At 61.8% G+C, this 115,343-nt stretch carries 91 protein-coding genes, 2 tRNA genes, 4 pseudogenes and 2 riboswitches (1 of these 99 running past the window's edge); of the genes and pseudogenes, 50 read left to right on the forward strand and 47 right to left on the reverse strand.

Annotated elements, in window-relative coordinates; genetic code table 11:
- Positions 1-1,308: 1,308 nt before the first annotated feature.
- From LOL23_RS10300 to LOL23_RS10310, 3 genes are all read left to right on the forward strand, one after another.
- Positions 1,309-1,986 (forward strand): hypothetical protein, encoded by a 678-nt coding sequence (locus LOL23_RS10300; protein ID WP_237173550.1) that lies wholly within the window; start codon positions 1,309-1,311, stop codon positions 1,984-1,986.
- Between the two features lie 218 nt (positions 1,987-2,204).
- Positions 2,205-2,549: a hypothetical protein gene (locus LOL23_RS10305; protein ID WP_237173551.1), complete on the forward strand. Its 345-nt coding sequence runs from the start codon at positions 2,205-2,207 to the stop codon at positions 2,547-2,549.
- A gap of 247 nt (positions 2,550-2,796) precedes the next feature.
- On the forward strand, positions 2,797-3,495 hold the full coding sequence (locus LOL23_RS10310) for a DUF2441 domain-containing protein (protein WP_237173552.1): 699 nt from the start codon (positions 2,797-2,799) through the stop codon (positions 3,493-3,495).
- Positions 3,496-3,790: 295 nt separating this feature from the next.
- Here the strand turns inward: LOL23_RS10310 and LOL23_RS10315 are convergent, their stop codons facing one another.
- The 8 genes from LOL23_RS10315 to LOL23_RS10350 form a co-directional block, all read right to left on the reverse strand.
- Positions 3,791-4,951: a DUF3800 domain-containing protein gene (locus tag LOL23_RS10315; RefSeq protein ID WP_237173553.1), complete on the reverse strand. Its 1,161-nt coding sequence runs from the start codon at positions 4,949-4,951 to the stop codon at positions 3,791-3,793.
- A gap of 325 nt (positions 4,952-5,276) precedes the next feature.
- Positions 5,277-6,344: a site-specific integrase gene (locus tag LOL23_RS10320; RefSeq protein ID WP_237173554.1), complete on the reverse strand. Its 1,068-nt coding sequence runs from the start codon at positions 6,342-6,344 to the stop codon at positions 5,277-5,279.
- 143 nt (positions 6,345-6,487) lie between these two features.
- Positions 6,488-6,572 (reverse strand) — tRNA-Leu (locus LOL23_RS10325).
- A gap of 41 nt (positions 6,573-6,613) precedes the next feature.
- The gene (locus tag LOL23_RS10330; RefSeq protein WP_160982497.1) at positions 6,614-8,692 is read right to left on the reverse strand and encodes a nitric oxide reductase activation protein NorD; all 2,079 of its coding nucleotides are present in this window, start codon (positions 8,690-8,692) and stop codon (positions 6,614-6,616) included.
- 32 nt (positions 8,693-8,724) lie between these two features.
- The gene (locus tag LOL23_RS10335) at positions 8,725-9,540 is read right to left on the reverse strand and encodes a CbbQ/NirQ/NorQ/GpvN family protein (RefSeq protein WP_202411842.1); all 816 of its coding nucleotides are present in this window, start codon (positions 9,538-9,540) and stop codon (positions 8,725-8,727) included.
- 3 nt (positions 9,541-9,543) lie between these two features.
- Entirely contained in the window at positions 9,544-10,950 is a 1,407-nt protein-coding gene (locus LOL23_RS10340) for a cbb3-type cytochrome c oxidase subunit I (protein ID WP_160982499.1), read from the reverse strand.
- A gap of 87 nt (positions 10,951-11,037) precedes the next feature.
- Positions 11,038-11,907 carry a c-type cytochrome gene (locus LOL23_RS10345; protein WP_160982501.1) on the reverse strand — a complete coding sequence of 290 codons (870 nt, stop codon included), beginning with the start codon at positions 11,905-11,907 and terminating at the stop codon, positions 11,038-11,040.
- 11 nt (positions 11,908-11,918) lie between these two features.
- Complete coding sequence (locus LOL23_RS10350) at positions 11,919-12,098, reverse strand: hypothetical protein (RefSeq protein ID WP_202411843.1); 180 nt, start codon at positions 12,096-12,098, stop codon at positions 11,919-11,921.
- 368 nt (positions 12,099-12,466) lie between these two features.
- On the opposite strand from LOL23_RS10350, the gene htpG reads away from it, so the two are divergent.
- Complete coding sequence (gene htpG / locus LOL23_RS10355) at positions 12,467-14,377, forward strand: molecular chaperone HtpG (protein WP_237173555.1); 1,911 nt, start codon at positions 12,467-12,469, stop codon at positions 14,375-14,377.
- 197 nt (positions 14,378-14,574) lie between these two features.
- Here htpG and LOL23_RS10360 read toward each other — a convergent pair whose 3' ends face one another.
- From LOL23_RS10360 to LOL23_RS10375, 4 genes are all read right to left on the reverse strand, one after another.
- Positions 14,575-15,960: an FAD-binding oxidoreductase gene (locus LOL23_RS10360; RefSeq protein WP_160982505.1), complete on the reverse strand. Its 1,386-nt coding sequence runs from the start codon at positions 15,958-15,960 to the stop codon at positions 14,575-14,577.
- Positions 15,961-16,155: 195 nt separating this feature from the next.
- Positions 16,156-16,737, reverse strand: coding sequence for a 1,6-anhydro-N-acetylmuramyl-L-alanine amidase AmpD (ampD, locus tag LOL23_RS10365; RefSeq protein ID WP_160982507.1), 582 nt, complete (start codon positions 16,735-16,737; stop codon positions 16,156-16,158).
- A 115-nt stretch (positions 16,738-16,852) separates the two neighbouring features.
- Positions 16,853-17,098 carry a PP0621 family protein gene (locus LOL23_RS10370; protein WP_160982509.1) on the reverse strand — a complete coding sequence of 82 codons (246 nt, stop codon included), beginning with the start codon at positions 17,096-17,098 and terminating at the stop codon, positions 16,853-16,855.
- Between the two features lie 5 nt (positions 17,099-17,103).
- Complete coding sequence (locus LOL23_RS10375) at positions 17,104-17,952, reverse strand: cytochrome C assembly family protein (protein WP_160982523.1); 849 nt, start codon at positions 17,950-17,952, stop codon at positions 17,104-17,106.
- Positions 17,953-18,055: 103 nt separating this feature from the next.
- On the opposite strand from LOL23_RS10375, the gene ffh reads away from it, so the two are divergent.
- A complete protein-coding gene (ffh, locus tag LOL23_RS10380; protein WP_160982525.1) occupies positions 18,056-19,477 on the forward strand; it encodes a signal recognition particle protein in 1,422 nt (473 codons plus the stop codon).
- A gap of 296 nt (positions 19,478-19,773) precedes the next feature.
- On the opposite strand, the gene lysM is transcribed toward ffh, so the two are convergent.
- The 3 genes from lysM to trmB all read right to left on the reverse strand — a co-directional run bounded on the left by lysM (position 19,774) and on the right by trmB (position 22,169).
- The gene (gene lysM, locus LOL23_RS10385; protein ID WP_160982527.1) at positions 19,774-20,223 is read right to left on the reverse strand and encodes a peptidoglycan-binding protein LysM; all 450 of its coding nucleotides are present in this window, start codon (positions 20,221-20,223) and stop codon (positions 19,774-19,776) included.
- A gap of 135 nt (positions 20,224-20,358) precedes the next feature.
- Complete coding sequence (gene pip, locus LOL23_RS10390; protein WP_160982529.1) at positions 20,359-21,333, reverse strand: prolyl aminopeptidase; 975 nt, start codon at positions 21,331-21,333, stop codon at positions 20,359-20,361.
- A 38-nt stretch (positions 21,334-21,371) separates the two neighbouring features.
- Positions 21,372-22,169 carry a tRNA (guanosine(46)-N7)-methyltransferase TrmB gene (gene trmB / locus LOL23_RS10395; protein ID WP_237173556.1) on the reverse strand — a complete coding sequence of 266 codons (798 nt, stop codon included), beginning with the start codon at positions 22,167-22,169 and terminating at the stop codon, positions 21,372-21,374.
- 168 nt (positions 22,170-22,337) lie between these two features.
- On the opposite strand from trmB, the gene LOL23_RS10400 reads away from it, so the two are divergent.
- Positions 22,338-22,411, forward strand: a tRNA-Gly gene (locus LOL23_RS10400).
- A gap of 23 nt (positions 22,412-22,434) precedes the next feature.
- On the opposite strand, the gene LOL23_RS10405 is transcribed toward LOL23_RS10400, so the two are convergent.
- On the reverse strand, positions 22,435-23,502 hold the full coding sequence (locus LOL23_RS10405) for a patatin-like phospholipase family protein (protein WP_160982533.1): 1,068 nt from the start codon (positions 23,500-23,502) through the stop codon (positions 22,435-22,437).
- Positions 23,503-23,667: 165 nt separating this feature from the next.
- On the opposite strand from LOL23_RS10405, the gene LOL23_RS10410 reads away from it, so the two are divergent.
- The 4 genes from LOL23_RS10410 (at position 23,668) to LOL23_RS10425 (ending at position 27,654) form a co-directional block, all read left to right on the forward strand.
- On the forward strand, positions 23,668-24,732 hold the full coding sequence (locus tag LOL23_RS10410) for a cation diffusion facilitator family transporter (protein ID WP_160982535.1): 1,065 nt from the start codon (positions 23,668-23,670) through the stop codon (positions 24,730-24,732).
- A 203-nt stretch (positions 24,733-24,935) separates the two neighbouring features.
- Complete coding sequence (locus tag LOL23_RS10415) at positions 24,936-26,000, forward strand: ABC transporter substrate-binding protein (protein ID WP_160982537.1); 1,065 nt, start codon at positions 24,936-24,938, stop codon at positions 25,998-26,000.
- Positions 25,997-26,767: an ABC transporter ATP-binding protein gene (locus tag LOL23_RS10420; RefSeq protein WP_160982539.1), complete on the forward strand. Its 771-nt coding sequence runs from the start codon at positions 25,997-25,999 to the stop codon at positions 26,765-26,767. The genes LOL23_RS10415 and LOL23_RS10420 overlap by 4 nt, the downstream gene beginning before the upstream one ends.
- On the forward strand, positions 26,764-27,654 hold the full coding sequence (locus tag LOL23_RS10425; RefSeq protein WP_160982541.1) for an ABC transporter permease: 891 nt from the start codon (positions 26,764-26,766) through the stop codon (positions 27,652-27,654). Before LOL23_RS10420 ends, LOL23_RS10425 begins: the two co-directional genes overlap by 4 nt.
- A 24-nt stretch (positions 27,655-27,678) precedes the next feature.
- Here LOL23_RS10425 and LOL23_RS10430 read toward each other — a convergent pair whose 3' ends face one another.
- Genes LOL23_RS10430 through LOL23_RS10445 form a run of 4 tightly spaced genes read right to left on the reverse strand, consistent with a single transcriptional unit; the run spans position 27,679 to position 34,333 of the window.
- Positions 27,679-29,202, reverse strand: a complete 1,524-nt coding sequence (locus LOL23_RS10430; protein WP_237173557.1) for a thymidine phosphorylase family protein — start codon at positions 29,200-29,202, stop codon at positions 27,679-27,681.
- An 8-nt stretch (positions 29,203-29,210) separates the two neighbouring features.
- Complete coding sequence (locus tag LOL23_RS10435) at positions 29,211-30,569, reverse strand: MBL fold metallo-hydrolase RNA specificity domain-containing protein (RefSeq protein WP_160982545.1); 1,359 nt, start codon at positions 30,567-30,569, stop codon at positions 29,211-29,213.
- Between the two features lie 44 nt (positions 30,570-30,613).
- Positions 30,614-32,980: a phosphoketolase family protein gene (locus LOL23_RS10440; protein ID WP_202411844.1), complete on the reverse strand. Its 2,367-nt coding sequence runs from the start codon at positions 32,978-32,980 to the stop codon at positions 30,614-30,616.
- A 27-nt stretch (positions 32,981-33,007) separates the two neighbouring features.
- The gene (locus tag LOL23_RS10445; RefSeq protein WP_160982547.1) at positions 33,008-34,333 is read right to left on the reverse strand and encodes an acetate/propionate family kinase; all 1,326 of its coding nucleotides are present in this window, start codon (positions 34,331-34,333) and stop codon (positions 33,008-33,010) included.
- 192 nt (positions 34,334-34,525) lie between these two features.
- Between LOL23_RS10445 and LOL23_RS10450 the strand changes: the two genes are divergently transcribed.
- The 3 genes from LOL23_RS10450 (at position 34,526) to LOL23_RS10460 (ending at position 38,719) form a co-directional block, all read left to right on the forward strand.
- Positions 34,526-35,044 (forward strand): RNA polymerase sigma factor, encoded by a 519-nt coding sequence (locus tag LOL23_RS10450; protein WP_237173558.1) that lies wholly within the window; start codon positions 34,526-34,528, stop codon positions 35,042-35,044.
- Between the two features lie 111 nt (positions 35,045-35,155).
- Positions 35,156-37,675, forward strand: coding sequence for a TonB-dependent receptor domain-containing protein (locus LOL23_RS10455; protein ID WP_237173559.1), 2,520 nt, complete (start codon positions 35,156-35,158; stop codon positions 37,673-37,675).
- A gap of 267 nt (positions 37,676-37,942) precedes the next feature.
- Entirely contained in the window at positions 37,943-38,719 is a 777-nt protein-coding gene (locus tag LOL23_RS10460; RefSeq protein ID WP_237173560.1) for a Slam-dependent surface lipoprotein, read from the forward strand.
- 84 nt (positions 38,720-38,803) lie between these two features.
- Here the strand turns inward: LOL23_RS10460 and LOL23_RS10465 are convergent.
- A pseudogene (locus LOL23_RS10465) lies at positions 38,804-39,001 on the reverse strand (transposase); the annotation flags it as partial.
- Positions 39,002-39,004: 3 nt separating this feature from the next.
- Here LOL23_RS10465 and LOL23_RS10470 point away from each other — a divergent pair.
- The 3 genes and pseudogenes from LOL23_RS10470 to LOL23_RS10480 all read left to right on the forward strand — a co-directional run.
- Positions 39,005-39,277: pseudogene (locus LOL23_RS10470) on the forward strand (zinc ribbon domain-containing protein); the annotation flags it as partial.
- A gap of 36 nt (positions 39,278-39,313) precedes the next feature.
- On the forward strand, positions 39,314-40,843 hold the full coding sequence (locus LOL23_RS10475) for a porin family protein (protein ID WP_237173561.1): 1,530 nt from the start codon (positions 39,314-39,316) through the stop codon (positions 40,841-40,843).
- A gap of 431 nt (positions 40,844-41,274) precedes the next feature.
- Positions 41,275-41,856 carry a YkgJ family cysteine cluster protein gene (locus tag LOL23_RS10480; RefSeq protein WP_160981588.1) on the forward strand — a complete coding sequence of 194 codons (582 nt, stop codon included), beginning with the start codon at positions 41,275-41,277 and terminating at the stop codon, positions 41,854-41,856.
- 207 nt (positions 41,857-42,063) lie between these two features.
- Here LOL23_RS10480 and LOL23_RS10485 read toward each other — a convergent pair whose 3' ends face one another.
- The 3 genes from LOL23_RS10485 to LOL23_RS10495 form a co-directional block, all read right to left on the reverse strand.
- Positions 42,064-42,828 carry a sulfite exporter TauE/SafE family protein gene (locus LOL23_RS10485; RefSeq protein ID WP_160981586.1) on the reverse strand — a complete coding sequence of 255 codons (765 nt, stop codon included), beginning with the start codon at positions 42,826-42,828 and terminating at the stop codon, positions 42,064-42,066.
- A 163-nt stretch (positions 42,829-42,991) separates the two neighbouring features.
- Complete coding sequence (metG, locus tag LOL23_RS10490; RefSeq protein ID WP_237173562.1) at positions 42,992-45,061, reverse strand: methionine--tRNA ligase; 2,070 nt, start codon at positions 45,059-45,061, stop codon at positions 42,992-42,994.
- 388 nt (positions 45,062-45,449) lie between these two features.
- On the reverse strand, positions 45,450-45,704 hold the full coding sequence (locus LOL23_RS10495) for a hypothetical protein (RefSeq protein WP_160981574.1): 255 nt from the start codon (positions 45,702-45,704) through the stop codon (positions 45,450-45,452).
- A 141-nt stretch (positions 45,705-45,845) separates the two neighbouring features.
- Between LOL23_RS10495 and apbC the strand changes: the two genes are divergently transcribed.
- The 11 genes and pseudogenes from apbC (at position 45,846) to gcvP (ending at position 62,038) form a co-directional block, all read left to right on the forward strand.
- Entirely contained in the window at positions 45,846-46,802 is a 957-nt protein-coding gene (apbC, locus tag LOL23_RS10500; protein WP_160981572.1) for an iron-sulfur cluster carrier protein ApbC, read from the forward strand.
- A 7-nt stretch (positions 46,803-46,809) separates the two neighbouring features.
- On the forward strand, positions 46,810-48,588 hold the full coding sequence (locus LOL23_RS10505) for an autotransporter assembly complex protein TamA (RefSeq protein WP_160981570.1): 1,779 nt from the start codon (positions 46,810-46,812) through the stop codon (positions 48,586-48,588).
- 83 nt (positions 48,589-48,671) lie between these two features.
- Positions 48,672-49,103, forward strand: a pseudogene (locus LOL23_RS19190) (translocation/assembly module TamB domain-containing protein); the annotation flags it as partial.
- Positions 49,104-49,682: 579 nt separating this feature from the next.
- Complete coding sequence (locus tag LOL23_RS19195; protein ID WP_500797216.1) at positions 49,683-52,403, forward strand: translocation/assembly module TamB domain-containing protein; 2,721 nt, start codon at positions 49,683-49,685, stop codon at positions 52,401-52,403.
- Between the two features lie 173 nt (positions 52,404-52,576).
- Complete coding sequence (dcd, locus tag LOL23_RS10515) at positions 52,577-53,140, forward strand: dCTP deaminase (protein ID WP_160981568.1); 564 nt, start codon at positions 52,577-52,579, stop codon at positions 53,138-53,140.
- A 55-nt stretch (positions 53,141-53,195) separates the two neighbouring features.
- Positions 53,196-55,454 (forward strand): arginine/lysine/ornithine decarboxylase, encoded by a 2,259-nt coding sequence (locus LOL23_RS10520; RefSeq protein WP_160981566.1) that lies wholly within the window; start codon positions 53,196-53,198, stop codon positions 55,452-55,454.
- 30 nt (positions 55,455-55,484) lie between these two features.
- Complete coding sequence (locus LOL23_RS10525) at positions 55,485-56,825, forward strand: BaiN/RdsA family NAD(P)/FAD-dependent oxidoreductase (RefSeq protein ID WP_369414115.1); 1,341 nt, start codon at positions 55,485-55,487, stop codon at positions 56,823-56,825.
- 51 nt (positions 56,826-56,876) lie between these two features.
- Positions 56,877-57,026 carry a hypothetical protein gene (locus LOL23_RS10530; RefSeq protein WP_160981564.1) on the forward strand — a complete coding sequence of 50 codons (150 nt, stop codon included), beginning with the start codon at positions 56,877-56,879 and terminating at the stop codon, positions 57,024-57,026.
- A gap of 79 nt (positions 57,027-57,105) precedes the next feature.
- Positions 57,106-57,193: riboswitch (glycine riboswitch) on the forward strand.
- Between the two features lie 27 nt (positions 57,194-57,220).
- Positions 57,221-57,325: riboswitch (glycine riboswitch) on the forward strand.
- A 53-nt stretch (positions 57,326-57,378) separates the two neighbouring features.
- Positions 57,379-58,473 carry a glycine cleavage system aminomethyltransferase GcvT gene (gene gcvT, locus LOL23_RS10535; RefSeq protein WP_160981562.1) on the forward strand — a complete coding sequence of 365 codons (1,095 nt, stop codon included), beginning with the start codon at positions 57,379-57,381 and terminating at the stop codon, positions 58,471-58,473.
- A 95-nt stretch (positions 58,474-58,568) separates the two neighbouring features.
- Positions 58,569-58,949 carry a glycine cleavage system protein GcvH gene (gene gcvH / locus LOL23_RS10540; protein WP_237173564.1) on the forward strand — a complete coding sequence of 127 codons (381 nt, stop codon included), beginning with the start codon at positions 58,569-58,571 and terminating at the stop codon, positions 58,947-58,949.
- A gap of 188 nt (positions 58,950-59,137) precedes the next feature.
- Positions 59,138-62,038, forward strand: a complete 2,901-nt coding sequence (gene gcvP, locus LOL23_RS10545; RefSeq protein ID WP_160981558.1) for an aminomethyl-transferring glycine dehydrogenase — start codon at positions 59,138-59,140, stop codon at positions 62,036-62,038.
- A 116-nt stretch (positions 62,039-62,154) separates the two neighbouring features.
- Here gcvP and aptA read toward each other — a convergent pair whose 3' ends face one another.
- Entirely contained in the window at positions 62,155-63,480 is a 1,326-nt protein-coding gene (aptA, locus tag LOL23_RS10550; RefSeq protein ID WP_237173565.1) for an omega-aminotransferase AptA, read from the reverse strand.
- Positions 63,481-63,858: 378 nt separating this feature from the next.
- Between aptA and LOL23_RS10555 the strand changes: the two genes are divergently transcribed.
- Entirely contained in the window at positions 63,859-65,376 is a 1,518-nt protein-coding gene (locus LOL23_RS10555; RefSeq protein ID WP_160981554.1) for an aminotransferase-like domain-containing protein, read from the forward strand.
- Between the two features lie 15 nt (positions 65,377-65,391).
- Here LOL23_RS10555 and LOL23_RS10560 read toward each other — a convergent pair whose 3' ends face one another.
- The 3 genes from LOL23_RS10560 to LOL23_RS10570 form a co-directional block, all read right to left on the reverse strand.
- A complete protein-coding gene (locus tag LOL23_RS10560; protein WP_160981552.1) occupies positions 65,392-65,898 on the reverse strand; it encodes a dihydrofolate reductase in 507 nt (168 codons plus the stop codon).
- Between the two features lie 144 nt (positions 65,899-66,042).
- Positions 66,043-67,023, reverse strand: a complete 981-nt coding sequence (locus LOL23_RS10565) for a thymidylate synthase (protein ID WP_160981550.1) — start codon at positions 67,021-67,023, stop codon at positions 66,043-66,045.
- 78 nt (positions 67,024-67,101) lie between these two features.
- Positions 67,102-67,524, reverse strand: coding sequence for an OsmC family protein (locus LOL23_RS10570; RefSeq protein WP_160981548.1), 423 nt, complete (start codon positions 67,522-67,524; stop codon positions 67,102-67,104).
- Between the two features lie 234 nt (positions 67,525-67,758).
- On the opposite strand from LOL23_RS10570, the gene LOL23_RS10575 reads away from it, so the two are divergent.
- The 15 genes and pseudogenes from LOL23_RS10575 to LOL23_RS19145 all read left to right on the forward strand — a co-directional run bounded on the left by LOL23_RS10575 (position 67,759) and on the right by LOL23_RS19145 (position 85,204).
- A complete protein-coding gene (locus LOL23_RS10575) occupies positions 67,759-69,432 on the forward strand; it encodes a cbb3-type cytochrome c oxidase subunit I (protein WP_237173566.1) in 1,674 nt (557 codons plus the stop codon).
- A 3-nt stretch (positions 69,433-69,435) separates the two neighbouring features.
- On the forward strand, positions 69,436-70,029 hold the full coding sequence (locus LOL23_RS10580; protein ID WP_160981544.1) for a cbb3-type cytochrome c oxidase subunit II: 594 nt from the start codon (positions 69,436-69,438) through the stop codon (positions 70,027-70,029).
- A gap of 15 nt (positions 70,030-70,044) precedes the next feature.
- Positions 70,045-70,641, forward strand: a complete 597-nt coding sequence (locus LOL23_RS10585) for a c-type cytochrome (RefSeq protein ID WP_160981542.1) — start codon at positions 70,045-70,047, stop codon at positions 70,639-70,641.
- Between the two features lie 10 nt (positions 70,642-70,651).
- The gene (locus LOL23_RS10590) at positions 70,652-71,548 is read left to right on the forward strand and encodes an SCO family protein (RefSeq protein ID WP_237173567.1); all 897 of its coding nucleotides are present in this window, start codon (positions 70,652-70,654) and stop codon (positions 71,546-71,548) included.
- Positions 71,545-72,318, forward strand: coding sequence for a hypothetical protein (locus LOL23_RS10595; RefSeq protein ID WP_160981540.1), 774 nt, complete (start codon positions 71,545-71,547; stop codon positions 72,316-72,318). The genes LOL23_RS10590 and LOL23_RS10595 overlap by 4 nt, the downstream gene beginning before the upstream one ends.
- A gap of 96 nt (positions 72,319-72,414) precedes the next feature.
- Complete coding sequence (coq7, locus tag LOL23_RS10600; RefSeq protein WP_439652090.1) at positions 72,415-73,119, forward strand: 2-polyprenyl-3-methyl-6-methoxy-1,4-benzoquinone monooxygenase; 705 nt, start codon at positions 72,415-72,417, stop codon at positions 73,117-73,119.
- Between the two features lie 511 nt (positions 73,120-73,630).
- Complete coding sequence (locus LOL23_RS10605) at positions 73,631-74,707, forward strand: MraY family glycosyltransferase (protein WP_160981626.1); 1,077 nt, start codon at positions 73,631-73,633, stop codon at positions 74,705-74,707.
- A 51-nt stretch (positions 74,708-74,758) separates the two neighbouring features.
- Complete coding sequence (gene tviB / locus LOL23_RS10610) at positions 74,759-76,033, forward strand: Vi polysaccharide biosynthesis UDP-N-acetylglucosamine C-6 dehydrogenase TviB (protein WP_160981538.1); 1,275 nt, start codon at positions 74,759-74,761, stop codon at positions 76,031-76,033.
- Between the two features lie 12 nt (positions 76,034-76,045).
- Positions 76,046-77,071 (forward strand): SDR family oxidoreductase, encoded by a 1,026-nt coding sequence (locus tag LOL23_RS10615; RefSeq protein ID WP_160981536.1) that lies wholly within the window; start codon positions 76,046-76,048, stop codon positions 77,069-77,071.
- A gap of 18 nt (positions 77,072-77,089) precedes the next feature.
- Positions 77,090-78,439: a murein biosynthesis integral membrane protein MurJ gene (murJ, locus tag LOL23_RS10620; RefSeq protein WP_160981534.1), complete on the forward strand. Its 1,350-nt coding sequence runs from the start codon at positions 77,090-77,092 to the stop codon at positions 78,437-78,439.
- Between the two features lie 67 nt (positions 78,440-78,506).
- The gene (locus LOL23_RS10625) at positions 78,507-79,631 is read left to right on the forward strand and encodes a glycosyltransferase family 4 protein (RefSeq protein ID WP_237173568.1); all 1,125 of its coding nucleotides are present in this window, start codon (positions 78,507-78,509) and stop codon (positions 79,629-79,631) included.
- A gap of 37 nt (positions 79,632-79,668) precedes the next feature.
- Positions 79,669-81,567, forward strand: a complete 1,899-nt coding sequence (gene asnB, locus LOL23_RS10630; protein WP_160981530.1) for an asparagine synthase (glutamine-hydrolyzing) — start codon at positions 79,669-79,671, stop codon at positions 81,565-81,567.
- Between the two features lie 2 nt (positions 81,568-81,569).
- Entirely contained in the window at positions 81,570-82,703 is a 1,134-nt protein-coding gene (locus LOL23_RS10635; RefSeq protein WP_160981528.1) for a glycosyltransferase family 4 protein, read from the forward strand.
- Positions 82,704-82,711: 8 nt separating this feature from the next.
- Positions 82,712-83,770 (forward strand): annotated as a pseudogene (locus tag LOL23_RS19140) (glycosyltransferase); the annotation flags it as partial.
- Between the two features lie 234 nt (positions 83,771-84,004).
- On the forward strand, positions 84,005-85,204 hold the full coding sequence (locus LOL23_RS19145; protein WP_439652095.1) for a glycosyltransferase family 4 protein: 1,200 nt from the start codon (positions 84,005-84,007) through the stop codon (positions 85,202-85,204).
- Positions 85,205-85,322: 118 nt separating this feature from the next.
- On the opposite strand, the gene LOL23_RS10645 is transcribed toward LOL23_RS19145, so the two are convergent.
- Complete coding sequence (locus LOL23_RS10645) at positions 85,323-86,711, reverse strand: phosphomannomutase/phosphoglucomutase (RefSeq protein ID WP_160981526.1); 1,389 nt, start codon at positions 86,709-86,711, stop codon at positions 85,323-85,325.
- 317 nt (positions 86,712-87,028) lie between these two features.
- On the opposite strand from LOL23_RS10645, the gene LOL23_RS10650 reads away from it, so the two are divergent.
- Complete coding sequence (locus tag LOL23_RS10650; RefSeq protein WP_160981524.1) at positions 87,029-88,441, forward strand: FAD-binding oxidoreductase; 1,413 nt, start codon at positions 87,029-87,031, stop codon at positions 88,439-88,441.
- Between the two features lie 89 nt (positions 88,442-88,530).
- Here LOL23_RS10650 and fahA read toward each other — a convergent pair whose 3' ends face one another.
- From fahA to LOL23_RS10695, 9 genes are all read right to left on the reverse strand, one after another.
- Positions 88,531-89,844, reverse strand: coding sequence for a fumarylacetoacetase (gene fahA, locus LOL23_RS10655; RefSeq protein WP_237173570.1), 1,314 nt, complete (start codon positions 89,842-89,844; stop codon positions 88,531-88,533).
- Positions 89,845-89,979: 135 nt separating this feature from the next.
- Positions 89,980-91,284 (reverse strand): homogentisate 1,2-dioxygenase, encoded by a 1,305-nt coding sequence (gene hmgA / locus LOL23_RS10660; protein WP_237173571.1) that lies wholly within the window; start codon positions 91,282-91,284, stop codon positions 89,980-89,982.
- 177 nt (positions 91,285-91,461) lie between these two features.
- Complete coding sequence (locus tag LOL23_RS10665; protein ID WP_160981518.1) at positions 91,462-91,686, reverse strand: DUF2783 domain-containing protein; 225 nt, start codon at positions 91,684-91,686, stop codon at positions 91,462-91,464.
- Between the two features lie 102 nt (positions 91,687-91,788).
- Positions 91,789-93,516 (reverse strand): FAD-dependent oxidoreductase, encoded by a 1,728-nt coding sequence (locus LOL23_RS10670; RefSeq protein WP_439652091.1) that lies wholly within the window; start codon positions 93,514-93,516, stop codon positions 91,789-91,791.
- A gap of 18 nt (positions 93,517-93,534) precedes the next feature.
- The gene (locus LOL23_RS10675) at positions 93,535-94,491 is read right to left on the reverse strand and encodes an MBL fold metallo-hydrolase (protein WP_160981513.1); all 957 of its coding nucleotides are present in this window, start codon (positions 94,489-94,491) and stop codon (positions 93,535-93,537) included.
- A gap of 895 nt (positions 94,492-95,386) precedes the next feature.
- Complete coding sequence (locus LOL23_RS10680; protein ID WP_160981511.1) at positions 95,387-95,854, reverse strand: RrF2 family transcriptional regulator; 468 nt, start codon at positions 95,852-95,854, stop codon at positions 95,387-95,389.
- Positions 95,855-95,858: 4 nt separating this feature from the next.
- Positions 95,859-97,034: an NnrS family protein gene (locus LOL23_RS10685; RefSeq protein ID WP_369414119.1), complete on the reverse strand. Its 1,176-nt coding sequence runs from the start codon at positions 97,032-97,034 to the stop codon at positions 95,859-95,861.
- Positions 97,035-97,092: 58 nt separating this feature from the next.
- Positions 97,093-97,500 carry a group III truncated hemoglobin gene (locus tag LOL23_RS10690; protein WP_160981509.1) on the reverse strand — a complete coding sequence of 136 codons (408 nt, stop codon included), beginning with the start codon at positions 97,498-97,500 and terminating at the stop codon, positions 97,093-97,095.
- Positions 97,501-97,757: 257 nt separating this feature from the next.
- A complete protein-coding gene (locus tag LOL23_RS10695; RefSeq protein ID WP_439652092.1) occupies positions 97,758-98,366 on the reverse strand; it encodes a GNAT family N-acetyltransferase in 609 nt (202 codons plus the stop codon).
- Between the two features lie 60 nt (positions 98,367-98,426).
- On the opposite strand from LOL23_RS10695, the gene LOL23_RS10700 reads away from it, so the two are divergent.
- Positions 98,427-98,768 carry a protein tyrosine phosphatase family protein gene (locus LOL23_RS10700; RefSeq protein ID WP_160981505.1) on the forward strand — a complete coding sequence of 114 codons (342 nt, stop codon included), beginning with the start codon at positions 98,427-98,429 and terminating at the stop codon, positions 98,766-98,768.
- Between the two features lie 108 nt (positions 98,769-98,876).
- Positions 98,877-99,338 carry a universal stress protein gene (locus tag LOL23_RS10705; protein ID WP_160981503.1) on the forward strand — a complete coding sequence of 154 codons (462 nt, stop codon included), beginning with the start codon at positions 98,877-98,879 and terminating at the stop codon, positions 99,336-99,338.
- A 105-nt stretch (positions 99,339-99,443) separates the two neighbouring features.
- Here LOL23_RS10705 and LOL23_RS10710 read toward each other — a convergent pair whose 3' ends face one another.
- Genes LOL23_RS10710 through LOL23_RS10730 form a run of 5 tightly spaced genes read right to left on the reverse strand, consistent with a single transcriptional unit; the run spans position 99,444 to position 105,779 of the window.
- Positions 99,444-99,707 (reverse strand): formate dehydrogenase subunit delta, encoded by a 264-nt coding sequence (locus tag LOL23_RS10710; protein ID WP_160981501.1) that lies wholly within the window; start codon positions 99,705-99,707, stop codon positions 99,444-99,446.
- Positions 99,704-100,636, reverse strand: coding sequence for a formate dehydrogenase accessory sulfurtransferase FdhD (gene fdhD / locus LOL23_RS10715; protein WP_237173573.1), 933 nt, complete (start codon positions 100,634-100,636; stop codon positions 99,704-99,706). The genes LOL23_RS10710 and fdhD overlap by 4 nt, the downstream gene beginning before the upstream one ends.
- A gap of 13 nt (positions 100,637-100,649) precedes the next feature.
- Complete coding sequence (gene fdhF / locus LOL23_RS10720; RefSeq protein WP_237173574.1) at positions 100,650-103,586, reverse strand: formate dehydrogenase subunit alpha; 2,937 nt, start codon at positions 103,584-103,586, stop codon at positions 100,650-100,652.
- A 13-nt stretch (positions 103,587-103,599) separates the two neighbouring features.
- The gene (locus LOL23_RS10725; protein WP_160981497.1) at positions 103,600-105,192 is read right to left on the reverse strand and encodes a formate dehydrogenase beta subunit; all 1,593 of its coding nucleotides are present in this window, start codon (positions 105,190-105,192) and stop codon (positions 103,600-103,602) included.
- A complete protein-coding gene (locus LOL23_RS10730; protein ID WP_160981495.1) occupies positions 105,189-105,779 on the reverse strand; it encodes a formate dehydrogenase subunit gamma in 591 nt (196 codons plus the stop codon). Before LOL23_RS10730 ends, LOL23_RS10725 begins: the two co-directional genes overlap by 4 nt.
- Positions 105,780-105,977: 198 nt before the next feature.
- Between LOL23_RS10730 and moaA the strand changes: the two genes are divergently transcribed.
- Entirely contained in the window at positions 105,978-107,087 is a 1,110-nt protein-coding gene (gene moaA / locus LOL23_RS10735) for a GTP 3',8-cyclase MoaA (protein WP_237173575.1), read from the forward strand.
- A complete protein-coding gene (gene mobA, locus LOL23_RS10740) occupies positions 107,087-107,731 on the forward strand; it encodes a molybdenum cofactor guanylyltransferase MobA (protein WP_237173576.1) in 645 nt (214 codons plus the stop codon). Before moaA ends, mobA begins: the two co-directional genes overlap by 1 nt.
- Before the next feature lie 61 nt (positions 107,732-107,792).
- On the opposite strand, the gene LOL23_RS10745 is transcribed toward mobA, so the two are convergent.
- Both LOL23_RS10745 and LOL23_RS10750 read right to left on the reverse strand, forming a co-directional pair.
- Positions 107,793-108,986: an acyl-CoA dehydrogenase gene (locus tag LOL23_RS10745; RefSeq protein WP_160981491.1), complete on the reverse strand. Its 1,194-nt coding sequence runs from the start codon at positions 108,984-108,986 to the stop codon at positions 107,793-107,795.
- Between the two features lie 65 nt (positions 108,987-109,051).
- A complete protein-coding gene (locus LOL23_RS10750) occupies positions 109,052-110,752 on the reverse strand; it encodes a thiamine pyrophosphate-binding protein (protein WP_237173577.1) in 1,701 nt (566 codons plus the stop codon).
- A 255-nt stretch (positions 110,753-111,007) separates the two neighbouring features.
- Between LOL23_RS10750 and LOL23_RS10755 the strand changes: the two genes are divergently transcribed.
- Both LOL23_RS10755 and ggt read left to right on the forward strand, forming a co-directional pair.
- On the forward strand, positions 111,008-111,904 hold the full coding sequence (locus LOL23_RS10755; RefSeq protein WP_237173578.1) for a LysR substrate-binding domain-containing protein: 897 nt from the start codon (positions 111,008-111,010) through the stop codon (positions 111,902-111,904).
- A gap of 158 nt (positions 111,905-112,062) precedes the next feature.
- The gene (gene ggt / locus LOL23_RS10760) at positions 112,063-113,895 is read left to right on the forward strand and encodes a gamma-glutamyltransferase (RefSeq protein ID WP_160981487.1); all 1,833 of its coding nucleotides are present in this window, start codon (positions 112,063-112,065) and stop codon (positions 113,893-113,895) included.
- Between the two features lie 4 nt (positions 113,896-113,899).
- Here the strand turns inward: ggt and purU are convergent, their stop codons facing one another.
- Positions 113,900-114,748 carry a formyltetrahydrofolate deformylase gene (gene purU, locus LOL23_RS10765; RefSeq protein WP_160981485.1) on the reverse strand — a complete coding sequence of 283 codons (849 nt, stop codon included), beginning with the start codon at positions 114,746-114,748 and terminating at the stop codon, positions 113,900-113,902.
- 78 nt (positions 114,749-114,826) lie between these two features.
- A protein-coding gene (locus LOL23_RS10770; RefSeq protein ID WP_160981483.1) for an NAD(P)/FAD-dependent oxidoreductase crosses the window boundary here: on the reverse strand, positions 114,827-115,343 show its end. 605 nt of this gene lie beyond the right edge of the window; only the last 517 of its 1,122 coding nucleotides appear in the window; its start codon lies beyond the right edge, outside the window; the stop codon is at positions 114,827-114,829.

Consider the following 115,343-nt stretch of genomic DNA (forward strand, 5'->3'; position numbering starts at 1 on the left):
AGGGGAAAACTTGTTGTTCTTGCTCATGACTCCATTCTCTCAAGAATTGAAGCCTCCTCAAAACCCGGTTCGATTCAGAGCCTTGGGTGATGGGTCAGTAGACACCATCTATGTGGCAATGCCACAGAACAACCGGAATGCCGGTACTGTTCAGAATGAACACCTAAGAACTACAGAACAGCCAATACAACTTCAGATCGGTTCGATCACCCGGCGCCAACCGGGTTTTCGTTGCCGTAACCCCTCCTCGCAAAGTTAATGCCCCGGCCAAGGGGCGGTTTCACAAAACACGCTATCAAGTCACCAGTTACCGCTTGGCTCTTTCGCCGATAGGAACATCCAGCAAGTCTGCCCCCATGGTCTGCCCACCGCTCGCGCGGCGGCACTACTCAAGCCATCTCCCAGTCTTGGCAGATAATTTCGCAGGGTGCCACCCCCACGATCTGCCGAGACCTTCCCTACTTAGACAGTCAGTACTACGGCATCGAACGACAGCCAGCTCGGCCACATCGGATTTATCTAGGTCTCTGACCCTACCCCCGTTTCCAGGGTTTCTCGCTCCCAAGGTTCCATAACGGATGCGGTACTGCCGATGCGCTTCAACGCTGCTTGCTTACCGCGACTGCGGCCCTGCCTTCCTATGCCTCAACACAGCACCTGAACGGTGCCTTTACCTGATTGAGCTATCCAGCGGCCCCATCTTTCGATAGGTGCCAGCATGCCTAGATTTCTCCCGCATGCCTGACGCCATCACTGACGCCCTCAGCCTCCAGGTGTTGCACTCGTCGCCCACTTTCGCTAGGCCCCGAGGGTCGGGCTTTCACCGACTTTCCCAAACTGTCAGGGTCACTGGGTCATTTCCTACCCAGGCCCGTTTCGTAGTCGCCCCTCCTTGTCGTGGAGACTGCTGGCCTGCACGTTGCGGCGCAGGCCATGGATTGGGTCGAAGGAGGTGGTTCCCACCCCCAGCGCCCTTCGTAGCCGCGCCAGCCCTGTTAGAGGCACGCGGCTTCAGCGGTTCCGCAGCAGGTGGCGCCTGCTGCGTCGGTGACTTTGCGCATTTTGTCCAGGTGGCGAGCCCGGACAAGACGCGCCGATGGCTGGCGTGTGTGTCCAGGTTGGCGACCTGGTTTTGCGATTCGTCGTGGCTAGAATGCAGCGATTTCTGCGCGGTAGCAAGAGTGAGTCTTTGTGAGATCTCACAAAGTCGCAAGGTTGTGGAACCTTTATTTATTGCATTGAATGTATGTGTTTTTTCGAATCGGCTAAGACGGACAAATAGCCCTATAAAACCAGTAAGGATGCTTTATGAGATTGAATCGCAAAGCGTATTTGATGCAGAGAATCCAGCTTGCTGCAGCCCGTGGAACGGTCACTCGATACGTGTCGGGAGAGCTTGATGATGAGACAACAGCCGAGCGATTTATGCGCAAGATGCAAGATCGGTACGAGACCGATCTAAAGCCAGGTACCAAGAGCAAGCGACGCCGTGCAGGCGTCGCTACGGTTGATTTCTGGGTATACGAACGGCCGACTGCAATCGAAGGCAAGGCTCCATTTTGGTGGGTGCTGCTGGTGTCTGAGGGCAAAGGTCGTGTCGTGGAGGCGGAACGGCTCATCCCATTGCAGCCAGAAGGCGCCGCTCGGTCAAAACGCCTGGAGTTGGATGGCTATGAGCTTGTGCACGATGGGGTAGGGTGGTCATGGCAGATGACCCGCGCCACGGTGTCACGATGGCATGAGCAGATCCGCCGTATTTGTTCAGCCGCGCCGGGTAGGTGCGATCGAGCCAGAGCTGAGAAGCTGATCTCTGACATGAGCCGTGCACCGGGCTTTCGTCTTGTGCGTCGTCAGGTAGGCCATTTGTTGGCTAGGTTTCGCGGTGAATGGACAAGGCTCAGAGCGAAGTCCGAGCCCATGCCTCAGATGCCGACGTTTCTTCCTTACGTCCGCATGCTGCCTAAGAGCAAGAGGTCGGAGCGTTGAGTCTAGGAGCCGTATGCGTATGGGTGCGATTGTTCCCATGGGTGTCTCAATAGGCCGAAGTAATAGGTCGGGGCCGGTATCAGCTGGCAGCGCTGTACTTTGAATTGAGTTAGTCGTCTTAGCGGAGAATTCCTATATTTTAGAAATATCGCATCACGTTTTGACGGCACTACATAGAGATTTAGGGACTTGTTTTTTTAACTGTTGAGGATGGATTAATGGGTACGAGCGATTTGACTTTACTAGTGGAGCGCATGCCTGCTTTTGAAGAAAAAACAGGGGTTTCGCTAACGGGTATCTCAGCCTTTTTGGACCGAGATGATGATTTCGAATATATGACTCTCAGCGTGCGGGGGGAGCTTCAAGCTGTCAAAGAAGGCAGCGTAAAGGACGACTTTTCCATAAAGATTGTTGTGTATGATAAAAATGATCGCGTTATTGGGAATTCGAATATAAGTTTCGATTTAGAGGATTTTTTTGGCTTTGATGTTTTTAGTGAATGGATAGATATTCCATCTGCTGAAATAGGAAATATTCGTATTTTCCCTAAAAATGGTTATTAGATAATTTGAAATACCTAATGGATAAATTTTATTAACAGAGGCTTGATCTGACATACGCTGTCTGTTCAAGCCTCAACTGAACTCATAATAGCCGCTTTCGGCCATAACCAGTCATTCAAAGTTGTCCCAATTGCGGACATTCGAGCCGCCTTGCTTGCCCCACTGAAGATTCTGGCGGCAGAATGACGACATCGGTATCAATTCATATGCAGACACAGCAAGTCCGTTTAATAACTGTTAGGATTTCATGGAGTTTATCCACGCCATTGACCTCGGGAATTGGTTCCCTTGCCATAACTTGGCATTGAGTGGCCACCTTATGTCTCCGAATGCCTTGGCAGCTTTAGATAGCGGCGTTGGAGAAGCTCACCGATTCATCGACGATGTCCCCATCGAAGATCTCGCGGCGGGATTACACCCGCCAAGCGCTGTGACCCCCAGAGCTGCAGGTGAGATTGTGCGAGCTGGTATCTTGCGCCAAGGGATGGAGCTTGCAAACGGCTCCAACGAAGTCGAGCTCATGTCAGATATAACGAAGCAAGATGCCCTCCGAAGCTCCGACGTTGAACTCGTCTTTGAGAAAGTCAGGCGTGAGGTGATGCCTAGCGCCGTAAGCCGGCTCTCGTGCTTGTACTTGGCCGAGCGGTCGGAGGAAGGAGAAGCGATGCTCCGAACCATGCTTGGACGGAATGTCTACATACTCCGCGTGCGTCCCATGGTCACGTTGAGAATCACGAAGGTGGATGCGGCATGGTTTGACGGTTTCCACGATTCGAACGACATTGAAGACGGCCGTCGGTACTGGCGAGGCATCGAGAGAATACCTGGAAACGGTAAATGGGAGTATCTGTTCGACGGTGTTCTGGCGGTTGAGGATCCTGCACAAATTGAGTATGTGCGAAAACACGGCGCATCCATGGCGTCCGCAGCGCGACGGCCGGCTTAACACAGTAGGGGCAACACAGTGGTTAACTTAACCGCCGTGTTATATATCCCCTGGCCTAACTGGTCAGTCAAGGGGACGCCAACAAGAGTCATACCAGCGGCTCGCCCATGTCGGCGGCTTGCACTCGCTGCGCACTTTCCGGCGCAGCTTACCTTGGGTGTTTCATAAAGGTCTGCCTTCCTAATCAGCTACCTACCGCTTGGGGTCGGAAGTCGCCTGCCGCACGTCGGAGGGCGGCGACCGGCCAAAAGCAGGCGGTGGCGTCCACCAGAAGCGGACGCTCAACGAATGAAACTCAGCGGCGGCTAAGCCGTCTGCCTTGAATAATCGGTGAGACCTGCATCGGATGCGAAGTAAGGCGCCGGGAAATCAACTTTACATACTCTGGCATTCCGTCGGTAAGACTCTTTCCTGCTTTGGCTCGGGAGTGCAGTTCACGTAAAAGTATAGCATTGCGCTGTGCTCGTATGCCTCTAAGATTTACTTCGTCGAGGTCGGGAATGACGCTTCCATAGTGGCCGACTCGCGCAATTATTTCACGCCAGCGCTTTGCTTGCTCGTCTTTCGCGCCTGAAAACACATAGACAGCTGCTGCCGCCACTGCGTCAGCAATCTGAATTCCATGAGTTTTCTTTGAGTCGGCGAATTGAATTGGGCCGGAGAGATTAAACGTAATCGGATGATTTTCTCCAAATGCATCGCTGAATACCCGATCCTTACGACCAATCATTGTCGTAAAAAGTTCTTGATCATGTTGTAGGGGTTTTGAAGGATCACAAACAGCAGTGATCTCGTCATGCTCTGTTCCCCAGTTCGCGAGAAGCGTGAATAACGCTGTGTTCGTCAGATCAAGAATCCACTTCCCTACACCCGCATTGCCGATGGACTCCAATTCATCTCGAACGTCATTGGCACGAAATTGAGCAAATTCTCGAATTTGTGTGATGAACGGAGAATTTTCGGGGTGCACAGAAGACGAGAAAAGGCTGGAAAGTTTTTTCCCGTCTTTTGATCTCATAAGATCCTCGAACTCACTGAAGATTTCATCAGCACCTGCGCCACGTGCAACGAACTCGGCATAGAGAACGTTTGCTATAAACCGATGAAACCCTACTCCGTAGAACAATGAATTAATGTCCGAAAAGCAAGGTTCAAAGATGTACTCGTGAAACTTACAGGCCAACGCGAACTTTTTATCCGAAACGGACAGCTTCAGGCGACTTCCGAAATGGCTAAGAATTTCATCGATTGCTTTCCGGCCACGATTGAAACGTAGAAGTTTGCTACCTTTGAGTTCACCGGCTTGGATACCATGCCTTGCAATGAGACTTTCAACAAAGTCCTTTGCCTCTTGATCGTCGGTGGCGACAGAGGCATATGCAAAGAAGCTCTGGTCAGGATGAAGAAGATTGTTGCCTGTAAATCCAGACTCATCAAAGTAAATCTTTTGCGGCACAAGTCCTCCATTTTATTTCTTGCAAGCTTAACGTGATGTGCCCGCCGAATTTGCGGGAAACACTGGACCATGCGGGATAAACAGCACAATGCTTCAGCCTCAAAGCGGCTTGCAGCGTGGGTTTGTTGTCGCAGGACTGTTGAAACACTCAGGCATAAAACTCCACCTCCCTCCCGCAGGTTTCCTCTGGGAAAATTAGAGCCTGCGAACTTGCACAGGCTGAGCTCTCGATAGCCACTTTTTTGGGCCGCAAACCCCTGGGTACGAGGCAATTATCGTTTTAGGGAGTGGTAACCACCGTCCGCTTTGGGTCGATAGCGGACGCTCACTGTCCCAGCCTATCCAGTTTCCCAACAAGATCCTCGGCTCTCAGGTGCGTATACCGCTTCAGCATCTGCATAGATTTATGTCCGCTTATCGCAGCCACTTCCTGATCTGATAGCCCAGCTTCCACTAGCCGGCTGACCGCCTCATGCCTTAGGTCATGGAACCGGAAGTCCGTCAGCCCAGCTGCTTTCTTGGCGTCCGTCCAGGCTTTATCGAACAGATAAGGCCGTCTCACACCATCCCGGCCTGGTTCACCGAAGAACACCAAATCCGTCTCTGGGGGTCGAGTCGGATTATAAATGGCGGCCTGGAGCGCGGCGGTAGCAGCCTTCGTAAGCGGTACGGTCCGTGGAGAGGAATTCTTCGTGATATCCAGCCGTACAACGCGCTTCTGCAAATCAACCTGGCTAAGCCTCAGCCCAGCTATCTCCGACAGCCGCATGCCCGTTTCTAGCGCAATCCGAACAATCCAGCTGAACATCGGATTCGAATAAGCATCCACGGCGGCCAGCAGGCATTTGTTTTCCGCTGGAGTCAACCGACGATTCCGTCCAGCGCCAGGGGCGGGCCGGCGAATTTGAGAAACGGGATTGAAAGGCAACCCCATACCCCATTCCTTGATAGCGACAGTGAACAGGTGGCTGAGCAGTGCCAGCTCCAGCCGAACAGTGTTGTTGCTGCGCGGAACCAGCTTGCCATTCTCATCCGGGTTGCCAGCCAACCGAGTGTCACGGTACTGCGCTACGATATCGGCGCTCAAAGCAGCCAGCGAATACTTCCCCAAATGTCGCAGCAGCGGCTGCGCTTTCTTGTGCTCCGAGATGCGCGTAGATTCCCGCTTAGTCGGCGTCACTTCCCGGAGGTAACGCTTCAGCGCCGCCTCTACCGTCATCCGCTCCCCTGGCGCTCGCTGTATGTACACTCCGCGCACCATCTCATCTTCGGTACGCCGCGCCCAGTCCTCAGCATCACGCTTGGTGCGAAATGTCTTGGACGCAGTCGGCCAGCCCGTCTTTCGAATGACGGCTTTCCAGGTGCCAGATGGGGTCTTAACGATGGTTGCCATGCGAGTCAAAGTTCCGAAATGTACACTCGGCGCTTCACCACTGTACCGAAACTGTACCTGGCTCGCAAACTTGGAAAATCCCCCAGTCTTGGGGTTGGAACTGAAACCGCTCTAAAGTCTTGTATTTATCAGTGTTTTCAGAGTGGTGCCCGGGGCCGGAATCGAACCGGCACGCCTTGCGGCGGGGGATTTTGAGTCCCCTGCGTCTACCAATTTCACCACCCGGGCAGGCAGGTCTCGCGAGCGCGAGACTGGCAGGAAGGAAGCAATTATACACACACCAGCCGCCGCATCCACTCCAGCAGGACACGAGGCAGTTCGTGCGGTGCCCCAAGCAGTGCATATTGCCCGGGTCCGAACAGGTGCGGCAGGTAGCGGGCGGCCTGCCGGTCTATCGTCAAGCAGAACGGAAAGATCCCCTGCGCCCGGGCTTCTTCGACGGCGCGTCGCGTGTCGGCAATGCCGTAGCGCCCTTCGTAGTGGTCGGCGTCGTTGGGTTTGCCGTCGGACAGCAGGATGAGCAGGCGGTGCTGCGCGGGCTGGCGCATGAGCAGGGCGGTGGCGTGGCGCAGGGCGGCGCCGGTGCGGGTGTAGTGCTGGGGTTCGATGCCGGCGATGCGCAGGCCGACCTGGGGGCTGTAGGGTTCGTTGAAATGCTTGAGGGCGCTGGCGGTGACGCCCTGGGGGCCTTCGCCCGAGAAGGTGTGGATGGCGTAGGGGTCGCCCAGGTGTTGCAGGGCGATGGCGACGAGCAGCAGGGCTTCGCGCTCGATGTCGATGATGCGTTGCCGGCCGCTCAGCCATGCATCAGTGGATCCGCTGTTGTCGACGAGCAGCATGATGGTGAGGTCGCGGGCCTGGCGGCGCTGGACGCGGTAGAGGCCTTGGGGTATGGGCAGGCCGGCGTGGGCGTCGGCGCGGCCTTCGATGTAGGCGTCCAGGTCAATCTCGTCGCCGTCGCTCTGGCGGCGCAGCCATTGCCGCTGGCCGCGCAGCATATCGAAGCGACCGCGTATGGCGTGAAGCAGGCTGTGGTGGCGGGCCAGGGTGGCGTCCAGCCACGATTGGGCGCCTTCGGGGGCGTCGATCAGATGCACGGTGGCGCCGGGGTGGCGGTACCCTTCGATGCGGTAGTCCCACTCGGGATAGGTCAGGGTGGCGGCCTGGGGGGCGGGCGTTGTCAGGCGGGCGAGGCTCTGGCGGTTGGGCGGGTCGTCGGACAGAAGTACTTCTTTGGCTTGTCGGGCATCCGCCACCAGGCGGGCTTCGGCGAGTTCGGACAGGGCGTCGGCGTATTCGTCGGCGCTGGTGTCTTGGTCGCGGTCGATGGGGCGCTGCATGCCGAAGGGGTCTTCGGCTTTTTCCAGGGGCTCGCCGGTCTGTATCATCCAAGCGCCCTGTTTTTGCTGGTCTTCGTCTTCGCGGGCTTGGCGCTCGCGGGGGCGGCGCGGCAGGCGGGCGCTGCGGGGTGTATGGCCGCGGGCATGTTCGGCTGCTGCGGCCTCGAGGGCGGCGATATCGCCTGTCGCGGGGGGCTGCAGCAAATCGCCGGTCCAGGCGTCAAGAAACAGGGCGTGGATGTGGGGGCCGGGCGTGGTCGCCCGTTGTGTTGCGATGTGCCGCGCGGCACTGAGGCTATCGCGTGGCGTCGCGTACCCGCGCCGGGTGGCTGGCCATGGACCAGAACGCCGATCTGTCGACGTCACTGCCTCGCCACCTCCGCCCGGTACCGTAGACCGCAGTATCTCCTGCGCCAGTTCCTCAATACAACGTACCGCTGTCGGCAACGCAGCGACGGCCGGCCGCCTGGCCAAGGCTTCCCGTCGCAGATCGCCCACCGCATCACATAACCCAGGCAATGTGTTGACGAGTTCGTGATCGCAAGCCTCGGCCTCGAATAGCAGATATAGCGCGCGCGTAATCGGGCAGTCGATCTGCGCAGCAACAACAGCGCTGCCGCGTCGAGCGCGGGTGGCTTGAAGCAAGGCCAGCAGTCGATACCGCGCGAACCCGGTAGCGGGCGCGTCGGGCTGATCCTCCAGCGTAATCTCGGCGGGCAACCAGATTGAGTGCCCGTCCGTCGCAGGGACGGGGCGCGGAATCTGCCGCACATCATGACGACGAAACAAGCGACTCAGCGCGGTGGGCAGGGCGGGCGGCTGGGCGATCCGCATGGGCATGGCTTGTCCATACATGGCGGTCATCAGCAAATCGAGCCGGGGCGCCACATCGGCCAGAGCCAGTACCGGCGGTCCTTTCCGCGGCCCGCGATGGCGCTGCCACGCAGAGCGCGCGTAAACCGTGGCGTGCCGGGCAAGGTCATGGAGTACGTCTTCAGCTTCAGCCATGGCGCATGGTTGCGGATCAAGGGATGGTCAACTCACCGGAACGTCAAATCAATCAGATCGTTCATCGCATCCAGCAGCGTGGGGTCGTCCGACAGCGGTGACACCAGTGCCGTCTGGCAGGCACGCTTGATGGGGATGCCATGCAAAATCAATTGCGCGGTGGCAACCAGCAAGCGCGTGCTGGGCGCTTCGGCCAGGCCGCGGTCTTGCAGGCCGCGCAGCTTGCCGGCCAGCGCTACCAGCCCGCGCGCGTCGGCGGCGGGCAGGCCGGTCTCGCGAACAAGGATGTCGGCCTCGCGCTCGGGCGTAGGGAAGCCGAAGTCCAGCGCCACAAAGCGTTGACGCGTGCTGGGCTTTAGGTCTTTCAGCATGCGCTGGTAGCCGGGGTTGTACGAGATCACCATCTGGAAGCCGGGGGCGGCCTCGATGGTTTCGCCGGTCTTGTCGATGGTGAGTGTGCGGCGGTAATCGGTAAGCGGGTGCAGCACGACGATGGTGTCTTGCCGCGCCTCCACCACTTCATCCAGGTAGCAGATGGCGCCCATGCGCACGGCGGTGGTCAGCGGGCCATCCTGCCATAAGGTGCCGTCGTGGCGGATGAGGTAGCGGCCGATCAGGTCGCTGGCGCTCAGGTCGTCGTGGCAGGCTATCGTGATCAGCGGGCGGCCCAGTTTCCAGGCCATGTGCTCCACGAAGCGCGTCTTGCCGCAGCCGGTTGGGCCCTTGAGCATCACGGCCAGGCGGTTGCGATGGCACTGCTCGAACAGTTCCACTTCGTCGCCGCCTGGCAGATAGAAGGGCGCCGGGCGGGTTGCGGTGTTGATCACGGCATTCAATGCGTCGGCCATGCCTTATCCCGGCTGCTGGTTTGCAAGCCGCGCCTTGCGGGCGGAAGCGGCTGCCGCGCGATCGTTCGCATCGATTTCATCGTCAGTCAGCGGGACCACGCGTGGCGGGTAGCGGAAGAAGTCGAAGATGAACAGCAGCACCCCGATGGCAAACAGTGAGGCCGTGGCGACCAGCATCAGGAAGTGCACTTGTATCTTCAGTTGCACGTCCAGGTAACCGATGCCCAGCACGCGCTCCAGGTATACCTGCCCGATGCCGGCGGTGGCGAACGACAGCGTCATGCCGAACATGCCTGCGATCTGCAGCCAGAAGGACCACAGGCCCAGTGCTGTGCCCTGCTCGCGCCGCCCGGTGGTGATGCTGGGCAGGGCGTAGGTGATGACGGCCAGCACAATCATGGCATAGGCGCCGTAAAAGGCGGCATGCCCGTGCATGGCGGTGATCAGCGTGCCGTGCGTCCATTTGTTGATGTCGGGGAAGGTGTGGGCCAGGCCCAGCAGGCCGGCGCCGAACAGGGTGAACAGGGCGCTGCCTATGGTCCAGTGCAGGGCCAGCAGGTTGGGGTGCTGCACACCAGCACGGCGCATGGCAAAGTAGGCGTACATGGCCATGCCGACCAGCGCCACCGGTTCCAGCGCGCTGAAGAAGCCGCCAATGGGCAGCCAGTACGCGGGCACGCCCACCCAGTAATAATGGTGTGCGGTGCCCAGGATGCCGGCGATGAACACCAGCCCCACGATCACGTACAGCCACTTCTCCAGCACTTCGCGGTCTGCGCCCGAGAGGCGGATGAGCAGGTAGGCCAGGAAGGAGCCCTGGATCATTTCCCAAACACCTTCCACCCACAGGTGCACTGTCCACCACCGGTAATAAATGGACACGACGTAGTTTTCATAATGCAGCAGGGCCGGCACATACAGTACGGCGGAGCTGGCCAGGCCCAGCAGCAACACACCTTCGGTGGTGGTGAAGCGTCCCGATCGTTTGATCGTCATGCCTATGTTGTAGAGAAAAATAAGCATACAGACGACGATGAGCAGTTTATTGGGCAGGGGTTGCTCCAGCAGTTTGTTGCCGGTGCCCAGGCCCAGGAAGTAGCTGCCGACGGCGGTCACGCCCATGATGGCCCATAGAATCAGCTGGATATAGGCCAGCCGGACGCTGTACAGCTCGGTGCGCGACTCGTCGGCCACGATCCAGTAGGTGGCGCCCATGAAGCCGGTCAGCACCCAGACGATCAGCAGGTTGGTGTGCACGGTCTTGGTGACGTCGAACGGCATCAGGTTGAGCAGAGGGTCGGGCCCCAGGTACTTGGCTGCCGACAGCAGGCCGAAGACGAGTTGCAGGCCGAACAGGATCAGGGCTAGGGCAAAATACCAGTAGGTGACTGACTGAGATTTGTATCGCATGGCGGTTCCCTGTGTGGCGGATAGCTGCTTGTGCAGCGTGATGTATCTGCCTGGCCGGGCGGCATGGTCGCTCGGGCCGGCCCTGGTTTATTTGAACGAGTGCAGGTAGGCGACCAAGTCGTCGATCTGTTCGGGCTTCAAGTCCTTGCCGTACGAAGGCGGCATGAACGAGATGCCGTTGGCCGAGTACATGGCGCCTGGATGCAGGTAGGCGCTTGGTTCGACGATAGATTCGTGGATGAACGCCTCGACCGTTTTGGCCTTGCCTTTGTAGTCAGGCGACGCAATGATTTGCTCGGCCCGCTGGCGCAGGCCGGCCAGCGATGGGCCGGCCAGGTTGACGCCAGGCGCCATCGAGTGACAGGCCGAACAGGTCGGTACGGCGGTCTTGAACAGTGCCTCGCCGCGCGCGATGGGTGCGTTCTCTGCAGTGACTGGCCGCGCGCCGGGAGGCAGGGCGCCTGGCTGCGTTGCTTCGCCTTCTTGCTTTTGCTGGGCCAGCGTCAGGTCGGTGCCGGGGATGGAACCGCCCGTTACCAGAATGGGCCGCGGCGGCCAGCCCTGGTTGTCGATTTTGCTGACCCAGTCCATGAAGGCGATAACGTCGCTGATCTCGCCATCGGTCATACCCAGGGTGGGCATCAGTCGGCGGTGCTTTTGCTCGTCGTAGAACTGGGAGGGGTCTTTCAGGAAAGCAGTGAGGTAGGGCACGCCGCGATGCTGGGTGATTTTGGTGAGGTCGGGCGCGAAATAGGCGCCTTCGCCCAAGATGGTATGGCAGTTGATGCAGTTGTACTGGTGCCACACGTTTTGGCCGCGGGCAACCTCGGCGGTGATGGCCTCGGTGTTGGTCAGTTTGGGAAACTGGCGGTGGCTGTCTACCGTCAGGCCCAGAAACACGACCGTGGCAATTGCAGTGGAAATAATGGCGAAACTGCGGGTCTGGCGTTTGTTCATGGCCGTTCTCCCTAAACGCCGATACCAGACCAGTAGCTGATGCCTATGATGGCTGCATAACCAATGGCGATAACCATCAGCAACAGTACCACCCCCCCGACAGCTTTCAACACCTTATACAGCGATTCTGCCTGCATGGCGTGCTCCTTTGCACTCAATAAATGATTACAAGGAAATGCGTTCTTATTCATGTGCCGCGTTATGTGCCGCATTATGTGCCGCAGCTTGTCTCTGTGGACATTTACTGTTTTTTCTTAACTGTTATCTGTTGATTGTGATTTCTCAACTGTTTTGCATACCGTATCGTATTTCGCAACAATTTATGGTTACTTGATGTATCGACGGCCTGTTTTTGCGGCAGGTTTGACTGCTGAAAACCGTCACTTTGCCGCCCAATTGTTACTGTTTATGTGCCGGGGTTTTTTCTGGCCTTGAAAACCGGCTGGGCGCACCCCATATAAGTGGACAATCCCGTCGGGTCCTGCTGCCGCGACGGCGTTCGGCCTGTTAGCAACCAGGCCGCTGCATTTTCTTTGTATCGCACAGAACGGATTTCCACATGACTCAAACAGATACCCATGCCACGTCGCAAACACTCGGTTTCCAGGCCGAGGTAAAGCAACTGCTGCACCTGATGATCCACTCGCTTTACAGCAATAAAGAGATTTTCTTGCGCGAGTTGGTGTCGAATGCGTCAGATGCCTGCGACAAGCTGCGTTTTGAAGCCATTGACAAGCCCGAGCTGTATCAGGGCGACGGTGAGCTGCGTATTCGTGTCGAATATGACAAGGCTTTGCGCACAGTGACGGTGTCGGATAACGGCATCGGTATGTCGCGCGAAGAGGCGATTACCAATCTGGGCACGATTGCGCGCTCGGGGACGAAGGAGTTTTTCGCTCAACTGACGGGCGATAAGCAGAAGGATGCGCAGTTGATCGGCCAGTTTGGTGTCGGCTTCTATTCGTCTTTTATCGTGGCCGGCAAGGTGTCGGTGCTCAGCCGTCGCGCAGGTGCGAACGACAATGAGGCGATTCTGTGGGAATCAGACGGCGAGGGCGAGTTTTCGATTACAACGGTAGAAAAAGCCGATCGCGGGACATCGGTGACGCTGTACCTGCGGGAAGGCGAGGATGATTTCCTGAATGGCTGGCGCTTGCGCGAGATTCTGCGCCGCTATTCCGACCACATTTCGCTGCCTATCCAGATGCAGAAGGAAGAGTGGGACAGCGAAAAGTCGGAGCAGGTGAAAACGAACGAGTGGGAAACAGTAAACCAGGCCAATGCGCTATGGACGCGCACCAAGGCGGATATTGATGACGAGCAATATCAGGAGTTCTACAAGCATATTGCCCACGATTATGACAATCCGCTGGCCTGGACGCACAACCGGGTAGAAGGCCGCAGCGAATATACGCAGCTGTTGTTCATCCCCCGCCATGCGCCGATGGATTTGTGGGACCGCGAAGGCCGCCGCGGGGTGAAGCTGTATGTGAAGCGCGTGTTTATTATGGAAGACGCTGAACAGCTTTTGCCTATGTATTTGCGTTTTGTACGTGGGGTGATTGATTCGGCCGATCTGCCGCTGAACGTGTCGCGTGAAATCCTGCAAGAAAGCCGTGATGTGCGGGTAATCCGCGAGGGTTCCGCCAAGCGCATCCTGGGCCTGCTGGAAGATCTGGCCGAAAACAAGCCCGAAGATTATGCGCTGTTTTGGACGCAGTTTGGCCAAGTGTTGAAAGAAGGTGTGGGCGAGGATTCGGTCAATAAAGAGCGTATTGCCAAGCTGCTGCGTTTTGCCTCTACGTCTGGCGAGGGCGCTGCACAAAATGTGTCGCTGGCCGATTATGTGGCGCGTATGAAGGAGGGGCAGGACAAGATTTATTACGTCAGCGCCGATACATACGAGGCGGCGGCCAACAGTCCACATCTGGAGATTTTCCGCAAAAAAGGCATCGAGGTGTTGCTGCTGTCGGATCGGGTGGATGAGTGGATGCTGTCCTACCTGCGCGATTTCGAGGACAAGGCGCTGGCGTCGATCGCCAAGGGCGGCCTGGACTTGGACAAGCTGGCGGACGAGGAAGAGAAGAAGCATCAGGCTGAGGTAGCCGAGAACTTCAAGCCGCTGGTCGAGCGTCTGAAGACGTCGTTGGGTGATAAGGTGAAAGACGTGCGTACGACGTCGCGGCTGGTGGATTCGCCAGCTTGTGTGGTGGTGGATGAAAACGAACTCAGCCCTCATCTGATGCGCATGCTGCAGGCGGCCGGCCAGCAGGCGCCCGACGTCAAGCCCATCCTGGAAATCAACCCCGAGCACGCGCTGGTTGAACGTGTGCTCGCCCAGACGAATGGCGACTTCGATATCTGGGCGCAGCTGCTGCTAGACCAAGCGATGCTGGCCGAGGGCGCGCACTTGGCGGACCCGGCCGGGTTTGTAAAGCGGATGAACAGTCTGCTGCTGAAGCTGGCGTAACCGCCCCAAGCCGGTATTAGTCCATCGGCTTGGCGCAGCAGCGCACTCCGGGCCATAAAGGCGACAAAAATGCCGCTCCTTTTTGGGAGCGGCATTTTTTCGTTTCTACGAGGCTTAATGATGGGCGGTGCGTGGGCTATGGGCGCTTGCGGGCCTGGCCCGGTGATAGGCGGGCGCTTTCGCGCCAAGGCGTTTGATTATGCAGGTTGGATGTTTTGATTGGTACGAAACAGGTTACCCGGGTCGTACCGCTGCTTGATGCTGGCCAGCCGTGGGTAATTTGCGCCGTATGCGGCGTTGATGCGGCCGCTTTCTTCCGCGGTCAAGAAGTTTACATAGACGCCGCCGCTGGCGAAGGGTGCGCTTGCCTTGAAGTAATCCCGCGCCCAGGTAACGACTTCTTCATCGTCGCCAGGGTTGTCCCATCGGCCGTGTACGTTCATGACGTACCGGGCGTCACGGTGCGGATAGGCTGTTGCGTCGGAGGTGGGCCGGGTGGTGGCTCCGCCGATGGCGCCGAAGAAGATCTCGCATTGCGGCGTGGGCAGCGTGCGGATTGCGGCGATGGCCTCATCGAGCAAGGCATCGGGCAGATCCGTGAAGTTGTGCGATTTCCAGTAATTGCGAGCGCCAGGCGTCAGCAGCGGGTCGAACGCTTTTTGCCACGCGGTATAGGGCTGTACACCGATATGTTCGCCTAGCGGGGTGCCGAGCTTGCGCAGGGGTTCTACCATGGCAATACCGTCTTCGGGCTTGCCGACATAGATGAGCGCCAGGATGACGACTTCGGTGCCGTGCACGGATTCAGGCAAGAACGGCAGCGGAGGTGCTTTGCGTAGTACCGTCCAGACAACCATTTCGTCCGGTGCGGTGGCGTTGTAGTCACGGTAGCTGCGCAGCAGCGCTTTTGCGTCGTCGAAGGGAAACACGATCACGCCGCTCACCAGGTCTGGCCCGACCGGATGCAGTTGAAACTCGAACCGGTGGACAACGCCGAAGTTGCCCCCGCCGCCGCGTATGGCCCAGAACAGATCGGGGTGGCTGTTGTCGTCGACATGCAGGGTTTCGCCGCCGGCGGTGACGATGTCCGCCGAGAGTAGGTTATCCACCGTCATACCCAGTTTTCTGCTGAGCCATCCGAAGCCGCCGCCCAGTGTCAGGCCCGCTACACCGGTCGTGGAGTTGATCCCAAGCGGGGTTGCAAGGCCATGGGCTTGGGTGGCCGCGTCCATGTCCGCAAGTGTTGCGCCGCCCTCGACCGTGGCGCGGCGTGCGGCGCGATCAACAACAACGGCTCTCATGCCGGACAGGTCGATGACGATTCCATCGTCGCACAAGGCGCTGCCCGCAATATTGTGGCCGCCTCCCCGCACGGCGACAACGAGTTGATTGTCTGTGGCAAAGCGGATGGCTTGGACGATATCGTCGCTATTGGCGCAACGCGCAATGATGGCGGGGCGCTTGTCGATCATTGCGTTCCAGATCGCTCGGGCGCTGTCGTATCCGGCGTCCCCCGGAAGGAAGATGGTTCCTTGAAAACGTGATTTGAGGGCGTTGACGTGATTCGCTTGTGCGGTTGACATGATGTGCCTCCGATGATGTGCACTGTCATAGCGAACCTGGCACCTGAGGATGGGGGCGTTCAGGCGGAAGGATATTGCGCCGGCGGACCCGCGTGGGGCTACCGCTTTAGCGCACGACGTAATGCAAGCTTTACTTTTAGCGCCGCTGGCGCGCCTTTACAATGAAAACTTATGTTCGAGCTGAAACAGGCCGTCTCAGCGCCCCGGCATCAGCCGTAATGACCACCCTGTTTCATTGCCAAACCGTCGCCAGTCAAAGCTCGGGCCTGGGTCTGTTTTGCGCCCGGGTGCGATGTGTTCGTGGCCGCGCACGGCTCGCAGGGGGTGACGCGCCCGTAGCGTATTGTTCAGGGTGGCCAGTGTGCTGTACTGGGCATCGGCGTAGGGCACGCTGCCCGTGCCTTCAAGCTCGATGCCGATGGAAAAGTCATTGCAGCGCTCGCGCCCTTCGAAGGACGATACGCCCGCGTGCCAGGCACGCAGCAGGGTGGGCACGAACTGGATCACGCTGCCGTCGCGGCGGATGAAGAAATGGGCCGATACGTGCAGCCCCCGCACTAGCGCCAGCCAGGGGTGGCGGGTGGTGTCGAGCCGGTTCATGAATAGGTCGGCCACTTCGGGGCCGCCGAACTGATCGGGGGGCAGGCTGATGTGGTGGATCACCAGCAGGTAAGGCGCTTCGTCGCCGGGGCGGGCATCGTGATTGGGCGAGCGCTCTAGTGTGACGCCCGCCTGGGGTTTGAGCCAACCGTGCCGGTCTAGCGCCAGGGGGCTCATTGTGGCGCCCCGCGGGCGGATAGGATGCAGGCCTTGCTGTATATGCCTGCGCCGCGTGCCGCAGTTGTTGCCGGCAGGCGTTGGGTATCGATGAGGGGCTGGTTTTGCACCGCCGTCACTTGCGTGCGCCCAGCCGGGCGTGTTCCTGGCTGCACCATGTGTGCCCGCCAATCAGTACCGCTTCGGAACGCGGTAGGTGGATGCCGCAATGCTCGCAGCGCACCATGGTTTCGCTGGGGCCTGCCTTGGGGGCGGGGCGAGGCGCGGCATTGGCGGCGCTGCGGGCTTTGTTATGGGCAATGATGCGGACGAGCAGCATGATGCCAATGATAAGGACAACCCAGAAAAGTACTTTACCCATGTGTATCAGCTGCGATGTAGGATGACGTCGATCACGAAGCGGCTGCCGGTATAGGACAGCAGCAGAAAGGCAAAGCCGGCCAGTGTCCAGCGCAGCGCAATACGGCCGCGCCAGCCGCGCAGGTGGCGGCCCGCCAGCAGGCCCGCGAAGGTGAGCCACGACAGCAGCGTGAACACCGTTTTATGATCCATGGGCAGGAACACGCCCGAAATGCGCATCGACACTGCAGTGCCGGTGACGATGGTGAGCGTGAGGATCGCGAAGCCGATCCAGATCAGCCGGAATAGCAGCACCTCTTGCAGCAGCAGCGGCGGCATGGAATCCAGCGCGCGGTCTATGATGCTGCGGGATTCGTCTGGCAGTACGGGGCGGTGTAGCTGGCGGTCGAGGGCGGCCATGAGCATGGACTGCAGCGCGGCCACGGTAATGAGGCCATAGGCGATCAGTGCGATCAGCAGATGCATGCGCAGCAGCTCGTTATTGGCATGGTCGACCGCGTGCCCGCCCGGGAAGAGGCCGGCGATGATCGCGGCAAAGGTGGCGGCGGGGAGTAGAATGAGCAGCAGGCCGTCGATGCGCATGACCAGGCTTTCTAGCCAGAAAACCAGCAGCCCCAGCCAGACGGCTGCCGACAGCGCCAGCGCCCAGCCCAGAAACAGGCCGTGGTTGGGGGTAACCGACTGTATAACGCCGATGCCATGCAGCACGATGGCGCCGCCCAGGCATACCCGCCTTATCGTGCCCGCCCTGACTTCGCCGCCGGTTTGCGAGCGGGCCAGCGGGCGCCACAGGGCGACTGCGAGGATGGCGTATGCCAGCGCGGCCAGCAAGTGAAATACAATGCCTGCAGACATAGTCCTTTGGGTTCTGGTTGCGTGGCCGGGGGCGTGGCCCCGGGCCGGGGTATTTTAGTCCGGATTCCAGACGACAGACATCAGTGTAAGCGAAACAACTTCTATGCTCGACAATCTCACTCAGCGCCTGTCGCGTGTCGTCAAGACCATGCGCGGCCAGGCCCGCCTCACCGAGGCCAATACGCAAGACATGCTGCGCGAAGTGCGCATGGCCCTGCTCGAGGCCGACGTCGCCCTGCCTGTGGTGCGCGAATTCGTCGCCCGCGTCAAAGAGCGCGCGCTGGGCCAGGACGTCGTGGGCAGCCTCAACCCCGGCCAGGCGCTGGTGGGGGTGGTGCACAAAGAGCTCACCGGCCTCATGGGCGGCGATCTGGGCACCGAGGCGTCCGAACTGTCGCTGGCCTCGCAGCCGCCGGCGGTTATTCTTATGGCAGGCCTGCAGGGCGCGGGCAAAACCACCACCACGGCCAAGCTGGCCAAGTGGCTCATCGAGGGCCACCATACGCATAACGGCCGCAAAACGGGCCGCAAGAAGGTGCTGGTGGTCAGCGCCGACGTCTACCGCCCGGCCGCGATCGAGCAGTTGAAGACGGTGGCCGAGCAGGTGAAGGCGGATTTCCTGCCCTCCGACCCTTCGCAAAAGCCTGAAGATATCGCCCGCCGTGCCTACGAGCACGCCCGCATCCAGCATTACGATGTGCTGATTGTTGATACTGCCGGCCGCTTGGGTATCGACGAGGCCATGATGCGCGAAATCCGCGCACTGTACGATTTGCTCAACCCGGTCGAAACGCTGTTTGTCGTGGATGCCATGCAGGGGCAAGACGCCGTCAACGTCGCGCGCGCTTTTGCCGACGCGCTGCCGCTGACGGGGGTGGTGCTTACCAAGCTCGATGGCGATGCACGCGGCGGTGCGGCGCTGTCTGTGCGCCATGTTACGGGTAAGCCACTCAAGTTTGTGGGCGTATCCGAAAAAATGGACGGCCTTGAGCCCTTCCACCCCGAGCGCATGGCGCAGCGCGTGCTGGGCATGGGCGACATCGTGTCGCTGGTGGAGCAGGCACAAAAGAATATCGACATTGCCGAAGCCGAAAAGCTTGCAGCCAAGATCAAATCCGGCAACAAGTTCGATCTCAACGATTTTCGCGATCAGTTGGCGCAGGTGCGCAAAATGGGCGATATGGGGTCGCTGCTCGAAAAGCTGCCGGCCCAGTTTGCCGCTGCGGCGGGCCAGCTGCAAAGTGGCCAGGCCGAAAAGCAGCTGCGCCGCCAAGAAGGCATCCTGAATTCCATGACGCCCACCGAGCGCGCCAAGCCTGAGTTGCTCAAGGCTTCGCGCAAGCGCCGCATCGCAGCCGGTGCGGGCGTGCCCGTGCAAGAAGTCAACCGCCTGCTGTCGCAGTTTGACCAGATGCAGGGCATGATGAAGCAGATGAAAAAGGGCGGCATGGCCAAGATGATGCGGGCCATGGGCGGCATGAAAGGCCTGGGCAAGCTGGGCGGTTTTGGTGGCATGAAGCGGTAGAGTCAAGGCGTCGGCAACAGGTATGTCGCCAAGAGATATCCGCCACGCGATATTTGCCACGAAACATCTGCCAAGCCTTGATGTGCCACGCATTTTTAATGCCAGCGTACATTCGCGGGCGCGAGCTTCCCCCGGTGGCTTTTTTGTAGTCGGGGCAAAAGTGTTTCAGCGCCCATAGCGTGTCGCCTTTTGCCCGGCTTGTCGGCTCAGGCAGTGTATACGAGCACGGCGCTATCCCAAGCTGCACAATAAAGGGGCCTGCTCTCCAGGCCCCTTCATCATGACGGTTGCATCATTCAACCGGCCATAGGCGGAATGCGCAGCACCTGGCCCGGGTAGATCTTGTCTGGATCGGACAGCATGGGTTTGTTGGCTTCAAAGATCCGGTTGTATTTGCCGCCATTGCCCTTGCCGTATTGCTCTTCGGCAATCTTCCATAAGGTATCGCCTTTCTGCACCGTGTACATTTTGGCTTCCGGCGCCGGTTGGGCCACATTGAGCTGGTTGTCGACGCTAGCCACGCCTACCGTATTGCCCAGCGCCAGCGAGATTTTCTCTGCGTCTTCCGTGGACTTGGCCTGGCCGGAAACCGTCACCTTGTCGCCGTCCACCTTGATGTCCAGCCCATCGGCATTGAGCTTGTGCTTGTCCAGTTCCTTGCGCAGTTCTTCAGCACTTGCAGCCTTGGCTTCGTCGCCGCCGAAGAGTTTCTCGCCTGCTTCCTTGATAAAGCTGAGTAGACCCATGGTTCTTCCTTGTTCGTGCGTTTATCGGAGGGCGGGCCGCCCTGCCTGGCGCCGTCGGCGCCGGGCGTTGACCATTATGGCGACAAACGATTACCGATTAGGGTGGGCAACCGTGAACAATTGTTGGAAGACGTATCAGGACGCGCACGCCGGCAAGGCAGCGAACTTGTCGGTAGCGGCCAGCAGCTGGCGCAGGATGCCCGGTTCGTCGAAAGCATGGCCAGCGTCCGCGACGAGATGGAATTCAGCCTGCGGCCATGCCCGGTGCAGGTCCCACGCCGTGCGCGCGGGCGTGCAGGCATCATAGCGGCCCTGCACGATTACCCCCGGGATGCCGTGCAGCTTGTAGGCATTGCGCAGCAGCTGGCCTTCTTCCATGAAGCCGTGGTTGATGAAATAGTGGTTCTCGATGCGGGCGAACGCCAATGCCGCAGCGTCCGCCGCGTGCGCATCTTCGTGCTCGGGGCTGGGGCGCAGCGTAATCGTACGGCCCTCCCATTGCGTCCAGGCGTGTGCCGCCCGAAGCTGGGCGACCGGGTCGTTGCCGGTGAGGCGACGATGATAGGCCGCGATCAGGTCGCCGTGCTCGCCGACGGGAATCGGCGCGAGGTAATCTTCCCAGTAATCCGGGAAAAGCCACGAGGCGCCTTCTTGGTAAAACCAATGTAGTTCGGCGCGCCGTATCGTGAAAATGCCGCGCAGAATCAGTTCGCTGACCCGGTCGGGATGGGTCTGCGCGTAGGCCAGGCCCAGCGTGGAACCCCAGGAGCCCCCGAAAACCAGCATCTGCTCAGCGTTTAGCACCTGCTCGCGCAGCCGTTCAATGTCTGCCACCAGATGCCATGTGGTGTTGTTGTCGAGGCTGGCATGCGGGGTAGACCGGCCGCAGCCGCGCTGGTCGAACAGCAGCACGCTGTACTTTTCGGGATCGAACAGCCGGCGATGCTGGCTGGAGCAGCCGCTGCCCGGGCCGCCATGCAGGAAGACCGCAGGCTTTCCCTGCGGATTGCCGCATAGTTCCCAGTACACCTGGTGGCCGTCGCCGGTGTCCAGATAGCCGTGTGCGTAAGGCTGGATCTCGGGGTACACGTAAAGCTCCTTATAAGGCATGACGCGGCACGTGCCGCAGGTATGGCCTTATTTGTGCCTTATTTGCGTTTGAAGATCAAGTCCCAGACGCCATGGCCCAGACGCAGCCCGCGTGTTTCAAACTTGGTTTGGGGGCGGAAATCCGGCCGAGGCGCATAGCCCTGCACCGTGTTTTCCAGCAGCGGCTCATTGTTCAGCACTTCCATCATCTGCTCGGCGTAGTTTTCCCAGTCTGTGGCGCAGTGGATATAGCCCCCGGGCGTCAGGCGGCTGGCCAGTAGTGCGATGAAGTCGGGCTGCACGAGGCGCCGCTTGTGGTGCCGCTTCTTGGGCCAGGGATCGGGAAAGTAAATGTGCACGCCGGCCAGCGTGTCGGGTGCGATCATGTCGCGCACCACCTCGACCGCGTCGTGCTGGATAATGCGCACGTTCTGGATGCCGGTTTCGTCGATGCGCTTGAGCAAGGCCCCCACGCCCGCGTTGAACACCTCTACTCCCAGGAAATTGTCGCCCAGCCGCGCCTGTGCAATCTTTTGGGTGGTTTCGCCCATGCCGAAGCCGATCTCCAGCACCGTGGGGGCTGTGCGGCCGAATGTACGCGCCAGGTCAAGGACAGCGGGGCGGTAGGGGAGCGACCACAGCGGCAGCAGGCGATCGATGGCCTCTTTCTGGCTGGGGGTGATGTGCGCGCGCCGGTGTACGAAGCTGCGGATATGGGTGGTGCCCGACGGCTCGGAGGCCGTGCGTACGAAGGGCGTGCCGCCGCCAGCGGCTTCGGCGCTCGGCAATGCCGATGCGCCAGCCGGACGGCCGGCACCCTGCCCGTCGCCCGTTGTGGAATCAAGTGTGTTTTTCATAGCATTCATAGCCAGAATTGTAATGCCGCCGCCACGCTCCGCTGAAAATCTGGCCTGCTGACCTGACGCCACACGGATCAGGCGTTATAATGCGGCCTCGCCTCTGCACAGGCTGGCCCCTTAAGGCCATTGTCGCAGCAGGCGTGCGCCTCTGCTATAGGGCTCAAGGCGGGTGTAGTTCAATGGTAGAACGGCAGCTTCCCAAGCTGCATACGAGGGTTCGATTCCCTTCACCCGCTCCAGCGCCGCGCCAGCCCCGGGCAACTCACGTAAACATCGCAGCCAGGTCCAGCGTCGAGTCCACGCCGATTTGGTCAAAATGTGTCTCCAGCCACGCATCGGCGGCCCTGCGTCCACCGTCGTGCAGCGTCTGCAGAAACTTCCACTCTGTATTGAGCTTGCTTGATGCGTCCATTGCCTTGAGCTCTTCTTCGCCAGCGATGCGATGCATCAGCATCCGCTTGTACTGCGCGGGATCAAGATGGCCGGCTTCGAGCTGGCGCGCCACAAACCGGATGGCGCGCAATTCTGCCAATAGGCTGCTGTTGAAGGTGATCTCGTTGACGCGATCCTGTATCTCCCGCGAGGTTCTTGGTAATTCTGGTGAATCGATCGGGTTGATCTGCACAATCACGATGTCTCGCGCGTCGCACTGATAGATAAGTGGGTGCAAGGCGGGGTTGCCGGTGTAGCCGCCATCCCAATAGGCCTCGCCATCAATCTCGACGGCCGGAAACAATTGCGGCAGGCAGGCCGACGCCATGACGGCTTCGGGCGAAAGCTCTTGATTGGTAAAAACGCGCACGCGTCCGGTACGCACGTTGGTGGCGGGTATGAAGAGCTTGATGCCCGCGCAGCACTGGACGGCGTCAAAGTCGATGTGGGCTCGCAGGAAGTCTAGTATGGGATTGATATTAAAAGGGTTAAGCTCGTAGGGCGAGGCGAATCGGCTTACCAGGTCGAGCATCATGTAGCCAGGTGAGGCGTTCAGGCTCCAGTTGCCGGTGAAGCGGTCCCAAGGGGTTCGTTGAAGCAGGCTGATCCCGGCGGTGCGGCTCGCTGCTTTCCAGAAGGCACGCAATGCTGTTCTGCCGCCCTCGCGCCCGCTTTTGTGCAGGCCGTCCGCCAGTACTACTGCATTCATTGCGCCCGCGCTGGTGCCGCTGATCCCTTCAATGGTGATGCGCTCGTCTTCCAGCAGACGGTCCAGCACGCCCCAGGTAAATGCGCCATGCGAGCCGCCCCCCTGCAGCGCGAGGTTGATAGACTTGGTTTTGGCTTGCTTGGGCGCCTTGCGCGGTGGGTGTGGGTGCTGCTGTGTATCGCTGGTCATCTATCTGTCCGTCAGTGCTGATGCTGAATGGTGCCGCGGCCTGGGTGCGCTGCCGCTGGGGGCGCGGCAACGGCACCCGGCAGATGTTGGTTGTACAACAAATCGCCCTGACAGAGTAACGAACTGCCTTAAACTCCAGAATCCAACTACCGATCCTGACGCAGTATGTCCCATTCGCACACATCCCACGATCATGATCACCACCACGGCCATTCGCATGCCGCTACCGTGACGCGCGCCAACGAGCGCAAGGTGTTGATTTCGTTTTATCTGATCTTCGTCTTCATGCTCGTTGAGGCCGTTGGCGGGTGGCTGTCCGGCTCGCTTGCACTGCTGGCCGATGCAGGGCACATGCTGACGGATGCCGCAGCCCTGGCCCTGGCCTATGCGGCGTTCAGGCTGGGCCGGCGCGGCGCGGACAGCAAACGCACCTTTGGCTATCTGCGGTTCGAAGTGATCGCGGGGTTTGTCAACGCGGTGACGCTGTTCGCTATCGTTGGCTGGATTTTGTACGAAGCGTGGCTGCGCCTGGCGGCGCCTCAGCCGATCCTGGCCGGGCCCATGCTGCTAGTCGCCGCGGCGGGTTTGTTGGTCAATATCCTCGTGCTGTGGATCATGACGCGCGGCGAGACTGATCACGTCAATGTCAGGGGCGCCATTCTCCATGTGATAGGCGATTTGCTGGGATCGGTGGGCGCCATCATTGCGGCCGTGGTCGTGTATTACACGGGCTGGACACCGATTGATCCTATTCTTTCGGTTGTGGTGTCGGTGTTGATTGTGCGCAGCGCATGGGCGCTGCTGGCCAAATCGATGCACATCCTCCTGGAGGGCGCGCCCGATGGCGCTTCGCCGGAGGAGGTGGTGAGCGGCCTGATGAACAGCGTTGCTGGCTTGGCGGCGGTCAGCCATGTGCATGTGTGGCAGCTTACATCGGGGCGCGTGATGGCAACGCTGCATGTGCGCCCCGACGACGACAACGAGGCGCGCACCGTGGCCAGGCGCGCGCAGCGGGTGCTCAAGGAGCAGTTCAATATCGAACACGCCACCATCGCCATCGACTGGAACATCGAGGATGACGCTATTGCGTGCAGCCTGCAGCCTTCAGGTAAAGGCGGGCGGCGGGGCCGCGATCACGGCCACAGCCACAGCCACAGCCAAAGCCACGACCACAGCCACGACCACAGCCACGACCTCGATCATGGCCATCACCGTAAGGACAAAAGCTAGGGGGATTGAGCCGTGCCGGCTATTTGCGTCCATGAACCGTGTATATACTTCCAATGCAGACGCAGGTATGCGTATGCGTTTGCCGGCGGCGAGCCTTCGGGCGTGCGCCCGATTTCAATAACATACAGGAGACACGCGCGGGTAACCGGGGCGGGCGGCTTTTGCCCTGTATTTCGGCGAACCGGTGCGGCAAGGTAGATATCATGGCTGATCAACACTCACTGATCCACACCAAACGGCGACAGTTGTTGCTCGCTTCCGGAGCATTGTCTTGCCTGGGCGTACTTGGCGCAGGCCCGGCGCGTGCGGCGGGCAAAGAAGTTTCCTACGGCCAGGGCAGCATCGACCCAATTTTCACAGCGGGTTATGTGGCGCTGAAGAAAGGCTATTTCGCCGCCGAGGGGCTGGATGTGAAATACATCAACAGCCAGAGCGGCCCGCGCACCAACCAGTTGCTCGCGGCGCGGCAGATTCTGGTAGGCGCCACGGCGGCCACAGCCGCGCCGGCGCTGACCATCGCGGGCAAGCCTGCCGCCCTGATTTTCGGCTTTGACCGCCGCATGACGTACGCCAATGTGTTGGTGCGCAAGGCCGACTACGACAGCGGCAAGTTCCGCACCCTGAAAGACCTGGCCAACCAGAAGATAGGCGCTACGCAGCCCGGCTCGGTGACGGCGTTGATGGCTATTTACCTGACGCAGCAGGCCGGTATTGCGGACAAGGTCGATATCCGACCGCTGGGTGATCTGGCCACCATGCTGGCGGCACTCAAGACTGGTTCGGTGGCGGCAACTATGGCTACGGCGTCCATGATGGAGCAGGCGATTTCAGAAGGGTGGGGCATCCCCATCTTCAATGGCATCGACAGCGAAGTATGGAACAACTACATGAAGGGAGATGTGCCGGGTATTGCCGCCTATGCGCTGCGCGACGACATCGAGAAACGCCCACAAGATATACAGGCGTTTGTTAACGGCTTGGTCAAGGCGCAAGACTTCATCAATCAGCACACGCCGGAAGAAATCACGGACGCGATTTACCAGGATTACCTGAGCGCGCTGGCTCGTCCATCTGTGCTCAAGGCGATCAGCGACTACAAGGCCAACGTCTGGCTTCAGGACAACATCATCACCCCGGACGCATACAACCGCATGGCCGCCATCATGGGCGACGGGCGGCAGTTCTCCAATGAGCAAATGAAAACCGTGCCCTACGACCGCTGCGTCGACATGAGTTTTGTGCGCAAGGCGCGGGGCATCAAGCCGTGATTGAACTGCGCGAGGTCTCCAAGGCTTACCAGACGGACAACGGCCACACCTGGGCGGTGGGCAACGTATCGCTCAATGTCGCGCACGGCGAGTTCGTGTCCATCGTGGGCCCGTCGGGCTGCGGCAAGTCAACCTTGCTCAACATGATCGCGGGCTTTCTCGAGCCCACGGCGGGCAGCATCCGTGTTGCCGGCCAACCGGTGCAGGGCAAGCTGCCCGAATCGCTCGGCTATATTTTCCAGAAAGACACGCTGCTGCCCTGGTTTACCGTCTATCGCAATGTGGCGCTTGGCCTGAAGTTTCAAGGCATCCCTGAGGCTCAGATCAAACCTCGGGTCAAGCAGTTGCTCGAGCTAGGCCACCTCGAGGGCTTTGAGCATGCCTATCCTCATCAGCTCTCGGGCGGGATGCGCCGCCGCGTCGCGCTGTTGATGAGCCTGGCGGTCGAGCCCAAACTACTGATGCTCGATGAGCCTTTTGGCGCCCTGGATACCCATACCAAAACCCACTTGCATCGGGAACTGATGGAGATCTGGAGCAAGCTGGGCCAAACGGTGGTGATGGTGACACACGACCTGGACGAGGCCATCACCCTGTCTGACCGCGTGGTCGTGCTGTCGTCGCCGCCTAGCCGTGTGCTGCTGGACGAACGCATTGATATCCCGCGCCCGCGCGATGTGTTTACCGTGCGCGAGAGCCCGGCCTTTGTCAGGCACTTCCAGAGCATCTGGAGTGTATTGGGCGAGCAGTTTCGCAGCGCGGCATGAGTCAAGACACGGAAAAAACGTCAGAGCACAGCGTAGCAGCCGCGCCGCAGTCGCATGCCGCCACGTTGGCGCAATTGCGACGCCGGGCGGTGCGCCGGCGCTTTCATATCACGCTTTGGCAGGTAGGTATCCTGGTGGTGATATTCGGGCTCTGGGAGGGCCTGACCCGTATCCCCTGGTTTGTGGCCAACACGATCTTCGATCCGTTTTTCATCAGCCAACCTTCACGTGTGGCCGTGCGATTGTGGGAGTGGCTGCAGCCGGGCCCGAACGCCGTCTGGCCTCATCTTTGGCTGACGCTGCGGGCAACGTTTCTGGGGCTTGCCGTTGGTGTCGGCAGTGGTTTTGTCGTGGGGATGGCGCTCAGCAGAAACCGCTTTGTCGCAGACGTGCTAAACCCTTTCATCGTAGCTTTCAACTCTATGCCGCGCATCGCCTTCGTTCCGCTCATTACCATGTTTTTCGGGCTGGGCGTGGCATCCAAGGTCGTTACGTCATGGTTTGTGGTGTTCTTTCTGGTGTTCTTTAATACCTACAAAGGTGGCCGCAGCGTGGAGCGCGAACTGTTGCAGTTTTGCCAAACGCTCGGCGGCTCGCCCCGCCAGATACTCTGGCGCGTGCGTGTTCCTACCGCGGCAGCATGGACTTTCGCCGCACTGCCCAATGCAATCAGCTTCGCGCTGATCGGGGTTGTCCTGGCCGAGTTCGTGGGTTCTACGACTGGCATGGGTTATTTGATGATTACAGCCCTGGCCACGCTCAATGCGACCGATATGTTTGCTGCCGTGCTGCTGTTGTCCGTTGTCGGCATCCTGCTTGTGTATGGCGTCACGCTCATCGAGCGCCGTGTGCTGCACTGGGCACCTGAGTTCAGAGACAACAATTGAAGGCTGGTTGTTCGGGCCCGGCGCCTACGCTTCGATATGCATAATGGTTTCCGACTCGCGATTGTAGTAATCAAGGGCATAGGCCAGCTCGCCTTCGGATTGGGCATGTAGCATCATCAAAGGCTGGCCGGTTGCGATTTCGTCACCGAGGCGAGCCTGCACATACACCCCTGCGGCGGGGCTTCCGGGGGCGCCGGCCAGCTTGGCGAGCCGGGCCAGCTTGCGATTGTCGATGAATACGATACGGCCAGGATGCGCGGCGGCCAGCGGCTGTATATGCGCTGCGCGCGGTGGCTCGCGCAGGCCGCCTTGTGCGGCGCAGATGCGCTGGAACTTGTGCCATGCTTCGCCGCTGTCCAGGGTTTCCAGGGCTCGCCGCTTGCCGTCGTTATGCGCGGCTGCACCGCCCAGCTCAAGCACTGCGCCTGCCACGACAGCGGCCCGGTCGCGCAGATCCTGGGGCGCGTCGGCATCGTTGCGAAGAACGGCCAATACATCGCGCGCTTCAAGCGCTGGGCCTATGCCCCGGCCTACTGGCTGGCTGCCGTCTGTGAAAAGGCAACGTAGTGCCAGCCCGAAATGTGCCGCGGTGGTGGTCAGCTGCTCGGCGAGATGGTGAGCCACCCCGTCGCTGCGAACCTTGGCGGTAGGGCCGACCGGGATGTCGATCACCGCATGTGTGGCACCCGCCGCGATCTTCTTTGACAGGACTGACGCAATCATCTGGCCTTCGGTATCGATGTCCAGCTCGCGCTCGACGCGCACGAAGATATCGTCCGCCGGGCTCAGATGCATGGAGCCGCCCCACGCCAGGCAAGCGCCTTCGGCTTCCACCACGCGTTGCAGCGTCTCCAGGTCGAGATCCACAGGCGCAAGCATTTCCATGGTGTCGGCCGTGCCCGCCGGCGACGTAATGGCGCGCGACGATGTTTTGGGCATGACCAGGCCATTGGCAGCGGCGATAGCGGTGACAATGGGCGTCGTGCGGTTACCTGGCAAGCCCCCCACGCAGTGCTTGTCCACTACGATTGGAGAAGGCCATTGCAGGCGCTTGCCGACATCCACCATGGCCCGCGTCAGGTCGATGATTTCCTGCTCGTCCAGCGGCAGCGCGGCGGTGGCAGTCAGGAAGGCCGCCAAGTGCACATCGGTGTAGCGGCCGGCGACAACGTCGCGCACCACGGCGGCCAACGCTTGAGCATCCATGCGGCGGCCGTGTATGCGTTGACGCACGCCGGCCAGTGATTCGACCACTGGCGGGTGACGAACCTGCACCGTATCGCCATCATGGATGCCCAGCGCCTCCCAGGCGGCCTCCGAAAGCAGCACGGTGTCGAGCGCGAACTGTGCGTTGTCTGTCTGGTACAGCAAAGCCTGTACTTCCCGGGAGCCAGCCACAACCAGCACTTGTGAGCGGGATGACAAGCCTTCGGATACGCATACGTGGCACCCGGTGCGCATGATCGCGATCGCCTGATGGTGCGTATGCAGCCCCATCCGCGCAGCCTTCAGTGTGAGCGCGCCCGCTGTGGGGAGGGTGTCGGTCATAGCGGCAGTCATAGCGTGAATACCTGGCCTTGCAGCGGAACCGTGGTGGGCCAGCCCAGTTCGCGCCCGATGCGTTCGCGCAGCGCCTCTGAGGCGGATGGCTCGCCATGAACGATGAATACGCGTTTTGGCGGCTGCTGAAACCCGCTCAGCCAGCGCATCAGCTCATCGCTGTCGGCGTGGGCCGAGAGCATAGGCAGCTCGGCGACTTCGGCGTTCACTTCGATCCACTGGCCGAAGATCTTTACTTCGCCGGCACCGTCCAGCAGCTTGCGGCCGCGGGTGCCCGCGGCCTGGAAACCCGAAAAAAGCAGTGTGTTGCGATGATCGTGGGCGAATGCCGCGATATGGTGCAGTACGCGGCCGCCCGTAGCCATGCCACTGGCCGAGACGATGATCTTGGGATAACGATTGGCCGACAGCGCCTTGGATGCCTCTACGTCGCGCACATAGGTGACAGAGTCGCAGGCGGCCTGACAGTCGTGGGCGGACAGCCGGTGCTCGCCCGGATGATTGTGCAGGAGTTCGCTGGCGCTGGTGGCCATAGGGCTGTCGAGGTAGACGGGGACGTTGTCCAGCCGCCCGGCGCGGCGCAACTGCCACAGATGGTAAATCAGGGTTTGTGCCCGGCCCACTGCGAAAGCGGGGATGACGACTGTGCCGCCGCGCGCTACAGTGCGCTCGATGACGGCGCCCAATGCTTCCAATGGATCGGTGCGGTCGTGGCGACGGTCGCCGTACGTGGATTCGATGACGATGTAGTCGGCCTTTGGAACTGGTTCCGGATCCTGCATGACCGGATCGTTGTAGCGCCCCAGATCACCGGAGAAAACGATGCGTTGGCCGGCGATGTCGAGCTGTACGGTTGTGGCACCCAGGATGTGGCCCGCGCGCCGCAGCAGCATCCTGGCCCCGCCGGGTAGCGGGCTTTCACGGTGCAGAGGCACTGTGCGAAAGGACTTGAGTGCCCGCTCGGCGTCGGCCACTGTGTATAGCGGCAGGGCGGGGCTGTGTTTGGAAAACCCTTTGCGATTGGCAAATTCCGCATCTTTTTCCTGGAGGTACCCGCTGTCGCGCAGAATCAGCTCGGCCACGTCGCGGGTGGCTGCCGTGGCGTAAACCTGGCCCGAATACCCGTCTCGCCTTACGCGCGGCAGGGCGCCGCAATGGTCCAGATGTGCATGCGTCAATACGATGGCATCGATGCTGTGTGGATCCACCGGCAGCGGCTCCCAGTTCAGCTCGCGCAGGTTCTTCAGGCCTTGGAACAGGCCGCAGTCCACAAGGATACGTGTGTCGTCGTGTGTGATCAGGTGCTTGGAGCCGGTGACCGTGCCGGCACCGCCGAGGCTGGTGAATGAAAGCATGATGCGTCTTCCGTGTTGTTCTGGTTGGTGTGTGTTCCGGCTGCTCAGCCTTGCAGAGCGGCCACTGTTCCGTTGCCCGCCAATGCTTGTTGCTGCGCCAAGCTCCAGAGCGTATCGCGACGCCATCCTGCCAGCGTTGCCGCCGCGTCGGCCGCGTGTGCCCAGGTACAGCGGTTGGCGAACAGCATGCCCGCCACATCCAGCGTACCGCTGCGGCTTATATACCCCAGCGCCCGGGTTGCGGATGGGCCGTCGTCCAGTCGGCGCAGCACGCCGATCATCGGCTCGGGCCGAGTGTGGCAGAGCAACACGCGGGGCATACCGGGCGGAAAAAGTGTCTGCAGTCCGTTATCGTCCAGCGTGAACCGGGCCTCCAGGTCGTCGCGCGGTATGCGCAGCCGGCCGGGCTCGATGATGGCCGTGACACAGGCGTCATGGCCATGGCGCGCGAGATGCTCCCGCGCCCGCAAGGCTTCCTGCACTTGATAGGCGCCGATCGCAACAAATTGCGCCTCGGCTGTTGTGGGGTCGCCGGCAATATGCACGGCGCCCAGCGTCATGGCTTGCCGTGCCGCATCCCGACTGACGAACGTGTCCGTCTCACGCTTTGAAACCACGATGCAGGCAATTTCTCCGCGGCTACTGTATACCGACTGCAGCGCAGCCACAGCAGTATTGCCGTCCACCGGGAACAGCACGCGCGCGGTATCGGACATCTCGCCGAGCAATGCTTCGCCTATGGTCGGATCCTGGTGCGACTGCTCGTTTTTTGCGTTTTCCCACGTGTGCGAAGTAACCACCAAGGGCACTGACAGCCAGCCTGGCGCCTGCCCCAGCGCTTTCTGGTGCCGTGCAAAAATGATCTCTTGGCGCAGGATGCCTAGCATTTTCATGGCAAAGGCCTCATAGCTGACGATCAAGTTCAGCCCGCCCTTGTTGCCGAGTGCGGCTGCCGCCACAGCTTCTTCGTTCAGGGCAGTGATCACCGCGCCATGCAAGGACTCGGCCACACCAGGCTCGGGTGCATTGACGCGATGCTTCAGCAAGGCCAGCGTCTCGCCCATTTTGTTGCTGGCCAGCTCGTCGGGATTGCCGACGCGTACACGCAGATGCGGATTGGCCTGTACAAGCTCGACGAACCAGCGGTCTAGCGACGCCATCGCGCTCCCTTTCGTGCCGGGTGCCTCCCATTGTGGCGACGGCTGCCGTACGGCGGTTGGGTGGCGGGTTGCCAGTGCGTGCTGGCTCTCCAGCGGCCGCCCCTGACGCGCATGGGTACGTAGGAGGTCGATGGCTGCATCCAGCTCAGGCGGGGCTACCCGCAGCGTGCGCGTACTATCGTTGAACAGCTTGCGCGCGGCGTTGTCGAGATGGGGGTTGGCAGGCAAGGGAAGGTTGTGTGCGGCATTGGTGCCCGCACCAGGGAAGCCAAATCCCTTTTCGGTTTCGGCGATGATATATGGAAGCCGGGCGGGGTAGCGGGGGCTGCTGCCCGCTGCGAAGGCGCGCAACATATCCTCGGCCTCGATGATGGCCCAGGCGAAGGCCGCAGGATCGCGGCCGTCGATAATGATGGGTGCAAAGCCGTTGTGGCTCGCGTCGTCGGCCAACCAGCGCGCGCCGCCTTCCTGCAGGATTTGCGTGCGTTGTTCGATCCGGCGGCCATTGAGAATCATCACGGGGATCGCAAAGCCGCAATCGTCTGCGCGCCACCATCGGGTGGCCCAGTCCGCGCCGCGCTGTTCTTCGAACGCGCCGTCGCTGAGAAAGGCGACCAGGCTTTCGCCGGGCAAGGGCATATGCACATATTGCAGTTCGGCAAAACCGAGGTAGCCGCCTTCGGATACGGCCCCGGCAGTGTTTGGGCCGGCATGGCTGCCTAGCGGTGCAGCCGGCCGCCCCTTGCTGTCGATGGCAAAAGAATAGTAATCGGCAATTAGCCGCGACAAACCGGCTTCGGTGCGGTTGTAGCGCCCGCGCTGCGCGTCGGACACGTCACCCGTGAGAGCATTGACGGCTTCAATGGCGGCAACGCAATGGCCCTGGCCCATCAGCCACGCCCGGGTGGTGCCGGTAAGGGCATTGGCAAGCAGGTAGCCGACAAAGGCTGGCACCATATTCAACGCGCCGCCCGTATGCCCTTCGGGCGAGACCTTGAAGTCTTGCGCCGTCAGCGGCTGGCCGGCAAGATCGATGCGGCGAGCATACGTCATGTGCACCACTACGTTCATCGCCATACACGCAAGCCGGTCTGCGGCGGCGAGCTGTTCCTGTGCTTGCTCGGCGCTGGCTTGTGCATCGTGCCCCGCCAGCTTTGCGAGCATTGCATTGATACGGGACACAGTTTCGGGCCGGTGCACAATCGGGCCATAGCCAGCCAGCCATTTTGCGGCGGCAGATGACGAGTTCATGATCGTCTCCCATTGTAAGGGCCGGGCTCAGGTTCGGCAGTCGCCTTCGGCAGGCCCGCCCGATAGAGCATAGCTGTCGGCGGCCAGCGGGCAGGCATGCGTGGCGGCGATCCATTCTTCGTTGGTGGGCTCGACGCCCACCACGACCTGGCTACCTGCCGCCGAGATACAAGGCGCGTTCGCCAGGTTGGCCTGCGGATCGAGGCGCAGGCCCAGAAAACCAAGGGCATCGCACACACGGCGCCGGATTTCGGCACTGTGCTCACCGACACCGGCCGTGAAAACCAATAGCTCCAGCCCACCCAGCACAGCAACCAGGGCGCCGATCTCCCGGACGATCCGGCGCACATAAAGCGCCAGCGCATCCCGTGCGCGCTCGGCCTGGGCATCATTGCCCGCCTCGAGTTTCAGCAATGCGCGCGGCTCGGACGAGACACCCGAAACACCGAGCAGACCGGATTCGTTGTACAGGAGGTGCGCGACCTGCTCCAGGCTCAGTTTTTCGATTTCCATCAGGTAGATGACCGCGCCTGGGTCTAGCGTGCCTGGCCGCGTACCCATCATGAGCCCGTCCAGCGCCGAAAACCCCATTGTGGTGGCGACGCTGCGCAGGCCCTGCATGGCACATAGGCTGGCGCCGCTGCCAAGGTGGGCAACAATAGTGCGGCCATGTGCCAGGCTGCCATAGCGCTCGTCGAGCGCAACGGCCATGTATTCGTACGACAGCCCATGAAAGCCATAGCGGCGCAGGCCCCGCTCCCAGGCCGTATGGGGCAGGGGCAGCAATTGCTCGATCCTGGGCTGCGTGTGATGGAAGGCGGTGTCGAAGCACGCCACCTGGATCACCTCGGGCTGCTCGCGCAGCAGGATATCCATGGCCTCCAGTGCAAAAGGCTGGTGCAAGGGCGCAAGCGGTATATACGAGCGCAGATCAGCGATCACCCCGTCATCCAGGCGCACGGGCGCGAAGTATTTGCAGCCGCCATGCACCACGCGGTGCGCAACTACTGTGATGCGTCGGCCGTCAAGGCGATCGGTAATGCGTTGGCGTATCAGCGCCAGGGCTGAGCGATAGGGCTGTGCGGCATCGAGCGGCACGGCGAACGGCTGTACGCCTGTTTCTTCAAAACCGGGCGTAGGGCCGCCGATGCCCTGTACCTTGCCCCGCCAGAGAGGTTCGCGCGGCAGTGGTTCGTCGCATGCGTCGAACAACGCGAACTTGATGCTCGACGAACCGCAATTGAGCACGAGGATGACATCGCCCCGTGTGTTGTTTCGCGCGTGCGCCGTATTTATGTCGCTGCTCCCTGTGCTCGTGCCGGCAGCATGCCCAGCGCTAGTTCTTTGAACCATCCGAGTGTCCTTACTATGCCTTGCAAGCAATGATACATCGCGGCTATGGCTTTAAAACTACTACTTCATCTTGCAAAAACGGTGGTGAATATCATTAGCATTGGAGACATGCCTTTTTTATCCTCTCGGGCACCCCATTGACGTAGCGGCGCGCAGGCGGCGCGTCGGTGTTGCCCGGAGGCCTGTTTTTACATGTGGGATTTGCATATTTTGTTTCAGCGGCATGCGCGGGAAATCAACCATTACCTGCGCAAATGCGGTCACGGCGATGACGACGCAGCCGACCTGACGCAGGATGTCTTCGTCAAAGTCTTGCATGCTGCACCGCCGGCATGCGTGTGCAACCCTAGGGCCTACCTGTATGCGGTCGCCCGCAACCTGTCCACCGATGTCCATCGCCGCCGGCGCATCGTTCAAATCGCCCCGGTGGCCCACGACTCGCTGGGCGATATCCCAGACCCTACCCCTGATCCCGAGCGCGTCGCGGCCGGCCGACAGCAGCTTGCAGCCATGCGCAAAGCGCTCCTCAGCCTACCCGAGCAAACACGCCGCGCGTTCGAGCTTTACAGCTTTCGCGACATGACCATCGCCGAGGTCGCAGGAGAACTCGGCTTGTCCGTCACGCGCACTTGGGTGCTTATTCAGCGGGCCTGCACGCATTTGCGTTCCGTGCGTCACCGCGCTATCTCACCCATTACGCAAAATCAATAGCGCGGTGTGAGAAAAACATCACATCCCAATCGTTCTACCTCCAGGGCCCGCAGGCGGCGTATGCCGCAAGGCGGGGTCATCACGGTTCTGTAAATCGTTATTGGGGGTTAGATGAACGCTGCACGCAGTAAACCGCGGCACGCCGGGGCCCGGCTGCCCGTCATGTTTGGTACCGTTTTTGTTTTCACCGCGTTGTTATCCACGGCGCACGGGCGGCCCTCGCCCCCCAATTCTCCCGGCAAAACCACAGCCGCGCCCGCTGGCGCGGCGGCTGGCGCCAGCGCTGGCGACGAACCCACAACCATGCTCGGCAGCGTTCGCGTCATCGGGCAACGCGTTACCGATCCCGCCGATGTTCCCTACAGCACACCGGGTTCCAGCGCATACATCTCCGGCGAACAAATCGAACGCTTCCGCGGCACATCCGTGGGCGACTTCCTATCCGGCATCCCGGGCGTCATGAATGCCGATAGCCGCAATTCTGGTGCCGTCGATGTCAATATCCGAGGCATGCAAGGCCAGGGCCGCGTCCCCGTCATTGTCGACGGCGCTACCCAGGAAACCACCATCTGGCAAGGCTACAACGGCGCTTCGCCGCGCACATATATCGATCCAGATTTCATCAGCAGCGTTTCGATTGAAAAGGGGATCAGTTCTGGGGCTGATGCTACAGGTGCAACTGGCGGGATCGTTCGAGCACGAACCCTCATCCCAAAAGATATCTTGGTCCCAGGCAAACAGTTCGGCATACGCCTCAAGGGAGGATTCAATACCAACAGCTCGTCCGCGCCCGCTGCGGGCACCGATGGGGGATGGAATACGCGCAGAGCAGCTTATTACCACAAACTCCCATCTGCCGATTCACAATTTGCTACGACTGGCATGAACAGGCCATCGTTACTCGACCCCACTGGTGCGTCAAGCAGTATGGCGATCGCGGGTACTTATGACTACATAGACTTCGTTGCGGCCTACGCACAGCGCCATAACGGCAACTACCATGCGGGTACGCACGGTCGAGGAGGGGCGCGGTTGATCGCCGACCGAGATCCCGAGGGCACGCGGGTGGCATTTGACAATACGGGTTTGACTCCATATCGCGAGGGAGAGGAGATTCTCAACACGTCTTACGACAACAAGTCATGGATGTTAAAGGCAATAATAAAACCAGGGGTAGGGCAAACTCTCACCTTAGGCTACACCAAGTATATAAGTGATTATGGCCACCTCATGTCTTCGCGGCTCGTGTCCATGCCTTATCAAAGTTGGCTCAGCAGCATCGACCTCGATACGTACACTGCCCAATACAGACTAAGACCAGAGGGCAATGATCTCATTGATCTTAAGATTAATGCGTATGTCAGTGCCGTTGATAATCGTATCAACGTTCTGGACCTCGTGCGGCGGCGCAGTATGCTGACACCCGATGCGCCGCCCACGAAGCGTTACTTCCCGATATTGAGTTGGATAGGGAGCACTAGGACAGGGGTGACGGCATCCAATACGTCGGTATTGCCCACAAGCCATGGCAATGTAACGCTTGAATATGGCGGTGGCTTTGTTCGAGAGGACGTGGGACTACCCAGCGGTGTTGATTTCGATTGGTATACCAATGGCCAGGACTATCCTCGAGAGGGGCGCCGCGATGAATATAGTGCTTTCACAGCCTTCAAGTGGAAACCATACGATTGGCTTTCTGTGGACGGCAGTGCGCGCTATTCCCGCTTTATGACCATTGACCGGCATCGGTCATTGGCTGCGCCGTTTGAACGCAGTGATTCTGGATGGTCCCCACAAGCCGGCTTGACATTCGAGCCTGTGACTGGATTACAGGTGTATGGAAAAATTGGCCGTGCGGTACGTGCAGCCAGCACGTTCGAATCGGTGACTGGGCCTTCTTTTTATTATCCTGTCGAGTCGAATCCGGTGAAACTGGAGCGAGCCCGCAACATAGAAGTCGGCGTCAACTACTTGAAGAACGGAGTATTCAACCTCGCTGATAAGATCAGGTTCCATGCAGCGTACTTTGATAATCATATCGATGACTTTCTGACCAGGGCCGGTGTATGGCGAGAGATCCCCGTGGGTTCGGGTTGGTATGTCGAAACACTCGGCCGCATCAACCTCGATTACGCAAAAATGCGTGGTGTCGAAGTATCTGCTGAATACGATGCTGGTCGGTACTTTGGCAGCATCGCCGTGAATCACTATACGCATGTGATGTTCTGCGCGCCGGCTCATTTGATCTCGCCAGCGGGGCCGGATTGCAGCCCGGGAGGTCTGCCGCATAGCTATACCTTACAGCAAGTTCCTCCCAAGCATACCGTTACTGTCAATCTCGGTGCCCGGTTCCTTGAAAAGAAGCTGTTACTAGGGTCTCGGATTCGTTATATCGGCAGTCGGTACTCGCCTGGGGTGCGGGTGAACATCGGCGCTGGAGGTATGGAACCATCGGCGTGGAGGCCATACACGCTCGTTGATGTTCACGCCACTTATAAGCACAGCGACCATGTCAGCTTCAACGTGGCAGTAGACAACATTACCGATCGCTTTTACGCCGATGCGCTTAATGCCGCATCGATGCCAGCGCCAGGGCGCACTATACATGGCAGCATGACTATTAAGTTCTGATACCTAATAGCACGGTAACGGGCGCCGTTTCACTGCCAGGGGGCGGTTCGTTACCAGCCAGTTTCTCGATAGGACAAAGTCATCTCAGCGCTGATCCGCTGAATCCTCGTGTCGATATCATAACGATCAACGTCACCAAGGCGACGTAACGGGGCGGTGGTTATCTAGTCAATCGCCACCAACACGCACTGTGTTTAGTCTGGAGAGTTGACCTCATGAAGAGCTTGGCCTGTTTTCTTGGTTGTTTTTACTCTTAGGAGGTACGTTATGACTGCGTTCAAGAAAGTACTTTTGACCATGGTGCTGACAGGGCTCGGCGGAGCCGTCCATGCAGACATAGTCGGTGGCCAAGCTCATGTCGATTCTGGAGCAGTTCGGGTCGGGCCATCCGATTTTCGAGAGCAGAATATGGCTGGTATCGGCGTAGATGGACTGCTTCGCGGACGGTTTGCTCCAGCGTCTCATTTTGCACGTGATCGATATAAGAACAGCGCTGGTGTTTACCAAACAAGTGGGCGGCGAGCCGTCCAGGACGGCGCTCCAGGTCGAGGACCCGCTGACCACAGCAAGATCGGCGTATGGTCGTTCGCCAAAGTCGGCAGCCAGGATGTTTGGTTCGGTGAGTGGGACGCTGAATCAGCAACCGGCGCAATCGGTACGAAGACGGCGGGCACTCATACCACGTGGTACGTCGGCGAGAACGGCGATGTGGCACGCACGTTGCCTACGGCACCCGTCAGCTATACGGTGCGGTCTATCAACAACTACACGGGTGCCGCGTTGCCCACCAGCACGTTGACGGCGAATTTCACGACCGGTACCGCGGGTTCGGTGGGTGACATCGCATTCTCTGAAGGCACCATCCGGACGGTGGGCAGCGATGTGCAACTGGCCGCTTTAGGCGTCAATGTTGCAAGTAGCGGCGGCATGGCTGGCACGCTGGATGGCAAGTTTTTCGGAACAGGCGCATCGGCGGTGGCGGGTTTGGTGAAGTTCGCCGATCGCACTCGAGACACGGCGTTCGGCGGAAGCAAGAATCCCTAATGCGTGGATGATCAGGTGCGCGGCAAACCTCCCCCTTCAGGGCGGGGAAAGATAGCGCGGACGCCGTAGGCGTCCTGCACGCAGCTAATGCGGTGTCCGCTGCTGTTCGATGTGCTGGCGGATGACGTCGATGGGCGCACCCCCACAGCTACCGGCAAAATAGGACGGCGGCCATAACGCGCCGCCCCACAGCTTCTGGCGAATGCTGGGGTCGTTTTTCTTGCGGATCATTCGGCTGGATACGCACTTCAAGCTGTTGAGCAGCGCCGAAACAGAAACCTTGGTGCCGTGCCGCCGCACAACACCAGCCGGACATGCCCAGCCTGCGGCCATGTCCACGCGGACAACCGCAAGACGCAGGCGCGGTTTGCGTGCGTGCAATGCGGCTACGAGGAAAACGCCGATGTGGTCGGCGCGATGAATATTTTGGCGCGGGGACACCGCGTTGCAGCCTGTGGAGAGGACGTCAGCCGTGCAAGGCCCGCAAGGGCCACACACGCAGCCTCTGCGAAGAGGGAACCCATCGAAGCGACGCACAGCAGCCTTGCGCCGCTGTGAGCGCCGTAGGAATCCCTTTTCTTTAAGGAGGGGAGGATGTCAAGCTCCAAAGGTTGGGTGACAGCGAGCGTATCTATGCTGGGCCATGTAATGCGTGTGTGTATGTTCCTTTTCGTGATGGCTGGTGCAGTTGCTGGGTTGCCGGCTATTGCGCAATTAAATGATGATGTGCAGCGACGTGCCGAGCAGGGCGTGCTGCGGTTGGAGGCAGGCCAGATTGACGCGTTGATGGGCAAGGGCTTGGCCAATCATTCTGATGAACATGGTATCGCAGCCGAAGGCCAGCCTTACATGCTTGCGCATACTGCGGCGGCCCTCGGCCGGGCGCTTTATCTCGCACTTCAGCACCGTCAATGGCCTGTCGCCACCCGGCTGCTCTCGGCGTATCAGGGCTTGGCGGATTACGACCCGATGCTGTTGCATTATGCGCGGGGCATGCTTGCACGTGCAGAAGGAAACTCTCGCGAGGCGCAGGCTGAATTTCGCGCGGTGCTGGTACAAGCGCCCGATTTCCTGCCCGCCCGGTTGGAGCTTGCGCGAGCATTGTTCGATGATGCGCAGGATATCGAAGCGGCGCGGGCGTTCGCAGGCGTGCTTGCTTTGATCGGCGGCACGGACGCCCGGACGGCGGGCGTCCGCCGGTCTGTCGATGCTTATCTTGCCGCCATCGGGCAGCGTCGGGCTTGGGGTGGGGCGCTATCCATGGGCGCAAGATGGTCGGACAATGTGAATCGTACGTCGGCCAGCCGCACGTGCCTGGTTCCGGGCGGTGGTGGCCTGTGCATGATAGAACGCACGCTGCCTGGGCCGGTAAAGGCAGTAGGCGGTGACTACGAGGTCAATGTACGTCGACGCATGCCGCTTTATGGGCATCACGGGGTGTATGTGCGCGCGGGCGCGCTTGGTACACGCTTCCGGGCTTATCGCAGCCATGATGACGCAAGCCTTGCCGTGTTGGCCGGTTACAGCTACCGCGACGCTCGTTTTCAACTGATTCTGGCGCCGACATTCGAACAGTATCGCTGGGGCGGGCGCCTGCTTTACAACGCCTGGGGTGTGCATGCCGAAGGCAATTACTTGCTGGGCCCGCGCGCATCGCTAAAGTTCGATGTCGGCTACAAAAGCATGCACTACCATAGCCGCGATTATGCGGGTGCGCTGGATGGGCCGGCCCGTACGATTCAGTTGAGCTACGTCAGGCATGTGGAACGGGGGTGGTCGCTCTTCGGGGGTGTCGACGGTTCGGATAGTCGCAGCATAAGTGCTGTGCATGGCTACAAGCAGGTTGGCGGGCACGTCGGCGCTGCGGTGCAGTACAACGGGTTCTCTGGGGCGCTGGCAACATCCTTTCGGCTCCGACGCCACAACGCTTACAGTGCTTTGCTTCAGGCACGGCGCCGCGATGCGGAACAAGCTTTCAGCCTGGTGCTCGCTGCGAAGCGCTGGGCGGTTTTCGGCTTTATCCCGAGTTTGACGCTGCGCCATACCCGCGTCGACAGCAACGTGGGTTGGCTACATGCCTATGTGCGCAATGACTGCAGCCTGAAGTTCGAATATTTGCTTTGAGTGTTGGCCGTTCCATCTCTGCCTTGCGCCCTGTACAACCGCAAAACGCAGGCGCGGTTTGCGTGCGTGCAATGCGGCTTCGAGGAAAACGCCGATGTGGTCGGCGCACTGAAAGGGAGGGGAGGATGTCAATGCGCCTGGAGATCAATAAATCTCATGGGGCTGAAAGGGCGTGCCTGACGGGGGGCGCCCGATAAGGGGTATATCGTACAAGGGAGTCGTCGTGGTGAAAGCAGCGCATGACCGATGAGGTGTCTGCCTGAAGCAGGCGTGCGAGTTGGAGCACTGTTGCGCGACCGCTGCATCGATATACTGAGGTGGCCGGTTGGCCGGCTGGTTCGTGTATTATGCTTACCGCTGTTTTTATATGGTAAAGCGAACAAGGCGCGCATATTGCGCGCAGGCTTTTGCTTACCGGGCAAACACTCATCATGACTGTCAAGCGCATCTTCCCTGCGCATTCCTCCGCATTTGGTATATCGGATCTCCGTGCAAGCCTGCGCGAGAACATCACGCTCATTCCGCCGCATCGCAGCTCGGCGCCTTCCTCGCGTCGGCCCTCGGTGCGTGCTCGCAAACAGGCTGCCAACGATGTCACGATCGACAATCCTTGCCTAAGCTGTGGCGCATGCTGTGCGCATTTCAGGGTGTCGTTTTATTGTGGCGAGGTGGCGGGAGAGAACGGCGGGACGGTGCCGCCGGAGCTTGTCACTGAGGTTGCGCCGCTGCGGGCCTGCATGAAGGGCACTGAATACGGCGGCCAGCGCTGCATTGCGTTGCGTGGTGAGCTGGGCCAGCCGGGTATTCATTGCGCCATTTACGAACAACGGCCATCGCCGTGCCGTGAGTTCCCGGCCTGGATGGACGATGGTACGCCGAATCCTGATTGCCAGCGTATGCGTAAAGCAATTGGCTTGCCGCCCCTGCCAGCGCGGGATCCGGGCGACGACGATCTGGTACCGCCCAATACGCCGCCGCAGGCGCCGCCGAGCCGGCGAGAAAAAGCGGCCTGAACCCATATCCAGAGACGGCGCGCTGCCTGACCTGTAAAGGTAGGCGTCGGCTGGCTGGAGGACCGCGCTGTTATACGAAAGCTGCCTCAAGCATGAAGGCGGGCGTTGGCCGGTTGCAAGATTGAGCCGTTTATACAAACGGCGCACTGTGCGAACGTTTGAGCGATCGGCACGCGCCGGGCCGCAAGGGCTTTGGGGTGCGGCGGATCAAGCTAGCCAGTGAAATAGGGGCGGCAACATGAGGCTGGCCCCCATCAGTACAAGTACCAGGCAACTGATGCGCCGCATGGCGGTGGGGGAAAGTCGGGGCGGATGCCGCTTGCCTGCGATGGTCGCCAGTGCCACGACGGGCAGGCAGATCAAGGTCAGTACCCATACGTCGGCGGTCATCTGGCCTTGGGCGCCCACGAAAAGGGTGCGCGCAAGCCCCAGTACGGCGTTGGCCAGGATGAGCTGGTCGCGGATCTCCGCCATGGGCATTGGCTGCCGATAGAGGTGAAAAATAAGCGGCGGCCCTGGTATGGCAAACATGCCGCCCAACAGCCCCCCGATTGCACCATATGTAACAAAACTGGCTTTGCTCGACACGCGAGGCAATGGTTCAGGTCGCCAGGCGAAGCTGATGCCGCCGTAGGCGATTACGGCGCCCAGTAAAAATTCGATCAGATCGGCTGCGGATTCGCTGAGGAATTCGAGGAGAAGAACGCCAAGTATGCTGGCGGGGATCATGCCGGCTAGCAACCGGCCGGTCAGGGCATAATCCAGCTTGCGGGTGCCGCGCAAGGCGATGCCGCTGCTTACAAACCCGACCAGGCTGACGACCGAGGCGATGGTTGCAATCGACGCGACGCCCAGGCCGCCCGACAAGCCCATGACGATCATGGACAGGCCAAAACCCGTTACCGTCTGGAAGTAGACGGAGACGATCATGATCAGGGTAAACAGAAGCAGGACGGGGATATCGGGAATCATGCGAGCCTGGTTGGCACAATCGGCGCAAGGGCCATTGTTGCATGAAAATGGAATAAAACGTACCGATATATAAAACTCAAGATGCGTTTGTGCTAAGGAGTCGCGATGGCGCCGTTATGGCGCCGCTAAGGCGCGCGGGGCTGGGTGCCCCGCGTCACGGTGCTTAGTGGATGCGCATGCCGGGCTGGGCGCCGGGCCAGGGTTCGAGTACGTAGATGCCGGGGTTGGATTTTTCGTCTGCGTGGCTGGCCGCCAGTACCATGCCTTCGGAAATGCCAAACCGCATCTTGCGTGGCGCCAGGTTGGCGACCAGTACCGTGAGCTTGCCTTTCAGGTCGCCAGGCTGATAGCTGGACTTGATGCCGGAAAACACTTGGCGATGGCGGCCTTCGCCGACGTCCAGGGTGAGTTTGAGGAGCTTGTCGGAGCCGTCCACTGGTTCGCATTCGACGATGCGGGCGATGCGCAAGTCGACCTTGGCAAAGTCTTTGATGTCGATTGTGTCGGCGATGGCCTCGCCACCAGGGGCGGGCAAGGCTGCTGCGGGCGGCTCGAACAGGTCGTCGAGCATGGTGGGTTCGACGCGCTGCATCAGGTGCTTGAAGGGCCCGATGTGGGAGGGCAGGACGCCCGCGTCGGACCACTGATATGTGCGCGATTCGCCAAAAAGCTCGGTGGCAACGCGTGCCGACAGCGCCGGCAGCACGGGCGCCAGCATGACTGTGAGTGCCCGGAAGCCAGCCAGAGCGCGCGAACAGATATTCTGCAAGCCGGCCTTTTGCTCGTCGCTGGCGCTGGAAATGCCTTTGGCCAGTATCCAGGGTTGGGCGGCGTCAAAGGCCTGGTTGATCTGGTCGGCGTGGGCCATCAGACGCCGGATGGCGCGGCCGTACTCGCGGCTCTCGAAGTCGTTGCGTACGTCATCGGTGACTTGCTGGAGCTCGGCGCTCAGGGCCTGTGTGTCGCCCACGTAGGCGAGCTCGCCGTTGAAGTGCTTGCTGATAAAACCCGCTGCTCGGCTGGCGATATTGACATATTTGCCGATCAGGTCGCTGTTGACGCGGGCAATGAAGTCGTCGGGGTTGAAGTCGACGTCTTCGACGTGAGCATTGAGCTTGGCGGCGATGTAATAGCGCAGCCATTCAGCGTTCATGCCGATTTCGAGATAGCGCAGCGGCGAGATGCCGGTGCCGCGGCTCTTGGACATTTTTTCGCCGCTGACAGTGATAAAGCCGTGCACGTGCAGGCCGTCCGGTGTTTTGCGGCCGGAGAACTTCAGCGTGGCGGGCCAGAACAGGGCGTGGAAGTAAACGATGTCTTTACCGATGAAGTGAATCTGCTCGGTGTCGCTTTCGGGGCTGAGCAGGGCGTCGAAATCGAGGCCTTGCTTGGCGCAGTACGCTTTGAGTGACGCCAGGTAGCCCACAGGCGCGTCGAGCCAGACATAGAAGTACTTGCCCGGCGCGTCGGGGATAGGAATGCCGAAGTATGGCTCGTCGCGCGAGATGTCCCAGTCGGCCAGATTGGCTTCGCCGTCTTCGCCGGCGCCCAGCCATTCTCGCGTTTTGGCCAGCACCTCAGGCTGCAAGTGCTTGTTGCCGCGGCGATTGGTGCCGGTGGTCCAGTTTTGCAGGAACTCGACGCAGCGTGGATCCGACAGCCGGAAGAAGAAATGCTCGGATGACTTCAGAACCGGGGTGGCACGGGTGAGCGTGGAGTAGGGTTCGATCAGATCTGTGGGGGTATACACTGCGCCGCAGACTTCGCAAGAATCGCCATATTGGTCTTTGGCGTGGCACCGCGGGCATTCGCCCTTGATGTAGCGATCGGGCAGGAACATGCCCTTGACCGGGTCGTAGAACTGCTCGATCGTGCGGCTGTAGATGAAGTCGGCGGCCTTGAGCTTGCGGTAGATATCTTGCGAAAGCTCGACGTTTTCGGGCGAATCGGTGCTGTGCCAATGGTCGAAGGCAATATGAAAGCCGTTGAGGTACTGAGGACGCTCGGCGGCATAGCGGGCCACCAGCGCCTGCGGCGTAATGTTCTCGCTTTCGGCCTTGAGCATGATGGGGGCGCCATGGGCGTCGTCGGCCCCCACGAAATGGACGGTGTGGCCCGACATTCGCATCGCGCGCACCCAGATATCGGCCTGGATGTATTCCATGATATGGCCGATGTGGAAAGAACCGTTGGCGTAGGGGAGTGCGGTGGTGACGAAAATCGTGCGCGACATGGTCGGAAGCGTGTCTCAGAAACGAGGGTTGGCGCAGAAGCGCAAAACATCGATTTTAGGGCTTTCACCAGGAAGGTGCTTGGCCAGCCAGGCTGGCGCTTCGCCGAGGCGTGGATAGCGGCCGCTTCATGCAAGTTTCGGACAAGAAGGAGGCAGCTCAACAGGCATGGCATGAAGAGGGACTGAAGAGGGACTGAAGAGGGACTGAAGAGGGACTGAAGAGGGACTGAAGAGGCTGCTGTCAGCCTCGGGCGGGCCGCAGCGGCGCGGCGCTGCCATGGCTACGCCATTGCGGAAAAAATCGTAAGCGATTGTAGACAGGGACGTATTATGACGGGCCTGAGTGCAATTGGGATGCGGCCGGGCAGCCGGGCCGCAAAGACCTGTTTTAGCGGATTTCGCGCATTTCGACGTCGGTGACGTCTTTGGGGTTGAACATATGCCCCGCCCGGCGTGGTGCCGCCTGGCGGCGTTGCTCCCAATAGGCGCGCGCGCCGAATGGCCGCCCTTTAATACGGGCGACCAAATACAGGATGCCCACGGCGATGGCCGTGGACACCATGAAAACGAAAGCCGCAACCATACTGAAAATGGCGAGCACGAAAAACAGGATGCCGCGGATAATCTGGTTAAATGTATTCATCGTACGTGATAGACCTTGCCGGCCGAAAATAATTCCCGGCGATCCGCTATTCTTGAGTCTTCAGTGTATTCTTCCTGAGAACTGCTGTCGACTTGGGGTTTAATGCCGGACGCGGATGCGTTGCGGAAGTGCATAATCTCAATGTACCCGCGCCGTACGCGCCGCACAACCGCGCAATGTCTTATGCGAAACGTATTGAAACCGCTTTGGCGCCGCGTCACGGCGCCCCGAAGGACCGAACCTACCATGCAGATCGTCAGCCACGCCGTCCAGCCGGGCCTGCGGCCCATGCCCAATATTCGCAATATTATTGCCGTCGCCTCGGGCAAAGGGGGCGTGGGCAAGAGTACAACGGCTGTCAACCTGGCGCTGGCGCTGTCGCGCCTGGGCGCGCGCACCGGCCTGCTCGACGCCGATATCTACGGGCCCAGCGTGCCTATTATGCTGGGCCTGTCCGGCAAGCCAGCCAGCAATGACGGTAAAACCATGGAGCCGCTGCAGGGCCACGGCCTGCAGGCCAATTCCATTGGTTTTCTCATCGACGAAGACGCGCCGGCCATCTGGCGCGGCCCCATGGTCACGCAGGCGCTGCAGCAGTTGCTGGGCCAGACCAACTGGAACGACCTGGATTTCCTGATTGTCGACATGCCGCCGGGTACGGGTGATATTGCACTCACTATGGCGCAGAAGGTGCCGCTCACCGGTGCGGTCATCGTTACCACGCCGCAGGATCTCGCTCTGGCGGACGCGCGCAAAGGGTTGCGCATGTTCCAGAAGGTGAATGTGCCAGTGTTGGGCGTGGTCGAGAACATGTCCGTGCACATCTGTAGCAATTGCGGGCACGCCGAGCCAATTTTCGGCGAACACGGTGGGCGTGACATGGCGGCTCAGTATGAGATCCCTTGGCTGGGTTCACTGCCGCTGCAGATGAGCATACGCGAACAGACGGATTCAGGCCGGCCGACGGTGGTGGCCGAGCCCGATGGCGAGGTGGCGCGCATCTATCTTGACGTGGCGGGCAAGCTGCTCGACATCGTGGCCAAACTGCCGCCCGATACCGCAGCCATGCGGCCCATGGTCGTGGCGCGCAAGACCTGACGGGCCAATGCGCAGGGGGGCCGCAACTGTTTTCTGGTTTCTGGCCGGGCTGAGCCTGTCGGCGGCCGCTGCCGAGCGCCCGGAAGTCATCATTGACCCTGGCGGGGTGCCGCCGCAGGCGCTTACGGCCATCAACGGCGCAGTCGAAGCCATTACCCGACTGGCCGAAGACCAAGACGGCGGCGAGGTGACGCGCCTGCGCCGTCGGGCGCATGATGCGACCGTATCGGCGCTTGAAACCCAAGGGTATTTTTCTCCGGTGGTTACGCTAGAGGTCGGCGAGGATATCGGCGGTGAAACCTGGGACATCACGATCGAGCCGGGGTTGCGCACCGAGGTCGAGTCCGTGCAACTGGACTTCAAGGGTCAGATCACGCAGCCGCGTTTTGAAGCCCGGCTCATCGGGCTGCGTCGCGACTGGCCCCTGCGCGAGGGCATGCCGTTCATCAACAAATCCTGGGGCACCGCCAAAGAGAATCTGCTGGACGGCGTCAGCCGCAAGGATTTCTACTTTGCCCGTTATGTGTCGACGCAGGCTACCGTGGATGCCGATCGGGCCAAGGCCAGGCTGCATGCCGAGGTCGATAGCGGCCCCCGAGCCGTGCTGGGGCCCATGACTATTACCGGGCTCAAGCGTGTGCCGCCGCGTTTGATTCGGCGTTATGTGGTGTACGAGCCAGGCGACGCATACGACCAGGACAAGCTCGACGACTGGCAGCAATCCTTGCAGACGACGTCGTTTTTTCGTGGCGCGTTTGTGACGCTGAATGCGGATCAGTCGGCGCAGCGGGTGCTGGAGGATGGCTCTGTTGAGCTGCCGGTGCGCGTGGATGTGACCGAAGCGCCGGCACGGCGTTTCACGACTTCGATCGGTGCGGACAGCGACCACGGCATCCGCGTGGAGGGCTTATATCGGCAGAACGTGGTGTTCGGCCAGCCCGTGTGGATTGAAACCGGTGCCGGCGTCGACAAAGACAGGCAGCGCGTGTTTTTTGACGTGCACCTGCCGCCTAGCCGGCGCGGCCATCAGGACAGTGTTGGCGTGTTGTACGAACACTCCGATATCGAAGGTTTGGACAACAGCCGCGTGGGCTTGGGTTTCAAGCGCAGTACGCAATGGGCGGCAGGCGGCGGCAGCAGGGTGGATTACGAGTCCGAATGGGGCGCTGTCGCGGCCTACGACAAGACGCGCATCAGCGGCGCCTCGGAGTTTGAAGTGCCCTCTCTGACGGGGACGTACCGAATCCTGCGCCGCGATGTTGACAAGAAATATGATCCCCGCGAAGGCAATCTCATTGAGCTGGGTGTGGGTCTGGGCGTTACGCTGGACCGCGGCGAGCGGTTTTCCCGTGCGGGGCTGCGGGCACAGAAATGGTGGCCGGTGGGGCGCCGCGACGTGGTCACGCTGCGTGGCGAGGTGGGCAAGGTCTGGACACAGACCGATCGGCTGCCGCAGGATTTCGGTTACCGCACCGGTGGCGCGCGTACGATACGCGGTTATCGCTACCTCAGCATTGGCGAGCAACGCGGCGATGCTGTGATCGGGGCCAATGCGCTGGCCGTGGCCAGCGTCGAGTACACCCACTATTTCACTGATACGCTGGGTATGAATCTGTTTATCGACGCGGGTGATGCCGCGGCGTCTTTTGGCGCTATGGATTGGCATGTGGGCGTGGGTACGGGGCTGGCGGTGCGCACGCCGGCAGGCCCGTTTTTTGTCGATCTGGCCTATGGGCAGCGCGATAAGAAACTGCGCCTGCATTTTTCTCTGGGTATTGCGTTTTGATCCGATTCCGTCGCTGGCTGCGTTCCATCCTGCGCTCAGTTCTGATCTGGGCGGGCCCCGTCCTTGTTATTCTGCTGGCCGTGGTGCTGGGGTTTCTCTACTGGACGCTGGCAACACCGGCTGGTACGCGCTGGGCGTTGGTGACGGCGGCCCGCGAGCTGAATGTCGAGATCCAAGGCATATCGGGGTCGGTATGGCATGGGCTGCAGGTCGGCCAGCTTGACGTGCCGCTGCCAGATCAGGGGCATGTGCATCTGGAAAGTGTTCAACTGCGTGGCGTGTGGCGGGAACTGCTCGACCATCGCGTGCATGTGTCGGCGCTGTCGGCGGCGGTGTTGCGGATCAACCTCCCAGCGGCGGGCGATGAGCCTGTGGACAGGCAGCCATTTGCCGTGCCGAAGTTGCCGCTGGGCATTGCGGTTGATCGGCTGGCGGCTGACAAGGTTGAGATTTGGCGCGACGGCGCCCGCCTGCCCATCGACCTGGATAATTTGGTGACGTCGGTTTATTTGGACGAGCAGGGCGGCCGTCTTGGCATCCAGAGCGCCGAGGTCGGCAATGCCGACATGCACGCGCAGTTCGAGGGCGAGGCGCGGCTGACACAACTGAGCGAACCATGGCCGTTTTCGATTTCGCTGACGACGCAGGCGAGGGGGCTTACTCCTGCATCACCGTTGTGCGCACGCAATTATTTGTCGACGCTGCCCGGCGATACGCAAAACTGCGACGTGACGATCGATGTGCAGGCTGCTGGAAACCTGGATGCGGCGGATGTGGCGCTGACCGGCGTTGGCCAGGGGGTGTCGCTGGATGCCAAGGCGGCCTTGACGCCGCGCGGGGTATTTCCACTCAGGGATGCGTCTGTTTCGCTGGCGTTGGCGGATGGATCGTCGCTGAATGCAAAGGCGAGCTGGCGCGCCGAGGGCGGCGAGGGTGCGCAGGCGCGCGACCGGCTGGTTGGCGAGCTTCGGGCCAATAAGCTCAATGTGGGGCGGCTGGCAGGCGGGAAGATTCCGGATGCGGTGCTCAGTATGGCCAGCGAGTTCGATATCCAACTGACGGGACGCCGGGACGTGGCGCAGGCCGCGCTCAAAATGGCGTTCGAGAAAGGTTCATCATGGAATGGTCAGCCACTGGCTGGGCATTTCAACGCCGAGATCGTCAACCGAACCGGCGCGGGCCAACAGTCGGCTGCTCAACCGAGCACGGCCGGGCAGCAAGCAGGGGCGAAGCAGCAGGCAGAGGCGACGCAGCAGGCAGAGGCGAAGCAGCAAGCAGACGTGAAGCAGCAGGCAGAGGCGAAGCAGCAGGCAGAGGCGAAGCAGCAGGCAGGGGCGACGCAGCAGGCAGGGGCGACGCAGCAGGCAGGGGCGACGCAGCAGGCAGGGGCGACGCAGCAGGCAGGCATGAAGCAGCAAGGCGAGGCCGCCGGGCAACTCGCGCAGGCGGGGCCTGACACGGTGCCGTCCCCGCCCTGGCGCTGGCAGAATCTGGCGCTGGCGGCGATCGATATGGATGTGACGCTGGGCAGCAACCGGCTGCTCGCCAAAGGCGCGCTGGGTGATGCTGACAGCAAGGTAACGCTGGACCTGAAGGCGCCCCGGCTGGCTGATTTCTGGAAGGGTCTGGGCGGCGGCGCGTCGCTGGGGGGTGAATTGGCCGGCACACTGGCAGATCATCGTGCCGACCTCAACGCCCGCTACACACCGTCCAAGGCCGACCCCAAGCGGCTGGGTGCGGCGCCCATGGAGGTACACGTTGTTTTGAATGGGGGCTGGGGTAAAGGCCCTGACGGCCAGCAGCCCGAGGGTTGGCGCGGCACGGTGCGCACGTTGGACGCATCGCATGCCGGGTTGTCGATCCGCAGCGAGGCGCCAGCGGCGATCACTCTGCTTCCGGGAGCCGTGGCGCCTGCCTGGCAATGGCTGGTCGGCACAACGAAGTTGGCGCTGTCCATGGACGGCCGGCCGTTGGTGACGTTGTCGCATGCCGAATCGCGCGGCGGTGCCGGCCGTTGGGAAACCCGCGGCAAGGTAGACCGCCTGCTGGTATCGGCTGGCCGCATCGATCTCATCCGCCGCAAGCTGGGGATGCCTGTGCCCGAGGAGACAGCGAAGGGGGGCGTGAAAGTGCGCGGCGAAGCCAGCCGCGAAGATACTGACCTGGCTCTGGCCATGGACTGGAACCTGCGTTTCACCGGTGTGTTGGAAGGCGAGGTCCATATCGAGCGTATCAGCGGCGATGTGATCGTGCCCGCCGAACCCGCATTTCCGCTCGGCCTGCAGACCCTCGGGCTGGATCTGCGCATTCGCCGCGCGGGCACGACGACCAGCACTGTTTCCGCAGACCTTCGTCTGGCGACGCGCGAGCGCGGCCAACTGACTGCCCAGGCCTCCACGCCGCTGCATGCTGATGGCATGCGCCTGTACTTGAACCCCAAAGACCGCAAGAACGTCAAGCTCGCCGCCAGTATTGATGACTTGGGCTGGTTGAGCCTGTTCACCGGTGACGCCATGTCTTTTGGCGGCCGGATGCGGGCCAATCTGGAGCTCAACAGCCGCCCCGACGAGACCTGGTCGAGCGCCGGCACAATCGAAGGCCGCGAACTGCGCATTGTCCGCATAGACGACGGCGTGCGCCTGCTTGACGGCACCTTGTCCGCCCATGTCCGCGACAACCGCCTGATCCTGGACAAGCTGACCTTCCCCGCTCGTCTGCGTGCCAAGCCCAAGGAATGGCGTACGGCCGAATGGATTACCGCCAATCCCGATGCGCAGGGCGGCTACCTGACGTTGAGCGGCGAGTGGGATATTTTTGCTTCGACGGGCGTGATCGACGCTGAGTTGTACCGCTATCCCATCCTGCAGCGTGCCGACCGCTACGCCATGGTGACGGGAAAGCTGCGTATGGCGGCCGAACTGCCAAAGCTGGCCATCACAGGCTCGGTGGTGGCGGATGCCGGTTGGGTGGATCTCGATATTCTGGGTGGGGTTCCGACGATCGATGGCGATGTGGTCGTGCTGCGCGGCGGTGAAAAGCCGCATGCGCCTGCTTCGCCCGTCGATATATCGCTGGATCTCGACATCGATCTGGGCCCGCGGTTTTACCTGACGGGCTATGGGGTGAACTCCGGCCTGGTGGGCAAGATGCACATCACGATGGCTGGTGGCAAGTTGACAGGCATTGGCCAGTTGCGCACCCGGGGGGGCTCTATCGATACCTATGGCCAGCATTTGCAGCTGCGCCGGGGAACGGTAACCTTCCAGGGCGATATCACCAGCCCGGTGCTGGATATCGAGGCATTGCGCACGGGCCTGGCCGTGGAGGCGGGGGTGCGGGTGGCGGGAACGGCCAAGCGGCCGCGCATCGACCTCATTTCCTACCCGGCCGTCAGCGAGATCGAAAAGCTTTCTTGGCTGCTGCTGGGCCATGGGCCGGATGATTCGGGCGGCGGCGACGTGGCACTGCTGTTTTCGGTGGGCACGTCCTTCCTGGGCGACGGCGAACCGTTCTACCGAAAATTCGGTGTCGATGAGGTTTCTATGCGGTCGGGCGAGCTGGGCGGCGCGGGCAGCATTTTACCGGCGGAAAGCGTCGTGCGCGGGACGGACAATGTCAGCAATATCGAGCGCCGGTTCGTGCAGGTCAGCAAAGGGTTGACCGAAAAGGTAACGCTCAGCCTGCGCCAGGCGCTGTCGGACACCGGCACGGTGGCGCACCTGAGCTATAGCCTGTCGCGGCGCCTGACTGCAGAACTGAGTGTGGGTACCGTGAGCGGCCTGGCGCTGGTGTACCGATGGTTCTCGCGGGAGTAAGCGGCGGAGTCGGCCGGCGGTGGCGCCGGGGATGTGCGGGACGGTTGCGCGACGGCCTGCAGCGTGGTTTTTGCGCAACCCCCGGCAACCGGACGCGCAGCGGGTGACACCCTGTCGCACCCCGCTTGTCCGCAGGGGCTAAAATACGCGCCAACATTATTTTGGGTAGTGCTATGACCATCAAAAACGACCGTTGGATCCGGCAGGCAGCAGAGCAGGGTATGATAGAACCGTTCGCGGCCGATCAGGTGAGGACGGTTGACGGCAAACGTATCGTCAGCTACGGCACCAGCAGTTATGGCTATGATGTGCGCTGCGCCGACGAATTCAAGATATTCACGAATATCAATTCCACGATTGTCGACCCCAAGGCCTTTGACGAGAAATCATTTGTCGATTTCAAGGGCGATGTTTGCATCATTCCGCCCAATTCATTCGCGCTCGCCCGCACGGTCGAGTATTTCCGCATTCCGCGCAGTGTGCTCACCATTTGCCTGGGCAAGAGCACCTATGCGCGCTGCGGCATTATCGTCAACGTCACGCCGCTCGAACCCGAATGGGAGGGCCACGTTACGCTCGAATTCTCCAACACGACGCCCTTGCCCGCCAAGATCTATGCGGGTGAAGGCTGCGCACAAATGCTGTTTCTGGAAAGCGACGAGGTCTGCGAAACCTCGTATCGTGATCGGGGCGGCAAGTACCAGGGGCAAACCGGCGTGACCCTGCCTCGCACCTAGCAGGGACATTGTTTAAACCGCACGCCGCGCGTGTTCGCGCGGCACGGAGCTATTGATGAAATTCCGTTTCCCCATCGTCATCATCGACGAAGACTACCGCTCGGAAAATGCCTCGGGCCTGGGCATCCGGGCGCTGGCCGCCGCCATCGAGGCCGAAGGGGTCGAGGTGCTGGGCGTCACCAGCTATGGCGACCTGAGTTCGTTTGCCCAGCAGCAAAGCCGCGCCAGCGCGTTCATTCTATCGATCGACGATGAGGAGTTCGTGGTGGCCTCGCCGGAAGACGTGGCCAATGCCATCAAGAACCTGCGTGCGTTCATCGGCGAGCTGCGCTTTCGCAACGCCGAGATACCTATTTATTTGTACGGCGAAACCCGCACCTCGCAGCATATCCCCAACGATATCCTGCGCGAGCTGCATGGCTTCATTCACATGTTCGAGGATACGCCCGAGTTCGTGGCGCGCCACATCATCCGCGAGGCGCGCGCCTATCTGGACGGGCTGGCGCCGCCGTTCTTCCGCGAGCTGGTCAAGTACGCGTCCGATGGCTCGTATTCCTGGCACTGTCCGGGGCACTCAGGGGGCGTGGCGTTCCTGAAGAGCCCGGTGGGGCAGATGTTTCACCAGTTCTTTGGCGAGAACATGCTGCGCGCCGACGTCTGTAACGCGGTGGACGAGCTGGGCCAACTGCTGGACCATACCGGCCCCGTGGCCGAATCCGAGCGCAACGCGGCGCGTATTTTCCACGCCGATCATTGCTTCTTTGTCACCAACGGTACGTCCACGTCCAACAAAATCGTGTGGCACGCCCACGTGGCTTCGGATGACGTGGTTGTGGTTGACCGCAACTGCCATAAGTCGATTCTCCATGCCATTACGATGACGGGCGCGGTGCCGGTGTTTCTGCGCCCCACGCGCAATCACCTGGGCATCATCGGGCCCATTCCGCTGGAAGAGTTCGAGCCCGAGAACATCAAGAAGAAAATCGAGGCGAACCCCTTTGCCCGCAACATCAAGGACAAGCGCCCGCGCATTCTTACGCTTACGCAGAGCACGTACGACGGGGTGATCTACAACGTCGAGATGATCAAGGAAAAATTGGGCTCGTCCATCGATACGCTGCACTTCGACGAGGCCTGGCTGCCGCATGCTTCGTTCCACGAGTTCTACCACGACATGCATGCCATCGGCGAGAACCGGCCGCGCCCCAAAGATGCAATGATCTTTGCCACGCACTCCACGCACAAGTTGCTGGCGGGGCTGTCGCAGGCGTCGCAGATCACGGTGCAAGACTCCGAAACGCGCCAGCTCGACCAAAACGTGTTCAACGAAGCCTACTTGATGCACACGTCCACGTCGCCCCAGTACGCCATTATTGCGTCTTGCGACGTGGCTGCGGCGATGATGGAGCCGCCGGGCGGCACGGCGCTGGTAGAAGAAAGCATCAGCGAAGCCATGGATTTCCGCCGCGCGATGCGCAAGGTGGAATCCGAGTTTGGCAAGAACGACTGGTGGTTCAAGGTGTGGGGCCCCAACCGCCTGGTGTCCGATGGCATCGGCGAGCGCGACGACTGGTTGCTGCGCTCGGGCGACAAGTGGCACGGCTTCGGCGACCTGGCTGAGGGCTTCAATATGCTTGATCCCATCAAGGCCACGATTGTGACGCCGGGGCTCGATATTGAAGGTACGTTTGCAGACACGGGCATCCCCGCCGCGCTGGTTTCAAAGTACTTGGCCGAACATGGTGTGGTCATCGAGAAAACAGGGCTGTATTCGTTTTTCATCCTGTTCACGATCGGCATTACCAAGGGCCGCTGGAACACGCTGCTGACGGCGCTGCAGCAATTCAAGGACGATTACGACCGCAACCAGCCTATGTGGCGCATTCTGCCGGACTTCTGCAAAGAGCACCGCCAGTACGAGCGAATGGGCCTGCGCGACCTGTGCCAGCAGATCCACGAGGCCTACCGCAAGTACGACCTGGCGCGCCTGACGACCGAGGTCTATCTGAGCGACATGGTGCCTGCCATGAAGCCGTCCGATGCCTACGCCAAGATGGCGCACCGCGACGCCGAGCGCGTCAGCATTGACGACCTGGAAGGGCGCGTGACGGGCGTGCTGCTCACGCCTTACCCGCCGGGCATCCCGCTGCTGATCCCGGGCGAGCGCTTCAACCAGCGCATCGTTCACTACCTGCAGTTCGCGCGCGAGTTCAACGCCAAGTTTCCGGGTTTCGAGACCTATGTGCATGGCCTGGCGCAAGACGTGGGGCCTGACGGCGAAGAACGCTACTACGTTGACTGCATCAAGGAATAGGGCGGGGCGCCAGGCGCCCGGCGTTTTCGCGTGAAGTCCGGTGTCTTTGATGTTGCGGTGATCGGAGCGGGAGCGGCCGGAATGATGGCCGCCGCCGCTGCCGGGCAGCGCGGGCTGCGCGTGGTGCTGGTTGACCATGCAGAGCGACTGGCCGAGAAGATCCGCATATCGGGCGGCGGGCGCTGCAACTTCACCAATATCGGCGCAGGTCCCGCCAATTTCATTTCCCGGAACCCCAATTTCTGCCGTTCGGCGCTGGCCGGCTATACGCCGCGCGACTTCCTCGATCTGGTCGAACGCCACGGTATAGCCTGGCACGAAAAGCACAAGGGCCAGTTATTCTGCGATGAATCCAGCGAAGACATCATCGCCATGCTGCGCGCGGAGTGCGGCGATGGGCGCGTGCAATGGCGCATGCCCTGCACAGTGCGCGCCATCTATCGCCAGACAAGCGGCGGCGCGGGCATTCCTGAGGACGACCTGTTCGCCCTGGAAACCAGTACCGGCGAGATCGTCGCGCATCAGCTTGTGCTGGCCACGGGCGGCATGGCCATCCCGCAACTGGGGGCGACTGATTTCGCCCTGGGCATCGCCCGCCAATTCGGCTTGAAGGTCATCGAGCCGCGGCCGGCGCTGGTACCGCTTACCTTTGATGCCGAAAGCTGGAAGCCTTTCGCCGCGCTAAGCGGCGTTGCACTCGAAGCACAGGTCGCCACGCCGTCCGACGTGGGTCGCAAAGGCACCATGGCTTTCCTGGAAGACCTGCTGTTCACCCACCGAGGCCTGTCGGGCCCGGCCATCCTGCAGATATCGAGCTATTGGGATCCGTCCCGGCCGCTGACCCTGAATCTGGCCCCCGGCCAGGACCTGGAGCAGGCGCTGCTCGCCGCCAAGCCCGGCAACCGCCAGCACCTCGCTACCGTACTTGCCGGTCTAATGCCCAAGCGTCTCGCCGACGCTTGGCTGGAAAATGCTGCGACGCTCGTCTCATCTGGGCCGGCCGGCACCACATCCCCTTCCACCTCCTCAAGTACCCATGCCGTATCAGCGCGTGCTGCGGCCCAGCCATTGGCCACCCTGGCCGAGATGCGCTTGGCCGACGTGCCCGACAAGATACTGCGCCGCCTCGCGCACGACATCCACGGCTGGACCCTGGTGCCCTCGGGTACCGCGGGTTACAAGAAGGCCGAAGTCATGCGCGGCGGGGTAGACACCCGATGCCTGAACCAGAAGACCATGGAAGCGCGCGACATCCCTGGCCTCTACTTCATCGGCGAAGCTGTCGACGTCACCGGCTGGCTGGGTGGCTACAACTTCCAGTGGGCCTGGGCCTCCGGCACCGCCTGCGGCCGGGCGTTGAAACCGTATTGACGCACATCGCGTGCTTCGCCAGATAAGACGCGGCATCGACTCGGCCTTGAAATGCTTACTGGCGCGAATGCGCCGGCGCTTCTTGTGCTTTCTGATCCAGAAAAACAACGATTGATTGCTGGCGCAAGGCTGGAAAATCTCGGCAAGGGATCGTCCGGCGCGGTAATGGTAAATCTGGAAATCATGGCTGGCGTTGTGTAAAGCCGGCGTAGGGGCGGGCCAGCGGCAAATTCCGTTTGTGGGCGGTATTCTTTCGGGTTATGCTTTCGCTTTGCTGTTTATGCACAGGGTGGGAGAGCGTCATCCTCCGACCGCCGAAGGCGCAATTCGCCCAGAATCGCTCAGGCACCCCGTACCGCCCCCGTGCCCGCTGCCGCGTGCTTCAGCCGCATAGCAGACAGCATTCTGGAGAGACCCTCCCGCATGCTTGCGGAACCGGGCGCCGAAGGGGAACCCCGCAAAAAGGGCCAACTCTCAGGCAAAAGGACAGAAGGGCGAAGCCAGCCGGCCGCAAGCCGGCATGCATCGTTTTTCGCACAACGCCAGAGGCCCTATGTCCGCATCCGCCAAGCACACTCCCTTGCATTCCCTGCACCTGAACGCCAATGCCAAAATGGTTGATTTCGGCGGCTGGGACATGCCGCTCTCCTACGGTTCGCAGATCGAAGAACACCACGCGGTGCGCCGTGAAGCCGGCATGTTCGATGTGTCTCATATGCTCAATGTCGATATCAAGGGCCCCGGTGCGCGTGCTTATCTGTCGCGCCTGCTGGCCAACGACGTCGCTAAGCTCACGGTGCCCGGCAAGGCCTTGTACAGCTGCATGCTGAACCCCGCTGGCGGGGTGATCGACGATCTGATCGTCTATTTTTTTGACGACAACACCTGGCGCGCCGTGGTCAACGCGGGCACGGCCGACAAGGACGTAGCCTGGATGCAGAAGATCGCACAAGACGAAGGTTTTGATGTGGCCATCACGCCGCGCCGCGATCTGGCCATGGTTGCCGTGCAGGGCCCGCAGGCCCGTGCCCGCGTCTGGGCCGCCCGGCCCGCTTGGCAGGCTGCGTCCGAGCCGCTCAAGCCGTTCAACGGTGCATCGGTGGGTGGCGACACGCTGGTGGCCCGTACGGGCTATACGGGCGAAGATGGCTTCGAGATTGTGCTGCCGGCTGCTGAGGTCGAGGCGCTCTGGCAGGATCTGGCCGCGCAGGGCGTGAAGCCTTGCGGCCTGGGTGCGCGCGATACGCTGCGCCTGGAAGCTGGCATGAATCTGTATGGCCAGGAAATGCACGAAGACATCGATCCGCTGGTTTCGGGCCTGTCGTGGACCGTGTCGTTCAAGGACGAGGGGCGCCGGTTCATCGGCCGCGACGCCCTGGAGGCTGTCAAGGCAGACCGCAACCTGGTGGGCCTGAAGCTTAAGGAGCGCGGCGTGATGCGCGGCCACATGAAAGTGCGCACCGCCCACGGCGAAGGCGAAGTAACCAGCGGCACGATGTCGCCCACCATGGGCGTTTCCATCGGCATGGCGCGCGTGCCCGCCGCCGTGCAGCCGGGCGATGCGGTCGATATCGAGATTCGCGGCAAATGGATCCCCGCCGAAGTGGTAAAAATGCCTTTCGTGCGCAATGGCGCCGTCGTTGCCTGATGCGCGCGCACCCGTGTCGTAGGGTGTCGCGTAATCTTTCATCAATCACACAATCGTTCGTCAAGAACACACTTTTCACTATCCGGGGTTAAAACATGAATCTTCCCAATGATCGCAAATACACGGCCTCGCACGAGTGGGTGAAGGCCGAGGGCGACCTGTTTGCCGTGGGCATCACCGACAACGCGCAGGATCAACTGGGCGATCTGGTCTACGTGGGCGACTTTAACGTTGGCGCCAAGCTGGCAGCCGGCGATACGGCCGGCGTCGTCGAGTCCGTCAAAGCGGCCTCCGACATCTATGCCCCGGTGGCCGGTGAAATCGTTGCCTTCAACGAGGCCCTGAATGACGCGCCCAATCTGATCAACGAGGCGGCCTACGACAACTGGATCTTCAAGATCAGGCCCGCCAACCCCGCCGATATGGACGGCCTGCTCGACGCAGCCGGCTATCAGGCTTCGGTCGACGCTGGCTGATTGCGGTGTGGCGGCGCCAAGACCATTGGCCGGGCGCCGCACCACGTGGCCTTGCCATTCGCCTGCCGTGTATGTGTCCAACTGGCGCCCGTTTGTGCGAGCGATCGCCGCAGTGTCAGCCTTTGCCAGCCCGGCTTTTACGGCCTGGGGCCGTGCTTCCCAAGTCTTTTTTCTTCGAATAGACGATCATGCTGCGTGACGTAGATACTCATTCCGATTTCATCCCCCGCCATATCGGCCCGGGGGCCGAAGACCGCGCCGCCATGCTGGCGGCGATCGGCGCGGCTGACCTGCACAGCCTGGTGGCCGAGGTTGTGCCCGCCAGTATTCTGGAGCGTGGCGCCCTCAAGCTCCCCGCCGCGCGCAGCGAGTTCGAGGCACTGGCCGGGCTGCGCGAGATCGCTGGCCGCAACAAGGTGTTCCGCAGCTATATCGGGCAGGGCTACTACGGCACGCATGTACCTAACGTCATTTTGCGCAATATTCTCGAGAATCCTGCCTGGTACACGGCTTATACGCCTTACCAGCCCGAGATATCACAGGGGCGCCTGGAGGCGCTGCTGAATTTCCAGACCATGGTCGCCGACCTGACCGGGCTGGACATTGCCAACGCGTCGTTGCTGGATGAAGGCACGGCGGCGGCCGAAGCCATGGCGCTGGCGCGCCGCGGTGCACGCGCCAAGAGCAATGTGTTTTTTGTGTCGCTGCACGTCCACCCCCAGACCCTGGAAGTAGTGCGCACGCGCGCCGAAGGCCTGGACATCGAGGTGCATGTGGGCGACGAGGCGCTGGGCTTGCCCGAGTGCTTTGGCGTGCTGCTGCAGTACCCGCACAGCCTGGGCGGTGTGTCCGACTACCGCGCGCTGGTCGAGAAGGCGCATGCGCAGGGCGCTGTGGTGGCGGTTGCCACCGATCTGCTGGCGCTTGCACTACTGACGCCGCCGGGCGAGTGGGGGGCGGATATTGCGGTGGGCTCGGCCCAGCGCTTTGGCGTACCCTTCGGCTTCGGCGGCCCGCACGCAGGCTTCATGGCCTGCCGTGACGCCTATAAGCGCAACCTGCCAGGCCGCCTGGTGGGCGTGTCGCGCGACAGCCAGGGTTCACCCGCGCTGCGTTTGGCGCTGCAGACGCGCGAGCAGCACATCCGCCGCGAGAAGGCAACGTCCAACATCTGCACCGCGCAGGTGCTGCTGGCCGTGATGGCTGCTATGTATGCGGTGTGGCACGGCCCTGAAGGCATACGCCGCATTGCCAACCGTGTTGCGCTGCTTACGGGCGTCTTGCGCCGCGGCCTGCAAAGCCTGGGCGTGAAGGTAGCCAACAGCACGTATTTCGACACGCTGCTGCTGGATACCGGCGCGGCCACCGCTGGTATCGTCGCCGGTGCGCAAGCTGCGCACATCAACTTGCGCCGCGTGGATGGCGCGCGCCTGGCCGTTTCGCTTGATGAAACCGTGAGCGTGGCCGATCTGGACGCGTTGCTGGACGTGTTTGCCCGCGCGCTGGGCAAGGCCTGGGCTGGTGCCGAGGCAAACGGCCTGTTCGAGAGCGACGCAGCCGAGCAGGCGGTGGGCATCCCGGCCGATTTGCGCCGTGATTCGGCGATTCTGTCGCATCCTACCTTCTCGCGCATCCAGTCCGAAACCGATATGCTGCGCTATCTGCGCAGCCTGGCCGATAAAGACCTGGCGCTGGATCGCACCATGATCCCGTTGGGTTCGTGCACCATGAAGCTGAATGCCACGGCCGAGATGATCCCCATCACGTGGCCCGAGTTCAGCAATATTCACCCCTTTGCACCGGCCGAGCAGGTGCAGGGTTATGGCGAGCTGATTGGCCGTCTGTCCGACGCGCTGTGCGAGATCACGGGCTACGACCGCATCAGCCTGCAGCCCAACTCGGGCGCGCAGGGTGAGTATGCTGGCCTGCTGGCGATACGCGGCTATCACCGCGCCAATGGCCAGGGCCAGCGCAATGTCTGCCTGATCCCATCCTCGGCCCACGGCACCAACCCGGCGTCGGCGCAACTGGCCGGCATGGAGGTCGTAGTGGTGGCGTCGGATAATAACGGCAACGTTGACGTGGCGGATCTCAAGGCCAAGATCGGCAAGGTGGGCGACCGCCTGGCAGCGCTGATGATTACATATCCCTCCACACATGGTGTGTTCGAAACCGCTGTGAAGGAAATCTGCGCCCTGGTGCATGAGGCGGGCGGGCAGGTTTACATGGACGGCGCCAACATGAACGCCATGGTAGGGCTGGCCAAGCCGGGCAAATTCGGCGGCGACGTGTCGCATCTGAACCTGCACAAGACCTTCTGCATCCCGCACGGTGGCGGCGGGCCGGGCGTGGGCCCGGTGGCGGTGCGCGAGCACCTGGCGCCCTATCTGCCGGGCGTGGTCGGCGAAAGCGGCACGCTGCCGGCTGATGCCAAGGTGGGGCCAGTGTCGGCCGCGCCTTTCGGCTCTGCCAGCATTCTGCCGATTTCTTACATGTATATTGCGATGATGGGCAGCGAGGGGCTGCTTGCAGCAACCGAAACTGCAATCCTCAACGCCAACTACATCGCGGCGCGTCTGGCAAAGCATTATCCGATTCTCTACGCAGGCAAGAATGGCCGTGTGGCGCACGAGTGCATTCTGGATATCCGGCCCATCAAGGATGCCTGCGGTATCTCGGCTGAAGACATTGCCAAGCGCCTGATGGACTATGGCTTCCACGCGCCTACCATGAGCTTCCCAGTGCCGGGCACGCTGATGGTGGAGCCGACCGAGTCCGAAGGCAAGGCCGAGCTCGATCGCTTTATCGACGCTATGATCGCCATCCGCGGTGAAATTGCCGAGGTCGAACGTGGCGAGCAGGGTGCTGACGACAACGTGCTCACGAATGCGCCGCATACAGCGCAGATGCTGCTGGTGGCCGAGTGGAAGCACGGCTACAGCCGCGAACAGGCGGCATATCCGATGGCATCGCTGCGGGACGGCAAGTATTGGCCGCCGGTTTCGCGCGTCGATAATGCCTGGGGCGACCGCAACCTCGTCTGCGCCTGCCCGCCGATCGAGGCCTACGCGGAGATGGAAGCAGTCTGAGACCCGACGGGCGAGGCCAAAAAACGAAAGCCGGCAGTCCATTTTTATGGTCTACCGGCTTTTTTGCGCACGATGTGCTTACTGTTCACCGCTTGGCGCTTACACGCCGTGTGCATTTACTTGACGGTGGCGAGCACTTCTTTCAGTGTGCCGAAGATCTGCTCGATGTGCGCCTGTTCGATGATGAGCGGTGGGGAGATGGCGATGATGTCGCCGGTATAGCGCACCATGAGGCCACGGTCGAAGCACTTGCCGAACACTTCGGCTGCACGTGCCCCCGGGGCGCCCTCGCGCGGGGCTAGCTCGATGCCGGCGACTAGGCCCAGGTTGCGCACATCCAGCACGTGCGGCGCGTCTTCCAGCTTGTGGGCGGCGTCTTCAAATGCCTGTGACATGCCGCGGGCGCGCGCGAACAGGTTCTCGCTTTCGTAAATACCCAGTGTGGCCAGGATGGCCGCCGTGGCCAGTGGGTGCGCCGAATAGGTATAACCGTGGAAGAACTCAATGCCTGTTGCGCTTGCATTCACGATGGCGTCGTGCACGTTGCGCCGCACCGCCACGGCGCCCGCAGGCACCGCTGCATTGCTGATACCTTTGGCCATGGTGATGATGTCGGGTTTCACCCCGAAGAATTCGCTGGCTGTGGGTGCGCCAAGGCGGCCGTAACCGGTGATGACTTCGTCGAAAATCAGCAAGATGCCGTACTTCTCCGTGATGGCGCGCAGGCGTTCCAGATAGCCTTTGGGCGGCACCAGTACGCCGGTGGAGCCCGCCAGGGGCTCGACGATCACCGCGGCGATGGTGGAGGCGTCGTGCAGGGCCACGATCCGCTCCAACTCATCCGCAAAATGGGCCCCCCATTCTGGCTGGCCGCGCGAGTTGGCATTCTTGGACAAGTCATGCGTGTGAGGCAAGTGATCGACATGCGGCAGCAAGGCACCGGAGAAGGTCTTGCGGTTGGGCGAGATACCGCCCACCGAGATGCCGCCGAAGCCTACACCATGGTAGCCGCGCTCGCGACCGATGAGGCGAGTGCGCTGCCCTTCGCCTCGTGCGCGGTGATAGGCGAGCGCGATCTTGAGTGCGGTGTCCACTGATTCGGAACCAGAGTTGGTGAAGAAGATGCGGTCCATGCCCTCGGGCATCAGTTTCGCCACCGCCGACGCGGCGCGAAAGGAGTCGGTATGGCCGATCTGGAAGCTGGGCGCGTAGTCCAGCTCTTGCGTTTGGCGGGTGATGGCATCGGAGATCTCCTGCCGGCCATGCCCTGCGTTGACGCACCACAGGCCGGATGTGCCGTCCAGAACCTGCCGCCCGTCCGTAGCGGTGTAGTACATGCCTTTGGCCTTGGCAAGCAGGCGTGGATGTTCCTTGAACTGTCTGTTGGCAGTGAAGGGCATCCACAAATTGGACATGTCCGGGATATTTGCTTGACTGGTCATGCTTGCCTCGAAATAAGAGAACGGGAACGGCAATAAGAGAAAAAGATGAAAAAGAGAAAAATAGAAGATGAAAAAAGAGAAGCGCGAAGGGCGGTGTCTTGAAAAAGAACAGCCCTGAATGATGGATATTCTCGGATGGGCTTCCGCACAAATACATATACAGTGATACTGATTTTCCTCAACTGTACTGTTAATATTATTAAAACTGTATTGTTATGGTGAAATGCTTCGTATTCCAGGCTCCAGGGTCATGGCTTATGGTTTTGTATATCGCTTGCGGCGCCTCGCCAGGGGGCTGCTAGAGAGGCTTGACAACAGCATGGGGCCGCCGCTGCCAGCCTCAGCGGTTTAGCCATGGCAGCACATTTGGGAGCATCGATGCGCATTTTCGAACCGTCGCGAGACCGCCAGGGCGCGGGGCCGCTGGTGGATCAGATTGTTGGCGCGGTGTCCCGCGCGATCTGCGAGCAGGCACTGCGCGCGGGCATGATGCTGCCGTCAGTGCGCGCGTTTGCCCGTGCACATGGGCTGAGCCCTTACACCGTCTCCGTGGCATATAGCAGGCTTGTTGCCCAAAATTGGCTGGTCGTTCGGCCTGGCTCGGGTTACCGTGTGGCACCGCAGTCTGTTTGGCGACAGGCAGCGGCAGAGGCAGGTATCGTGGTGCCGGCTGTCAACCCGAACGGCCTGGGGTTGGAGAGCGAGATGCGCACGGTTGGCAAAGCGTCGGCGGTGCGAACGACGGCGGTCTCCGACTGGACGCCGCCGAGCCTGAGCAACGCTTGGCTGCTGGCGGATGTGTTTGCCGACCATTCAATCCCGATCAAGTCCGGCTGCGGCTGGCTGCCCACAGAGTGGTTGGATGAGCCCGGCCTGCGCCAGGCGCTGCGGCAGGTGGCGCGCACGCCCATCAACCAGCTTGCGGGCTACGGCCACCCTTATGGCTACTTTCCGTTGCGCGAATACGTGCGCCAGTCGTTGACCGAACACGGCCTGGCTGCTGACGTGGAGCAAATACTGTTGACCCAGGGGGCAACGCAAGGGCTGGACATTGTGCTGCGCACGCTGCTGCGCCCTGGCGACGCCGTGGCGGTCGAACTGCCGTGCTATGCCAACCTGCTGCCCACCTTGCGGTTGGCCGGCCTGACGGTGCACGGCGTGCGCCGCGATGCGCAGGGCCTGGATATTGCCGGGCTGGAGGCCATGGCGCAGGCATCGGGCATCAAGGCGCTGTTTGTGACTACAGTGCTGCACAACCCCACTGGCACTAGCCTGAGCATGCACAACGCATTCAGAGTGCTGCAACTGGCAGAGCATTACGATTTTCGCATCATCGAAGACGACGTTTCGCGCGAACTGCTGCCGGGGCTGGGCCCTATGCTGGCCGCCATGGCGGAGGGCAGGCGGGTGATCCAGGTGTCGGGGTTCTCGAAACGTATTGTGCCTTCGATGCGGGTAGGCTATATCGTGGCCGATGCCGCGCTGATTCGGGATTTCGCCACCACCAAGATGGCATTGGGCCTGACCACGCCCGAAATGATGGAGCGCACCGTGCACCATGTGCTGCGCCAGGGCCGTCACTGCACTCATTTGCAGCGTATCCAGGCACGGCTGAGCCAGGCGCATGATGCCGTATGTGCGCTGATGGATGAACATGGTGTGGAGACGTTCGCCCGCCCCGGTGCGGGTTTGTTCCTGTGGGCCAGGCTGCCTGGCGCGTGGCATGATGCCGGCGCGTTGCGGCTGACCGCTATGGCGCTTCGCGATGGCATCTGGCTTGCTCCTGGCGCTTATTTTGACCCCACCCAGGCCGACACCGGCTGGCTGCGCTTTAATGTTGCGTACTCCACCCACCCGGGCTTGTGGACTTTCATACGCAAAGCGAAAGCGCTGTAAGGCTCTCTTGCGCGATCAGGCGCGGGGCATCGCGCGGTTATAGACCACGAAATCGAATGCCAGGCCGTTTTCGACGGGCTGGGGCAGGCGCTCGGCCTCGCGCCATTCGCCCGCAGGCAGCGGGGGAAACCAGGTATCGCCCGCAATGTCGGCGTGGATTTCGGTAGCGATGATGCGGTCGGTAAGCGGCAGGGCGTGGCGGAAAATCTGCTCGCCGCCGATGATGCTGATTTTTTCGGCGCCGGTGGCAGCACAGGCCGCCAGGGCGTCTTCAACCGAGCTGCAGACTGTGGCGCCGGCGGCCTTGTAGGCGGCATTGCGGCTAATGACTACATTCAGGCGGCCAGGCAGCGGCCGACCGAGAGATTCCCACGTGTTGCGGCCCATGACGATGGGGTTGCCCAGCGTGCTGCGCTTGAAATGCGCGAGATCTGAAGGCAGGCGCCAAGGCAGCGTGTTGTCGCGCCCGATGACACGGTTATCGGCATAAGCGACGACGATTTGGACGAGCGGTGTAAGCATGTGCGGTCAGAGTTGGCTGGATGCCCGTAGCCGGGCAAGTTGGCAATGGAACAGCGGACCCCAAGGTGGCGCGTTGCCCAACCTGGCTGTTCCGGACGCATGAGGCCGCCTGTTCGGCAAGGGCACGGCTGTTGTGCCGGTGGTTTAGACGGCCATGGGCGCCGTAAGCGGCGGGTGATGCTGATAGCCTTCGAGTTGAAAGTCGCCAGGCTCTACCTGTTCCAGCCACTCAGGTGCGTAGACGCCGGTTTTTGCGTAGGCCGGGATGCGATCCGAGAGCAGTAGGCGTGGCGCGGGATAGGGGACGCGTTCAAGCTGCTCGCGCAGCATATCGACGTGGTTTTCGTAGATGTGGGCATCGCCGATGAAGTAGGTAAACCAGCGCGGCGTGTAGCCGGTGAGGCGGCCCACGAGGTGCAGCAGGGCGGCGCCCTCGGTGAGGTTGAAGGGCGTGCCCAGCCCCACATCGTTGCTGCGTATATACAGGCACAGCGAGATTTCGCCGGCGGCCTTGTTGACCAGGAACTGATACAACAGATGGCAGGGCGGCAGGGCCATTTCTTCGAGCTGGGCCCAGTTCCAGCCATGGAACAGAATGCGCCGGCTGCCAGGGTCGTTCATGATGGTGTCCAGGCACATGCGCAGTTGGTCAACGGCCTTGTATAGCAGCACGTGCGCGCCCCCGGCCTGGTCGACAGTGCCGATCTCGGTATAGCCCCGTGCCAGCGCATCGCGGATCTGCGACTGGCCCTGCTGCGTGGTTGGGTCCAGCAGTTTGTAGGCCGGCCAGTCGCGCCATTGCACCCCGTACACCGGGCCCAAGTCGTCTTCCTGCAAGCGATAGGGGTTGGCCAGCCACTGCGCGTTTTCGTTGGCGTTCTGGTCCCACACCTTGCAGCCCAGTGCCCGGAATTGCGCCGCGCTGCGCGTGGCTCGCAGAAAGCCCACCATCTCGCCAATGGCCGATTTGAAGGCCAGCTTCTTGGTGGTTACAGCGGGGAAGCCCTGCTGCAGATCGAAGCGCATCATGGCGCCCGGGATGCTGAGTGTGCGGATGCCGGTGCGGTTTTCCTGCCACGCGCCGTTATCGAAGATGTTCTGGACCAGGTCGAGATACTGTTTCATGGATGACCTTGCCGGCGCGAGGGCCGGCTGCCGTCGAGGAGGATCGAGGCCACGCGCGGCGCGCGCAGGCCCAGTCGATCAGCCCTCGACAATGGTGATGGTGTGGGTGATTTCAGCCGTTTTGCCCAGCATGACGGAGGCCGAGCAGTACTTGTCGTGCGACATCTTGACGGCGCGCTCGACGGCGGACTCAGGCAGGTTTTTGCCGGTGACGGTGAAGGCGAAGTTGATCTTTGTGAACACCTTGGGGTCGGTGTCGGCGCGCTCGGCCTCGAGCTTGACCTGGCAGTGCCGCACATCGTGGCGGCCTCGCTTAAGGATGAGCACGACATCGTAGGCCGAGCAGCCGCCGGCGCCGGCCAGCAGCATTTCCATGGGGCGCGGCGCCAGGTTGTTGCCGCCGCCGTCGGGCGCGCCATCCATGGCCGCGACGTGGCCGCTGCCTGTGCGCGCCACAAAAAGCATGCCGTCGGGGCCATGCCAATCGATCGTGCATTCCATGTTCAGATTCCTGCAGCAGAAGAAAAGATAATCATACCCATAGTCCGGCGGGTTCGTCTGCCCGTTGGCAACCGCGGCGCCTTGCCGCCAAGGCATATCATCTTTCGTCGTGCGGGTATTCCCGGGAAATGGCGGGCAACTCCTTATCATGTCAAACGTTTCGGTCTGAAACGGTGGTGCTTCAACAATGTGGTGCGACGCGTTTCGGCATATCGTTCCCTTGGAAAGCCCCCCATGAATACCACTGTCATTCTGCTGTTGGCCTTCGTGCTATCGGTGACTGGGCTGTTTATCTTCATCTGGTCGCTCCGGCACCACCTGTTCGACGACAACCCCGCCGCCGCCAACGTCATTTTTTCCGAAGGCGAGATCGGCAAGGTTGAAGAGCCTTCGGCCACCCCGGCCCAGCAGCGGGCGCTGCAGCAGGCAGTGGACGCCCGTCAACACGGCGCCGCCGCATCTGTGGACCCTGTCGCGGCCAGCACCGAGCTTGCCAGCCGGATCCGGGCGGACAGGTCTTCGGCGGGCGTCGTATTCGTCTTTTTGGCATGTGCGGTGGGCTGGCTGGTGCTGGCTTCGCTGGCGGGCCTGATCAGCTCTTATAAACTGCACGAGCCGGATTTTCTGACGCAATATGCCTGGCTGACATTCGGCCGCATCCGTACCCTGCACTTGAACGCGGTTGCCTACGGCTGGGCGCCGATGGCAGCTTTCGGCATTGCTCTGTGGACGCTGCCGCGCCTGCTCAAGACCGAGCTGATGGGCGGACGTTTTGCGCTGCTGGGCTGTATGCTCTGGAACGCGGCGCTGATCGCGGGCCTGGGCAGTATTGCGGCAGGCATTAACGACGGCCTGGAGTGGCTGGAGATCCCTTGGCAGATCGATATTCTGTTCGTGATCGGCGGCGCGCTGATTGGCCTGCCGCTAGTCTTCACGCTGCAGAACCGCAAGGTCAAGCACTTGTATGTGTCCATCTGGTATATGGGTGCGGCGCTGTTCTGGTTTCCTGTGCTGTTTCTGGTTGGCAACCTGCCCGGTGTGCACCTTGGGGTGGAGCAGGCCACGATGAACTGGTGGTTTGGTCATAACGTGCTGGGGCTGTTCTACACCCCCATCGGGCTAGCGTGCGTCTATTATTTTTTGCCCAAAATTATTGGCCGGCCGATACAGTCGTACAACTTGTCGCTGCTGGGCTTTTGGGCGCTGGCGTTTTTTTACGGACAGGTCGGCGGCCACCACCTGGTGGGCGGGCCGGTGCCCAGCTGGCTGATCACGTTGTCTATTGTGCAGAGCATGATGATGATCGTGCCGGTGCTGGCATTCTCGGTCAACCAGCACCTCACGATGCGGCATCATTTCCGTACGCTGATCTATTCGCCTACCCTGCGTTTCATTGTGCTGGGCGCGATGATGTACACGCTCAGCTCGGTGCAGGGTTCGTTCGAGGCGCTGCGCAGCATCAACACTGTTACCCATTTCACGCATTTCACTGTTGCGCATGCCCATCTCGGGCTCTATGGCTTCTTTTCCCTGGTGATGTTCGGTTCCGTGTATTTCGTCATGCCGCGCGTCATGTCCTGGGAATGGCCCTACCCGCGCCTGATCGCGCTGCATTTCTGGCTGGTGGTGGCGGGTTTCAGCGTGTATTTCGTGGGCCTGAGCATAGGCGGTTGGCTGCAAGGTATGGCCATGCTGGACGCGGCCCGTCCCTTCATGGACTCCGTGCATGTCACGCTGCCTTATCTTGAGGCGCGCACCGTGGGTGGCAGCCTCATGACGCTGGGCCATCTGGTGTTTGCCTTGCACTTCGGCACCATGGCGCTGCGCTACGGCCGCAAGCGCGTCGGCCCGGCGCTGTTTCATCAATCCGGCCGGGTGCCGCAGGCCATCGCTCCTCAGGAAGTCTGATTTATGGAAAGCGAATACAAACTGTTGAGCGGCGCCATGGTCACGTTGGCGCTGGCCACCGCCACGCTGGTCGTGCTGCCGTATATGCAGTTGTCGGATGTGCAGCCGTCGCCAAGCCTCAAGCCTTATACCTCGCAACAATTGCGCGGGCGGCAGCAATACATCGATAACGGCTGCGTGTACTGCCATACCCAGCAGCCCCGCGCGCAGCAGCAGGCCCCCGATTTTGCACGCGGCTGGGGGCGCGCACCCGTGGCGGGCGATTATTACTATGATCATCCGCACTTGCTGGGCACCATGCGTACGGGGCCCGATCTGCTGAACATCGGTGCGCGCCAGCCCAGTGTGGACTGGAACCTCGGGCACCTTTATCAACCGCGTGCTTATACACCCGGCAGCATCATGCCTTCTTACCCCTTTCTTTTCGAGATCAAGGACAAGGCCGAGGCCGGCGACAAGGTAGTGAACCTTCCGCCGGGCTACGAACCACCGGGCAAAGTGGTGGTGGCGCGCCAGGAAGCGTTGGATTTGGTGCAGTACCTGCTGGCGCTGGACCGCACGTATCCCGTTGCGCCGCCGCCCGAACAGGCTCGGTGAGGCTCGGAGAAGAGTATGTCGGATCAATCGAAACAGACCCAGGCACAGCGGCGCGAGATGCCCGAGCCCTATGAAGGCGGCCGGCCGGTGCCCAAGCTGGTGCTTGCCATTGTGGCGGGGCTTTTTGCCTGGGCCATCGGGTATCTGTACCTGAGCTACCAGCCCAACCCGCCGTCGTATGGCGACAGGCGCACTGCGGCGGATTTCAAGGTGGCAGGGCCAGCGGAGGGCGGCAAGGTCGATGGCGCACAGTTGTATACGGCCCATTGCGCCGCCTGCCACCAGGCGACGGGTGTGGGGTTGGCCGGGGTATTTCCGCCGTTGGCCAAGTCTGAGTGGGTGACGGGCAAGCCGGAAACCACCATCCAGATTGTGCTGCATGGCATCAGCGGGGCGCTGACGGTACAGGGCGCCACTTATAACGGCATGATGCCCATGTTCAAAGACAAGCTAAGTGACGCCGAGCTCGCCGCTGTGGTGAGCCATATCCGCACCAGTTTCGGCAATGCAGCCGGCGCGGTGGACGAAGCGCTGGTGAAGGCGCAGCGCGCGGCCACGGCGAGCCACGATGCGCCCTGGAACGGAGATGCTGAACTGAGCGCGATGAAGTAGGTGAGCCTGCGTGCCGCCGAGTGATCCACATGCCGATGCGATGCATCCCAATGCGATGCAGGCCGGTGCTATGCATGTCGGTGGGGCGCATGGCGGCGAGCCGGGATCTGGTGTGAAAAGTGTGGTGGCGGCGCTCCTTGTATGTTTGGCTGGCTTCTTCGCGTTCTATGGGCAGACCGAGGGATTCATGGTGCTGACGACCGAGGCTGCGCGACGCGTCGATATAGCGCGTGTGCCACGCATGCTGCCTGATGCGCCGCTGGTGGGCCAGGACGGCGCGCAGACAGCGTTGCGGCGGGTACTGGGCGATGATGGCCGGATTGCGGTCGTCAATTTCATGTACACGCGCTGCGTTTCTATCTGCCTGGCGATGGGGGCGGAGTTCCAGCAACTGCAGCAGGCCATCGCCGAACGCGGTTGGGGCGATCGGGTAAGGCTGCTGAGCCTGAGCTTCGACCCAGCCGACACGCCCGAGTATCTGCGCCGCTATGCCCAGACGCGCCATGCAGATCCTGCGCTATGGCGTACGGCAACGCTGGCGCCAGGCGTGCGGCGGCAGGCGCTGCTGGACGCCTTCGGCATTATCGTCGTGCCGGCGTCCTACGGGCAGTACGAGCACAATGCCGCCTATCATGTCGTCCACCCGGACGGCCACCTGGTCCGTGTCATGGACATCGGCGATCCGGATGGGCTGATCGCATACCTGAATAGTGCGATTCGCGTCACGCGCGACGGCGGCTCGGCCATCGGCGGCCCCGTGCCGGACAGAAAGCGTTTTGCTGGCGACGGTGAGAGCACAGAAAGCGCGGTCGGCAACACCATGATCAAGACCGAGATAGCACCAACGGAGACAGCCAAGGCCGAGACGCCGGGTTGGCGGATACGCGCCGCAGGAGGAGACCGATGAGGCCAGGTTTTCATTTTTCGGCATTCCGCGCGGCCGGCCCCGCGCCTGCATGGCTGGGGCCGGCATTGCTCCTGGCGGCGGTGGCGTTCGACAGACTGCTGACGGGCGCGATGTGGCTGCACATGCTGGTGCACATACCGCTTATCCTGGCTGCTGGCGTGTGTCTAGCCGCTGCCGCGCGTGCTGACAGCGATGGGGCCGGCAAGCCCGCCGACGAAAGGCACACGGAGCGTACTGACGACAGATACGTGGGGCGGGCTGACGAACACAACACAGAACGGGTCGGAGAAAGGAGCAGACAGGTGGCCGAAGCGTGCACGAGACGCGGCGTTGGCGACCGGCTGCCAGGAAAAGGTGTGCACGGGCGGTGGCGCCGGCATGTGGGGCGATTCAATGCCTATGGCATCCCTGGCTTGTTGTTTTTCAGCCTGGTGGGCGCCTACTGGATGATTCCGCGCGCGCTGGATGGCGCCGCACTCGCGTGGCCGCTTGCTGTGGCCAAGTACGTCAGCCTGCTGGCAGCGGGCTATATCCTGCATGACAGCCTGCGGCGGGCCAATATGGTGATTCAGCTGTTTTTCCTGGGAAACTTTTGCTGGATGCTCGCCGTTGTGGGCATGCTTTACCGCGATAACCCGCAGCGACTGTGCAATGTCTACCTGCTGGGGGATCAAGTCATTGCTGGGACGGGCTTGCTGCTGCTGGCGCTGGGCCTGCCGCTTGCTTGGGCTTGGGCCTGGCGGCGCCGGATCGCGGGCTTTTTGCGATAATTGCAATAAGGTAATACGAGCGCGTTTTTTGGCGCAGGGTTGTAAATGGCAATAAGGGTGTGTATGGCACTCGGGCAAGCACAGAAAGGAATCAACATGGAAGCCTCTTCCGGTACGCCCTCGGGCACCGTCAATATTCGGCCCCTGGAGCGGCGTATGGGCATTTTCGACCGCGCCCTGGCAGAATTCGGCCGTGCCGCGCAGATATTAGGCGGTTCGGTCCAGGCTGCGCGGCCCAATCCGGCGGGCCGGCCTGGGCCGTCGGGCGAAGAGGGGGGCGAGGCGCTGCCCCCTGACGCTCAACGCCACGCCGCCGGCCTTATGCGGGTTAACCATGTAGGCGAGATTTGTGCGCAAGCCTTGTATCGCGGCCAAGCGTTTTTTTGCCGCGATGCATCAATTCGCAAAGTGTTCTATCAGGCCGCGTCCGAAGAAGTGGATCATCTGGCGTGGTGCCACGATCGCATTGCCGAGTTGCGCAGTCGCCCGAGCCTTCTGAACCCTTTTTGGTATGCTGGGTCGTTTACGCTGGGTGTCGTGGCGGGGCGGGCTGGCGTGGGCGCCAACCTGGGTTTTATGGCCGAAACCGAGCGCCAGGTTGAGCAGCATCTGGATCGCCATCTTGACGATTTACCCAGCAATGACGCGCGTTCTCGCCGTATTGTCACCCAGATGCGGGATGACGAGATCAAGCACCGCAATACTGCAGAGCAGCATGGCGGCCACCGTTTGCCGGCTCCGGTGCGTTTGGCCATGCGGGCTATGTCCAAGGTCATGACGACCACCGCCTACCGCATCTGATCGCAGAGTGGTCCTGGCCAGGGTAAGGCTTGCAATCCGTACTAACACTTAATTACCTCTCAGGGTATAGCCCTATGGCATAGTATCGAAAACGCCACACTTTTTTGGTTGTTACAGTTTTTCAGGCTAATGATCTTGCAACGCACAAAAGAAATCTATACAATTCAGTTATTGGATGTCGCAACGTGATTGCAGCGGGTAAACCCTCAGTCACAGGTCTCAAGCTAGTACGCACAGCGTAAGGCTTTCGTAGCGGCGACATGCCCCGGTTGTCTCCTCCACCCTCCTCCTTTGGTGGATTTAGCCCGAGATCTTACGATCTCGGGCTTTTTTTTTGTTTTTTCGGCGATGTTTTAGGTATTGTTACGTTAATTACCCGATGCATGCCGGATTTACGCAACTGTCAACCGGTAATATCGTCAATCCATACATATTGACTCGAACAGGATTTGCATTGTCTCCTCAGTCTTGGGACTCCTTCACCTGGCTCTATATCTGTATTGTCGCGTTCATGGTCGGCGGCCTTATCGTTGTTTCCGAACGATGGCACGGCAAGTTAACCGGCGATACAGACCTGAACAAGCCGCAGGCCAGCCATACCCGTTCCACCCCTCGCGTGGGGGGCCTGGCGGTGGTGGCGGGCAGCTTGGCGGGCCTGCTGGTGCTTGGGCCCAGCAACATGACCCTCACCTGGCTCTGGCCCGTGCTTTTCATTGCTGCCATGCCTGTTTTCGTTGCGGGCCTGGTTGAAGATATTACGAAAGATGTGGGCTCGGGCAAGCGCTTGCTGGCGGCGTTTATCTCGGCCGCAATTGCGTGGTGGCTGCTTGGCGGCGTGTCGCGGGTCGGGCTGTCCTGGGCGGACTGGGTGCTGTCATTTTGGCCGGTATCCCTGCTCTTCACGATGGTGGCAGTGGGGGGCTGTACGCATGCGCTCAATATCGTCGACGGCATGAATGGCCTGGCAGGCATGATTGCCACGCTGATGGCCGTTTCACTGGCGCTGGTTGCGCTGCAGGTGGGTGACACCCCCATTTTCCTGATTTCCACTTCTTTGGCATCGGCCACACTGGGATTCCTGGTGTGGAACTTCCCATTCGGGCGTGTATTCCTGGGAGACGGCGGCGCGTACTTCCTGGGCTTCATGCTGGCTGAACTGGCAGTGCAACTGGTGGTGCGTAACCCCAGTGTGTCGCCGTTCTACGCGCTGGCTGTGCTTTTTTACCCAGTGTTTGAAACCATGTTTTCGATCTGGCGCCGCCGTTTCAAGCGCGGCACGCCGGTGGATCAGCCCGATGCTTTGCATCTGCATCAACTGGTGTTTCGTCGTCTGGTGCGGGTGACGTTCAGCCGCGACCGGCGTCATGCGGTGCCGGCGCTGTGCAATGCAATGACGTCGCCTTACCTGTGGGTGTTGGCGCTCATCGGCCTCGTGCCTGCCACGATCTGGTGGGACAACGCCTGGATTCTATGTGGCAGCATTGCGCTGTTTGCCGCGGCCTATCTGTGGCTGTATTCGCGCCTGGTGTCATGGCGCCGGCCCTCGTGGCTGTTGCTGCCATCCCTGGGGCGCGGCCGCCGTAAATAGCGGGGCGCGCGGCCATCTATTTTTCTGTTTTTTTAGCGTGGGAGAATCAAGTTGCAGATTCAAGATGTGAAACTCGCAGTAGTCGGTCTGGGCTACGTTGGCTTGCCGTTGGCAGTCGAATTTGGCAAGAAGCGTACAGTGCTTGGCTTCGACATCAACCCTCGCCGCATTGCGGAACTCAAAGAAGGCAGGGATCACACGCTGGAAGTGAGCAGCGAGGAACTGGCCGAGGCGAAGAACCTGTCATTCAGCAACGAGCCGGAGCAACTGGCCAACGCGAATGTGTTCATCGTCACGGTGCCTACCCCGATCGACGAGTACAAGCAGCCTGATCTCACCCCGTTGATCCGGGCCAGCGAAACGCTGGGCAAAGTGCTCAAGCGCGGCGACATTGTGATCTACGAATCCACGGTTTACCCCGGCGCCACCGAGGAAGACTGCGTGCCGGTTCTGGAGCGCGTCTCCGGCCTGAAGTTCAACGAGGACTTCTTTGCCGGTTATAGCCCTGAGCGCATCAACCCGGGTGACAAGGAGCACCGCGTGTCCACCATTAAAAAGGTGACGGCCGGTTCCACGCCCGAAGTGGCCGACCTGGTGAACGAGTTGTACGGCCAGATCATTACCGCAGGCACGCACAAGGCGTCATCGATCAAGGTGGCTGAGGCGGCGAAGGTAATCGAAAACACCCAGCGCGACGTGAACATCGCATTGATCAACGAACTGGCGCTGATCTTCAACCGCATGGGCATCGATACCGAAGCCGTTCTGCAGGCCGCCGGAACCAAGTGGAACTTCCTGCCGTTTCGCCCGGGCCTGGTGGGTGGGCACTGCATTGGCGTCGACCCGTACTATCTGACGCACAAGGCGCAGTCCATCGGCTACCACCCCGAAATTATCCTGGCCGGCCGGCGGCTCAATGATTCCATGGGCGGCTATGTGGTGTCGCAACTGATCAAGGCCATGACCAAGCGCCGCATCCAGGTGCAGAATTCTCGCGTGCTGGTGATGGGCCTGACCTTCAAGGAAAACTGCCCCGACCTGCGCAACACGCGCGTTGTGGATATTGTGCGCGAGTTGGGCGAATACAGCATCGATGTCGATGTGTACGATCCATGGGTCGACCCCGCCGAAGCGGTGCACGAATATGGGATCACACCGGTTGCGGAACCCGCCAAAGGTTCGTACGACGGGATTATCCTGGCCGTATCGCACCATCAGTTCGTCGAGATGGGGGCGGCTGCAATACGCGCATTCGGCAAAGCGGATCATGTGCTGTACGATCTTAAGTACGCATTGGCACAGTCTGAATCTGACCTGCGTTTGTAAAGAGGTACTGCAATGACAACCCGCTATGAAAAGGTAACCACCGGCCTCCAGGAGTCCCCCAAAGTCTGGCTGGTGACCGGCTGCGCCGGCTTCATCGGCTCCAACCTGCTCGAGGCCCTGCTGCTGCTCGGCCAGAAGGTGGTCGGCCTGGACGACTTCTCCACTGGCCACCAGTACAACCTGGATGAGGTCGAAAAAAACGTGGGTCCTGAGCGCTGGGCCCGGTTCACATTCCACAAGGGCGACATCCGCAACCTGGACACCTGCCGCAAGGTGACGGCGGGCGTCGATTATGTGCTGCACCAGGCGGCGCTGGGCTCGGTGCCGCGGTCGCTCAAGGATCCGCTTACATCCAACAGCGTCAATGTGGACGGCTTCCTGAACATGCTGGTGGCGGCGCGCGATGCCGAGGTCAAGTCGTTCGTCTACGCGGCGTCCAGTTCCACCTACGGCGACCACGAGGCACTGCCTAAGGTCGAAGACCAGATCGGCAAACCGCTGTCGCCCTATGCGGTTACCAAATACGTGAATGAGCTGTACGCTGATGTGTTCGCGCGGGCCTATGGTTTCGGCAGCATCGGGCTGCGCTACTTCAATGTGTTCGGCAAGCGCCAGGATCCCAACGGCGCCTATGCTGCCGTCATTCCCAAGTGGATAGCGGCCATGATCAAGGGCGAAGACGTGGTCGTGAATGGCGACGGCGAAACCAGCCGCGACTTCTGCTTCATCGACAACGTGGTGCAGGCCAATATACTGGCCGCGCTGGCACAACCCGATGGCGTCAACCAGGTCTATAACGTGGCCTACAACGCCCGCACCAGCCTGAATCAGCTCTTCGACTACCTGACGGCTGCGCTGGGCAAGACTGGTATTGTGTACGACAAGCCACCGGTGCACGCAGAATTCCGCGCGGGCGATGTGCGGCACTCGCAGGCCGATATTTCCAAGGCGCGTGAACTGCTGGGCTATGAGCCCATGCACAATATCGTGCAGGGCCTGGAAGTCTCCATGCCCTGGTATACGCAGTTCCTGCGCTAAACGTGCCGAGCCGCTGATTTGGCCTCACTGAAGCAACGGCTCGCCGGGCTGCATTCGGATCATAGGCGCATCGCGCAGGGCGCCTTGCGCGTTGCGTTTTTCCTGCTGCTGGGCAAAGTCGCCGGTGCGCTCAAGGAAATGGCGGTTGCCTATCGCTACGGTGTGAGCGACATTGTCGACGCCTACCAGTTCACCATGGTGATGGGGAGCTGGATCCCCGCCACGATCGTGGGTGCGCTCTCGGTGGTGCTCATCCCCGTGCTGGTGCGCATGCGCTACGACAGGCGTGCCGACAGGGCCAGGTTTCTTGGGGAATTACACGGCTGGCTTGTTATGCTCGGCGTGGTGCTGGGGGTAGGCATGTATGTCGCCTGGCCGCTGGTGCTGCAGCTAGCGGGCCAAGGCTTGCCCGACCCCGCGCGCCGCATGAGTGGCGAACTCATGCTGGCCTTCGCGCCCGCCGCACTGCTTACCCTCTTGACTGGCCTGAGTGCCGCCCGCCTTCGCGCCCGCGAACGCCATATCAATACGCTGCTTGACAGCGTGCCGGCTGTTGTCATCCTGGTATGGGTGATGCTGGCCACTACAGTGGACAGCACGGGGCCTCTGTTATGGGGCACGCTGGTCGGGTATCTGCTGCAGTCGATATGGCTGCTCAAATTGGCTCAGCGCGCTGATGGCATGTGGGGCAGGCCTCGGCTGGGCCTTGCGTCGGCCCACTGGCCCGAACTGGTCAAGGCCAGCGGCATCATGTTGCTGGGGCAGATTGCCATGAGTTTTGTCGGGCCCATCGACCAATACACCGCAGCCAGCCTGGGGGCCAACGCGAATGCGACGCTCGGCTACGCCAGCCGCCTGCTGTCGCTGCTGCTAGGGGTGGGCGCCGCCTCCGTAGGGCGTGCGGCGCTGCCTGTGCTGGCGGATATCCAAGGGCGTGGCGATGTGGCGCACGCACGCACGACGGCGTTGAAATGGTCGGTGTTGATGCTTGCGGCGGGCGCCGCTGTCACGGCGGCGGGCTGGCTGCTCGCGCCCTGGGGCGTGGCCTTGCTGTTCGAGCGGGGTGCGTTTACGGCCCAAGACACTGTGGTAGTGGCTGGTGTGTTGCGGTGGGGGATGCTGCAGCTGCCGTTCTACTTCGGGGTGCTGATACTAGTTCAGTTGCTGGCGAGCCAAAACCGTTATGGCATCATGGCAGCCATTGCTGTCGCCAATTTTGCCGTCAAGGCTCTCATGAATGATCTGCTTGCGCCTCAGATGGGGCCGCAAGGCATTATGCTCGCCACCAGCATCATGTACGCCGCGTCCTACTGCTGCTATGTGCTGGTTGCCATGCGCCCGCCGCCGCCGGCGCGGGCGGCGTCCTGAACCATGCGGCGCGGCCGGAAACCGTCTGGCCGTCGCGATCGCTCAACAAGAATTCACAGGTATTGCATTGAGTCATTCCCCTATTCAGCCTCATTTGCTGATTGTTATTCATTCGCTGGCCGGTGGCGGAGCCGAGCGGGTGGCTGCCGACCTGAGCGCCTACTGGCTGCGACAGGGCTATAAAGTCTCCGTCGCCACCCAGGAAGGGCCCGAGTCAGATGCCTACCCGCTGGCGCAGGGCGTGGAGCGGCACGTGCTGGGCATGGCTGGCGCCAGCCAGGGTGGCCTGGGCGGTATATGGGCCAATGTGCGCCGCGTCTGGCGCCTGCGGCGGCTGATTCGCCGCGTACGGCCCACCATCGTGCTGGGCATGATGACAACGTCGTCGATCCTGGCAGTGATCGCCGCGCGCGGCCACGCCTGTCGGGTGGTTGCCACTGAGCACACCCATCCGCCTTCGCAGAATCTGTCCGGCGCCTGGGAGCGCCTGCGCCGCTGGGCTTATCCGCAGGCGCAGATGGTGGTGGCGCTCACGGCCGGCACTGCGCAGTGGCTGGAACAGCATGTGCCGGGCACCCGGCTCGCCATCATTCCTAATGCTGTGCGCTGGCCGCTGGCACGCGTCGAGCCTATTGTCGAGCCGCCGCCGCGGCGCGGACGCTTTCGCCTGCTGGCCGTAGGGCGCCTGCATCCGCAAAAGGGTTTTGATGTGTTGATCAGCGCGTTTGCGCTGGTGGCGCGGTACTTTCCGGACTGGGATCTGGTTATCCTTGGGGAAGGCGAGTTGCGCGAGCCGTTGCAGGCGCAGATCGATGCCGCGGGTGTGGCCGACAGGGTGATGCTGGCGGGCCGGGTGGGCAATGTGGGTGACTGGTATGTGCAGTCTGACCTTTACGTGCTGAGCTCCGAGGTCGAGGGCTTGTCCAACACACTGCTTGAGGCCATGGCCAGCGGTCTGCCTTCAGTTGCGTTCGACTGCGATACGGGGCCGCGCGAAATCGTGCGTAACGGCATAGATGGCGTGCTGGTGCGGCCAGTATCCGATCATGAGGCGCTGGCGGCCCATTTATCCGACATGATGGCGCATCCTGAAAAGCGCGACGCCTATGCGCGGCGCGCGGTGGATGTGCGGGATCGCTTTTCCACGGCCCGGGTCATGGCGCTGTGGGGGCATGTGTTCGAAGGACGTTGATGGCAGAGCAGGCTCGATTGCCGCGGAGGCGAACATAATGTGTGGAATTGCAGGGATCTGGGGCGCCTTGCCCGACAAACGCGCCGCATTGACAGAAGGATGCCGCCGCATGCGGCATCGCGGGCCCGACAGTGAGGGCTATTGGGAAGATGCGCGGGCCGGCCTGGCGCTGGGCCATGTGCGCCTGGCCATTCTCGACCTGACGCCGGCGGGCCACCAACCCATGGTATCGGCCTGTGGGCGCTATGCGCTGGTGCTCAATGGCGAGCTCTACAACCACCTCGATCTGCGCGCGCAATTGGAACAGCAGGGCGAAGCGCCCGACTGGCGCGGCCATTCGGATACCGAGACCATACTGGCCTGCATGGCCGCCTGGGGCGCGCCGGCTACCTTGAAGGCGGCAGTGGGCATGTTTGCCATGGCGCTGTGGGACAGGCAGGACCGCACGCTTACGCTGATGCGCGACCGCCTTGGCGAAAAGCCTCTGTATTGGGGGTATGCGCAGGGCAACCTGGTGTTCGCCTCTGAGCTGAACGCGCTGCGCGGCATCCCTGGTTTCGGCCCGCCACTGGACCAGCGTGCGCTGGCGCTGCTGCTGCGGCACAATTACATCCCTGCGCCTTACAGTATCTTTGAGGGCATAGGCAAGTTGGCGCCGGGCCATTGGGTGTGCATATCAGCCGCTCAGTGCGCGCGCGGTGAAAGCCCGTCGCCGGTGCCATACTGGACCGCAGTGCCGGCCGAACCGGAAACGCCCTTGTCTTTTGGGTCTGATACAGAAGCGGTGGACGCGCTGGAACATGCGCTGACGAGATCCGTGAAAGGGCAGATGCTGTCCGATGTGCCGCTGGGCGCTTTTCTCTCAGGGGGTATTGATTCTTCTGTGGTGGTGGCGTTGATGCAGAAGAACAACCCGCAGCCTGTGCGCACCTTCTCGATCGGCTTTGAAGATCCAGCCTACAACGAGGCGCAGCATGCGCGCATGGTGGCGTCGCATCTGGGCACTGCCCACACCGAATTGTATGTGGGGGCCGACGACGCGCTGGCGGTAGTCCCTACGCTGGCCGGCCTGTATGACGAACCTTTTGGGGACTCTTCCCAAGTGCCTACCGTGCTGGTGACGCGCATGGCGCGCCGCGAGGTGACAGTGGCATTATCGGGTGATGGCGGCGATGAGCTGTTTGGCGGCTATTCGCGCTACTTTCGCGCCGCGGGTTGGTGGGCAAAACGCCAGGCCGTGCCCGAAGCAATGCGGCGACCTTTTGCGGCTGCCGCGCGGGCAGGCGCCGCCATCATGCCAGGCGGGCGTGTGCGCGACCGCGTTGGCAAATTGGCCGATGTGCTGGCGGCCCCGCACGCCGGCGCTTTTTATCAGCAGTTTGTATCGTACTGGCGCGATCCTGCCCAGGCGTTGGCGGGCGCGCAGCCGCCCGCTACTGTCTTCGACGACGACGCGGAAGGTGACTTGTACACGCGCATGATGCTGCTGGATGCGGTCTCGTACCTGCCCGACGACATCCTGGTCAAGGTTGATCGGGCGGCCATGGCGGCCAGCCTGGAAACGCGTGTGCCGATGCTGGATCACCGCATCTTCGAATTTGCCCGCCGGCTGCCGCTGAACTACAAGGTGCGCCAGGGCAGAGGGAAATGGCTGTTGCGCCAGGTGCTGTACCGGCACGTGCCGCAATCCATGGTGGATCGCCCCAAGAAAGGGTTTTCAGTGCCGCTGGCGGCTTGGCTGCGCGGCCCGCTGAAAGACTGGGCTGCTGCGCTCATTGCGCCGCAGCGCCTGCGCGATGAGGGGGTGTTTCGCCCCGATGTGATCCAGAAGAAATGGCAGGCCCATCAGGCCGGTACGCATGACTGGAGCACGCATTTATGGAGTGTGCTGATGACGCAGGCATGGCTGGAGCATCATCGGCACGGGAGTAAGTAGGCGTGAGGATTCTGTTTTTTGTCAGTTCTATGCATGCCGGCGGCGCAGAACGCGTGGCCGCGTCGCTGGCCAGCGCCTGGGCGGCGCGCGGCGATACGGTGGCGCTTGTGCCCACCTACACGGGCAAGGGCAGTTGTTTTTATCCCCTGCACCCCGATGTGCGGCTGCAGTATCTGGCCGACCGCATGGGCTGGCTGGGCCGCAAGCTGTGGCCGCCGCTGGCCAAGTGGCTTGCGATCCGCAAGATGGTGCGTGAGTTCAAGCCTGATGTCGTTGTGTCTTTCTTGACGAATGTGAATGTGATGGTGCTGTTGGCCACGCGCCGCCTGGGCGTGCCGGTGCTGGTCAGCGAGCGCACCAATCCGGCCTTCAGCAGCAGTGCGGGGCCGGTTTTCGGCCGTCTGCGCAGCTATACCTATCCCTGGGCGTCGCTGGTGGTGCTCCAGTCGCGTGACGGCATGCGGGCGTTTCAGAAGATGGAGCCAGGCGTTACCGAGTTGGCGGTCATGCCCAACCCCCTGCCCGACGATATCCCGGACGCTGTTGTCCAGCGCCAGGGTGCGGCGCCCGACGGCCGGCTGAAATTGATGGCCATGGGGCGGCTTGTCGCCAGCAAGCGCTTCGCTGTGTTGATCCAAGCGTTTGCAGCGTTGGCGCCGGATTTTCCCGACTGGGATCTGGTGATTTGGGGCGAAGGGCCGCTGCGGCCCGAACTTGAGGCGCAGGTAGTGGCGCTGGGTCTGGGCGGCCGTATTGCATTGCCCGGCCGCACCGATCGTCCCTGGCACGAGATGGCGGCAGCAGACGCGTTTGCCCTGGTGTCCGAGGTTGAGGGTTTTCCGAATGTGCTGCTGGAAGCCATGGCATTGGGCCGCGCTTGTGTGACGGTAGATTGCCCCAGTGGGCCGCGTGAAATCACGTGTGACGGGCAGTTTGCCGAATTGGTGCCACTGGGCGACCAGCAGGCGCTTGAAGACGCGCTGGCACGTCTGATGCGCGATCCACTCCTGCGCGAGGTGATGGGCCGGCGGGCTGCACAATCGGTACGCGAGAACTATGGCATGGCCGAGATTGTGGCGCGTTGGGATGCATTGTTTGAACGGGCGGGGCGCGCGGCGCGGGAGAGTGTGCAATGACGGAATCGATGAGTGTCTTGCGTGAGGGCAGGCCGCTGCGTGTGGTGCACATTATCTCGGGCCTGTATGTGGGTGGCGCGGAAACCGTGCTGCACCGGCTGTTGACGGCGCCCGGCCAAGCGGACTGGAACTGCGTGATCTCGATGGGCGGCGAGGGTGTCTTCGGCCCGCGGCTGCGCGAGGCCGGCATTACTGTGCATACGCTGCACATGCAGGGCGCCAAGGGGATGGCGCGCGGCATAGCGCGTATGCATCGCCTGCTGCGCGAGATCAATCCCGATGTCGTACAGACCTGGATGTATCATGCCGACCTGATCGGCGGTATCGTGGCGCGTGCCGCAGGTGTACGAGCCGTGGCCTGGGGTATACGCAATTCGGGCGCCGATCTCGAGAAAAGCAGCCGCTCGGCGCGCTGGTGCCAGACGGCGAGTGCGCCGCTGTCCGGGTTGGTGCCGGGGGTGATCGTGGCTTGTGCCGAGCAGGCGCGTGTGCTGCACCGCCAAGCCGGCTATCGCGACGACCGCATGCTCGTGATCCCCAACGGCTACGATCTGTCCCGCTGGCAGCCGGATGCCTCGGCGCGCAAGGCTGTGCGCGCCGAATGGGGTGTGGATGACGACACGCCGGTGATCGGGAGCGTGGCGCGCTGGAATCCGCTCAAGGACCATCCCACACTGATTGCGGCATTCGCGCATACATTGCGCGCGCAGCCGGCGGCTCGCTGCGTGCTGATCGGTGAGGGCATGCGGGAAGACAACGGTGATCTGATGACCCTGCTCGAGCGGCAGGGCGTGCGCGAGCAGGTGATTTTGCTGGGCCGGCGCGACGATGTGCCGCGTCTGATGAACGGTTTGGATGTGCACGTGCTGTCCAGCAGGGCAGAAGGGTTTCCGAATGTGGTGGCCGAAGCCATGGCGACAGGTGTGCTGTGCGTGGTCACTGATGTGGGCGATGCGGCGCTGATTGTGGGCGACACGGGTTGGGTGGTGGCGCCGCGCGATCCAGCGGCGCTGGGCGCGATGATTGATGCCGCGTTGGATACGCTGCGCACTGCCGAGCAGGCGGATCGCGCGGCGCGAGGGCGCGCGCGGGTGCAGGCACGCTTCAGCCTGCAGGCCATGGTGGATGGTTACCATGTGGTATGGCAGCGCTTGGCGCGCGACTATCCCGCACGTCGCCCGGCCGACGCAGGGCAGTCTTATGCGGCGTGGTCGCTGGCCGATGCCGAGAGCGCGGCTGCCGACGCCATTGCTGATGTCGTTGCTGATGGCGGCGATGCTGCAGCGACCGGCAAGCGGCTGATGATGGTTGTGAACAACCCAGCGTTTTTTTTATCGCACCGCTTGCCGGTGGCGCAGGGGGCGCGGGAAGCGGGCTACGATGTACATGTAGCGACCATGGATGGCTACGCGGTGGCCGAGATACAGCGGCTGGGCTTCACGCACCATGCCATCCCCATGTCGCGCAGCGGCCGCAATCCGATGCAGGAACTGCAGACGTTGTATGCCTTATGGCGGCTGTTTCGCGCAGTACGGCCCGATATCGTGCATGCGGTCACCATCAAGCCGGTGCTCTATGGTGGTATCGCAGCGCGGCTGGCGCGTGTGCGGGGCTTTGTGGCAGCCGTATCCGGGCTGGGCTTTATTTTCATGCGCTCGGTGCGCGGCGTGGACGTGCTGCGTACGGCGGCGATCGCACTGTACCGGCTTGCCCTGGGGCATCGCAACAGCCGGGTGATTTTTCAGAATGCCAATGATCGCGACACCCTGCGTAGACTGCGCGTCGTGCGCTCGGAGCAGGCCGTCATGATCCGCGGGTCGGGTGTGGATCTGGATGCCTTCCCCTATACACCCGAGCCGCCAGCACCGCCGGTGGTGGCCATCATGGCTGCCCGTCTGCTGGAGGACAAGGGCGTGCGCGAGTTTGTGGAAGCCGCGCGTCTTGCGGCGGAGAAGGCGGCTCACGACAATGCCGGGAGCCCAACAGGCGCCAGCGAGGATACAGAAGCGGAAAAGCCTGCAGGAAGCGCCCCGACCGATGGCGTGCCCGCCATTCGGTGGGTGTTGGCCGGCGCACCGGATCCGGGCAACCCGGCCAGTATTTCGGCGGTGCAGTTCAATGCCTGGCAGCGTGAGGGCGTGGTGGACTGTTTAGGCGAGCGGCGCGACATCGCGCAGCTTTACGCGCAGTCGCATATCGTGGTGCTGCCTTCTTACCGCGAGGGGCTGCCCAAGTCGCTGGTGGAGGCGGCGGCCGTCGGGCGTGCGGTGGTCACCACAGACGTACCCGGCTGCCGCGATGCGATCGAGCCCGGCGTGTCGGGCCTGCTGGTGCCCGCGCGCGATCCGCGGGCGCTGGCCGATGCGGTATGCGCGCTGGCAGCGAATGCCCCGCAGCGCCAGGCCATGGGCGAAGCCGGCCGCCGCCTCGCAGAGCGCGAGTTCGATGTGCGTCACGTCGTGCGGGCGCACCTTGATGTATACGCCAGCCTCGGCGGGTAGGGCCCGCGCTTGAGCGGTGCATGGCGCCGCGTCGACCTTGCGGCGCCGCCGCGTTGACGATGGCGACGCGCCGCGGACGGCAAGCCAGGCATACGCCCCGACACAGTGCCGACGCTGCTTAAAAGCCCGTGTCGATGCCTGGCGCCAATGTGTTGATGGCGGTGCGGAATTCGTCCATGATGCTGTCCAGGTCTTCCTGCGTATCGCCCTCGAACCGCAGCACCACCACCGGGGTAGTGTTGGACGCGCGGGCCAGGCCGAAGCCGTTGCGGTATTCTGCGCGCACGCCGTCGATGGTGCTGAGACTGACGGCCTGTGGAAACTGGCCTTCGCTCTGCAGGCGGGCCACCAGGGCATGCGCCTCGCCTTCCTTCATTTCCATCTTGATTTCGGGTGTGGACACGTCTTGCGGCAGCGCTTCCAGGATGGCCGACGGATTGTCGTAGCCCGACAGAATCTCGAGCAGGCGCGCGCCGGCATAGAGGCCGTCGTCAAAGCCGAACCAACGCTCCTTGAAGAAGATATGGCCGCTCATCTCGCCTGCCAGCGGGGCGCCGGTTTCGGCCAACTTGGCCTTGATGAGCGAGTGCCCGGTGCGCCACATCAGCGGCTTGCCGCCCGCATTCTTGATTTCGCGGGCTACGTGGCGGCTGCATTTGACGTCGAAAATAATATCGGCGCCGGGCTCGCGGCGCAGAATGTCTTGGGCGAAAAGGATGAGTTGGCGGTCGGGCCAGATGATTTGGCCGGATTTGGTGACCACGCCCAGGCGGTCGCCATCGCCGTCGAAGGCCAGGCCGAGTTCGCAGTCGGTGCTCTGTACGTGGCTAATCAGGTCGACAAGATTGTGCGGGTCGGCCGGATCGGGATGGTGATTGGGGAAGCTGCCGTCCACGTCGCAAAACAGTTGGTCTACTTTGCAGCCCAGTGCCTCGTACAGGCGGGGAGCCACTTTGCCGCCCACGCCGTTGCCGCAGTCGATGGCGATTTTCATTGGCCGGGCCAGCTTTACGGTATCGGCGATATGCCGTACATAGCCGCCCACCAGGTCGAGCTCGCGCCGTGTGCCGCGCCGCAGGCCTGTAGTGGACTCGGGTTGGGCCATGATGGCGGCCAGCGCCTGGATGCCGTCGCCGTACAGCGCCTTGCCGCCCAGCATGATCTTGAAGCCGTTGTAATCGGGCGGGTTGTGGCTGCCCGTGATGGCGATGCCCGAGCCGGTGTGTTCGTGGTAGGCGGCGTAGTACACCAGCGGGGTATGCACCAGGCCAATGTCGATCGTGTCGATACCGCCCGTATGTATGCCCTCTTGCAGTGCCTGTGCGAGTTTGGGGCTGCTGAGGCGGCCGTCATAGCCAACCGCCAGCGCGGCAATGCCCTGCGCGCGCGCTTGCTGCGCCAGTGCCAGCCCCAGCAGGCGCGCGAACTCGGGATTGAGCTGCGTGGGCACGATGCCCCGGATATCGTAGGCTTTGAAGACGGCTGCGGGTATCGATGTGGATGTCACGGAGGGTTCCTTCAATCTCTTTTATGCTGATATCTATGATGCTGTGTTGTGAAGCGTTGATTTTTCTTGTCGATTTGATTATGGCGCAATCATACGCCGCCCGCCGGCCCGGGAAGCGGGCACCGTGTCCACTTGTTTCGGCGCCGCCTCGGCGCGTAGGCTTAAAATGGGGCGATCTGGCGCACAGGGTGCTGGTGTTGGCCCCTGTGCGGGGGGCATGCGTCGGCGCATGCCAGCCACGCGCCGGCTCCTGTGTGCCATAGCGCAGGCATTATATTCTTCAGCTCTCTACACTCATTAAAGGGAACAGACGGACCATGGAACGCATCGAGGAACTGGTGCAGATGTTGGGCCGGCAGCACGTGCTGACCGGCGCCCCGGCGCAGTCGTACGTCACAGACTGGCGCGGCCGCTACCAGGGCGAGGCGCTGGCGGTGGCACGGCCCGGCTCCACCGAAGAAGTGGCGCAACTGGTGCGCTGGTGCGTGGCGCACAAGGTGCCCATGGTGCCCCAGGGCGGCAACACCAGCCTGTGCGGTGCGGCCACGCCCGACGGCAGCGGCGCGGCCGTGGTCATCTCGCTGACGCGGCTGGATAAGGTGCGCGGCATAGATACTGACAACGACACCATGGTGGTCGAGGCCGGCTGTATCCTGCAATCGGTGCAGCAGGCCGCGCGAGACGCCGGCAGGCTGTTTCCGCTCAGCCTGGCTGCCGAAGGTAGCTGCACCATAGGCGGCAATCTGTCCACCAATGCCGGCGGTACGCAGGTGCTGCGATATGGCAATGCGCGCGAGCTGGTGCTGGGCCTCGAAGTCGTTACTGCTGAAGGCGATATCTGGCATGGCCTGCGGGGCCTGCGCAAAGACAATACCGGTTACGACCTGCGCGACCTGTACATGGGCAGCGAAGGCACGCTGGGCATCATTACCGCTGCCACGCTCAAGCTGTACCCGCTGCCGGTGGCCAGCTGCACGGCGCTGGTGGCGCTGCAGTCCGTCGAAGATGGGGTGTCGGTGCTGTCGGCGGCGCGCAAAGGCTTCGGCCCCGCGCTTACCGGGTTCGAGCTGATTGCGGGCAATTGCCTGCAGGGGGTGGTGCAATGCTATCCGCAGCAGCGCCTGCCTTTCGAGGGCGAGTCGGCGGCCATGCCCTGGTATGCGCTGCTGGAGCTGTCTGATAGCGAAAGCGCAGCGCACGCACGCGAGCGCTTCGAGGCCGTGTTGGGAGAGGTAATCGAATCAGGCCTGGTGGCTGACGCTGTCATTGCCGAGAACATCGCCCAAAGCAAGGCGTTGTGGCATTTGCGCGAAAGCATCCCGCTTGCGGAAAAGGCTTTTGGCAAAAGCATCAAGCACGATGTCTCGGTGCCTGTGTCGCGCATCGCGCAGTTCGTGACCGAAACCAATGCAGCGCTGCAGGCCTCTTTTCCGGGTGTGGAGCATGTGATCTTCGGCCACCTGGGCGATGGCAACCTGCACTACAACGTGGCCAAAGGCACTGGCTACGATGAAGAAGCGCTGCTGGCCTTGCAAAACCAAGTCTATACCTTGGTGCACGACAGCGTGCACCGCTTCGGCGGTTCGATCAGCGCCGAGCATGGCGTGGGCCAGCTCAAGCGTGATCTGCTGCCCCGTTATAAAGACCCGGTCGAGTTGGCATTGATGCGGCGGATCAAGGATGCCCTTGATCCGCATGGGCTGATGAACCCCGGCAAAGTGCTGGCCTGACGGCGCGCGTGTGTACGGGGGCGGCGTTGCCTTTGCCAGGCGGCGCCGCGTGGCGCAAGGGGCGGCGCCCCTTGCTGGCCGGCAGGCCGTCAGCCCCTGGCGGGCAGCACCCTGCCGCGCGCTTCGCCCAGGCTGATGGTCGGATAGCCTGGTTTGCGGGCGTGGGCGCGGAGGATGATTTCGTCGTTATCCTGCAGAAACATGCGTTGCTCGCCCCACGGCAGCGTGAGCGGTTGCTTGCCGCCTGCGGTAGATTCGAGCAATGAGCCTTCCTGCCCCGCAGCCGGGCCCGACAGCGTGCCGGTGCCCAGCATGTCGCCGGCCGACAGATTGCAGCCGTTTACGGTGTGATGCGCCACCATCTGCGCTACAGTCCAGTAGGCTGCGTTTTTGAAATTGCTGCTCGAAACGTGCGCCGGCTCGGCCTGTTTTGCGCGTGATTGCTCAGTGCTCAGATAGACATCCAGTTCGATATCGAAGGCGGCCTCTGCGGCATTTTTGGCTTGCAGGTAAGGCAAGGGGGCGGGTTCTCCCTGTCCGCGTGTAAAGGGGACGCGGAAGGGCGCCAGCGCCTCCAGCGTCACGATCCACGGCGAAATTGTGCTGGCGAAGTTCTTGGCCAGGAAGGGGCCCAGCGGCTGATACTCCCAGGCCTGCAGGTCGCGGGCGGACCAGTCGTTCAGGATGCAGAGCCCGAACACATGTTTTTCAGCGTCGTCGATGGCAATCGGCTCACCTTGCGCATTGCCGGTGCCGATAAAGACGCCCAGCTCCAACTCATAGTCCAGCCGCTGGGAGGGGCCGAAGCCCGGTTCGCCGCCTTCCGCCTGCGGGCGTATCTGGCCCTTGGGGCGCGGGAACTGTTGCGCCACACCAATGCTGGAGGCGCGGCCATGGTAGCCGATGGGCACCCATTTGTAGTTGGGCAGCAATGGGTTGTCGGGCCGGAACTGTTTGCCTACCGTTGTTGCATGGTGCAAAGAGACATAGAAGTCGGTGTAGTCGCCAATGCGTGCGGGCAGGGCGAGCTCGGCCTGGTTCATGGGTGTGAGCAGCGGCTCGAGCGTGGATTGCAGTGGTGATCCGCTGCGCAGCGCGCGCGAGAGCGCCAGACGCAGCGCAGACCAATGTGCCTGCCCCAGGGCCATCAGGTTGTTGAGGGAATCACCCTGACAGGCATCCAGTGCTTCGGCGGCCAGGCCTGTCCATGAATGGCGCTCGGCCAGCGCGGCCAGATCAAGGATCTGGTCGCCGATTGCTACGCCCGGGCGCAGCAGGCCGTCATTGCGGGGCCTGAAGACGCCAAAGGGCAGGTTCTGGATGGGGAAACCATTGTCCGGCGCGTTGGCGGCAGCAACCCAGCTTTGCAAGGAAGGATCGTGGGTTTCGTTCAGGTGGGTCATGCGGTGTCCTCTGTTATCTGCATCATGCTGCTGTTGTTGCGCAGCGCTTGTGTCAGTCGATACAGTCATTACGTTTACTGTTGCGAAAGCGGGGCCTTTGATGCCTCGCCTTCTCGCGGTATGCCTTTTATCCGCTTAGCGCTTCTCGGGGTTGAAGTGCTTATTGATCCCCGACCACACGGCGTCGTAGCCTTGCTGCAGCGTGCCTGCCGACAGAGCGGCCTGCGTGGGGCGGATGACGCGCCGGGTCTCGAACATGAATGCCATGGTATCGCGAATGTAATGCGGCTTGCTGGTGTCGGCGGCAGTGGCTTTTTCAAAGGTCTCGGCATCGGGGCCGTGCGGGCTCATGCAGTTGTGCAGGCTGGCGCCGCCTGGCACAAAGCCTTCGGCCTTGGCATCGTACACACCTTGGATCAATCCCATGAATTCGCTGGCGAAGTTGCGGTGGAACCAGGGCGGCCGGAAGGTGTTCTCCATGGCCAGGATCCGGGGCGGGAAAATGGCGAAATCTATATTGGCCGCGCCGGCAGTATCCGAGGGCGAGGTGAGCACCGTGAACAGGCAAGGATCGGGATGGTCGTAGCTGATCGAGCCGATAATGTTGAAACGGCGCAGGTCATATTTGTACGGCGCGTTGTTGCCATGCCATGCCACTACGTCCAGCGGCGAATGTTGCAGCGTCGTTTGCCAGAAGCTGTCGCTGAACTTGGCGATCAGCGTGTAGGGGCCTTCGATGTCTTCATACCAGGCCACCGGTATCTGGAAGTCGCGCGCATTGGCCATACCATTCGAGCCGATCGGGCCCAGTTCCGGCAGGCGCAGTGGTGCGCCATAGTTTTCCAGGACATAGCCGCGCGCGGCCTGTTCCAGCAGTTCGACGCGGAAGCGCACCCCGCGTGGGATGACGGCGATCTCGCAGGGTTCGATGTCCATGCGGCCCAACTCGGTGGCCAGGCGCAGGCGGCCGTGCTCGGGCACGAACATCATCTCGGCGTCGGCGTTGTAGAACACGCGCCGCGTCATCGACTGGTTGATGGCATACAGGCTGATCGCCACGCCGATCTGGTCATTGCTGTTGCCGTTGCCGGCCCAAGTGTGCATGCCGTCCACGAAATCCGTCGGCGCCTGCGGGATATCCAGAGCGTTCCAGCGCAGGCGGTTGGGTGAGGCGGGCGTTGTGTTGAAGTCCGTTTGCCATCCTTGTGCGCCCTCGTAGGGTACGAAGGCGTCTTGCATCGCGGCAGGGCGGATGCGATATAGCCAAGACCGGCGATTCTCGGCGCGTGTCATGGTGAAGGCGGTGCCAGAAAGCTGTTCCGCGTACAGGCCGTAGGGGCAGACTTGCGGTGAATTGCGGCCCACGGGCAGGGCGCCGGGCAGCGCTTCGGTGGCGCATTGGTTGCCAAAGCCGGTCTGGTAGACAAGAGTAGCAGTCATGGTGTGTGTCCTGAAAGTGGGTGTCCTGCGTGCGTGTTCCATAAATGGATGCCGAAATATTGGCAACGCGGTTGTTCACGGGTGTCCTGCGTGTGTGTTTTATAAACACGGGTGTTTAGCGCAGCTGCGTGTTGGCGTGCATGCTGCGCTGTAGCGGGAGCGGTGGTGCCGCCCCGCTTAAGCGGTGGCAGCTTCCGCGTGCGGCACCACCGCTGCGCGAGCATATTCCAGCGCCTGGGTGATCACATCCAGGTCGCCGATATGGTTAGCCAGCAACAACACCAGCGCTGCATTCATGGCATGGCTCTGCGCGGTGCTCAAATCGCGGTGCGCATCGATGAGGCGTTCATAGAAATCATCGGGCGCGGCCAAGCCGGGCAGGGTGTTGAGTAACGTATTCATGGTGTTGATCTCCTCGATTCTTTCGGCCTGTATACGCGCACGCCGCCTTCATCAATATCTCGCTGGCTCGCCCAGGGGTTGCGCGTTCCAGGCATCTTCGTCTCAAGCATCTTCGTCTCGGGCGTGTTCATCCCGTGTTTGCGCGGCCTGCGTCAATGCCTGTCCGGGGACGGCTGTGGCGCGCAGCAACGCCTGCTGTATCCGGGCCATGTCCAGCCGCCGCCAGCGTGCGGCGATATGCTGATCGGGCCGGATCAAGTAACAGGCGCCCTGGCGCGCGTCGTAGCGGCGCGCGAGCGTCATCTGCTGATCGACCACGCAATGCATGCCGGCCGGCGCCTTGCGGGCCAGCGCCGGCGACAGAGCCAGCACTACCTTGACCTTGAGCGGGCCTTGCTCCAGCTCTGCCAAGGCGCGCCGCTGCTCAGGGTTGGGAATGTGCGTATTGCAGAACAGCGCTACGGTAAAACCGGCTCCCAGTTCGCCCAGCCACCACGCATGTTCGCCGTTGAGCGTAACCGGGCCATCGGGCGCCACATCGCCCAGCGGTGGCGCGTGGCTGAAATCGTCGACATCCGGTGTGCTCAGGGGCGAACCGGTATAAGCAGTAGGCGTGGACAGCCTGCCGCTGTTCACCAGCTTGCGTGCGAACTCATGCGTTCGAGCCAGGGCCAGAACGGTATTGCGGAACAGCAGGCTGATCTCGCTTTTTGGCGTGATGAAGTCGGTGGAATGCGTAGAGTGGGCAATGTTTTCGTCGGCCGCTTGCTCGCGCTCGGCGGCATAGCTGTCAATCAGCGCATCAGGCGCAAGCCCCCGGCAAACGAGATCCAGCTTCCAGGCCAGATTATCCGCATCCTGCACGCCGCTGTTGGCGCCGCGCGCACCGAACGGCGACACCCGATGAGCCGCGTCGCCCGCGAAGACGACACGGCCATGGCGGAAGTGATCCATGCGTTCGCAGGCAAAGGTGTAGATGCTTACCCATTCAAGCTCAAAGCGCACGTCTTCGCCCAACAGGGCCTGGATGCGGGGGATGACTTTCTCAGGCTTGGTTTCCTCTTTCGGGTCGGCATCCCAGCCAAGCTGGAAGTCGATACGCCAGACGTTGTCGGGCTGACTGTGCAGCAGCACGGACTGGCCAGGGTGGAAGGGTGGATCGAACCAGAACCACCGCTCGGTAGGGAAATCGGCGTGCATCTTGACGTCCGCGATCAGGAAGCGGTCGCGAAACACTTGGCCGTGCGTTTCCTGGCCCAGCATGTGGCGCAGTGGAGAGCGCGCGCCATCGCAGGCAATGAGCCAATCGGTGAACACCGTATAGCTGCCGTCGGGCGTCTCGACGCTAACCTCGGCGCCATTGTCGCGCTGTTGCAGGCCCACCGCCTTGCTCTTCCAGCGCACATCAATGTTGGGGTGGGCGGCGGCGGCCTCGTACAGATAGCCCTCGCAGTAATACTGCTGCAGGTTAATGAAGGCGGGGCGCCGGTGACCCTGCTCCGGCAGCAGGTCGAACTGCCACACTTCTTCGTCTTTGAAAAAGACGCGACCGATATTCCACGACACACCCTTGTCCACCATGCGATCGCCGACCCCCAGGCGGTCCCAGATGTCCAGAGTGCGCTTGGCGAAGCAGATGGCGCGCGAGCCAGTGGACAGGCGATTGTCGTCGTCCAGCAGTAGCACGCGCTGGCCGCGGCCAGCCAACTGCAGTGCGAGGGTGAGGCCTACAGGGCCCGCGCCCACAATAGTGATGTGCTGGTGTTCGGTTCCGCTGGCGCTTCTTGGTATGTAGTCGAACGCCAGGCTTTGATAGTCGATGTCTCCCACAGCCTGCTCCTGTCTGACTCAGCCTTCGAGTTGCTTCCACATCTCGATGTCGCGTTCTGCAGTCCAGATGCGCGGGTCTTCGTAGCCGGTGGCTTCGTCATAGGCACGCGAAACGTCGAAGGGCATGCAATGGTCAAAGATCACCCAGTCGGCGTAACGGGGCTTCATGAAGTCATAGGTTTCGCGGTAGATCGTCTTCAGGTCTTTGCCCGCGGCCACGCCGTTATTGACGCTGCTGTACAGGTCGGTGAGGAAGGCCCGGGTGCCGGCCAGCCCCTTGCGCACTTCGTCGGCCGACTTAAGGGCGGGGCCACGGCCGGGCACCATTTTCTCTGCGTCGAACCCTGCCAGCGTATCCAGCGTTTGCGGCCAGTCGCGGAAGTAGGCGTCGCCGGCGTAGGGGGTGGACTGGTATTCGACCAGGTCGCCGGCGAAAAGAATACGCTGCTCGGGCAGCCAGGCGATAGTGTCGCCCTTTGTGTGCCCGCGGCCGACCTGCATGATCTGCACTTCAAGATTGCCCAGGTTGACGGTCATGTGGCCCTGGAAGGTGATGGTGGGCCAAGTGAGACCGGGTGGGATGGACTCGACATTGCGAAACAGGCGCGGAAAGCGGCCGATTTCGCTGGCTTTGTCCTGTTCGCCGCGTTCGACGATGAGATCCCAGGTGTCGCGGCTGGCGATGATCTCTTGCGCATGGTAAGCCGAGGCGCCAAAGACCCGCACGGCATGGTAGTGAGACAGCAGGATGTACTTGACCGGCTTGTCGGTCACTTCTTTGATGCGGTCAATGACACCCTGAGCCATGACCGGCGTGGCCTGGGTATCGATGACCATCACAGCGTCGTCGCCGATGATAACGCCGGTGTTGGGGTCGCCTTCGGCAGTGTAGGCGTAGGCATTGTCGGAGAGCTTTTCAAACGAGGCGATTTTGTCCTCGAGATCAGCGTGAGAGGCAAACTGTTTCTGTGTCATAGGGGCTCCGGGTGGTATTGGTTCCGCGGTCTAGGCGATATCGGTGTGTTGGCCCTGGGCGGGAGGTGTCTCTTTATGTGTCTCTTTCTATCGGCCGTTTTGGCGGCACTGCAGTGCGCTTCCGGCCGCGTCGAGTTGTGTTTGCCGACGTCTGGAAAGGGTAGCCGGCTGTTGAGCGGCGGGGAAGCTCTATGCTTCAAATAATAGTGCAATATTTGTGTATGTGCAATTCATTTGTTAATTACGAATTTGTGGTGCCCGAGCAATCGTCTTCTGTACGTTGCCATCGCTCCCGCCGAATGCGGACTTTTGAGCTGGCCTCCGTTTGTGTTCTAACTCATCGCTGTCGCCGTGTAGGCTCTAGGGCGCATCACGTAGCAAATAGGCTGTCCCGCCCCCCAACAGCATTCGACATGAGGGGCGCCGTGGCGGGGCAGGCTGGGTGCGCCTTGAGCTCGCCGTCAAATTCACGCGCTTTCAGCGAAAAAGCGTGAGCGCCTGTCCGCTCCATTCTCCCAACAGCATTCCACCTGAGGGGCGCCGTGGCGAGGCAGGCTGGGTGCGCCTTGAGCTCGCCGTCAAATTCGCGTGCTTTCAGCGAAAAAGCGTGAGCGCCTGTTTGAGCGCCGTTGCCCCGCAGGGGCAAAAGGGCGAGTTCGCACACGCCGCTGAAAGCGCGTGAATTTGACGGGAACCCCGAAGGGGCGAGCGATCGAAGCGACCAGCCTGCCTCGCCACGGCGCCCCGGCTAAAGAACAAAGACCACGGCAAGCGAACCGCCGCCAGCCAAGCGCGAAGAGCGACGAGGGAAAAGAGACGAAGGACGAGGGACGAGGGACGAGAGACGAGAGACGAGAGACGTACAACGGGCGAAATCAGGAGACCCGCGGCCCTCCTAGGCAGGCGCCTTCTTGAACACCACCTGCTGCTCCCCGGCAGCCAGACCTGACCGCGCGTCGCAACCGCCCGGCGCAATAATATCGGCCAGCGTATAACCGTCCAGATGACGCAGAAACGCACCCAGCGCACCTTGCATAATGCCCGTGAGGCCACAGGTACCGCTAAGCGTGCAGCGGCTGTCCGCGCCCAGGCACTCCACCACGGCCAAATCATTCTCGATGTCCCGCACCACCGCGCCCAGATTAATAGCGCCAGGCGCCTTGGCGAGCCGCATGCCACCGTTCTTGCCGCGTATGGTTTCCAGCCAGCCCAACTGCGCCAGCCGGTGAGTGATCTTCATAAGGTGCGGCTCTGAAATACCGTACGCCTGGGCGATCTCCGCAATCGTACACAAGCGCTCGGGATGCTGCCCGACATACATCAGCAGGCGCATCGCGTAATCCGTCATCGACGTCAGGCGCATGGCATCACTTCCCGTCAGGGCGGGGCCGTATCAGCATCGGTACGAAACGCCACAGATACAGCGCCATGCATGCGATCCAGCTGGCCGCCGCCGCCTGCAAAAGCAACAAACTGGCATTGGTAGGCGCCAGCGCGGCCAGACGCAGCACCACGGCCGCCACCATCAGCCAATAGCTGGCCAGCATACTGCCATCAAGCTTGAGCGGCCGGCCCAAGTGGCCAAGCGCCGTGCGTGTGACCATACCGATGATAAGCACCGCAAAACCGCCCATACCGATAACATGTGCATGTACCGCGGCGCGGGCCAGCACACCGCCGCCCAGCCCGGCTTCGTAGCAGGCGGCAACCAGCAAGCCGACCGCCATGCTGGCATAACCCAGGTACAAAATCCACAGCATCGGCTTGCGCAGCACGGCCGCAGGCTTCCAGCAAAACAGCTGCCAGAGCGCGATCAGCCCCGTTGCCGCCAGCGTGATCGCCATCAGCACGGGCGCCTGCAGCAGGCTGAAGGCGATGGCGGCGACGCTCAACACCATTTGCGCATGGCCGCTGCGCGTGAGCATGGGGATCTCAAGGCCCGGCACCATGCGCATGGCAAAGAAAGGAATAACGCGGCGCGCAATCAGCAGCGCAATCACCGCCATACACAGCAAGCCCTGGTTGAAGTGGGCCATCAGGCTGGGATAGTCATTGTTGCGCGCGGCCAGGGTATAGAGCAAATTGGCCACGCCCAGACCCAGCGTAAGAAGGGGCAGGCCCTGGTTGCGGCGGCTCTTGCCCTTGATCGTGACGCGCAACAGACAGATGGCGGCAATACCGAAGAACAGCGTTTCGGCCGCCAGCGCAATGTAAAACGCCGTGATACCCCCAGCCAAGTAACCGATGCGGGCAACGACCCACAGCACCGCCAGCGCGCCCAGGCCGGGGCCTTTGAGCGGGTTGAAACCCGTCCAGGTAGCGCTGGCGGTAAGCAGGAAGCCGACGGCAATGGTGCCAATAAAGGCCCACAGCATCTCATGCGCATGCCAGGCCACGCCCCACATGGGTTGGGTAATGAGCGCAGGCGCGAAAATCCAGATGGCAATGGAAATCAGCGCCCAGGCGCAGCCAGCGATATACAGCGGGCGGAAGCCCAGGCTGAGAAAAGCCTTCATGTCGGGCGCCGTGCTCGTTGGCGCCATGGCCGATGGCTGGGCCGCGCCAGCGCGACGGATTTCTTGCACCGTAGTGCGGGGGTGTTCAGCGGCCATGGTCAAGATCCCTCGGCAGGGTTTCGGGGTGATTATTCATCTGGTAGCCAAACCACAGGCTTCGTGCAATGCGCTGCGCCGCCTCTTCGGCGCGCTGCGCGAACAGCCGATTGGGAAGCGTCTCGGTGGTGTTGTGAAAGAGTTTGAGCCAATGGTGAAACATGTGCGGTTCCAGCCCCGGCAACGCCACATGCTTGGGCATGGGCGTGCCGCTGTAGGTGCCTGAACCCAGCAGCACCGAAGACCAGAAACGGACCATGATGGCCAGATGAGTGTCCCAGTCGTCGATGTGCGCGTCAAAGATGGGGCCGAGCAGGGCGTCGGCGCGAACACGCGCGTAAAAATCGTGAACCAGGGTAGTGATTTCCTGTTCAGTGCATAAAGCGGCTGGAGCCATGGAGTATCGATTACGGTAGGAGAACGGGCACCCGGAAGTGTCGAGGCCGGGTGGTAAAAGATTTATTTAAAAGTAATCTTATAAAAATAGCCGCATGCCGTCAATCCGTGGGACATCCGGAAGGCATCCGTGAGACACATCCATGCAGGGATTGGCGCCGGAACGCAGACGATCACGGACGGTAGGGTGGTCAGCCCCGCGCCGGCACCTCATGGTGTGGAGAGCAGGCGCCAGACCGCTGTGCAGGACGGTTGCGCCTACCCAGGGAAATCCCATGCATCGGGCGCCGAGCCGGAACCTGCGCCCAGGGCCCGTTGCATGAACACCACGTCGATCCAGCGGCCCAGTTTGTAACCCGTGGCGGGCTGTGCGCCCACATAGGCGAACCCCAGGCTGCGGTGCAGCGATATAGAACTGCGGTTGTCGTGCCCGGCGATGACCGCAATCATCTGCCGCCAAGGGCCTTGTTCGCAGCGGCGCAGAAGCTCAGCCAGCAGCACCTTGCCCAGGCCTTTGCCGGACTGCTGGGGAGAGAGATAGATGGAGTCCTCGAGCGTGTAGCGGTACGCAATGCGTGGACGATACAGGCCCGCGTAGGCATAGCCGACCACCACGCCATCCAGCACGGCAACCAGGAATGGCAGCCCCTGGTTTGTGATCTTGTCCAGCCGCTGCCGCATCTCGTCGACAGTAGGAGGGATTTCTTCGAACGTGTAGATGCTGTTCAGGACGTGATGCGCATAAATGGCTTGTACGCTGGCTATATCGTCGGGCGTTGCGTCGCGGATTTCGAGGCCTGCGATGCGGGATTGTGCGGGCATCTTGCCGCCGCTGGAAGGGGCTTGCGCACCAGGGGCGCTGATCATACTATTTTCCTTGAAGGATGCGACAGACCGATGCATCACAGTATAAACAAGGAGTCACCCATGCCGGTTCCCATCAATGCGCTGACAGACGATTTCGCCGTCGCGCCGCAACTCGCTCCCGACGACATGCGGGCCGTCGCCGACGCGGGTTACAAAAGCGTCATCATCAACCGGCCCGATTTCGAGGGCGGCCCGGATCAGCCCCAGTCCGCCGATGTCATCGAGGCGGCGCGGGCGGCCGGGCTGCAAGTGGCGTATCTGCCGGTGGTCAGCGGCGCCATGACGCCGCACGACGTCGAGCGCTTCGCCGAGCTGCTCAAGACCATGCCCGCACCTGTACTGGCATACTGCCGCACGGGTACGCGCTGTACGTATTTGTACCAGGCGGCTACGCAACCGTGAGGCACGCCGGGTGTTGACGCAAATCAGTACCTGGGTGTATTCACTAGGTACACTATTCATGTCAATCCATTAACCTACGGGGCACAGCAAATTATGGGGGCCAACACCATGTTCAAGAAAATACTCATCCCAACTGACGGGTCTTCGCTGTCTGCACAGGCCGCGAACAAAGGTGTTTGTTTTGCTCGCGAAATCGGGGCCGAAATTATCGCCCTGCACGTCACGCAGCCCTTTGCAGCCACTGTGGGTTTCGATGGCATGGCCGCAGCCTATGCCATCACCGACGAAGACTACGACAAGACTGCGCAGGAGCAGGCTCAGAAATACCTCAAAGCGGTACTCGACCGCGCCGAAACCGCAGGCGTCAAGGCCAAGGGCCGCTCGGTGTCCAATTTCAATGTTGCCGACGGCCTGGTTCAGGTCGCCGAAGAAGAAGGCTGCGACCTCATTTTCATCGGCAGCCACGGCCGCAGCGGCCTGTCACGTCTGCTGCTGGGCAGCGTCACCAACAAGGTGCTCAGCCTGGCCAAAACAGCCGTGCTGGTATATCGCGTCAAAGAATCTTCCTGATGCGTCCTCGCCGGCTTTGGGCCGGCGTCGCGGTAACAAGGCGCCCGTTATGCATAACGGGCGCTTTTTCATGTGTACGCTGTTTTTCATGTTTCGTGCGCAGTCTCAGGTGGGCGGTATGCCGCTGGGCATAAGGCGCTGCCGGTTACGGTTGATGGCTTCGCGCGCAATTTCTTTCAGCGCTATATCGCCCAATATGCCATCGGGATGGGCGTCCAGAAACGCCAGCATCGGGGCGCGCATGCCAGGTGGCCAAAACTTCTGAATGTGGCTGGCGATGCCTTCCAGCGCCTCGGCCCGGTCCGGCATGGCCTCGAAAAATGCGGCAATGCGGTTGGCCAGGCGTATCAGGTGGGCAATATCGTTCATGGCTCGCGCCCCGGGCTTTCGCGCCCCGGGCTTTCGTGCCCCGGGCTTTCGTGCCCCGGGCTTTCGTGCCCCGGCTCATTCTTCAAGTATTCGTCGTGGCTGTAGAGGGTGAAATTGCCGCCGCGTACAAAGCCCGCCAGCAATATGTTCAGGCGCTCGGCCATATCCACCGCATAACGGGTGGGCGCGGAGACCGCCACCAATGCCCCGATGCCGGCGGCGGCGGCTTTCTGCACCATTTCAAAACTCGCCCGGCTCGAAATCACCGCAAAGCCCTCTGTGGTAGCGACGCCTTGGCGCAGCAGGTGGCCGATCAGCTTGTCCAGTGCATTGTGGCGCCCGACATCCTCGCGCACGGCAGTCACACACCCGTTCATGTCCGCCCAGCCGGCCGCGTGCGTGGCGCCGCACGTTCGATGCAGCGGCTGCAGGGTGTCGAGTTGTATGGCCGCGCCCGTCAGCGCGGCCCCCCGGTAACCTTGGGTGGGGGCGGGCAGGACAGCCAGATCGCGCTGTACGTCATCCAGGCTTTCCAAGCCGCACAGGCCGCAGCCTGTCCTGCCGGCCAATGTGCGCCGGCGCAGTTTCAGGCCGTGCATGCGGGCGCTCGCAATCTCAACCTGCAACACAATGCCTTCCGGACGCGTGTCTACGTCTATGCCGTAGATTTCCTCAGCGTTGTGGATGATGCCCTCTGTAAAGGCGAAGCCGATGGCTAAGTCCTCGAGGTCGGTGGGCGTGGCCAGCACCGTCGCGTGGCTAATGCCGTTGAATTGCAGCGCTACCGCGACTTCATCCGCAATATCGTCAGTGTCGCGGTGCAGCGCGTCCGGCGTGCCGCGCACCACCGCGCGCCGTTGCAGGCCGGGCAGTGCATTGGCCATGGCGTCGGGTGCGGAGGATGGGACAGGGGCTTCAGGTAAACGCATGCGGTTCGCTCCGTCAAAGTTTGCCGGTTGCGGTAGGATCAGGAGAGGAGGCGGCTGCGGCTGTGAGGTGGCCCTGCGCATGGAGCGCTGGCGCGCCCATGCGCTGTCGTTGTGTCAGCAGTGCGTGCTGTGTCTCGTCAAACGCTGCCCAGTCCGCCTGCCAGTGCGAGGGCTTGGTAACCCGCCGTGCTTGTACAGCGGTCACTTTATATTCCGGGCAGTCGGTGGCCCAGTCCGTGCTGTCCGTTGTCACGACATTGGCGCCCGATTCCGGAAAATGAAAGGTGGTGTACACGACACCAGGCTGTACGCGGTCGGTTACCTCGGCGCGCAGCACGGTTTCGCCGGCTCGGCTCTCTACCGCTACCAGGTCGCCGCTGCGGATGCCGCGGTCTTCGGCGTCGTGCGGATGTATCTCCAGCATATCCTGCTCATGCCACTGGACATTCGCCGTCCTGCGCGTTTGTGCACCCACGTTGTATTGGGACAGGATGCGGCCTGTGGTCAGCAGCAGCGGAAACTTGCGGGTGCTGCGCTCTTCGCTGGGCACATACTGGGTAATCATGAAACGGCCCTTGCCGCGCACGAAGGCGTTGGCATGCATGATAGGCGTGCCGTCCGGGGCCGCGGCATTGCAGGGCCATTGCACACTGCCGCCCAATGCGTCGATGCGGTCGTAGGATACGCCGGCAAAAGTAGGTGTCAGCCGCGCGATCTCATCCATCACTTGGGAAGGGTGATCATAATTCATCGGGTAGCCCAGCGCATTGGACAGCGCACAGGTGACTTCCCAGTCAGCCTTGCCTGCAAGGGGTGCCATCACTTTGCGCACGCGCGAGATGCGCCTTTCCGCATTGGTGAAAGTGCCGTCTTTTTCCAGGAAGGACGATCCGGGCAGGAACACATGTGCATACTTGGCCGTTTCGTTCAGGAAGATATCCTGAACGATCACGCATTCCATGGCGCTGAGCGCGGCCGCGACGTGGCGGGTGTTGGGGTCTGACTGCACCACGTCTTCGCCCTGGCAATACAGCCCCTTGAAAGTGCCGCCCACTGCGGCATCGAACATATTGGGCAGCCGCATGCCGGGCTCGGCCTGCAGGGGCACCCCCCAGTCGCGTGCAAAGGCGTTGCGCGTGGCGTCGTCGGAGACATGGCGGTAGCCCGGAAATTCATGCGGAAATGAGCCCATGTCGCAGGAGCCCTGGACGTTGTTTTGTCCTCGCAGGGGATTGACGCCCACGCCTTCCCGCCCAAGGTTGCCCGTGGCCATGGCAAGGTTGGCGATCGCCATCACTGTGGTCGAGCCCTGGCTGTGTTCCGTCACGCCCAGGCCGTAGTAGATCGCACCATTGCCGCCACTGGCATACAGGCGGGCGGCACCGCGTACATCGGCCGCAGGCACGCCTGTCGCGGCCTGCATGGCTTCGGGCGAATTTTCTGGCCGCATGACGAAATCCCGCCATTGTGCGAAAGCAGGAAGCTCGCAACGCGCAGCGATGAAATCATCATCGATGAGGCCCTCGGTGGCGATCACATGCGCCATCGCGGTCAGCAGGGCGGTATTGGCGCCGGGCCGCACCGGAAGATGGAAATCGGCTTTGAGATATGGCCCGCTCACCAAGTCGATGCGGCGCGGGTCGATGACGATCAGCTTGGCGCCCTCGCGCAGGCGGCGTTTCAGGCGCGATGCAAAAACGGGGTGCGCGGCGCTGGGATTGGCACCCATCACAATCACCACATCCGCCTGCATGACGGAGTCGAAGGTTTGTGTGCCGGCCGATTCACCCAGCGTCGTTCTCAGGCCATAGCCTGTGGGCGAGTGGCACACCCGTGCGCAAGTATCGACATTATTAGTGCCGAAGGCGGCGCGCACCATTTTCTGCACCAGGTATGTTTCCTCATTCGTGCAGCGCGAGGATGTAATACCGCCCACGGCATCGTTGCCATAGGTAGCCTGGATGCGGCGGATTTCCGATGCCGCGTAGTCGATGGCTTCGTCCCAGCCGACTTCGCGCCAAGGGTCAGTAATGCGCGTCCGTATCATGGGGGACAGCATGCGATCGGGGTGTGTGGCGTAGCCCCAGGCGAAGCGCCCTTTCACGCAGGCATGGCCGTGATTGGCTTTGCCGTCTTTCCAGGGTGTCATGCGCACCACCCGCTCGCCCTGCATTTCCGCCTTGAAGGCGCAGCCTACGCCGCAGTAGGCGCAGGTGGTGATGATGGCGTGTTCGGGCTGCCCTTGCTCAATAATGCTTTTCTCGATGAGCGAGGACGTGGGGCAGGCCTGCACGCAGGCGCCGCAGGATACGCAGTCACTGTCCATGAAACTTTCGTTCTGGCCGGCCACAATGTGCGAGGCGAAACCTCGGCTGCCTACCGTCAATGCGAAGGTGCCCTGCACTTCGCCGCATGCGCGCACGCAGCGACTGCAGACAATGCATTTGGCGGGGTCGAACTCAAAATATGGGTTGGAGCGGTCGACGGCGCTGTCCAGGTGGTTCTGGCCGCCCTCGCCGTAGCGCACCTCGCGCAGTCCCACCACGCCCGCCATGTCCTGCAGTTCGCAGTCGCCATTGGCGGGGCAGGTCAGGCAGTCGAGCGGGTGGTCGGAAATATAAAGCTCCATGACGCCGCGGCGAAGTTGGCGTAGCCGGGGCGTGCTGGTATGGATGATCATGTTCGGCTCTACGGGCGTGGTGCACGCGGCGGGATAGCCGCGGCGCCCATCAATCTGGACCAGGCAAAGACGGCAGGAACCGAAGGCCTCCAACTGGTCTGATGCGCAGAGCTTCGGTATATTGATGCCGCCTTCGGCGGCGGCCCGCATCACGGATGTGCCGGCCGGGACGTCGATACGGGTGCCGTCTATGGTTACGTTGACGCGCGTCGCGCTGCTGCGCGGCGGGGTACCGAAATCGCGTTCGCGGCTGAGCATGGTTTCCAGCATGTCATCTTCTCCTTCAGTCGCGGGGCGACGCCTGGCCAGGCAGGCCGAAATCCTCAGGAAAATGCGTCAGCGCCGATAGCACAGGATAGGGCGTCATGCCGCCCAGCGCGCATAGCGAGCCCGCCATCATTGTGTCGCACAAATCGCGCAGCAGCGTGACCTGCGCCTCGCGCTGGATATTGGCGCGGATGCGGTCCAGTACTTCGACTCCACGCACGGCACCGATGCGGCACGGCGTGCATTTGCCACAGGATTCATGGGCGCAGAACGCCATGGCATGGCGGGCCATGCGGGACAAGTCAACCGTATCATCAAATGCCACAACGCCGCCATGGCCCAGCATGGCAGACAGTTCGGTATAGCGTTCGTAATCCAGCGGCTCGTCCCATTGCGAAGCGGGCAGGTAAGCGCCCAGCGGGCCGCCCACCTGTATCGCGCGCAGCGGCTGGCCGCTTGCACTGCCGCCGCCGTAGTCGAACAACAACTCGCGCAGTGTGATGCCGAAAGCCTTTTCCACCAGGCCGCCGCGCTTCAGGTTGCCGGCCAGTTGAAAGGGCAGTGTGCCGTACGAGCGGCCCATGCCGAAGGACTGGTAATAGGCTGCACCGCGCGCCAGAATAATGGGCACGGTTGCAAGCGAAATGACGTTGTTGATCACGGTGGGCTGGCCGAACAGCCCACTGATGGCCGGCAGCGGCGGCTTGGCGCGCACCATGCCGCGTCTGCCTTCCAGGCTTTCGAGCAGTGCGGTTTCCTCGCCGCAGATATAGGCACCCGCGCCGACGCGCACCTCGATGTCCATGCCGCCCCCGGTACCGTTGCTGCTCACGCCCAACCAGCCTGCGGCGCGTGCACGCGCAATGGCTTCGTCAAGCATTGCTATGGCCAGCGGGTATTCCGACCGCACATAGATATAGCCCTGCCGGGCGCCCACCGCCAGGCCGGCGATTGCCATGCCCTCGATGAGGCTGTAAGGGTCGCCCTCCATCAGCATGCGATCTGAAAAGGTACCAGAGTCGCCTTCGTCGGCATTGCACACGATATATTTGCTGTCCGCAGGTGTTTCCAGTGCGGTTTTCCACTTCAGCCCCGTGGGAAAGGCTGCGCCGCCACGGCCTCGCAGCCCGGATTCGATCACTTCGCGTACGATGGCCTGCGGCGTCATGCCCAGGGCCTTGCGCAAGCCTGCAAAGCCGCCATGCGCTTCGTAGTCCTCGAGCGAGCGCGGATCGGTAATCCCGACGCGTGCAAACGTGAGCCGCTCTTGCTTTTTCAGGTAGGGGATTTCTTCGGTCAGGCCCTGCGACAGTGCGTGTGCGCCGCCCGACAGCCAACTGGCGTCAAAGAGGCCGGGAACATCTTCGGGCGCTACCGGGCCGTAGGCAATACGCCCGGCGATGGTTTCTACTTCGACCATGGGCTCCAGCCACAGCAGGCCGCGCGAGCCGTTGCGCACCACATGCACCGGCAGGCCGCGCTGCGCCGCCTGGTCCTCGATGGCCTGGGCGACGCCGTCCGCGCCCACAGCCACTGCGGCGGTATCGCAGGGTACATAGACGCGTGTTGCACCGGCCTGCGAGGCGGAGGTGGAGGCGATACGCGTCATGGCCGTTCTCCGTATTCAGACAACAGGCGATCCAGCCGTTCAGGGGTGATATGCGCATATGGCCTGCCGTTGACCATCACGGCCGGCGATTGGGCGCACAGGCCAAGGCAGTAAACGGCTTCGAGCGCGACCGCGTCGTCAGCGGAGGTGTGCCCGATGTCGCAACCGAGGCGCTGGCGGGCATGCGCCATCAGCGCCTCCGCACCACAGGCCTGACAGGATTCGGCCTGGCAGATGCGCAGCACAACGGCCGCTGGTGGTGTTTGCCGGAAATCCGGGTAGAAGCTGAGCACCCCCTGGATGTCGGCGCGCGGCAAGCGCAGCGAATGCGCGAGCGCTGACACCGCTTCGGGGGGAACGTAGCCCAGCGCATGCTGGATGTCGTGCAAGATAGGCAGCAGGCTACCCTGTTGGCCCGCATGACGGGCCAGGGCATGGGCGACCGCTGCGTGCCATGGGCCGCCATCGCTTGATTGGCCAGAGGCGGGCGGCAGGATGCGCCCGCCCGCCGGGGCGGCGCCCGCTGCGGGCACGGCGGCTTCATGAGGGGAGGGGCCCTGGCCGGGCGTATGCGCGCTACTGTGCATGATGCGGTCTCCTGGTGGGGGCATGATCGCGGGGGGCCTGCGGGCATATAACGGCACCCGTGCGTGGCGATCTGCACCTTCTGTCTCAGACTATTCTATTATTACTCAGGCACGCCGCTGTGGCGGCGCCATTGCGGGTGTTCGGGCTGGGGTTGGTGCCTATGCCACCTACGGCTACCCACAGATTATGATTGAACTATGAAGACTACAACCAGCGTTCACCATGCAGTATTGCCCGCCAGCTCGGCGCCGGGTGTTCGCCCGGCGGCGCGGCGGCCTGCCGCCGTTTCGGGTCCGGCCAACGATTTGCGCGGCAGGCCGCTGCGCGACTTGCGCATCTCGGTGACCGACCGCTGCAATTTCCGCTGTACCTATTGCATGCCGCGTGAAGTATTCGGCAGCGATTACGTCTTCATGCCGCATGCGGACATGCTCACGTTTGAGGAAATCACGCTGGTCGCCCAGGTTGCCGTGGGCATGGGGGTGCGCAAGCTGCGTCTCACCGGCGGCGAGCCGCTTTTGCGCCGCGACCTCGAAACCCTGGTAGGCATGCTGGCCGCCCTGCGCACGCCCGAAGGCGAACCGGTCGACATCACCCTCACTACCAACGGTACGCTGCTCGAAAAGAAGGCAGCGGCGCTGAAGGCGGCGGGGCTGCAGCGCGTTACCGTCAGTCTCGATGCGCTTGATGACGCGCTGTTCGCGCGCATGAGCGACAGCAAGGTCAGCGTTGCTACGGTGTTGCGCGGCATTGAGGCGGCCGAGCAGGCAGGCCTGGCGCCGCTCAAGGTAAACATGGTGGTGCGCAAGGGCGTCAACGATGCACAGATATTGCCCATGGTCGAACGCTTCCGCCATACGGGCCACATCCTGCGCTTCATCGAATTCATGGATGTCGGCTCCACGAACGGCTGGGATCTGCGCGAGGTAATGACAGGCGATGAGATCCTGGCGCGCATCGGCGAACGCTATCCGCTCGAGCCCGCGCAGGCCGGCTATCGCGGCGAGGTTGCCGCGCGCTGGCGCTATACCGATGGGGGCGGCGAAATCGGCCTTATCACCAGCGTTTCGCGCCCCTTCTGTGGCGACTGTACCCGCGCGCGCCTCTCGCCCGAAGGGCAGCTCTTTCTCTGTCTGTTTGCCAACCGTGGCCACGACCTGCGCGCCCTGGTGCGCAGCGGCGCCAGCGAGGCCGATATCACGGCCCGTATTGCCGCCATCTGGTCGGGCCGCGACGATCATTACTCCGAGATCCGCGGCCGCCAAACCGTGGGCCACAAGATTGAGATGAGCTACATAGGCGGGTAATGGAGCAGGCCTATATGGTCGATCGTGCGGAATACACCGGGCTGGTCCTGGCGGGCGGCCAGGGCACGCGCATGCAGGCGGTTCCGGGCGAACGCGCTGAAAAGGGCCTGGCCCCGCTGCGCGGTGAACCGCTGGTCGCGCATGCCTGCAGGGCACTCGCGCCGCAGGTGGGGCAGCTTATGATCAGTGCCAACCGATGCCTGAAGCAATACGCCGCCTATGCCCCGGTGTTGCCGGACGACCCTTCGCTGGGCGTGGGCCTTGGGCCCTTGGCCGGCATCGAACGCGGGCTGGTGCATGCCGGCACGCCGTGGCTGGCCGTGACGCCCGTCGATGTGCTCAACATACCCAACGACATGGTGGCCCGGCTGGCTATGGCGGCGAGGCGGGCTGGCACCCTGGCCGCGTATGCACTTTACGCTAGAGACGATGTGCGCGATGGCCATCGGGCTCATCCTTTGTGCGCGGTGTTGCACGCCAGCCTGGCACCCAATTTGCGTGTCTGGCTGCAGGGCGGGGATCGCAAGGTGTTGTTGTGGATGGCCCATGCCGGCGCAGTGCCGGTAGTCTTTGAAGGCGAGGGCGTGTTCGTCAACATCAACACACCGCAGGATCTCGAGCGAGCGGCGCTGGGCGAGAAGTAGCCTGGGGGTGGCCCAGTGCGCCTGAAACGCCGGCGCGGCTCTCCCGAGCCGGCTTCGGCGATCAGCAGAAGGCTTGGATGCCTGTCTGGGCGCGGCCCAGGATCAGGGCGTGCACGTCGTGCGTGCCTTCGTAGGTGTTGACCACTTCCAGATTGACCAGGTGGCGGGCCACACCGAACTCGTCGGAAATGCCGTTGCCGCCCAGCATATCGCGAGCCATGCGGGCAATATCCAGCGCCTTGCCGCAGGAGTTGCGCTTCATGATGGAGGTGATTTCGACCGCAGCCGAACCCTCATCCTTCATGCGACCCAGGCGCAGGCAGCCTTGCAGGCCCAACGTGATTTCAGTCTGCATGTCTGCCAGTTTTTTCTGGATCAGTTGGTTGGCGGCGAGCGGGCGACCGAACTGCTTGCGGTCGATTGTGTACTGGCGTGCGGTGTGCCAGCAAGCTTCCGCAGCACCCAGCGCGCCCCAGGCGATGCCAAAGCGCGCCGAATTCAGGCAGGTAAAGGGGCCGCGCAGGCCTGAAACGCCGGGCATCATCTGGTCGGCCGAAACCTCCACCTCGTCCATGACAATTTCGCCGGTGATGGAGGCGCGCAGGCCAACTTTGCCGTGAATGGCGGGGGCGCTCAGACCCTTCATGCCTTTCTCGAGAATGAAGCCGCGGATCTTGCCGTCGTCGTCACCGCCGACAACTTTGGCCCACACCACGAACACGTCCGCGATGGGGGAGTTAGTGATCCACATCTTGTTGCCCGTCAGGCGGTAGCCATCGGCAGTCTTGACCGCGCGAGTTTCCATGCTGCCCGGATCGGAGCCGTGATTGGGTTCGGTAAGGCCGAAACAGCCTATCCACTCGCCGCGCGCCAGCTTGGGCAAGTATTTTTTCTTTTGCGCTTCGCTGCCGAACTCGTTGATGGGTACCATCACCAGCGACGATTGCACGCTCATCATGGAGCGGTAGCCCGAATCCACACGCTCGACTTCGCGCGCGATCAGGCCGTAGCAGACGTAGTTCAGGCCAGCGCCGCCATACTCTTCGGGGATGGTGGAGCCCAGCAGGCCAAGCTCGCCCATTTCGGAGAAGATGGCTGGGTCGGTCTGCTCGTTGCGGAATGCGTTCAGCACGCGTGTGGCGAGCTTGTCTTGCGCATAGGCGTGCGCGGCATCGCGCACCATGCGTTCTTCGTCGGTAAGCTGGCTGTTCAGCAGCAGCGGATCATCCCAGTGAAAAGAGGGGTTGGACGACATGTTTGGGTCTCCGGTAAGGCTGGATTGAGAAATGGTTTTGTGTTCGGGATCGGGCTTGCCCGCTGCTAGCGTCCCATCGCCTGTTCGCGGATGGCGGACAGCGTGGTGGTGGGCGTGATCGCTTCGGGGTCGAGCAGGCAATGCAGGATGGCTGGCTTGCCGCTGGCCAGCGCGCGCTCAAACGCGGGGGCGAATTGTTCGGTGGTTTCGACACGCTCGCCGTGGCCGCCAAAGGCCTGTGCATAGGCGGAAAAGTCGGGGTTGTGCAGTTGTGTGGCGGAAACGCGGCCTGGATAGTTGCGCTCTTGGTGCATGCGGATGGTACCGTACATGCCGTTGTCGAAAATCAGTACGACGATGGGCAGTTGGTACTGTACGGCGGTGGCGAATTCCTGGCCATGCATCATGAAGCAGCCGTCGCCCGCAAAACATACAACGGTTCTGTCGGGGTACATGCGTTTGGCGCCTACGGCTGCTGGCAGACCGTAGCCCATGGAGCCCGAAGTAGGCGCCAACTGCGTACCGTAGCGTGTGAAGGGGTAGAAGCGGTGCAGCCAGGTGGCATAGTTGCCGGCCCCATTGCACATGATGGCGTCGGGCGGCAGCGTACGGGCCAGGTAGGCCATCACTTCACCCATCTGCAGCGCGCCGGGGTTGTGGATGGCGGGTGCATTGGTCCATGCCTTGTAGCTGTCGCGCAGGTGTGCCAGCTCGTCGCCGCGCGAAGCAGGCAGCGGCACGGCCTGGGCCCCGCCTTCGAACACTGCCTGGGCAAAGGCGGTCGGCGATACGTTGATGGCGACATCCGCGCGGTAAACGCGATTGAGTTCGCTGGAATCGGGATGCACATGGACCAGCGCCTGCTTGGGCTCCGGGATGTCGAGCAGCGTGTAGCTCTGGCTGGCGATTTCGGACATCCGCCCGCCCACCAGCAGGATCAGGTCCGCGCTTCGGATGTAGGCCATCATGGCCGGGTTGCTGCCCAGGCCTACGTCGCCGATGAAACAGGGATGCGTAGTGGAGAAGAGCATTTGGCGGCGGAATTGCACGGCCACGGGCAGTTGGCGCGCTTCGGCAAAAGCGGCGAACTGCGCCACCGCCTGCTCGTTCCAGCGCGTGCCGCCCAAAATGGCAACCGGCCGGCTGGCCTTGGCCAGGTGTTCCTCAAGCGCGTTGAGCTGCGCCTGGGTGGGAGCGGCCTCTACCACTTGGTAATGAGGGGCGTCGCCGACGGATACGGTTTCGACCAGGGTGTCTTCCGGGAGGGCGATCACCACTGGCCCGGGGCGGCCCGAGGTGGCTACGTGAAAGGCGCGCGAGATGATTTCGGGGATGCGTTCGGCCTGATCGATCTCGGTGACCCACTTGGCCTGGGTGCCGAACACGGCGCGGTAGTCCATTTCCTGGAAGGCTTCGCGCTCGCGCATGCCGCGCTCGATCTGGCCCACGAACAGGATCATGGGGGTGGAGTCCTGCGATGCGATGTGTATGCCAGCCATAGCGTTGGAGGCTCCCGGGCCGCGTGTGACCATGCAGATGCCGGGGCGGCCGGTAAGCTTGCCGTAGGCGTCGGCCATCATGGCGGCGCCGCCTTCCTGGCGGCATACCGTGACCTCGATCGATGCGTCGTGCAGGCCGTCGAGCACCGCCAGATAGCTTTCGCCGGGCACGCAGAAAACGTGGTCCACACCCTGCGCGACGAGTTGGTCTACGAGTACATGGCCGGCCATGCGGGCCTGGGAAGATGCGGCGGTGACAGCGTTCATGGCATGTTCTTATGCAAAGAAGATTCGTGGAAGGCACTGGCTTCCCGGTTAATGTACCGAGAATAATGTGCGTATGGCGCACAATGCAATTGATAAAATTGCACAATGTCTTGCCTATTATGCAAGATTGACGCATTCCTGGCAGCAGTCTGCATCAATTCGGTGCTATCCGGGGCTGGACAGCCCAAGTTCCAGCGCCCGGCGATGCGTGCAAAGGGGGCAATACTGGCGCGGTGGCCGGACAAGGAGTGTGAGATGCGTAATGGTGTACCCAATCTGGGGGCGTTGCAGGCATTCGAGGCCACGGCGCGGCTCGGGTCGTTCTCGCGCGCGGCCGAAGAGCTGGCGCTGACGCACAGCGCCGTCTATCGCCAGGTAACGGGGCTGGAAGAGCGCCTGGGTGTGCAATTGCTGACGCGGGTGCGGCGGCGTGTTGCGCTGACCGACGCGGGGGCGGAGTACGCCGCCCGCGTGCGGCACCATTTGGAACAAATCGAGAAGGACACGCTGGGCCTGGTGTCGCGCGCAGGGTTGGGGCGAAGCCTGCACATTGCGGTCCTGCCCACCTTGGCCACCACTTGGCTCATTCCCCGCCTGGCAAGTTTCAAGCGACTGCATGGCGATATTGCAGTCAGCCTGTCCGCGCGCACATTGCCGTTCCAGTTCAAGGATCACCCCTTCGATGCTGCGATTTACCATTCCAGCCAGGTCTGGCCGCATGCCACGGGCTTTAAATTGTTCGATGAACAAGCCTTGGTGCCTGTATGCGAGCCGAGTGTACGCGCTGCGGGCGGCGGGCTGGAGGGCCTGACGCACTTGCACATGTTGTCCCGGCCGGATGCCTGGCGCTACTGGTACGATGCCCAGGGGATGGCATACCAGCCATCCATAGGCGCGGGGCCGCGCTATGAACTGTTCACCATGGTGCGGGCAGCTGTCGAGGCTGGCATGGGCGTGGGGCTCATTCCGATGTTTCTTGCCGAGCCCGGCCTGCGCGCGGGCAGCCTGGTTTGCCCGGTGCAGGGCGTGTTAGAGGTGCCCGATGCTTATTATTTCAGCTACCCGGCCGACCGCGAATGTTCCGAGGCGCTGGCGCTGTTCGATGCCTGGCTGCGCCAAGAAACCGAGGCGGGCCGGAGCGGCGGTTTGTAACGGAGATGTCGCGGGCCAAAGGGGCGGCGGTGGCGAGGGGCGTTGCAGCGTATTGCAGAGGCCGTATTGCGCAGGCGTATCGTAGCGGCAGCCGTATCGCGGCAGCCGTATCGCAGTAGTCCTGTCGCGGTGGCGGTATTGCAGAGGGAGACGGAGAAATGATCTGGGGAAGGGCGGTCTTTCCGCCGCGCAGCCTATGTGGCGCCGATGTTCATCGAAATGTGGCGTATCGCGTATTGTGGCGCGCCGGTCGGCCAGGGCACCTGCTGTCGCTTGCTTTGCTGGCGTTGACGGTTGCCGCGGGCAATGTGCAAGCCGCGCCGGAGGCCGATCGCAATCCCGAGGCGGCCACGGGTGCCCAGGCGCGCGCGGCCGCACATGCATCGCAGTATATGGCCAGTACGGCCAACCCCCACGCGACACGCGCCGCTGAGCGCATGCTGGCTCAGGGTGGCAGCGCGATCGATGCCGCGATTGCAGCACAAATGGTGCTAACGCTGGTAGAGCCGCAATCATCGGGCATAGGCGGCGGTGCTTTCATCGTCACTTACGACAATGCCAGCGGCCGCATGCAGGCCTACGACGGGCGCGAAACCGCACCTGCCGCCGCGCGCGTAGGCCGCTTCACAAAAGACGGCAAGCCTCTGCCGTTCGAAGAGGCCGTCAACAGCGGTCTGTCGGTTGGTGTGCCCGGTGTGGTGCGCGCCCTGGCGTTGGCGCACCACACGGAAGGCCACCTGCCCTGGGCTGTGTTGTTCCAGCCCGCCATTACGTTGGCTCAAAATGGTTTCGAAGTATCGCCCCGCCTTCATGCACTGCTGGCTGATGACAAGGCCTTGCGTGCGCAGCCTGCCGCCGCGGCCTATTTTTACGACGCCGCAGGGCAGCCATGGCCGGTTGGTCATGTGCTGAAGAACCCGGCGCTGGCACGCACGCTGGGCATTGTTGCGCAGCAAGGGGCCGACGCTTTCTACACAGGTGAAATCGCCGAACATATCGTGGCGGCAGTTCGGGCGCACCCCGTTCCAGGTGACCTGACGGCGGCGGATCTGCAGGCATACCAGGCCAAGGCGCGCGATCCGCTCTGTGCGCCTTACCGTGTCTACACAATATGCGGCATGCCGCCGCCCAGTTCGGGCCCGCTGGCCGTGATGCAGATGCTGGGCATTCTTGCCCACACGCCCATCGCCACGGTGCCGCCGGTCTCGGCGCAGGCAGTGCACTGGTTCTCTGAAGCCGGCCGGCTGGCTTTTGCGGACCGCGACCGCTACGTGGCTGATCCGGATTTTGTCGACGTGCCCGCACGGGCCATGTTGGATCCTGGGTATCTGGCCCAGCGGGCATCGTTGATCGACCCGATGCACAGCATGGGCACCGCGCAACCCGGCGACCCTGTCGGCCTGTTGCGCCGGCGCGGCGTGGACGCGACCGTGTCACTCCCATCCACCAGCCATCTGTCTATTGTGGATGCCGACGGCAACGCAGTGTCCATGACAACGTCTATTGAACAGGCCTTCGGCAGCAAGCTGTTTGTGGACGGCTTTTTACTCAACAATCAACTGACTGATTTTTCGCTGTCGGGCGTAGATGCCGATGGCAAGCCGGTGGCCAATCGGGTAGAGCCGGGCAAGCGCCCACGCAGCTCAATGTCGCCCGTCATGGTGCTCAAGGGTAGCAAGCCGGTGTTGGTGATCGGTTCGCCTGGTGGCTCGTCCATCATCAACTATGTGGCCAAGGCGACGCTGGGCGTGCTGGACTGGGGGCTCGATGTGCAGCGGGCCATCAGCCTGCCTAACTACGGCAGTCGCAACCGCGCCACCGAGCTGGAGCGCGGCACGGCGCTGCATGACTTGATCGAGCCTTTGCGGGCCATGGGGCACGAAGTGAAGGAAATCGACCTGCCCAGCGGGCTGCAGGGCGTGTCGATTACGCCCCGCGGCCTGGTGGGGGGCGCGGACCCGCGCCGCGAGGGCGTAGCGCAGGGCCGCTGAGCGCTCAGTTGAAGACGACGGTGCGCTGGCCGTTGAGCAGGATACGGTGCTCGACATGCCAACGCACTGCGCGCGACAGCACCAGCGACTCGATGTCACTGCCAGTCTGGGTGAGGTCCGACGGGCTCATGGCGTGGTGTACGCGCTCAATGTCCTGTTCGATGATGGGGCCCTCATCCAAGTCTGCCGTCACGTAATGGGCGGTGGCGCCGATGATTTTCACGCCGCGTGTATGCGCCTGGTGATAGGGCCGCGCGCCCTTGAAGCTGGGCAGAAAGCTGTGGTGGATGTTGATGGCCCGCCCCGATAATGCCCGGCACAGGTCATTGGACAGTATCTGCATGTAGCGCGCCAACACCACCAGGTCGACGTTCAAGGTTTCGACCAGATCCAGGATCTGTGCTTCCTGCCGCGCCTTGGTGTCGGGCGTGACCGGCAGATGGTGAAAGGGCAGGCCGTAGGCGCGCGCCATATTTCCCAGGTCGGGGTGGTTCGAGGCCACTGCGGCGATTTCGACGGGGAGTTGCCCGGCGTGTACGCGGAACAGCAGATCGTTCAGGCAATGGCCCTGCTTGCTGACCATGATCAGCACCCTGGCCTTGCGCTGTGCATCGTAGATGTTGGCCTGCATGGAGAACTTGTGTGCAACTGGGGCGAATGCCTGCTCCAGCTCGGTGGCGCCGGCGGCGTCGGGCAGCACAAAATGCACGCGCAGGAAGAAACGCTGCTGCTCTTGGTCGCCAAACTGCTGGGCGTCGATGATATTGCCCTGGCGTTCGAGCAGCCAGGCGCTGACTGCATGCACAATCCCTGTACGGTCGGGGCACGATAGCGTAAGAATATAGTCGTTCATCAGATATCCGAAAATATGTCGGAAGCGTTGCCCTGAGGGGGTGAACGCTACCTTGTGTCGTGCGGGGTGGCGCCGCGATCAGGCCGGCTTGGGCGCGTTGAGCGCGGCGCAGGTTTCGCGGGCGATGGCCAGGCAGGCCGTCAGCCCCGGCGATTCGATGCCGAACAGGTTGACCAGGCCACCGATGCCGTGCGTGGCCGGGCCCGCGATCACAAAATCGGCGGCGGGTTCGCCCGCACCCACGATCTTGGGCCGGATGCCGGTATAACCGGGGTTCAGCGCGCCGTCCGGCAGGGCGGGCCAGTAGCTGCGCACGGCCTCATAGAAGCTGTCGCCGCGGTGAGGATCGAGGGTGTAGTCTTCGTCCGGCACCCATTCGGTATCGGGGCCGAACTTTGCCTGGCCGCCCAGATCCAGCGTAAGGTGCACGCCCAGCCCGGCATGGTCTGGCATAGGGTAGATCAGGTGGCTGAAGGGTGCGCGGCCAGACAAGGTGAAATAGCTGCCCTTGCAGTAGTACGCCTGAGGGATGTGGGATTCGGGCTGGCCGGCCAAGGCGCGGGCCGTGGCCGGCGCCGACAGGCCAGTGGCGTTG

It is taken from the genome of Paracandidimonas lactea, from assembly GCF_021653995.1.
In the GTDB taxonomy this organism is placed as follows: Bacteria; Pseudomonadota; Gammaproteobacteria; order Burkholderiales; family Burkholderiaceae_B; genus Allopusillimonas; species Allopusillimonas lactea.

What these genes read in the sequence shown, in the direction of transcription:
- LOL23_RS10300 (WP_237173550.1), top strand. Translation starts at nt 1,309, where the DNA reads ATGAGATTGAATCGCAAAGCGTATTTGATGCAGAGAATCCAGCTTGCT.
- LOL23_RS10305 (WP_237173551.1), top strand. Translation starts at nt 2,205, where the DNA reads ATGGGTACGAGCGATTTGACTTTACTAGTGGAGCGCATGCCTGCTTTT.
- LOL23_RS10310 (WP_237173552.1), top strand. Translation starts at nt 2,797, where the DNA reads ATGGAGTTTATCCACGCCATTGACCTCGGGAATTGGTTCCCTTGCCAT.
- LOL23_RS10320 (WP_237173554.1), bottom strand. Translation starts at nt 6,344, where the DNA reads ATGGCAACCATCGTTAAGACCCCATCTGGCACCTGGAAAGCCGTCATT.
- LOL23_RS10330 (WP_160982497.1), bottom strand. Translation starts at nt 8,692, where the DNA reads ATGGCTGAAGCTGAAGACGTACTCCATGACCTTGCCCGGCACGCCACG.
- LOL23_RS10335 (WP_202411842.1), bottom strand. Translation starts at nt 9,540, where the DNA reads ATGGCCGACGCATTGAATGCCGTGATCAACACCGCAACCCGCCCGGCG.
- LOL23_RS10340 (WP_160982499.1), bottom strand. Translation starts at nt 10,950, where the DNA reads ATGCGATACAAATCTCAGTCAGTCACCTACTGGTATTTTGCCCTAGCC.
- LOL23_RS10345 (WP_160982501.1), bottom strand. Translation starts at nt 11,907, where the DNA reads ATGAACAAACGCCAGACCCGCAGTTTCGCCATTATTTCCACTGCAATT.
- LOL23_RS10350 (WP_202411843.1), bottom strand. Translation starts at nt 12,098, where the DNA reads ATGAATAAGAACGCATTTCCTTGTAATCATTTATTGAGTGCAAAGGAG.
- htpG (WP_237173555.1), top strand. Translation starts at nt 12,467, where the DNA reads ATGACTCAAACAGATACCCATGCCACGTCGCAAACACTCGGTTTCCAG.
- LOL23_RS10360 (WP_160982505.1), bottom strand. Translation starts at nt 15,960, where the DNA reads ATGTCAACCGCACAAGCGAATCACGTCAACGCCCTCAAATCACGTTTT.
- ampD (WP_160982507.1), bottom strand. Translation starts at nt 16,737, where the DNA reads ATGAGCCCCCTGGCGCTAGACCGGCACGGTTGGCTCAAACCCCAGGCG.
- LOL23_RS10370 (WP_160982509.1), bottom strand. Translation starts at nt 17,098, where the DNA reads ATGGGTAAAGTACTTTTCTGGGTTGTCCTTATCATTGGCATCATGCTG.
- LOL23_RS10375 (WP_160982523.1), bottom strand. Translation starts at nt 17,952, where the DNA reads ATGTCTGCAGGCATTGTATTTCACTTGCTGGCCGCGCTGGCATACGCC.
- ffh (WP_160982525.1), top strand. Translation starts at nt 18,056, where the DNA reads ATGCTCGACAATCTCACTCAGCGCCTGTCGCGTGTCGTCAAGACCATG.
- lysM (WP_160982527.1), bottom strand. Translation starts at nt 20,223, where the DNA reads ATGGGTCTACTCAGCTTTATCAAGGAAGCAGGCGAGAAACTCTTCGGC.
- pip (WP_160982529.1), bottom strand. Translation starts at nt 21,333, where the DNA reads ATGCCTTATAAGGAGCTTTACGTGTACCCCGAGATCCAGCCTTACGCA.
- trmB (WP_237173556.1), bottom strand. Translation starts at nt 22,169, where the DNA reads ATGAAAAACACACTTGATTCCACAACGGGCGACGGGCAGGGTGCCGGC.
- LOL23_RS10405 (WP_160982533.1), bottom strand. Translation starts at nt 23,502, where the DNA reads ATGACCAGCGATACACAGCAGCACCCACACCCACCGCGCAAGGCGCCC.
- LOL23_RS10410 (WP_160982535.1), top strand. Translation starts at nt 23,668, where the DNA reads ATGTCCCATTCGCACACATCCCACGATCATGATCACCACCACGGCCAT.
- LOL23_RS10415 (WP_160982537.1), top strand. Translation starts at nt 24,936, where the DNA reads ATGGCTGATCAACACTCACTGATCCACACCAAACGGCGACAGTTGTTG.
- LOL23_RS10425 (WP_160982541.1), top strand. Translation starts at nt 26,764, where the DNA reads ATGAGTCAAGACACGGAAAAAACGTCAGAGCACAGCGTAGCAGCCGCG.
- LOL23_RS10430 (WP_237173557.1), bottom strand. Translation starts at nt 29,202, where the DNA reads ATGACCGACACCCTCCCCACAGCGGGCGCGCTCACACTGAAGGCTGCG.
- LOL23_RS10435 (WP_160982545.1), bottom strand. Translation starts at nt 30,569, where the DNA reads ATGCTTTCATTCACCAGCCTCGGCGGTGCCGGCACGGTCACCGGCTCC.
- LOL23_RS10440 (WP_202411844.1), bottom strand. Translation starts at nt 32,980, where the DNA reads ATGAACTCGTCATCTGCCGCCGCAAAATGGCTGGCTGGCTATGGCCCG.
- LOL23_RS10445 (WP_160982547.1), bottom strand. Translation starts at nt 34,333, where the DNA reads ATGGTTCAAAGAACTAGCGCTGGGCATGCTGCCGGCACGAGCACAGGG.
- LOL23_RS10450 (WP_237173558.1), top strand. Translation starts at nt 34,526, where the DNA reads ATGTGGGATTTGCATATTTTGTTTCAGCGGCATGCGCGGGAAATCAAC.
- LOL23_RS10455 (WP_237173559.1), top strand. Translation starts at nt 35,156, where the DNA reads ATGAACGCTGCACGCAGTAAACCGCGGCACGCCGGGGCCCGGCTGCCC.
- LOL23_RS10460 (WP_237173560.1), top strand. Translation starts at nt 37,943, where the DNA reads ATGACTGCGTTCAAGAAAGTACTTTTGACCATGGTGCTGACAGGGCTC.
- LOL23_RS10475 (WP_237173561.1), top strand. Translation starts at nt 39,314, where the DNA reads ATGTCAAGCTCCAAAGGTTGGGTGACAGCGAGCGTATCTATGCTGGGC.
- LOL23_RS10480 (WP_160981588.1), top strand. Translation starts at nt 41,275, where the DNA reads ATGACTGTCAAGCGCATCTTCCCTGCGCATTCCTCCGCATTTGGTATA.
- LOL23_RS10485 (WP_160981586.1), bottom strand. Translation starts at nt 42,828, where the DNA reads ATGATTCCCGATATCCCCGTCCTGCTTCTGTTTACCCTGATCATGATC.
- metG (WP_237173562.1), bottom strand. Translation starts at nt 45,061, where the DNA reads ATGTCGCGCACGATTTTCGTCACCACCGCACTCCCCTACGCCAACGGT.
- LOL23_RS10495 (WP_160981574.1), bottom strand. Translation starts at nt 45,704, where the DNA reads ATGAATACATTTAACCAGATTATCCGCGGCATCCTGTTTTTCGTGCTC.
- apbC (WP_160981572.1), top strand. Translation starts at nt 45,846, where the DNA reads ATGTACCCGCGCCGTACGCGCCGCACAACCGCGCAATGTCTTATGCGA.
- LOL23_RS10505 (WP_160981570.1), top strand. Translation starts at nt 46,810, where the DNA reads ATGCGCAGGGGGGCCGCAACTGTTTTCTGGTTTCTGGCCGGGCTGAGC.
- LOL23_RS19195 (WP_500797216.1), top strand. Translation starts at nt 49,683, where the DNA reads ATGGCGTTCGAGAAAGGTTCATCATGGAATGGTCAGCCACTGGCTGGG.
- dcd (WP_160981568.1), top strand. Translation starts at nt 52,577, where the DNA reads ATGACCATCAAAAACGACCGTTGGATCCGGCAGGCAGCAGAGCAGGGT.
- LOL23_RS10520 (WP_160981566.1), top strand. Translation starts at nt 53,196, where the DNA reads ATGAAATTCCGTTTCCCCATCGTCATCATCGACGAAGACTACCGCTCG.
- LOL23_RS10530 (WP_160981564.1), top strand. Translation starts at nt 56,877, where the DNA reads ATGCTTACTGGCGCGAATGCGCCGGCGCTTCTTGTGCTTTCTGATCCA.
- gcvT (WP_160981562.1), top strand. Translation starts at nt 57,379, where the DNA reads ATGTCCGCATCCGCCAAGCACACTCCCTTGCATTCCCTGCACCTGAAC.
- gcvH (WP_237173564.1), top strand. Translation starts at nt 58,569, where the DNA reads ATGAATCTTCCCAATGATCGCAAATACACGGCCTCGCACGAGTGGGTG.
- gcvP (WP_160981558.1), top strand. Translation starts at nt 59,138, where the DNA reads ATGCTGCGTGACGTAGATACTCATTCCGATTTCATCCCCCGCCATATC.
- aptA (WP_237173565.1), bottom strand. Translation starts at nt 63,480, where the DNA reads ATGACCAGTCAAGCAAATATCCCGGACATGTCCAATTTGTGGATGCCC.
- LOL23_RS10555 (WP_160981554.1), top strand. Translation starts at nt 63,859, where the DNA reads ATGCGCATTTTCGAACCGTCGCGAGACCGCCAGGGCGCGGGGCCGCTG.
- LOL23_RS10560 (WP_160981552.1), bottom strand. Translation starts at nt 65,898, where the DNA reads ATGCTTACACCGCTCGTCCAAATCGTCGTCGCTTATGCCGATAACCGT.
- LOL23_RS10565 (WP_160981550.1), bottom strand. Translation starts at nt 67,023, where the DNA reads ATGAAACAGTATCTCGACCTGGTCCAGAACATCTTCGATAACGGCGCG.
- LOL23_RS10570 (WP_160981548.1), bottom strand. Translation starts at nt 67,524, where the DNA reads ATGGAATGCACGATCGATTGGCATGGCCCCGACGGCATGCTTTTTGTG.
- LOL23_RS10575 (WP_237173566.1), top strand. Translation starts at nt 67,759, where the DNA reads ATGAATACCACTGTCATTCTGCTGTTGGCCTTCGTGCTATCGGTGACT.
- LOL23_RS10580 (WP_160981544.1), top strand. Translation starts at nt 69,436, where the DNA reads ATGGAAAGCGAATACAAACTGTTGAGCGGCGCCATGGTCACGTTGGCG.
- LOL23_RS10585 (WP_160981542.1), top strand. Translation starts at nt 70,045, where the DNA reads ATGTCGGATCAATCGAAACAGACCCAGGCACAGCGGCGCGAGATGCCC.
- LOL23_RS10595 (WP_160981540.1), top strand. Translation starts at nt 71,545, where the DNA reads ATGAGGCCAGGTTTTCATTTTTCGGCATTCCGCGCGGCCGGCCCCGCG.
- coq7 (WP_439652090.1), top strand. Translation starts at nt 72,415, where the DNA reads ATGGAAGCCTCTTCCGGTACGCCCTCGGGCACCGTCAATATTCGGCCC.
- LOL23_RS10605 (WP_160981626.1), top strand. Translation starts at nt 73,631, where the DNA reads ATGGTCGGCGGCCTTATCGTTGTTTCCGAACGATGGCACGGCAAGTTA.
- LOL23_RS10615 (WP_160981536.1), top strand. Translation starts at nt 76,046, where the DNA reads ATGACAACCCGCTATGAAAAGGTAACCACCGGCCTCCAGGAGTCCCCC.
- asnB (WP_160981530.1), top strand. Translation starts at nt 79,669, where the DNA reads ATGTGTGGAATTGCAGGGATCTGGGGCGCCTTGCCCGACAAACGCGCC.
- LOL23_RS19145 (WP_439652095.1), top strand. Translation starts at nt 84,005, where the DNA reads ATGATGGTTGTGAACAACCCAGCGTTTTTTTTATCGCACCGCTTGCCG.
- LOL23_RS10650 (WP_160981524.1), top strand. Translation starts at nt 87,029, where the DNA reads ATGGAACGCATCGAGGAACTGGTGCAGATGTTGGGCCGGCAGCACGTG.
- fahA (WP_237173570.1), bottom strand. Translation starts at nt 89,844, where the DNA reads ATGACCCACCTGAACGAAACCCACGATCCTTCCTTGCAAAGCTGGGTT.
- hmgA (WP_237173571.1), bottom strand. Translation starts at nt 91,284, where the DNA reads ATGACTGCTACTCTTGTCTACCAGACCGGCTTTGGCAACCAATGCGCC.
- LOL23_RS10665 (WP_160981518.1), bottom strand. Translation starts at nt 91,686, where the DNA reads ATGAATACGTTACTCAACACCCTGCCCGGCTTGGCCGCGCCCGATGAT.
- LOL23_RS10675 (WP_160981513.1), bottom strand. Translation starts at nt 94,491, where the DNA reads ATGACACAGAAACAGTTTGCCTCTCACGCTGATCTCGAGGACAAAATC.
- LOL23_RS10680 (WP_160981511.1), bottom strand. Translation starts at nt 95,854, where the DNA reads ATGCGCCTGACGTCGATGACGGATTACGCGATGCGCCTGCTGATGTAT.
- LOL23_RS10685 (WP_369414119.1), bottom strand. Translation starts at nt 97,034, where the DNA reads ATGGCGCCAACGAGCACGGCGCCCGACATGAAGGCTTTTCTCAGCCTG.
- LOL23_RS10690 (WP_160981509.1), bottom strand. Translation starts at nt 97,500, where the DNA reads ATGGCTCCAGCCGCTTTATGCACTGAACAGGAAATCACTACCCTGGTT.
- LOL23_RS10695 (WP_439652092.1), bottom strand. Translation starts at nt 98,366, where the DNA reads ATGATCAGCGCCCCTGGTGCGCAAGCCCCTTCCAGCGGCGGCAAGATG.
- LOL23_RS10700 (WP_160981505.1), top strand. Translation starts at nt 98,427, where the DNA reads ATGCCGGTTCCCATCAATGCGCTGACAGACGATTTCGCCGTCGCGCCG.
- LOL23_RS10705 (WP_160981503.1), top strand. Translation starts at nt 98,877, where the DNA reads ATGTTCAAGAAAATACTCATCCCAACTGACGGGTCTTCGCTGTCTGCA.
- LOL23_RS10710 (WP_160981501.1), bottom strand. Translation starts at nt 99,707, where the DNA reads ATGAACGATATTGCCCACCTGATACGCCTGGCCAACCGCATTGCCGCA.
- fdhD (WP_237173573.1), bottom strand. Translation starts at nt 100,636, where the DNA reads ATGCGTTTACCTGAAGCCCCTGTCCCATCCTCCGCACCCGACGCCATG.
- fdhF (WP_237173574.1), bottom strand. Translation starts at nt 103,586, where the DNA reads ATGCTGGAAACCATGCTCAGCCGCGAACGCGATTTCGGTACCCCGCCG.
- LOL23_RS10725 (WP_160981497.1), bottom strand. Translation starts at nt 105,192, where the DNA reads ATGACGCGTATCGCCTCCACCTCCGCCTCGCAGGCCGGTGCAACACGC.
- LOL23_RS10730 (WP_160981495.1), bottom strand. Translation starts at nt 105,779, where the DNA reads ATGCACAGTAGCGCGCATACGCCCGGCCAGGGCCCCTCCCCTCATGAA.
- moaA (WP_237173575.1), top strand. Translation starts at nt 105,978, where the DNA reads ATGAAGACTACAACCAGCGTTCACCATGCAGTATTGCCCGCCAGCTCG.
- mobA (WP_237173576.1), top strand. Translation starts at nt 107,087, where the DNA reads ATGGAGCAGGCCTATATGGTCGATCGTGCGGAATACACCGGGCTGGTC.
- LOL23_RS10745 (WP_160981491.1), bottom strand. Translation starts at nt 108,986, where the DNA reads ATGTCGTCCAACCCCTCTTTTCACTGGGATGATCCGCTGCTGCTGAAC.
- LOL23_RS10750 (WP_237173577.1), bottom strand. Translation starts at nt 110,752, where the DNA reads ATGAACGCTGTCACCGCCGCATCTTCCCAGGCCCGCATGGCCGGCCAT.
- LOL23_RS10755 (WP_237173578.1), top strand. Translation starts at nt 111,008, where the DNA reads ATGCGTAATGGTGTACCCAATCTGGGGGCGTTGCAGGCATTCGAGGCC.
- ggt (WP_160981487.1), top strand. Translation starts at nt 112,063, where the DNA reads ATGATCTGGGGAAGGGCGGTCTTTCCGCCGCGCAGCCTATGTGGCGCC.
- purU (WP_160981485.1), bottom strand. Translation starts at nt 114,748, where the DNA reads ATGAACGACTATATTCTTACGCTATCGTGCCCCGACCGTACAGGGATT.